This window comes from Stenotrophomonas sp. 169 (assembly GCF_014621775.1).
GTDB lineage: Bacteria > Pseudomonadota > Gammaproteobacteria > Xanthomonadales > Xanthomonadaceae > Stenotrophomonas.
Map to the genome: position 1 here is coordinate 1 of NZ_CP061204.1, position 115,343 is coordinate 115,343.

At 65.6% G+C, this 115,343-nt stretch carries 94 protein-coding genes (1 of these 94 running past the window's edge); 62 read left to right on the forward strand and 32 right to left on the reverse strand.

Features of this window, described 5'->3' with window-relative positions:
- The 16 genes from dnaA (at nt 1) to ICJ04_RS00080 (ending at nt 18,258) form a co-directional block, all read left to right on the forward strand.
- Entirely contained in the window at nt 1-1,356 is a 1,356-nt protein-coding gene (gene dnaA, locus ICJ04_RS00005; protein WP_188325542.1) for a chromosomal replication initiator protein DnaA, read from the forward strand.
- Nucleotides 1,357-1,631: 275 nt separating this feature from the next.
- Entirely contained in the window at nt 1,632-2,732 is a 1,101-nt protein-coding gene (gene dnaN / locus ICJ04_RS00010; protein WP_188325543.1) for a DNA polymerase III subunit beta, read from the forward strand.
- A 785-nt stretch (nt 2,733-3,517) separates the two neighbouring features.
- Nucleotides 3,518-4,612 carry a DNA replication/repair protein RecF gene (gene recF / locus ICJ04_RS00015; protein WP_188325544.1) on the forward strand — a complete coding sequence of 365 codons (1,095 nt, stop codon included), beginning with the start codon at nt 3,518-3,520 and terminating at the stop codon, nt 4,610-4,612.
- Between the two features lie 109 nt (nt 4,613-4,721).
- Complete coding sequence (gene gyrB / locus ICJ04_RS00020) at nt 4,722-7,187, forward strand: DNA topoisomerase (ATP-hydrolyzing) subunit B (protein WP_188325545.1); 2,466 nt, start codon at nt 4,722-4,724, stop codon at nt 7,185-7,187.
- Nucleotides 7,188-7,255: 68 nt separating this feature from the next.
- Complete coding sequence (locus ICJ04_RS00025) at nt 7,256-8,110, forward strand: type II CAAX endopeptidase family protein (RefSeq protein WP_188325546.1); 855 nt, start codon at nt 7,256-7,258, stop codon at nt 8,108-8,110.
- A gap of 214 nt (nt 8,111-8,324) precedes the next feature.
- Nucleotides 8,325-9,131, forward strand: coding sequence for a M48 family metallopeptidase (locus tag ICJ04_RS00030; RefSeq protein WP_188325547.1), 807 nt, complete (start codon nt 8,325-8,327; stop codon nt 9,129-9,131).
- 131 nt (nt 9,132-9,262) lie between these two features.
- On the forward strand, nt 9,263-10,483 hold the full coding sequence (locus ICJ04_RS00035) for a tetratricopeptide repeat protein (protein ID WP_188325548.1): 1,221 nt from the start codon (nt 9,263-9,265) through the stop codon (nt 10,481-10,483).
- A gap of 255 nt (nt 10,484-10,738) precedes the next feature.
- A complete protein-coding gene (locus ICJ04_RS00040; RefSeq protein ID WP_188325549.1) occupies nt 10,739-11,296 on the forward strand; it encodes an energy transducer TonB in 558 nt (185 codons plus the stop codon).
- A gap of 88 nt (nt 11,297-11,384) precedes the next feature.
- Complete coding sequence (gene exbB, locus ICJ04_RS00045; protein WP_188325550.1) at nt 11,385-12,143, forward strand: TonB-system energizer ExbB; 759 nt, start codon at nt 11,385-11,387, stop codon at nt 12,141-12,143.
- Between the two features lie 55 nt (nt 12,144-12,198).
- A complete protein-coding gene (locus ICJ04_RS00050; protein ID WP_188325551.1) occupies nt 12,199-12,624 on the forward strand; it encodes a biopolymer transporter ExbD in 426 nt (141 codons plus the stop codon).
- Between the two features lie 3 nt (nt 12,625-12,627).
- Nucleotides 12,628-13,041: a biopolymer transporter ExbD gene (locus tag ICJ04_RS00055; protein WP_188325552.1), complete on the forward strand. Its 414-nt coding sequence runs from the start codon at nt 12,628-12,630 to the stop codon at nt 13,039-13,041.
- Between the two features lie 111 nt (nt 13,042-13,152).
- Nucleotides 13,153-14,613 carry a cardiolipin synthase gene (cls, locus tag ICJ04_RS00060; RefSeq protein ID WP_188325553.1) on the forward strand — a complete coding sequence of 487 codons (1,461 nt, stop codon included), beginning with the start codon at nt 13,153-13,155 and terminating at the stop codon, nt 14,611-14,613.
- A gap of 42 nt (nt 14,614-14,655) precedes the next feature.
- Complete coding sequence (locus tag ICJ04_RS00065; protein WP_188325554.1) at nt 14,656-15,399, forward strand: pyridoxine 5'-phosphate synthase; 744 nt, start codon at nt 14,656-14,658, stop codon at nt 15,397-15,399.
- A gap of 318 nt (nt 15,400-15,717) precedes the next feature.
- A complete protein-coding gene (locus ICJ04_RS00070) occupies nt 15,718-16,833 on the forward strand; it encodes a PA0069 family radical SAM protein (RefSeq protein WP_188325555.1) in 1,116 nt (371 codons plus the stop codon).
- A gap of 47 nt (nt 16,834-16,880) precedes the next feature.
- Nucleotides 16,881-17,450, forward strand: a complete 570-nt coding sequence (locus ICJ04_RS00075) for a DUF6624 domain-containing protein (protein WP_188325556.1) — start codon at nt 16,881-16,883, stop codon at nt 17,448-17,450.
- A 421-nt stretch (nt 17,451-17,871) separates the two neighbouring features.
- Nucleotides 17,872-18,258, forward strand: a complete 387-nt coding sequence (locus tag ICJ04_RS00080; protein ID WP_188325557.1) for a hypothetical protein — start codon at nt 17,872-17,874, stop codon at nt 18,256-18,258.
- A gap of 268 nt (nt 18,259-18,526) precedes the next feature.
- On the opposite strand, the gene ICJ04_RS00085 is transcribed toward ICJ04_RS00080, so the two are convergent.
- The 3 genes from ICJ04_RS00085 to ICJ04_RS00095 form a co-directional block, all read right to left on the reverse strand.
- Nucleotides 18,527-19,234 carry a 2OG-Fe(II) oxygenase gene (locus tag ICJ04_RS00085; RefSeq protein WP_188325558.1) on the reverse strand — a complete coding sequence of 236 codons (708 nt, stop codon included), beginning with the start codon at nt 19,232-19,234 and terminating at the stop codon, nt 18,527-18,529.
- 82 nt (nt 19,235-19,316) lie between these two features.
- The gene (locus ICJ04_RS00090) at nt 19,317-20,333 is read right to left on the reverse strand and encodes a class 1 fructose-bisphosphatase (protein ID WP_188325559.1); all 1,017 of its coding nucleotides are present in this window, start codon (nt 20,331-20,333) and stop codon (nt 19,317-19,319) included.
- Between the two features lie 136 nt (nt 20,334-20,469).
- Nucleotides 20,470-21,672: an amino acid aminotransferase gene (locus ICJ04_RS00095; RefSeq protein ID WP_188325560.1), complete on the reverse strand. Its 1,203-nt coding sequence runs from the start codon at nt 21,670-21,672 to the stop codon at nt 20,470-20,472.
- Between the two features lie 167 nt (nt 21,673-21,839).
- On the opposite strand from ICJ04_RS00095, the gene ICJ04_RS00100 reads away from it, so the two are divergent.
- Nucleotides 21,840-23,966, forward strand: coding sequence for a TonB-dependent receptor (locus ICJ04_RS00100; RefSeq protein ID WP_188327141.1), 2,127 nt, complete (start codon nt 21,840-21,842; stop codon nt 23,964-23,966).
- 57 nt (nt 23,967-24,023) lie between these two features.
- Here ICJ04_RS00100 and ICJ04_RS00105 read toward each other — a convergent pair whose 3' ends face one another.
- Entirely contained in the window at nt 24,024-24,371 is a 348-nt protein-coding gene (locus tag ICJ04_RS00105) for a hypothetical protein (protein WP_188325561.1), read from the reverse strand.
- Nucleotides 24,372-24,521: 150 nt separating this feature from the next.
- Between ICJ04_RS00105 and ICJ04_RS00110 the strand changes: the two genes are divergently transcribed.
- From ICJ04_RS00110 to ligD, 3 genes are all read left to right on the forward strand, one after another.
- Nucleotides 24,522-24,926, forward strand: coding sequence for a hypothetical protein (locus tag ICJ04_RS00110; RefSeq protein ID WP_188325562.1), 405 nt, complete (start codon nt 24,522-24,524; stop codon nt 24,924-24,926).
- A 279-nt stretch (nt 24,927-25,205) separates the two neighbouring features.
- Complete coding sequence (locus ICJ04_RS00115; RefSeq protein ID WP_188325563.1) at nt 25,206-26,171, forward strand: Ku protein; 966 nt, start codon at nt 25,206-25,208, stop codon at nt 26,169-26,171.
- Nucleotides 26,172-26,174: 3 nt separating this feature from the next.
- A complete protein-coding gene (gene ligD / locus ICJ04_RS00120; protein WP_188325564.1) occupies nt 26,175-28,667 on the forward strand; it encodes a DNA ligase D in 2,493 nt (830 codons plus the stop codon).
- A gap of 168 nt (nt 28,668-28,835) precedes the next feature.
- Here ligD and ICJ04_RS00125 read toward each other — a convergent pair whose 3' ends face one another.
- The 4 genes from ICJ04_RS00125 to ICJ04_RS00140 form a co-directional block, all read right to left on the reverse strand.
- Nucleotides 28,836-31,652, reverse strand: coding sequence for a TonB-dependent receptor (locus ICJ04_RS00125; protein ID WP_188325565.1), 2,817 nt, complete (start codon nt 31,650-31,652; stop codon nt 28,836-28,838).
- Between the two features lie 115 nt (nt 31,653-31,767).
- Nucleotides 31,768-32,160, reverse strand: a complete 393-nt coding sequence (locus ICJ04_RS00130) for a hypothetical protein (protein ID WP_188325566.1) — start codon at nt 32,158-32,160, stop codon at nt 31,768-31,770.
- Nucleotides 32,161-32,368: 208 nt separating this feature from the next.
- Complete coding sequence (gene eda, locus ICJ04_RS00135) at nt 32,369-33,007, reverse strand: bifunctional 4-hydroxy-2-oxoglutarate aldolase/2-dehydro-3-deoxy-phosphogluconate aldolase (protein ID WP_188325567.1); 639 nt, start codon at nt 33,005-33,007, stop codon at nt 32,369-32,371.
- Nucleotides 32,994-34,013 carry a sugar kinase gene (locus ICJ04_RS00140; RefSeq protein WP_188325568.1) on the reverse strand — a complete coding sequence of 340 codons (1,020 nt, stop codon included), beginning with the start codon at nt 34,011-34,013 and terminating at the stop codon, nt 32,994-32,996. Before ICJ04_RS00140 ends, eda begins: the two co-directional genes overlap by 14 nt.
- Nucleotides 34,014-34,299: 286 nt before the next feature.
- On the opposite strand from ICJ04_RS00140, the gene ICJ04_RS00145 reads away from it, so the two are divergent.
- From ICJ04_RS00145 to ICJ04_RS00155, 3 genes are all read left to right on the forward strand, one after another.
- A complete protein-coding gene (locus tag ICJ04_RS00145) occupies nt 34,300-37,026 on the forward strand; it encodes a TonB-dependent receptor (RefSeq protein ID WP_188325569.1) in 2,727 nt (908 codons plus the stop codon).
- A gap of 236 nt (nt 37,027-37,262) precedes the next feature.
- The gene (locus ICJ04_RS00150; protein WP_188325570.1) at nt 37,263-40,448 is read left to right on the forward strand and encodes a TonB-dependent receptor; all 3,186 of its coding nucleotides are present in this window, start codon (nt 37,263-37,265) and stop codon (nt 40,446-40,448) included.
- 47 nt (nt 40,449-40,495) lie between these two features.
- On the forward strand, nt 40,496-44,311 hold the full coding sequence (locus ICJ04_RS00155; RefSeq protein WP_188325571.1) for a LamG-like jellyroll fold domain-containing protein: 3,816 nt from the start codon (nt 40,496-40,498) through the stop codon (nt 44,309-44,311).
- A gap of 28 nt (nt 44,312-44,339) precedes the next feature.
- Here ICJ04_RS00155 and ICJ04_RS00160 read toward each other — a convergent pair whose 3' ends face one another.
- The 5 genes from ICJ04_RS00160 to ICJ04_RS00180 form a co-directional block, all read right to left on the reverse strand.
- Nucleotides 44,340-44,681: a hypothetical protein gene (locus tag ICJ04_RS00160; RefSeq protein WP_188325572.1), complete on the reverse strand. Its 342-nt coding sequence runs from the start codon at nt 44,679-44,681 to the stop codon at nt 44,340-44,342.
- A 102-nt stretch (nt 44,682-44,783) separates the two neighbouring features.
- Nucleotides 44,784-45,368 carry a cysteine dioxygenase family protein gene (locus ICJ04_RS00165; protein ID WP_188325573.1) on the reverse strand — a complete coding sequence of 195 codons (585 nt, stop codon included), beginning with the start codon at nt 45,366-45,368 and terminating at the stop codon, nt 44,784-44,786.
- 127 nt (nt 45,369-45,495) lie between these two features.
- Nucleotides 45,496-46,287, reverse strand: coding sequence for a rhamnogalacturonan acetylesterase (locus ICJ04_RS00170; protein WP_223203094.1), 792 nt, complete (start codon nt 46,285-46,287; stop codon nt 45,496-45,498).
- 209 nt (nt 46,288-46,496) lie between these two features.
- Complete coding sequence (locus ICJ04_RS00175) at nt 46,497-48,119, reverse strand: carboxylesterase family protein (protein ID WP_188325575.1); 1,623 nt, start codon at nt 48,117-48,119, stop codon at nt 46,497-46,499.
- Entirely contained in the window at nt 48,116-49,114 is a 999-nt protein-coding gene (locus ICJ04_RS00180; protein ID WP_223202939.1) for an alpha/beta hydrolase, read from the reverse strand. Before ICJ04_RS00180 ends, ICJ04_RS00175 begins: the two co-directional genes overlap by 4 nt.
- 178 nt (nt 49,115-49,292) lie before the next feature.
- Here ICJ04_RS00180 and ICJ04_RS00185 point away from each other — a divergent pair, with 178 nt between their 5' ends.
- From ICJ04_RS00185 to ICJ04_RS00225, 9 genes are all read left to right on the forward strand, one after another.
- Nucleotides 49,293-50,102 (forward strand): 2-keto-4-pentenoate hydratase, encoded by an 810-nt coding sequence (locus tag ICJ04_RS00185; protein ID WP_188327143.1) that lies wholly within the window; start codon nt 49,293-49,295, stop codon nt 50,100-50,102.
- Between the two features lie 37 nt (nt 50,103-50,139).
- The gene (locus ICJ04_RS00190; protein WP_188325576.1) at nt 50,140-51,141 is read left to right on the forward strand and encodes a TRAP transporter substrate-binding protein; all 1,002 of its coding nucleotides are present in this window, start codon (nt 50,140-50,142) and stop codon (nt 51,139-51,141) included.
- Between the two features lie 10 nt (nt 51,142-51,151).
- A complete protein-coding gene (locus ICJ04_RS00195) occupies nt 51,152-51,697 on the forward strand; it encodes a TRAP transporter small permease (RefSeq protein ID WP_188325577.1) in 546 nt (181 codons plus the stop codon).
- A 1-nt stretch (nt 51,698) separates the two neighbouring features.
- Nucleotides 51,699-52,982 (forward strand): TRAP transporter large permease, encoded by a 1,284-nt coding sequence (locus tag ICJ04_RS00200; RefSeq protein WP_188325578.1) that lies wholly within the window; start codon nt 51,699-51,701, stop codon nt 52,980-52,982.
- A 119-nt stretch (nt 52,983-53,101) separates the two neighbouring features.
- The gene (locus tag ICJ04_RS00205; protein ID WP_223203095.1) at nt 53,102-54,643 is read left to right on the forward strand and encodes a family 43 glycosylhydrolase; all 1,542 of its coding nucleotides are present in this window, start codon (nt 53,102-53,104) and stop codon (nt 54,641-54,643) included.
- Between the two features lie 39 nt (nt 54,644-54,682).
- Complete coding sequence (locus tag ICJ04_RS00210) at nt 54,683-55,744, forward strand: LacI family DNA-binding transcriptional regulator (protein ID WP_188325580.1); 1,062 nt, start codon at nt 54,683-54,685, stop codon at nt 55,742-55,744.
- A gap of 127 nt (nt 55,745-55,871) precedes the next feature.
- Complete coding sequence (gene kduI, locus ICJ04_RS00215) at nt 55,872-56,720, forward strand: 5-dehydro-4-deoxy-D-glucuronate isomerase (protein ID WP_123699973.1); 849 nt, start codon at nt 55,872-55,874, stop codon at nt 56,718-56,720.
- An 84-nt stretch (nt 56,721-56,804) separates the two neighbouring features.
- The gene (gene kduD, locus ICJ04_RS00220; RefSeq protein ID WP_188325581.1) at nt 56,805-57,560 is read left to right on the forward strand and encodes a 2-dehydro-3-deoxy-D-gluconate 5-dehydrogenase KduD; all 756 of its coding nucleotides are present in this window, start codon (nt 56,805-56,807) and stop codon (nt 57,558-57,560) included.
- 196 nt (nt 57,561-57,756) lie between these two features.
- Nucleotides 57,757-58,860 carry a GDSL-type esterase/lipase family protein gene (locus tag ICJ04_RS00225; RefSeq protein ID WP_188325582.1) on the forward strand — a complete coding sequence of 368 codons (1,104 nt, stop codon included), beginning with the start codon at nt 57,757-57,759 and terminating at the stop codon, nt 58,858-58,860.
- Nucleotides 58,861-58,956: 96 nt separating this feature from the next.
- On the opposite strand, the gene phhA is transcribed toward ICJ04_RS00225, so the two are convergent.
- Nucleotides 58,957-59,850 (reverse strand): phenylalanine 4-monooxygenase, encoded by an 894-nt coding sequence (phhA, locus tag ICJ04_RS00230; protein WP_188325583.1) that lies wholly within the window; start codon nt 59,848-59,850, stop codon nt 58,957-58,959.
- Nucleotides 59,851-59,975: 125 nt separating this feature from the next.
- On the opposite strand from phhA, the gene ICJ04_RS00235 reads away from it, so the two are divergent.
- The 4 genes from ICJ04_RS00235 (at nt 59,976) to ICJ04_RS18190 (ending at nt 62,747) form a co-directional block, all read left to right on the forward strand.
- Nucleotides 59,976-60,458, forward strand: a complete 483-nt coding sequence (locus tag ICJ04_RS00235) for an Lrp/AsnC family transcriptional regulator (RefSeq protein WP_188325584.1) — start codon at nt 59,976-59,978, stop codon at nt 60,456-60,458.
- A 100-nt stretch (nt 60,459-60,558) separates the two neighbouring features.
- Nucleotides 60,559-61,416 carry a hypothetical protein gene (locus tag ICJ04_RS00240; protein WP_188325585.1) on the forward strand — a complete coding sequence of 286 codons (858 nt, stop codon included), beginning with the start codon at nt 60,559-60,561 and terminating at the stop codon, nt 61,414-61,416.
- Nucleotides 61,413-61,937, forward strand: a complete 525-nt coding sequence (locus ICJ04_RS18185) for a hypothetical protein (RefSeq protein WP_223202940.1) — start codon at nt 61,413-61,415, stop codon at nt 61,935-61,937. The genes ICJ04_RS00240 and ICJ04_RS18185 overlap by 4 nt, the downstream gene beginning before the upstream one ends.
- A gap of 39 nt (nt 61,938-61,976) precedes the next feature.
- Nucleotides 61,977-62,747 carry an XVIPCD domain-containing protein gene (locus ICJ04_RS18190; protein ID WP_223202941.1) on the forward strand — a complete coding sequence of 257 codons (771 nt, stop codon included), beginning with the start codon at nt 61,977-61,979 and terminating at the stop codon, nt 62,745-62,747.
- Between the two features lie 62 nt (nt 62,748-62,809).
- On the opposite strand, the gene ICJ04_RS00250 is transcribed toward ICJ04_RS18190, so the two are convergent.
- A complete protein-coding gene (locus ICJ04_RS00250; protein WP_188325586.1) occupies nt 62,810-63,214 on the reverse strand; it encodes a hypothetical protein in 405 nt (134 codons plus the stop codon).
- Between the two features lie 535 nt (nt 63,215-63,749).
- On the opposite strand from ICJ04_RS00250, the gene ICJ04_RS00255 reads away from it, so the two are divergent.
- On the forward strand, nt 63,750-65,771 hold the full coding sequence (locus ICJ04_RS00255; RefSeq protein WP_188325587.1) for a hypothetical protein: 2,022 nt from the start codon (nt 63,750-63,752) through the stop codon (nt 65,769-65,771).
- Between the two features lie 248 nt (nt 65,772-66,019).
- Here ICJ04_RS00255 and ICJ04_RS00260 read toward each other — a convergent pair whose 3' ends face one another.
- Both ICJ04_RS00260 and ICJ04_RS00265 read right to left on the reverse strand, forming a co-directional pair.
- A complete protein-coding gene (locus ICJ04_RS00260; RefSeq protein ID WP_188325588.1) occupies nt 66,020-67,006 on the reverse strand; it encodes a patatin-like phospholipase family protein in 987 nt (328 codons plus the stop codon).
- A gap of 167 nt (nt 67,007-67,173) precedes the next feature.
- The gene (locus ICJ04_RS00265) at nt 67,174-68,199 is read right to left on the reverse strand and encodes a TIGR00266 family protein (protein ID WP_188325589.1); all 1,026 of its coding nucleotides are present in this window, start codon (nt 68,197-68,199) and stop codon (nt 67,174-67,176) included.
- A gap of 156 nt (nt 68,200-68,355) precedes the next feature.
- Between ICJ04_RS00265 and ICJ04_RS00270 the strand changes: the two genes are divergently transcribed.
- A complete protein-coding gene (locus ICJ04_RS00270) occupies nt 68,356-70,623 on the forward strand; it encodes a TonB-dependent receptor (RefSeq protein WP_188325590.1) in 2,268 nt (755 codons plus the stop codon).
- A 68-nt stretch (nt 70,624-70,691) separates the two neighbouring features.
- Here the strand turns inward: ICJ04_RS00270 and ICJ04_RS00275 are convergent, their stop codons facing one another.
- A complete protein-coding gene (locus ICJ04_RS00275; RefSeq protein WP_188325591.1) occupies nt 70,692-71,534 on the reverse strand; it encodes a phosphatase PAP2 family protein in 843 nt (280 codons plus the stop codon).
- 110 nt (nt 71,535-71,644) lie between these two features.
- Complete coding sequence (locus ICJ04_RS00280; protein ID WP_342589200.1) at nt 71,645-72,490, reverse strand: ATP-binding cassette domain-containing protein; 846 nt, start codon at nt 72,488-72,490, stop codon at nt 71,645-71,647.
- A 131-nt stretch (nt 72,491-72,621) separates the two neighbouring features.
- On the opposite strand from ICJ04_RS00280, the gene ICJ04_RS00285 reads away from it, so the two are divergent.
- The 5 genes from ICJ04_RS00285 to ICJ04_RS00305 all read left to right on the forward strand — a co-directional run bounded on the left by ICJ04_RS00285 (nt 72,622) and on the right by ICJ04_RS00305 (nt 78,875).
- On the forward strand, nt 72,622-72,978 hold the full coding sequence (locus tag ICJ04_RS00285; protein ID WP_188325592.1) for an EF-hand domain-containing protein: 357 nt from the start codon (nt 72,622-72,624) through the stop codon (nt 72,976-72,978).
- A 312-nt stretch (nt 72,979-73,290) separates the two neighbouring features.
- Nucleotides 73,291-74,103 (forward strand): bifunctional DNA-formamidopyrimidine glycosylase/DNA-(apurinic or apyrimidinic site) lyase, encoded by an 813-nt coding sequence (mutM, locus tag ICJ04_RS00290; protein WP_188325593.1) that lies wholly within the window; start codon nt 73,291-73,293, stop codon nt 74,101-74,103.
- A gap of 68 nt (nt 74,104-74,171) precedes the next feature.
- Nucleotides 74,172-74,735, forward strand: coding sequence for an ECF-type sigma factor (locus ICJ04_RS00295; RefSeq protein ID WP_188325594.1), 564 nt, complete (start codon nt 74,172-74,174; stop codon nt 74,733-74,735).
- A 17-nt stretch (nt 74,736-74,752) separates the two neighbouring features.
- On the forward strand, nt 74,753-77,200 hold the full coding sequence (locus ICJ04_RS00300; protein ID WP_188325595.1) for a serine/threonine-protein kinase: 2,448 nt from the start codon (nt 74,753-74,755) through the stop codon (nt 77,198-77,200).
- A gap of 73 nt (nt 77,201-77,273) precedes the next feature.
- Nucleotides 77,274-78,875: a glucan biosynthesis protein D gene (locus ICJ04_RS00305; RefSeq protein ID WP_188325596.1), complete on the forward strand. Its 1,602-nt coding sequence runs from the start codon at nt 77,274-77,276 to the stop codon at nt 78,873-78,875.
- A 141-nt stretch (nt 78,876-79,016) separates the two neighbouring features.
- On the opposite strand, the gene ICJ04_RS00310 is transcribed toward ICJ04_RS00305, so the two are convergent.
- Nucleotides 79,017-79,619 (reverse strand): thymidine kinase, encoded by a 603-nt coding sequence (locus tag ICJ04_RS00310; protein WP_188325597.1) that lies wholly within the window; start codon nt 79,617-79,619, stop codon nt 79,017-79,019.
- 93 nt (nt 79,620-79,712) lie between these two features.
- On the opposite strand from ICJ04_RS00310, the gene ICJ04_RS00315 reads away from it, so the two are divergent.
- The 3 genes from ICJ04_RS00315 (at nt 79,713) to ICJ04_RS00325 (ending at nt 82,607) form a co-directional block, all read left to right on the forward strand.
- Nucleotides 79,713-81,689, forward strand: coding sequence for a UvrD-helicase domain-containing protein (locus ICJ04_RS00315; protein WP_188325598.1), 1,977 nt, complete (start codon nt 79,713-79,715; stop codon nt 81,687-81,689).
- 40 nt (nt 81,690-81,729) lie between these two features.
- Nucleotides 81,730-82,263 (forward strand): GNAT family N-acetyltransferase, encoded by a 534-nt coding sequence (locus tag ICJ04_RS00320; RefSeq protein WP_188325599.1) that lies wholly within the window; start codon nt 81,730-81,732, stop codon nt 82,261-82,263.
- A gap of 95 nt (nt 82,264-82,358) precedes the next feature.
- The gene (locus ICJ04_RS00325) at nt 82,359-82,607 is read left to right on the forward strand and encodes a hypothetical protein (RefSeq protein ID WP_188325600.1); all 249 of its coding nucleotides are present in this window, start codon (nt 82,359-82,361) and stop codon (nt 82,605-82,607) included.
- A gap of 112 nt (nt 82,608-82,719) precedes the next feature.
- On the opposite strand, the gene ICJ04_RS00330 is transcribed toward ICJ04_RS00325, so the two are convergent.
- Nucleotides 82,720-83,370 carry a DUF480 domain-containing protein gene (locus tag ICJ04_RS00330; protein ID WP_188325601.1) on the reverse strand — a complete coding sequence of 217 codons (651 nt, stop codon included), beginning with the start codon at nt 83,368-83,370 and terminating at the stop codon, nt 82,720-82,722.
- A 100-nt stretch (nt 83,371-83,470) separates the two neighbouring features.
- Between ICJ04_RS00330 and ICJ04_RS00335 the strand changes: the two genes are divergently transcribed.
- Together ICJ04_RS00335 and pyrF are read left to right on the forward strand one after the other, a co-directional pair.
- On the forward strand, nt 83,471-84,385 hold the full coding sequence (locus ICJ04_RS00335; protein ID WP_188325602.1) for a 5'-nucleotidase, lipoprotein e(P4) family: 915 nt from the start codon (nt 83,471-83,473) through the stop codon (nt 84,383-84,385).
- Nucleotides 84,382-85,104 (forward strand): orotidine-5'-phosphate decarboxylase, encoded by a 723-nt coding sequence (pyrF, locus tag ICJ04_RS00340; protein WP_188325603.1) that lies wholly within the window; start codon nt 84,382-84,384, stop codon nt 85,102-85,104. Before ICJ04_RS00335 ends, pyrF begins: the two co-directional genes overlap by 4 nt.
- A gap of 45 nt (nt 85,105-85,149) precedes the next feature.
- Here the strand turns inward: pyrF and ICJ04_RS00345 are convergent, their stop codons facing one another.
- Together ICJ04_RS00345 and ICJ04_RS00350 are read right to left on the reverse strand one after the other, a co-directional pair.
- Nucleotides 85,150-85,614, reverse strand: coding sequence for a trypsin-like serine protease (locus ICJ04_RS00345; RefSeq protein ID WP_188325604.1), 465 nt, complete (start codon nt 85,612-85,614; stop codon nt 85,150-85,152).
- A 36-nt stretch (nt 85,615-85,650) separates the two neighbouring features.
- Nucleotides 85,651-86,451 carry a serine protease gene (locus ICJ04_RS00350; RefSeq protein ID WP_188325605.1) on the reverse strand — a complete coding sequence of 267 codons (801 nt, stop codon included), beginning with the start codon at nt 86,449-86,451 and terminating at the stop codon, nt 85,651-85,653.
- 506 nt (nt 86,452-86,957) lie between these two features.
- Here ICJ04_RS00350 and ICJ04_RS00355 point away from each other — a divergent pair.
- Nucleotides 86,958-87,899, forward strand: coding sequence for a hypothetical protein (locus tag ICJ04_RS00355; RefSeq protein WP_223202942.1), 942 nt, complete (start codon nt 86,958-86,960; stop codon nt 87,897-87,899).
- Complete coding sequence (gene plsB, locus ICJ04_RS00360) at nt 87,899-90,529, forward strand: glycerol-3-phosphate 1-O-acyltransferase PlsB (RefSeq protein ID WP_188325607.1); 2,631 nt, start codon at nt 87,899-87,901, stop codon at nt 90,527-90,529. The genes ICJ04_RS00355 and plsB overlap by 1 nt, the downstream gene beginning before the upstream one ends.
- Nucleotides 90,530-90,706: 177 nt before the next feature.
- On the opposite strand, the gene ICJ04_RS00365 is transcribed toward plsB, so the two are convergent.
- Entirely contained in the window at nt 90,707-90,910 is a 204-nt protein-coding gene (locus tag ICJ04_RS00365; RefSeq protein ID WP_188325608.1) for a DUF465 domain-containing protein, read from the reverse strand.
- Between the two features lie 90 nt (nt 90,911-91,000).
- On the opposite strand from ICJ04_RS00365, the gene ttcA reads away from it, so the two are divergent.
- Genes ttcA through ICJ04_RS00380 form a run of 3 tightly spaced genes read left to right on the forward strand, consistent with a single transcriptional unit; the run spans nt 91,001 to nt 93,644 of the window.
- Nucleotides 91,001-91,888 (forward strand): tRNA 2-thiocytidine(32) synthetase TtcA, encoded by an 888-nt coding sequence (gene ttcA / locus ICJ04_RS00370; protein WP_188325609.1) that lies wholly within the window; start codon nt 91,001-91,003, stop codon nt 91,886-91,888.
- 12 nt (nt 91,889-91,900) lie between these two features.
- Nucleotides 91,901-92,806, forward strand: coding sequence for a recombination-associated protein RdgC (locus ICJ04_RS00375; RefSeq protein ID WP_188325610.1), 906 nt, complete (start codon nt 91,901-91,903; stop codon nt 92,804-92,806).
- 58 nt (nt 92,807-92,864) lie between these two features.
- The gene (locus tag ICJ04_RS00380) at nt 92,865-93,644 is read left to right on the forward strand and encodes a SprT family zinc-dependent metalloprotease (protein WP_188325611.1); all 780 of its coding nucleotides are present in this window, start codon (nt 92,865-92,867) and stop codon (nt 93,642-93,644) included.
- A gap of 422 nt (nt 93,645-94,066) precedes the next feature.
- On the opposite strand, the gene ICJ04_RS00385 is transcribed toward ICJ04_RS00380, so the two are convergent.
- On the reverse strand, nt 94,067-94,930 hold the full coding sequence (locus ICJ04_RS00385; RefSeq protein WP_188325612.1) for a methylglyoxal synthase: 864 nt from the start codon (nt 94,928-94,930) through the stop codon (nt 94,067-94,069).
- A 185-nt stretch (nt 94,931-95,115) separates the two neighbouring features.
- On the opposite strand from ICJ04_RS00385, the gene ICJ04_RS00390 reads away from it, so the two are divergent.
- Nucleotides 95,116-97,893, forward strand: a complete 2,778-nt coding sequence (locus tag ICJ04_RS00390; protein WP_188325613.1) for an ATP-binding protein — start codon at nt 95,116-95,118, stop codon at nt 97,891-97,893.
- A 13-nt stretch (nt 97,894-97,906) separates the two neighbouring features.
- On the opposite strand, the gene ICJ04_RS00395 is transcribed toward ICJ04_RS00390, so the two are convergent.
- The 3 genes from ICJ04_RS00395 to ICJ04_RS00405 form a co-directional block, all read right to left on the reverse strand.
- Nucleotides 97,907-99,352, reverse strand: a complete 1,446-nt coding sequence (locus tag ICJ04_RS00395) for an FAD-dependent oxidoreductase (protein ID WP_188325614.1) — start codon at nt 99,350-99,352, stop codon at nt 97,907-97,909.
- A gap of 70 nt (nt 99,353-99,422) precedes the next feature.
- Nucleotides 99,423-103,877, reverse strand: a complete 4,455-nt coding sequence (gene gltB, locus ICJ04_RS00400; RefSeq protein WP_188325615.1) for a glutamate synthase large subunit — start codon at nt 103,875-103,877, stop codon at nt 99,423-99,425.
- Between the two features lie 168 nt (nt 103,878-104,045).
- Nucleotides 104,046-104,432 (reverse strand): I78 family peptidase inhibitor, encoded by a 387-nt coding sequence (locus ICJ04_RS00405; protein ID WP_188325616.1) that lies wholly within the window; start codon nt 104,430-104,432, stop codon nt 104,046-104,048.
- Between the two features lie 118 nt (nt 104,433-104,550).
- Here ICJ04_RS00405 and ICJ04_RS00410 point away from each other — a divergent pair, with 118 nt between their 5' ends.
- Nucleotides 104,551-105,615, forward strand: a complete 1,065-nt coding sequence (locus ICJ04_RS00410) for a DNA topoisomerase IB (protein ID WP_188325617.1) — start codon at nt 104,551-104,553, stop codon at nt 105,613-105,615.
- Here the strand turns inward: ICJ04_RS00410 and ICJ04_RS00415 are convergent.
- Nucleotides 105,599-105,943: a hypothetical protein gene (locus ICJ04_RS00415; protein ID WP_188325618.1), complete on the reverse strand. Its 345-nt coding sequence runs from the start codon at nt 105,941-105,943 to the stop codon at nt 105,599-105,601. The genes ICJ04_RS00410 and ICJ04_RS00415 overlap by 17 nt on opposite strands.
- Before the next feature lie 223 nt (nt 105,944-106,166).
- Here ICJ04_RS00415 and ICJ04_RS00420 point away from each other — a divergent pair, with 223 nt between their 5' ends.
- From ICJ04_RS00420 to ICJ04_RS00440, 6 genes are all read left to right on the forward strand, one after another.
- Nucleotides 106,167-107,294 carry an SDR family oxidoreductase gene (locus ICJ04_RS00420; protein ID WP_188325619.1) on the forward strand — a complete coding sequence of 376 codons (1,128 nt, stop codon included), beginning with the start codon at nt 106,167-106,169 and terminating at the stop codon, nt 107,292-107,294.
- A gap of 259 nt (nt 107,295-107,553) precedes the next feature.
- Nucleotides 107,554-108,021 carry a hypothetical protein gene (locus ICJ04_RS18195; RefSeq protein WP_223202943.1) on the forward strand — a complete coding sequence of 156 codons (468 nt, stop codon included), beginning with the start codon at nt 107,554-107,556 and terminating at the stop codon, nt 108,019-108,021.
- Between the two features lie 83 nt (nt 108,022-108,104).
- Nucleotides 108,105-108,857 carry an XVIPCD domain-containing protein gene (locus tag ICJ04_RS18200; protein WP_223202944.1) on the forward strand — a complete coding sequence of 251 codons (753 nt, stop codon included), beginning with the start codon at nt 108,105-108,107 and terminating at the stop codon, nt 108,855-108,857.
- Between the two features lie 22 nt (nt 108,858-108,879).
- Nucleotides 108,880-109,665 (forward strand): hypothetical protein, encoded by a 786-nt coding sequence (locus ICJ04_RS00430; RefSeq protein WP_223202945.1) that lies wholly within the window; start codon nt 108,880-108,882, stop codon nt 109,663-109,665.
- 96 nt (nt 109,666-109,761) lie between these two features.
- Nucleotides 109,762-110,148 (forward strand): BlaI/MecI/CopY family transcriptional regulator, encoded by a 387-nt coding sequence (locus tag ICJ04_RS00435; protein ID WP_188325620.1) that lies wholly within the window; start codon nt 109,762-109,764, stop codon nt 110,146-110,148.
- Between the two features lie 3 nt (nt 110,149-110,151).
- Nucleotides 110,152-111,981 (forward strand): M56 family metallopeptidase, encoded by a 1,830-nt coding sequence (locus ICJ04_RS00440; protein WP_188325621.1) that lies wholly within the window; start codon nt 110,152-110,154, stop codon nt 111,979-111,981.
- Nucleotides 111,982-112,051: 70 nt separating this feature from the next.
- On the opposite strand, the gene ICJ04_RS00445 is transcribed toward ICJ04_RS00440, so the two are convergent.
- Nucleotides 112,052-112,306, reverse strand: a complete 255-nt coding sequence (locus ICJ04_RS00445; protein ID WP_223202946.1) for an I78 family peptidase inhibitor — start codon at nt 112,304-112,306, stop codon at nt 112,052-112,054.
- 222 nt (nt 112,307-112,528) lie between these two features.
- Between ICJ04_RS00445 and ICJ04_RS00450 the strand changes: the two genes are divergently transcribed.
- Nucleotides 112,529-113,104: a hypothetical protein gene (locus ICJ04_RS00450; RefSeq protein ID WP_188325623.1), complete on the forward strand. Its 576-nt coding sequence runs from the start codon at nt 112,529-112,531 to the stop codon at nt 113,102-113,104.
- Between the two features lies 1 nt (nt 113,105).
- Here ICJ04_RS00450 and ICJ04_RS00455 read toward each other — a convergent pair whose 3' ends face one another.
- A complete protein-coding gene (locus ICJ04_RS00455; protein ID WP_188325624.1) occupies nt 113,106-114,131 on the reverse strand; it encodes a ribonuclease H-like domain-containing protein in 1,026 nt (341 codons plus the stop codon).
- On the reverse strand, nt 114,128-115,343 hold the final stretch of the coding sequence (locus tag ICJ04_RS00460) for a DEAD/DEAH box helicase (RefSeq protein ID WP_188325625.1). Its footprint extends 1,274 nt past the window's final position; only the last 1,216 of its 2,490 coding nucleotides appear in the window; its start codon lies beyond the right edge, outside the window; it ends in the stop codon at nt 114,128-114,130. Before ICJ04_RS00460 ends, ICJ04_RS00455 begins: the two co-directional genes overlap by 4 nt.

The window sequence follows — 115,343 nt, forward strand, 5'->3', positions numbered from 1 at the left end:
ATGGATGCCTGGTCCCGTTGTCTCGAACGCCTTGAGGCGGAATTCCCGCCCGAGGATGTTCACACCTGGCTGAAGCCGCTGCAGGCCGATCTGCGCGCTGACGCCTTGATCCTCTTCGCTCCGAATGCCTTCATCGTGGACCAGGTACGCGCCCTGTACCTGCCACGCATCCGCGAGCTGCTGACCCATTTCGCAGGGTTTGGCGACGTTTTTCTTGAAATCGGCTCGCGTCCGCGGCCCATGGAGACGCAGATCGCGCCGAATCCGGGGCTGTTCACCGGCGGTGCCTCGCCCGCTGCGCCACCGCTGGCCAGTGAGCCGGTGGTGCCGTTCGCCGGCAACATGGATTCGCACTACACCTTCGCCAATTTCGTCGAAGGCCGGAGCAACCAGCTGGGTCTGGCCGCCGCCTTCCAGGCCGCGCAGAAGCCGGGTGACCGTGCGCACAATCCGCTCCTGCTGTACGGCGGCACCGGTCTGGGCAAGACCCACCTGATGTTTGCCGCCGGCAATGCGATGCGCGAAGCCAATCCGCATGCAAAGGTGCTCTACCTGCGCTCGGAACAGTTCTTCAGCGCGATGATCCGGGCCCTGCAGGAAAAAACCATGGATCAGTTCAAGCGCCAGTTCCAGCAGGTGGACGCGCTGTTGATCGATGACATCCAGTTCTTTGCCGGCAAAGACCGGACGCAGGAAGAATTCTTCCATACGTTCAACGCGCTCTTCGACGGCAAGCAGCAGATCATCCTGACCTGCGATCGGTATCCGCGCGAAGTCGAGGGCCTGGAAGCGCGCCTGAAGTCGCGGCTTGCCTGGGGCCTGTCGGTCGCCATCGAGCCGCCGGACTTCGAAACGCGCGCGGCGATCGTGCTGGCCAAGGCACGCGAGCGCGGTACTGAAATCCCCGACGATGTTGCGTTCCTGATTGCCAAGAAGATGCGCTCCAATGTGCGCGACCTCGAGGGCGCGCTGAATACCCTGACCGCCCGGGCCAATTTCACTGGCCGTGCGATCACCACCGACTTCGCCCAGGAAACCCTGCGCGACCTGCTTCGGGCCCAGCAGCAGGCCATCAGCATTCCCAACATCCAGAAAACCGTCGCCGATTACTACGGGCTGCAGATCAAGGATCTGCTGTCCAAGCGGCGGACCCGTTCACTGGCCCGGCCACGCCAGGTGGCGATGGCGCTGACCAAGGAACTGACCGAGCACAGCTTGCCCGAGATCGGAGACGCTTTCGCCGGACGTGACCACACCACGGTGCTGCATGGCTGCCGTCAGATCCGGACGTTGATGGAAACCGACGGCAAGCTGCGGGAAGACTGGGACAAGCTGATCCGCAAGCTGAGCGAATAATGCACGGACGCCATTGAGGCGTCATCGCACAAAACGGTGCAGAATCCGGGGGCAAGCGTGGGGCATGTTGTGGATAAAAAGCCTGCTGTAGACGCCTCGGATTTTATCCACAGCTTTCCCCACCCCTTGAGGGGCGGTATTCCAGAGGGTTTCGAGCATGAAATATTGTTTGGAAACAAATACTTAGATGTGTTTTCCCTGAATTCTGGCTCTACCATCACCACCAAGCTTTTGATTTATTCCACATCTTTTAAAGCATAGGGGCACGGAACCACATGCGTTTCACACTGCAGCGCGAAGCCTTTCTCAAGCCGTTGGCACAGGTCGTCAACGTGGTCGAACGCCGCCAGACCCTGCCGGTTCTGGCAAATTTCCTCGTCCAGGTCAAAGACGGGCAGCTTTCGCTGACCGGTACGGATCTGGAAGTTGAAATGGTGTCGCGGATCGCGGTTGAAGAGGCTCAGGACGGCGAGACAACCATTCCGGCCCGCAAGTTGTTCGAGATCATCCGCGCCCTGCCTGACGGCAGCCGGATCACGGTCTCGCAGACCGGCGACAAGATCACCGTGCAGGCCGGCCGCAGCCGGTTCACGCTCGCTACCCTGCCCGCCAATGATTTCCCGTCGGTCGACGAGGTCGAGGCCACCGAGCGTGTAGTGATCGGCGAAGCCACGCTGAAGGAGCTGATCGAGCGCACTGCGTTTGCAATGGCCCAGCAGGACGTGCGGTATTACCTCAACGGTCTGCTGTTTGACCTGCGTGGCGATACGCTTCGCACGGTGGCCACTGACGGACACCGTCTGGCCCTGTGCGAGACCGACCTGGCCAAGCCCAGCGGTTCCAAGCGCCAGATCATCGTGCCGCGCAAGGGCGTCACCGAGCTGCAGCGTCTGCTGGAAAGCGGTGATCGCGAGATCGAGCTGGAGGTGGGCCGCAGCCATGTCCGCGTCAAGCGCGACGATGTCACCTTCACTTCGAAGCTGATCGACGGCCGGTTCCCGGATTACGAGGCCGTGATTCCGATTGGCGCCGACCGTGAGGTCAAAGTGGACCGCGAAGCACTGCGCGCCTCTCTGCAGCGTGCGGCGATCCTGTCCAACGAGAAGTACCGCGGCATCCGCGTGGAAGTCTCGCCGGGCAATTTGAAGATCAGCGCGCACAACCCGGAGCAGGAAGAAGCCCAGGAAGAAATCGAAGCCGAGACCACGGTCTCCGATTTGGCGATCGGGTTCAACGTGAATTATGTGCTGGATGCCCTGTCAGCGCTGCGCGACGAGTTCATCATCGTGCAGCTGCGTGATTCGAACTCCTCCGCACTGGTCCGCGAAGCCAGCAGCGAGAAGTCTCGCCACGTGGTGATGCCGCTGCGTCTCTGACATCCGGTTCCACGTGGAACAAGAAGCGCCCGACATGTTCGGGCGTTTTTTTTTGTTCCACGTGGATCATTCGTAGCAGGCGGAGCATCGCGCCACTGAGTCGCCCGATGTACCCATGGGGTATTCGATGCAGTGTTCGTTGGCCCGTCGTTCGTAAGATGTGCTGGTGCGGCAGGCCAGATGTCGGTGGTTTGCCACGTGCGTCGCACCCCCCTGTTTTCGATTATCCACATCCCGGCGGGACCTGATCGGAGGGGCTGCCAAGCTTTTAAATCTGGGTATAAATCTAAAGCATGGTGGTGATGGTAGGGCCAGATTTCATGTATAACTAGCCTATCTGCATGATTTACATAGGTTTATTAGCCTTGAACCCCCCCTCCAAGTGGGGGTTGGGCTGGGGGAATACCTGTGGATAGATTTCGGGGCTTGGTAAAACCGCTTTTTTATCCACAGCTTGCGCAGAGGTTGTGCATAAGTAATCCCAAGGGTTTCAAGACGTATCCGGCCACGCCGTCAATTTCTTGAAATCTGATGGGGCACGCGGGTTGGGACCCAGCAGAATTCAAGGATTCGACGTCTTTCACGTGGAACCGCGACCCGCGAAGGGCGCAGATTCCTTGAAATCTGATGGTTGGCGCGACCAGCGAGGCCACAGAACGCAGCGGATTCGAGCCGTTGAGCTGCATCACTGCCCGATCTCCGCGGCCAGTCGATGCCCTTGACCGATGCAGTAAGCTGGTAGATCGCTCACCCTCCCGCGCCGTCGATTCCGGCAACCTCCCTTCATGCAGATCCGCCGCCTTTCCCTACAGCACGTACGTCGATTCGAGTCGGCAGACCTGTTGCCCCAGCCGGGTATCAACCTGCTGACGGGCGACAACGGCGCCGGAAAGACCAGCGTGCTCGAAGCGCTGCACCTGATGGCCTACGGGCGCAGCTTCCGCGGCCGCGTGCGGGACGGTTTGATCCGTCAAGGCCAGGAATCGTTGGACGTTTTCGTGGAATGGGACGAATCCAACGCCGAAGGCAGGGAAATCCGGCGTCGCGCGGGTCTTCGTCATTCTGGACAGGACTGGAAAGGCCGGCTGGACGGAGAAGATGTCGCGCAGCTGGGAAACCTGTGCGCAGCGTTGGCCGTGGTGACCTTTGAGCCCGGCAGCCACGCACTGGTGAGCGGGGGCGGCGAGCCCAGGCGTCGATTCCTGGATTGGGGTCTGTTCCACGTGGAACCAGACTTTCTTTCCCTGTGGCGGCGATATTCCCGGGCCCTGAAGCAGCGCAATGCCCTGCTGAAGCAAGGGGGAGCGCCGCGGATGCTGGATACGTGGGATCATGAGCTCTCGGAGGCGGGAGAACCGCTGACCAGTCGGCGTCTTCATTACCTGGAGCGCCTGCAGTCCCGATCCGTGGAACTGGCCGCCGAACTGGCGCCACAACTGGACGTGCAGTCAATGACGCTCAGCCCTGGCTGGCGCCGCCACGAAGTGTCCCTCGCCGATGCGTTGCTGCTTGCACGCGAACGAGACCGGCAGGCGGGCTATACCTCGGTGGGACCGCACCGTGCGGATTGGACGGTTGGCTTCGGCAGCATTCCGGGGCGCGACGCACTGTCGCGTGGACAGGCCAAGCTGACCGCCCTCACCTGCCTGTTGGCCCAAGCCGAAGACTACGCCGTGCAACGCGGGCACTGGCCGGTGATTGCACTGGATGACCTGGGATCAGAGCTGGATCGCAACCATCAAGGCCGGGTGCTGGACCGACTGCTGGATGGCCCGGCGCAGATATTCATTACCGCCACCGAAACCCCATCACCACTGCTGGATCGCACTGATATCGCGCGGTTCCACGTGGAACATGGCCAAGTGACCGGTGTGCCATAGTGGTCCACGGGGTAGACCTGCCCGGCTGGTATAATTCAGGTTGTATCACCCCCTCTTTCTCGGCGCGCCATTCGTTGGCGCCCGACCTGCGGAGCCTACGGCGAGCGCAATGACCGACGAACAGAACACCCCTGCACCTGCAAACAGCGGCACCTACGACGCCAACAGCATCACTGCGCTGGAGGGCCTGGAGGCCGTCCGCAAGCGTCCCGGCATGTACATCGGTGACGTACACGATGGCACCGGCCTGCACCACATGGTGTTCGAAGTCGTCGACAACTCCATCGATGAGGCGCTTGCGGGCCATGCCGACCACGTTTCGGTCACGATCCACGCAGACGGGTCTGTTGGCGTGACGGATAACGGCCGTGGCATCCCGACCGGCAAGCACGAGCAGATGAGCAGGAAGCTGGATCGCGAGGTCTCGGCAGCCGAGGTCGTGATGACGGTCCTGCACGCAGGCGGCAAGTTCGACGACAACAGCTACAAAGTCTCCGGCGGCCTGCACGGCGTGGGCGTCAGTGTGGTCAACGCGCTGTCGCAGAAGCTGACGCTGGACATCTATCAGGGCGGTTTCCATTACCACCAGGAATACGCCGACGGTGCGGCCGTGATGCCGCTGAAGCAGGTTGAGGCCAGCACAAAGCGCGGCACCACCCTCCGATTCTGGCCCTCGACCAAAGCGTTCCACGACAACGTCGAGTTCCACTACGACATCCTCGCCCGTCGTCTGCGCGAGCTCTCGTTCCTCAACTCCGGCGTCAAGATCGTGCTGATCGACCAGCGCGGAGAAGGTCGTCGCGATGATTTCCACTACGAAGGCGGCATCGCCAGCTTCGTGGAGCATCTTGCCCAGCTGAAGACCCCGCTGCATCCGAACGTGATCTCGGTCGTGGGCGAGCACAGCGGTATCACCGTGGAAGTGGCGTTGCAGTGGACCGATTCCTACCAGGAAACGATGTACTGCTTCACCAACAACATTCCGCAGAAAGATGGCGGCACCCACCTGGCCGGCTTCCGCGGCGCGCTGACCCGCGTGCTGAACAACTACATCGAACAGAATGGCATTGCCAAACAGGCCAAGATCAACCTGACCGGCGATGACATGCGCGAAGGCATGATTGCCGTGCTGTCGGTCAAGGTGCCGGATCCCAGCTTCTCCAGCCAGACCAAGGAAAAGCTGGTCAGCTCGGATGTCCGTCCGGCGGTGGAGAACGCATTCGGCCAGCGTCTGGAAGCGTTTCTGCAGGAAAATCCGAACGAAGCCAAGGCCATCGCCGGCAAGATCGTCGACGCGGCCCGTGCGCGTGAAGCGGCACGCAAGGCACGCGATCTGACCCGCCGCAAGGGCGCGCTGGATATTGCCGGCCTGCCCGGCAAGCTGGCCGATTGCCAGGAAAAGGATCCAGCACTGTCGGAATTGTTCATCGTCGAGGGTGACTCGGCAGGTGGCTCCGCCAAGCAGGGACGCAACCGCAAGAACCAGGCCGTGCTGCCGCTGCGCGGCAAGATCCTCAACGTGGAGCGTGCCCGTTTCGACCGCATGCTGGCCTCGGACCAGGTGGGCACGCTGATCACCGCGCTGGGCACGGGCATCGGCCGGGACGAATACAACCCGGACAAGCTGCGTTACCACAAGATCATCATCATGACCGACGCCGACGTCGACGGTGCGCACATCCGTACGCTGCTGTTGACGTTCTTCTACCGGCAGATGCCGGAGCTGATCGAGCGCGGTTACGTCTACATCGGCCTGCCGCCGCTGTACAAGATCAAACAGGGCAAGACCGAGCTCTACCTCAAGGACGATCCGGCGCTGGATGCGTACCTGGCCAGCAGCGCGGTGGAAAATGCCACGCTGGTGCCGGCCAGCGGCGAGCACGGCATCGAAGGCGTCGCGCTGGAAAAGCTGCTGCTCAGCTACGCCGGCGCGCTGGACTCGATCTCCCGTAACGCCCACCGCTATGACCGTCAGCTGCTTGCCGCACTTGTCGACTTCATTCCGATGGATCTGGAACACCTGCGTAATGCAGCGCCCGAAGACGGCCTGGATGCGTTGGCAGCACGCCTCAACCAGGGCAGCCTCGGTTCGGCGCGTTTCACCCTGGAACTGCAGGAACCCCACGATCAGCGCCCCGCTGCCGTGTTGGTGACGCGCCGCCACATGGGCGAAGTGCACATCCAGGTGCTGCCGCTGGCCGCGTTCGACGGTGGCGAGCTGCGCGCGATCTACCAGGCGGCATCGCTGCTGCACGGTCTGGTGCGCGAGGGCGCTGTCATCTCTCGCGGTGCCAAGTCGATCGAAGTGACCTCGTTTGCGCAGGCCCAGGCCTGGTTGCTAGATGAAGCCAAGCGTGGTCGCCAGATCCAGCGATTCAAGGGTCTGGGTGAAATGAATCCGGAACAGCTGTGGGATACCACGGTGAACCCGGATACGCGTCGTCTCCTGCAGGTCCGCATCGAAGATGCTGTGGCGGCTGACCAGATCTTCAGCACCTTGATGGGCGATGTGGTCGAGCCGCGCCGCGACTTCATCGAGGACAATGCGCTGAAAGTGCACAACCTGGATATCTGACACAATCCGAAGAGATCGCCCCGTGCAACGCGCACGGGGCGGAGCCCCCTTCAGCTGCCAGGTTGCCGATGTCCGTCACTGCCCAGGTCCCACCGCCGCCGCTGCCTGCGGCCGCACCGCCACCCGCCGCACCGCGCAAGGCCGGCTCACCGCTCGCCGGATTTCTGATCGATGTGGGTCTGGCCGGGTTGATCCTGTTTGGCATCAGCCTGATGGCAGGACTTGTGTGGGGGCTGTACCGCGGGGTCATGGTGGGCATGGAGGCCGCTTCCCAGAAGGCTGACGCGCCGGATCCCAACGCAGTGGCTGCCCTGCTCGGTCAGCCGGGGCCGTTGGCCCAGATCCTGATGGCGCTGGTGGCGACCGGCGGTGCGGCCCTGATTCTGTACTTCTGGCGACGCCCCGCCACGCGTGTGGAACGTGAAACCTCACGGCACGCGGCCGCCAAGCTGTCCACGTGGGGCTGGACCCTGTTCGTCGCGGTGCTGGTCATCATCTTCAGCAACGGCATTGCCTTCCTGGCCAAGCGCGCCGGTATCGAGCCGGTTCCGACAAACCTGGACCTGATGACCCGCGCGGTGGATCAGTTCCCTGTGTTCCTGATGCTGTTCGCTGTCGTGCTGGCACCGGCCTACGAAGAGCTGCTGTTCCGCCGCGTGTTGTTCGGCCGCCTGTGGCAGGCCGGCAAGCCCGTGCTGGGCATGGTGTTGAGCAGTCTGGCCTTCGCGCTCGTGCACGAGATACCGGGAACCAGTGCGAACGGGCCCGCTGAAATCGCCCAGTTGTGGCTGATCTACGGTGGCATGGGTGCCGCGTTCTGCTGGCTTTACCAGCGCACAGGAACCCTGTGGGCGCCCATTGCCGCGCATGCGCTGAACAATGCGGTGGCCTTGAGCATGCTGATGCTGTTCGGCACCCACTGAAGCATCCGCCGAGCGCGGCTCGGCGATACAACAGCAGCCCCCCTTCTGCGCCGACGAAGCGGCAGCGCCGAGCCACGCTCGGCGGATGCCATCACCGTTCGCGAAGTACGACGGACAACGCCATCGAGCCTGTGCCGCGCCTACCGTGCAGGGATTGACGAAAAATTAAGCTTGCGGCGTGGACACTCAGTGCATGAACACGGGGAATGGATCCATGAAACGACTTCTGCTGGCATTTACGATCACCGCACTGCTTAGCGCATGCGCCACCACCACCTCGCCGACCGGGCGCCGTCAGGTCGTGGGCGGTGTATCCCAGGCCGAGCTCGATCAGCTGGGTGCCCAGGCCTTTGCTGAAACCAAGCAGAAGGAAAAGGTCAGCACAGACCCCAAGCAGACCGCCTATGTGCAATGCGTGGTCACGGCCCTGGTGGCTCAGCTGCCTGCTCAGTACCGTGGCGTACGGTGGGAAACGGCGGTCTTCGCCGATAACGAACCCAATGCCTTCGCGCTGCCAGGCGGCAAGGTGGGCGTTAACTCCGGCATCTTCACCGTGGCCAAGAATCAGGACCAGCTTGCCGCAGTCATCGGTCATGAGATCGGCCACGTGATCGCGCGCCACCATGAAGAGCGCATCACCCGGCAGATGGGCGCGCAGACGGGTCTGTCTGTGGTCGGCGCACTGGCCGGCGCTGCCTATGGGGATACCGCAGCGAGCGCGGTCAATCAGTTCGGCGGCATGGGCGCGCAGACCCTGTTCCTGCTGCCCGGTTCGCGTACCCAGGAAAGCGAAGCCGATGTGGTCGGCCAGAAGCTGATGGCCGAGGCCGGGTTCGATCCCGCGCAGGCCGTCAACCTGTGGCAGAACATGATGTCGGCGAGCGCGGGACGTAGCCCCCAGTGGTTGTCCACCCATCCGGACCCCGCCAATCGGATCCGTGAACTGCAGCGCGATGCGCCTGGATTACAGGGCGTCTATCAGCAGGCGCAGGCGGCCGGACGCAAGCCGCGCTGTAGCTGAGCTTCGATGAAAATGCTGTGATGCAGCACAGGAAACGATTTCTCACGTCCCATAATTCTGATACGTTTGGCGGCTCAGATTTTTCTGACGTACGTCATTGCTGCCGCTAAGCGGTCCGATCGAGGTGAAAGATGATGCTCCGTAACCACAAGCAAGCCCTGCTGACCATGCTGATCGCGACTGCCGTGAGCGGCGCCGTAGTCACCGATGCCTTCGCGCAGACGCGCTCCGCCGACCGTTCCGAGCAGCGCGAGCGCCGTGGCAGCAGCAAGGCCGAAACGGCTGCGCCGCTCTACCCGAACGCGACCCGCAAGGAACCGGGCGTGAAGTCCTCGCCGAAGCTTGGGAAGCAGCTGCAGAAGCTGATCGACAGCTACAACGAGCAGCAGTACCCGGAGACGCTGACCGAAGCGCAGTCCATCATCGGCAATTCGGCGGCGAACGAATACGATAAATCGCTCGCCCTGCAGCTGGCGTCGCAGGCCGCTTACCAGACCGATGACGTCGCCACGGCGAAGAAGTACCTGCAGCAGGTGCTGGACCTCAATGGCCTGGATAACAACGGTCACTTCCAGTCGATGCTGATGCTGGCCCAGTTGCAGCTGCAGGACGACGACAAGGCCGTGCAGGCACAGGGCTTGACCCTGATCGACAAGTATTTCGCCGAGAGCGGTTCGAAGAAGCCGGAAGACCTGATGGCCAAGGGCCAGGCGCTGTATCAGCTGGAGCGCTATGCCGATGCGATCCCGGTGCTGCGTGAAGCCATTGCCGCATCCCCCGAGCCGAAGGACCAGTGGAACCAGCTGCTGATGGCTGCACTGTCCGAAGCCGGCCAGACCGGTGACGCGGTCAAGGAAGCCGAGCAGATCGCGGCGAAGAACCCGACCGACAAGAAGGCGCAGATCAATCTGTCCAGCATGTACATGCAGGCAGAGCAGATGGACAAGGCCGCCGCGATCATGGAAAAGCTGCGTGCTGCCGGCCAGCTGACCGACGAACGCGAATACAAGCAGCTGTATTCGATCTACGCCAACAGCGAAAACAAAGAAAAAGAAGTAATCTCGGTCATCAACGAAGGACTTGAGAAGGGCATCCTGAAGCCGGACAACCAGGCTTACCTGGCCCTGGCCCAGTCTTACTACTATTCCGAACCGCAGCAGGTCGACAAGGCGATCGAGGCGTGGCAGAAGGCCGCACCGCTGTCGCCCACCGGCGAGACGTACCTGAATCTGGCGCGTGTATTGCACAGTGAGGGGAAGATTCCCCAGGCCAAGGAAGCAGCACGTCAGGCCAAGGCCAAGGGTGGCCTGAAGAACGCCGCGGATGCGGATAAAATCATCAACCTGAAGTAAGTAGGAATAACGCCTGAATGCCTGCGCAAAGCGTACGCAGGCACTCAGGATTGGTATAAGCTTGGAGGTTCCTGCGGTGTCATGCACCGCTGATCAGGGTTACCGCTCCCCGGTAACCCGGCCCCACAATTGAGCTCTTGGCGCATGACGGAACAACTAGTCTTTCACCGCTACGAACAAACTGCAGAGAAAGGGCTGAGCTGGCCCCGGATCTTCGGGATCGCGTTTGTAATCGCCCTGCATCTGGCTGCCTTCATGATGCTTCTGATTCCTGCCGTGGCCCCAAAGGCTGCTGCGGAAAAAGAACGCAATGTGATGGTGACCATCGTCGACGCGCCGCCGCCGCCACCGCCGCCGCCGCCGCCGCCGCCGCCGGATGAGACCCCTCCGCCGCCAGTGAAGAATCTGTCGCCGCCGAAACCGTCGCCCGTTCCCCCGCCGCCGCAGGCGCCGGTGGTCGACATTCCGGATCCGCGTCCGACCGATATCGTCACCCCGCCGTCGCCGCCTGCGCCGCCGGCACCGCCGACCTCCATCGAGGCCAGCGTGGATATCTCGTCCAAGAACATGAATCCCCCGCGTTATCCGCCGGCTGCATTCCGTGCGGGCATCCAGGGTGAAGTGATCCTGATCATCGATGTCGATGCCCAAGGCAACGTCACCAATGTCACGGTCGAGAAATCCAGCCGTAACCGCGACCTGGATCGCGCTGCAATGGAGGCCGCACGCAAGTGGCGCTTCAACGCAGCAGAATCGGGCGGCAAGAAAGCCGCGGGCCGCGTCCGCGTACCGGTCAACTTTGCACTGAGCTGATACGCCGGGTGGCCCCCGGGCCACCTCTGCTGACAGTTCGTTAGTCCAGCTACACCCTTCAACACCACACACAACAAAGGTAAGCGTCATGCTGCAGGAAATTTTCATCGCCGCTGCTGCTGGGGGCAACTCCAACGCCCTGTCGCAGATGGGCTTCGAGCACCTCATCCATGAAATGACCAGCCAGCCGGGCGACTTCGCAGTCTCCTGGGTCGTGCTGATCACCTTGATCGTCATGTCGGCCATGTCCTGGTACTGGACTGTCATCAACATCTTCCGTGCTGCCCGCCTGAAGGCTGCTGCTGACAAGGTCACCAGCCTGTTCTGGGATACCCCGAACGCGCAGGACGCCATCCGTGCCATGGAAGAGCAGCCGGCTTCGGAGCCCTTCTCGAAGATCGCCCTGGACGCCGCACAGGCTGCCGCCCATCACCAGCGTGCCGAAGGCGGCGCAACCGGTGGCCTGGGTGAGACCCTGAGCCGTTCGGAATTCGTCGACCGCGCCCTGCGTCAGGCCGTGACCCGCGAAAGCAACAACCTGCAGTCGGGCATGACCCTGCTGGCCACCGTCGGTGCAACCGCTCCGTTCGTCGGTCTGCTCGGTACCGTGTGGGGCATCTACGGCGCGCTGATCAAGATCGGTGCAACCGGTTCGGCCTCCATCGATGCCGTCGCCGGCCCGGTGGGTGAAGCGCTGATCATGACCGCGATCGGCCTGTTCGTGGCTATCCCGGCCGTGTTCGCCTTCAACTTCTTCAGCAAGATCAACAGCGCGACCATCAGCCGTTTCGATACGTTCGCACACGACCTGCATGACTTCTTCGCTACCGGTTCGCGCGTCCGCTAAGGACGCGCTGTACCCGGCACGAAGGTAGTTCACACCGATCTAGACGGAGCCCGTTATGGCTTTCAGTAGTGGTAACAGCGGCGGCCCCATGGCCGACATCAACGTTACGCCCCTCGTGGACGTGATGCTGGTGCTGCTGATCATCTTCATCATCACGGCGCCTCTGATGTCCCACAAGGTCAAGGTCGAGCTGCCCGAAGCCAATCTGATCCAGAACCCGGACGATGCAAATGATCGTAAGGGTCCGATCACGCTGGCGGTCAAGGAAGACGGTTCGGTTTACTGGAACGACGAGGAAATCGATCGCGGGACGCTTGAGTCCCGCCTCGCCACCGCCGCCCAGCAGACCCCCCAGCCGCCGCTGAACCTGCGTGGTGACCGCACCACCAAGATGCGTGTCATCAATGAGCTGACCAAGGTCGCGCAGGAACAGGGCATGCTGGACGTCGGCTTCGTTGCGACCAAAGAGAAGGGGCAGTAAGCCATGGCATTCAGTTCTGGTGGTGGCAAAGGCCCCATGGCCGATATCAACGTCACGCCCCTCGTGGACGTGATGCTGGTTCTGCTGATCATCTTCATCGTGACCGCGCCGATCATGACCTACCCGATCGCGGTGGACCTGCCGCAGCGTGTGCTCAACCCGCCACCGGTGACGGTTGAACCGCCGCCGCCGGTCGAGTTGCGCGTCGATGCGAGCAACCAGGTGTTCTGGAACAACAGCCCGGTCGCCGTGACCGAACTGCAGCAGCGGATGGAACAGGAGGTCCAGCGTGACCCGACGAACCAGCCGGAACTGCGGATCGACGCGAGCCCGGATTCGGAGTACGACGTGATGGCCAAGATCCTGGCCAGCGCGAAGAACGCCCAGATGAAGAAGATCGGTTTCGTACAGCAGTAAACGCACTACGCAGTCCGCACTCATGACGCGACTGGAAAACGCCTTCGGAAACGGAGGCGTTTTTTTTTGTCCGGGATCTGACGTCCGCCTTCGCTCGCGTATCATCCGCCGATGATTGCTTTCTTCGACGCCCTCCGCCATTGGCTGGACACCATTCCCCACCTCGGCACGTCGCTGGCGATTACCTATGCGCTGTATCTGATCGGCCTGATCGGCTGGATCATGCTGCAGAAACGCGAACCGGTTGCCACGCTCAGCTGGATATTGTCGTTGGCGGCGCTGCCCTATATCGGGCTTTTCATCTATTACCTGCTCGGCCCGCAGAAAGTAAATCGGCAGCGCCTGCGCCGCGGCCGTTCGCGCTCGGGCATGGAGCATTACAGCACCGTCTGCCCGCCGGACGCCGACTGTACCGAGCTGGCGGCGATCGGCCAGGCGACCACCGGCCTGGCACCCAGCAGCGCCACCGAAGTGGAATGGCTGGTCGACGGTGCAGCGACCTACGCGGCCCTGCTGGAAGGCATCGCCCAAGCGCGGGACCACATCAACCTGGAGTACTACATCTTCGAACCCGACCACACCGGCACCGCCGTGCGCGATGCGCTGGTGGCTGCTGCACAGCGCGGTGTGCAGGTGCGATTGCTGCTCGATGCAGTAGGTGCGGGCAAGATCCGTGCGCGCTTCCTGAAGCCGCTGCTGGATGCCGGTGGCGAGGCGGTGTGGTTCCATCCGCGGCAACTGCTCAAGCCCTTCAAGCGGCCGTGGTTGAACCTGCGTACCCACCGCAAGCTGGTGGTGATCGACGGTGTGCTGGCCTTCACCGGCGGCATCAACATCACCGACGAAGAGAACGAGCAGCGCGACCCGAACGCCTACCGCGATCTGCACATGCGGCTGCAAGGGCACGTGGTGCGCAGCCTGCAACTGGTCTTCATGGAGGACTGGCTGTATGCCAGCGGGCAGGACGCCAAACAGTTCGATCAGCTGCGCTTGTGGCCACGTGAAATGCCGACCCGGGCCGATGGCAGCATCAACGCGCAGGTGTTGGTGTCCGGCCCGGATTCGGGCTGGGAAACCATCCACCGCCTGCACGTGGCGGCCATCCACGAGGCCAAGCACCGCGTATGGCTGGTGACGCCTTACTTCGTGCCCGGCGAGGCCGCGCGCATGGCGCTCACCTCGGCCGCACTCGGAGGTCTGGACGTGCGCCTGCTGGTGCCCAAGATGAGTGACTCGTGGTTCGTCACCCAAGCCGCGCGTTCCTACTTCGACGAACTGCTGCAGGCCGGGGTGAAGATCCATGAGTACGGTCCGCGCATGCTGCATACGAAGGCGTTCATCGCCGACGACGACGTGTGCATCGTGGGCACCGCCAACTTCGATCACCGCAGTTTCCGCCTCAACTTCGAGCTGTCGATGCTGCTGCGGGACAAGGGGCGCGTCGCCGAGCTGGCCGGCATCCTGGAGCACGAGTTTTCCAGTGCGACGCGCGTGCACAACGAACGCAACCGCGGCCTGTGGCGGCACCGCTTGCCCGAGGCGTTCGCCCGCCTGGCCTCGCCCCTGCTGTGACAGCGGCGCTACACTGCGCCCCTCTGTCCGTGCCTTACCGCCATGACCCGTCTCAGCGTCAACGTGAACAAGATCGCCGTACTGCGCAACTCGCGCGGAGGCCACGATCCGGATGTGCTGCGCGCCGCGCAGGCGTGCCTGGACGCCGGCGCGCACGGTATCACCGTGCATCCGCGGCCTGACCGGCGGCACATCACGGCGGAAGATGTGCACGCGCTGTCCGCGCTGACCCAGGCACGCGGCGTCGAGTTCAACATCGAAGGCAACCCGTTCGCCCCGCCACGTGATGGCTACCCGGGCCTGCTGCCGCTGTGCGAGGCCACCCGCCCCGCGCAGGCCACCCTGGTGCCCGATGGCGATGGCCAGCTGACGTCCGACCACGGGTTTGATTTCGAGCGTGATGCAGACCAGTTGAGGCCGTTGATCGCCTCGCTGAAGGCGATGGGCTGCCGCGTGAGCCTGTTTGTCGATGCCGGCAATCCGCTGCTGGAACTGGCCGCCGACGTGGGCGCCGACCGCATCGAGCTGTACACCGGACCGTATGCCGAAGCCCATGCCGCTGGCGATGCCACCGACATGCTGGCGCTGTTCGCGACCGCCGCCCGCCGCGCTCAGGCCGTGGGCCTGGGCGTCAACGCCGGCCATGACCTGTCGCAGGCCAACCTGCGTGCCTTCCTGACCGCCGTACCTGACGTGATGGAAGTCTCGATCGGCCACGCCCTGATCAGCGAAGCGCTGTACGACGGCCTGGATGCCACGGTAAAGGCCTACCTGGCCAGGCTCTGACCCGCTCTGGTAGCGCCGACCCAGGGTCGGCGGAAACCATCCGCCCCGTGAAACCTGCACACCCGGTCATGACGGCCGCTTGCTGTCACGACGTCTCATGTCGCATCCCCTGAGACCCAGATCCCCTACCCTCGGCTGCGCATCGCGTGGCCTGCAATGTCCTGCGCGTTGTCCTGACATGACCGTATGTCCTGTGGATAACCATGGGGGCAACCTCCAGCCCCAACCCGCTCCACGCCTACAGCCACCTGAATTCCAGCACATTGCATATGCTGTGGTTAGCAATAATACTAATCGCACTTTCAGTAGAAAATTCCCATGGGTCGCCCTGATTCCCTTCCCCCTATCGCGATCAAAGGCCGTGGTGCTACCTCCCACATCGCGGGCCGCTTCGAGAGCACAGTCAGCGAAGCGGTGGACGACGGTTGGGAGCCGGATGAAAGCGAGGAGTTCCTGACTCCCCGCCTGCGGACGGAAGTGCGCACGGAGACCGCACGCAGCATCATCAGCCGCAACAGCTCCCCGGATGTAGGCTTCAGTCAGTCAGTGAACCCCTACCGCGGGTGCGAGCACGGCTGCAGCTACTGCTTCGCGCGTCCCTCCCACGCCTACCTGAATCTGTCGCCTGGCCTCGACTTCGAAACCAAGCTGTTCGCCAAGACCAACGCTGCGCAGCTGCTGCGCAAGGAACTGGCCAAGCCGGGCTACGTGCCGCAGCCGATCGCGCTGGGCATCAACACCGACGCCTACCAGCCGATCGAACGCAAGTTCAAACTCACCCGCCAGCTGATCGAAGTGATGCTGGAAACACAGCACCCGTTTTCGCTGATCACCAAGAACGCGTTGGTCGAGCGCGACATCGATCTGCTGATGCCGCTGGCGGAAAAGAACCTGGTCAGCGTGCATTTCTCGGTGACCTCGCTGGACCCGGTGTTGTCATCGAAACTGGAGCCGCGTGCCGCTGCACCGCGTGCCCGTCTGCGCGCCATGCGGCGGCTGCACGACGCGGGCATCCCGGTCGGGGTGATGGTGGCGCCGGTGATTCCGTGGGTGAACGATGCCGAGCTGGAAGCCGTGCTGGAGGCAGCACGCGATGCCGGCGCGCGCACTGCCGGCTATGTGCTGCTGCGGCTGCCGTTGGAAGTGTCGCCGCTGTTCCGCGACTGGCTGGAAGCGCACTACCCCGACCGTGCCGCGCACGTGATGAGCACCATCAACCAGCTGCGCGGCGGCAAGGACTACGACAGCCAGTTCGGCACGCGCATGCGCGGCCAGGGCGTCTATGCAGACCTGTTGAACAATCGATTCAAGCTGGCGCGCAGGCGGCTGGGGTTTGATGCGCAGAACAGCCATTGGCCGAAGCTGGATTGCACGCGGTTTGTGCCGCCGCTATTGATCAAAGTGAAAGATGAAGCACAGGGCACCTTATTCTAGAGAGCCGGCGTGCTCTGCCCGACGCCTTCGGCAACCAAGGACGATGTATGACAAGGACGAAGCGTCACCTGCTGCTGTTCGCGTTGTTCGGCATGACGAGCTATCCCACGTGGGGAAGCGAATACGCATCTGAGCTGGCCAGCGAACTCATCGCGATGGCGGAGGCGGATCAACAGGTCCGCAGTACGCAGCCCGTCGACGTCGCCCATGTGCTGTCCACGGACGCCGCACATTCCAGTCGGCTCTCGGCAATCATGGCCGCATCCGGCTGGCCACGTGTATCGGTCGTCGGAAAACCGGCCGCCGATGCAGCCGCCTTGCTGGCGTTGCATGCCGATCGTGCCCCCCAGGTGCAGCGCCAAGCACTGGCCCTGATGTTGCCTCTACTCGGATCAGGCGAAGTAGACGCCCGTAAGTATGCTTACCTCTGGGACAGGACCCACAGCCCACAGCGATACGGCACTCAGGGCAGCTGTGTGGGACAGAGGTGGTACCCGGATGAGATCGAAGAGGCGCCGCAGGTGGATAGCCGCCGAGCGGCTGCGGGTCTTGGCACATTGTCGGAGTATGTCGAAGCAGCCAGCGAAATGTGCGCGCCGGCGCGGGCAATCGACTGACGACCGGCGTCACCTGAAAATCCTGTCGCCCCCCGCCTTACGCAGGTCACGCAGGATGACTCCGCAGCTTTCCTGATGGACGCCCTTGGACGCCACATCGCACGATGACCGGGCTGGTGCCGAATGTGCCAGCCGGGATTGGCGTCCTGTTACTACCTGAGAGCAATTGCCTCTGTTGTGGCCTTCGGGCACGGCGGAGAATGCACTGCACTGCCGGTCATACGGCGGGCGGTGCGCGGGGATCCCGATCCGCCGGTTTTGAGCTCTCAGATAGTCCGGTACGCCAACCCGCACCGCCCGCCACCTCGCGCTTCGGCGCAGGTGGCCGTTTGCCTTGCGAGGTCCTACCGATGTCATTGCAGCTCCGGCGCCCTGCGCGCGTGTCTTTCCGGACCCCCGAACTGAGTACATGGGGGCCACGATGACGCCACCGCGCGCCACCATGACGCACGCGGAGATGGAAGCGGCAGGCCATTTCGACCGTCCGCGTACCCCGCAGGCCGTTGTGGATTACTTGAACGAGTGCATCGTGGAGAGCCAGGGCGATGCGGCCATTCTTGGGGAAGCGTTGGCCTATGTCGCAGGTGAAGAGGGACTGCGGGGAATCGCGCGCGAGTGCGGATTGCCTGCCGCGGTGGTACATCGGCAGTTGGGTGGAAGACGCACGTTGACCTTGCGTACGGTGATGGGTGCCTTGCGCGCAATCGGATTGCAGATGCGGGTGGATGTGGCGGAACGCCAGGCGAGTGATGGACGTTGCGCCGCCGACGGGAGCGCCGCGCCCTGCTCGGCGAGCGAAGTGGCATGACATCGGTGGGCTACGCAATGAGCGATTTCTGAAAGGCCCTGTCGCGATCGTCGTGCACCATAGGTTTCATGCAGTAACAAGCCAAATCTAGATCGTCTCCATCAATCAAGACGACAGCGCACAGACCCACGGAAGGTTCACCCATGAGCATGATGCTCGATCTGCCGAAATCCTCATCTCCCCGGGTGTCGCTGCACATGTCGGCCAAGGGAAAGGTGGACACGTGTGCGTTCAGCACCCGGGGAGATGAGGACCCAGGCGTCGCGGCTCAGCTGCCGAACAGCTGCTGCGCGCTCTGGAACAGGATCCAGCTGGTCGCGATGAACTTGTCTCCACCCTGTGGACGGTTGCCGCGATGGGTGTGGGTGAACGCGGTGGGCGCGATCAGCAGGCTGCCGGTACGCGGTGCGATCTTCCGGCCTTGGAACAGGAACTCGGTTTCGCCCTCCTCGAACCCATCGTTGAGATAGAGCGTCCACAGCAGGTGCCGGTGCAGCGTTTCAGCCTGCGGGTCCTTCGGGTACAGCTCGCAATGCCAGTAGGGATAGCCGCCCTCGCCTGCTGCGTACCATTGCAGGTTGATCGCGCCCGGACGCAGGCAGGTGCGTGCCAGATCCGACAAGGCAGCCCCGTCCATCTGCGGGAAGTCTTCAGCCGTGAGGCGCTTCGGTTGGCCGTTGCTGTCTTGTATCTGCAACATCAACGGCGCGATCAATGCCTGTGGATAACGGCGTAGATAAGTCTGCAGCCCGGCGAAAACCGCTTGTTGCAGGACGTTTTCCACATCCGACCAATCGGGCTGGCCGCTGATCCGGAGATCCTTGCTACGCTTGAGTTCCGGGAACACCCCGCTGCCTACCGCACCCGGTTGCAGGCGGTCACTTGCGCGGACCCGCGACACGATCGCCGCACATACATCAGCGGGGACGGCGTTGTGGATCACTTCAATGAAATCTACTGGTTCCTGCACGTGCATGCGTGGATCCCTCGCCAGTGGAACCTTGATGGTGCCCACTGGCGAAGGGGATGTCACGCCAACGTCATGAGCGTGCGGCGAATCAAGCGTTTTGCGCGTCGTGCTGCTGGTGGTACTTCACCGCGGCGTCGACTTCATCGCGCGAGCCAAGGAACACCGGCACGCGCTGGTGCAGCTGGTCCGGCTGGATGTCCAGGATGCGCGCGCGCCCGGTCGAGGCGGCACCGCCTGCCTGTTCCACCAACAGACCCATCGGATTGGCCTCGTACATCAGGCGCAGCTTGCCGGCCTTGGACGCATCTTTCTTGTCCCACGGATAGATGAAAATGCCGCCGCGGGTCAGGATGCGATGCACGTCGGCGACCATGCTGGCGATCCAGCGCATGTTGAAATCCTTGCCGCGCGCGCCTTCCTTGCCCTGCAGCAGATCGGTCACGTAGGCCTGCATCGGGGCTTCCCAATGGCGCTGGTTGGACATGTTGATCGCGAACTCCTGCGTGGCCGCCGGGATCTGCATGTCCTGGGTGGTCAGCAGGAACTCGCCGCTCTCACGGTCCAGGGTGAACGCATGCGTGCCGTGGCCAACGGTGAGCACCATCTGCGTGCTTGGCCCGTAGATGCAGTAGCCCGCCGCGATCTGCGCGGTACCCGGCTGCAGGAAGCTGTCGTCGCCCGGCAGTTCCACGCCCTTCGGGCAGCGCAGCACGGAGAAGATGGTGCCCACCGACACATTCACGTCGATGTTGGAGCTGCCATCGAGGGGATCGAACAACAGCAGGAAGTCGCCGCGCGGATGGATGTCCGGCACGGGCTGCGAATGGTCCATTTCTTCCGATGCACAGGCGGCGAGGTGGCCACCCCACGCGTTGGCTTCCAGCAGGATCTCGTTGCTGATGACGTCCAGCTTCTTCTGCGCTTCGCCCTGCACGTTGCCGGTCCCGGCCTCGCCCAGCACGCCGCCCAGGGCACCCTTGCTGACCGCGATGGAGATGTTGGTGCAGGCGCGGGCCACCACGGCGATCAGCTGGCGCAGGTCGGCATTGATGCGGCCGGCATGCTGTTCCTGGATGAGATACCGGGTCAACGACGTACGGGACATGGGCAGGGCTCGAGCGACGGAAAGATGCGTCTATTGTCGCCGCCCGGATGCAAAAAAGGGGACGGAGGGGATTAAGTCGTTATCGCCTCGTGCGAGCCGATAACGACTTAATCCCCTCCGTCCCCTTTTTGTCGGGTCAGGCCTTGGCGACGTTGGCCACGGCCTGGGCGACGTAGTCCAGGTTGCTCTGGCTCAGTGCGGCCACGCAGATGCGGCCGGTACCGACGGCGTAGATGCCGTACTCATCGCGCAGCTTTTCCACCTGCACGCGGCTCAGGCCGGAGTACGAGAACATGCCGGCCTGGTCGTTGATGAAGGCAAACTCCGGTGCGCCCAGGGCGACCAGACGATCCACCAGCCCGTGGCGCAGGGCATGGATACGCTCGCGCATCTCACTCAGTTCCGCTTCCCACAGCGCGCGCAGCTCCGGGCTGTTCAACACGCCGGCCACCAGGGCCGCACCGTGGTTGGACGGGCTGGAATAGATGGTGCGGATGATGCGCTTGATCTGCGACTGCACGGCCTTGGCGGCGGTAGCATCCGGGGCCACGATCGACAGCGCACCCACGCGCTCGCCATACAGCGAGAACGACTTGGAGTACGAGTTGGCCACGATGAAGCTGTCGATGCCGGCTTCGGCGATGATCCGCACGGCCGCGCCGTCCTGCTCGATGCCCTTGTCGAAGCCCTGGTAGGCCATGTCGATGAAGGGGAACAGCTGCTGTTCCTTCAGTACCTCGGCTACCTGCGTCCACTGCGCGACGGTCAGGTCGGCACCGGTCGGGTTGTGGCAGCACGCATGCAGCAGCACCACGGTGCCCGGCTGCAGCTTCTGCAGGTCGGCCAGCATCGCGGGGAAATCCACGCCGTGGGTCTGTGCGTCGAAGTACGCGTATTCCACAACCTCGAAGCCCGCAGCGCCGAACACGGCGCGGTGGTTTTCCCAACTGGGGTTGCTGATGGCGATGGTGGCGTGCGGCAGCAGCTTGTGCAGCAGGTCGGCGCCCACGCGCAGCGCACCGCTGCCGCCCACGGTCTGGGTGGTGGCGACGCGGCCGGCGGCCAGCAGGGGCGACTCCTTGCCGAACACCAGCTCACGGGTGGCCTGGGTGTACGCCGGCAGTCCATCAATGGGCAGGTAGCCGCGCGGTTTGGCTTCGTTGGCGAGTTGCTGCTCGATCTGCTTGACGGCGCGCAGCAGCGGAATGCGGCCACTCTCGTCGTAGTAGATGCCCACACCCAGGTTGACCTTGGTCGGACGGCTGTCGGCGTTGTACGCCTCGGTCAGGCCCAGGATCGGGTCGCCCGGGACCAGTTCCACGTTTGCAAAGAAGGACACGGCGGTACTCATTCGTTGAGGGGGAGGAAGAAAGCACGCAGCAGCGTCGCGTCCGCACCGGACGCAACCACGCCATCGTAACAAAGGGGGCCGGGGGCGCGGCATTCATCCTCACGCCATGCACCGTAGGATGGTGCCTGATCTTCGCTATCCCCCCGATCCACATGATGAATCTGCTTCCGGCGCGTTGCCGCCTGTCCGCCGCCTGCAGCCTGCTGCTGCCCTCTCTCGCACTGGCCCAGACCCCGCAGCAAGCGCCGACGCGCAGCCTGCCGGCGGTGGAAGTGGAGGCCGCCCGGGTGACCGGTGTTGACGCATTCGCCTTGCCGTCCAGCTCCACCACCGTGTGGATCGACGATGACCGCAGTGGTCCGCAGGCCCAGCTGTCCGAAGCGTTGGGCGGTGTCCCCGGGGTGCTGGCGCGGGACCGGCAGAACCTGGCCCAGGATACCCAGCTGTCGATCCGGGGCTTCGGCGCCCGTTCGACGTTCGGCGTGCGGGGGGTGCGGGTGCTGGTCGATGGTGTACCGGCCACGATGCCCGATGGCCAAGGACAGCTGTCGCATGCCAGCCTGCTGGGCGCCGAGCGCATCGAGGTGTTGCGTGGGCCGTTTTCCGCCCTGTATGGCAACTCCTCCGGCGGGGTGCTGCAGGTGCATACCGCGCGCGGCCGCGAGGGCGATCCCTGGCGGCTTCGGATGAACTACGGGGCCGACAACACCTTGAGCGTGGGCGCCCACCTGCGCGGCGTGCAGGGCCCGGTGGATTACAACATCGCGGCCAACCACTTCCGCACGGACGGCTGGCGCGACCATAGCCGCGCGCGCCGCGAATCGTTGAACGCGCGGCTGGGCATGGCCGTTGGCGAGGACCGGCTGGAGCTGCTGGTCAACCATCTGGACGCGCCCGACGCGCAGGATCCGCTCGGCCTGACCCGTGCGCAGGTGGCGGAGGATCCGCGCCAGGCGACCTCGGTGGCCCACCTGTACAACACGCGCAAATCCGTACGCCAGTCGCAGGCCGGACTGGTCTACAGCGGCGAACGCGATGACCACCGCTTCCGCCTGACCGGGTATGCCGGCCAGCGCGAGGTCACCCAGTTCCTGGCCATTCCGCCGGGTCCGCAGGCCAATCCGCTGCATGCCGGCGGGGTCATCGACCTGGACGGTGACTTCGGCGGGCTGGACGCGCGCTGGGGCTGGAACGGTACGTTGGCCGGCCGCGCGCTGGACATCACCGCCGGTGCCAATGTCGATCGCCAGCGGCAGCACCGTACCGGCTACGAGAACTTCGTCGGCAATCAGCTGGGCGTGCGCGGTGCGCTGCGTCGCGACCAGCGCGATACCGTCACCAACGTCGACCAGTTCGTGCAGGCGTGGTGGCAATGGACCGAGCGCTGGTCCGTGCTGGCCGGCGCGCGCCACAGCAGTGTGCGATTCCGATCGGACGACCATTACATCGTCGGCCGCAACCCGGACGACAGCGGCAGCCGGCGCTACCAGGCCACCACGCCGGTGGCGGGCGTGAGCTTCGAGGTAAACCCGCAGTGGCGCCTGCACGCTGCGATGGGTCGTGGCTTTGAAACGCCCACCTTCAACGAGCTGGGTTACCGCAACGACGGCCTGGCCGGGCTGGCCCTGGGCCTGTCTGCTGCCCGCAGCCGCAACCTGGAGATCGGCAGCAAATGGCACGCCCAGAACGGGCAGCAGCTGGAGGTCAGTGTGTTCCGCGCCGACACCGACGACGAACTGGCCGTGGCCAGCAACACCAATGGCCGCAGTACGTATCGCAACATCGGCAGCACCCGGCGGCAGGGCGCAGAGCTGTCGTGGCGTCAGCCCTTGGCACAGGACCTGGAACTGCAGGTGGCCTGGACGTGGCTGCAGGCGCAGGTGCGCAGCAGCTACCTGACCTGCGCCGGCAGTGGCTGCGCCGTGCCCGACACCCCGGTCGAGGCCGGCAGCCGCCTGCCCGGCGTGCCGCGGCAGCAAGCCTTCGCCCGCCTGCAGTGGCAGCCCGCCGCATGGCAGTGGGCCGCCGAAGTCACCGGCAGCAGCGACACGGTGGTGAATGACCTGGCGACTGAACGCGCCCCCGGCTATGCCGTGGTGAACCTGGAGGCTGGCCGCCGTTGGACCCTGCCGGGCGGGGATCTGCGGGTATTCGCACGTGTGGATAACCTGCTGGACCAGCGTTACATCGGCTCGGTCATCGTCAACGACGGCAATGGTCGCTTCTACGAACCCGGCCCGGATCGCCGTGGCAGCCTGGGCCTGCAGTGGTCGTGGCGCTGAGCCCGCCCTGCGAGGGAAGTGACGGCCGTTGGCCGTCAGCCCCAAAACTGAGGTAAATCAGTCCGGCGCCTTCGCCGGCACGAACGGTGACGTCGGGTCGCTGGCCGGGAAGGTTTCTTCCAGCGCTTGATCCTGATTGTCGCTGGCGTGCTGCTTGCGCTCGCGACGCTTGAGCGGGCTCTCCTGGCCGCCGCGATGACGGTCGCCGCAGTCTTTCCGGTCCTGCGCGGCCTGCTCGCATTCATGCTTCACGGGCAGGTGATCATCGGCCTCTGCGACGGCGTCGATGAACGGCGCACCGGTACCGCGGTCCTCCGCCTCCATGTTGTCGTGCTTGCCATGCTGTTCGCCGGGGATCGGGGGAGTGGCTTGGCGCAGCGGATCGCGCGATGTATCTCGGTTCATGGCTGCTCTCCTGATGGAGGGGCTACTACAGCGCTATGCAGGTAAAGCTACCGCGAACCTTGGCTGCCGGTTCCTCTACATGCCTCTCACAGGTGGGTAACGGCGACGCCGTTACATCTGGCCGCCCGACTGCACCGCAGGAGCCGCGCCATGCACCGCCTGGAACGTCCCGCACCCTCCGTGTTCAATGCCCGCCGCGATCCGCTTGGCGGCAGCCCGACCCAGCGCCGTGCGCGGCGGCAGCAGCGCGAAGACCCGCAGGCGGTAGCGCAGGATTACCTGCAGTACATGCTCAACGACTACGATGTGCGTCGCCGTCAGGCGCACCGCAGCTGGCGCGATCTGTGCCCCGCCTACGCGTTTGCATTGACGACCCACGCCGCCAACTGGCCGCGTGGCAGTGATGAACAGACCGAAGACGCGCTGGAAGCGCATTGGGAGCAGATGCGTGGCGAATCGCGCCTGCGCTGGCCAAAGGCCCGGGAGGTGGTGGAGGATGCTTGGCTGGCGCTGGACCACATGCCCGCCTCTGCCGTCCGCCCGTTGCTGCAGTAACCGGTACAGATTCCGCCGAGCGTGGCTCGGCGCTACACCGTCCGGCACAGATTCCGCCGAGCATGGCTCGGCGCTACAACGCCGGGGCCCGCGGGCGATCCTCCGGTAGCGCCGAGCCACGCTCGGCGAGCGCAGCGGCAATGGCCCGCCAGAGGAACAGCCTGATGGCCAGCGGCCATCACCACCTGCGCGGTCGCAGCGGATTCCTCTCCGTGGTGGACACAGCCGTTTCACGCGCGCACGCCGAAGCTGGCTTCCCCTGTCACCCTGGTGCGTCCCATGGCCCGCCCGATCTGGACCGGTACCCTCTCTTTCGGCCTGCTCAACGTGCCGGTGTCCCTGATGTCGGGCGAGCGCAAGATCGACCTGCACTTCCGCATGCTGGATTCGCGCGACAAGAAGCCGATCCGCTTCGAGCGTGTCAACGCAGATACCGGCGAAGAAGTGCCGTGGAAAGATATCGTCAAGGCCTTCGAGTACGACAAGGGCAGCTACGTGGTGCTTGAGGACGGCGATATAAAATCCGCTGCGCCGGAGAGCCATGAAACCGTCGAAGTGGAAAGCTTCGTCGACGCAAGCCAGATCGACCCGCGCTACTTCGAAAAGCCGTACCTGCTGGTGCCCGGCAAGAAAGCCGAGAAGGGCTACGTGCTGCTGCGCGAGACCATGCGCAGCACCGGCAAGGTCGGCATCGCCAAGGTGGTGGTGCGCACCCGCGAATACCTGTGCGCGGTGATGCCCAACGACGACGCTCTGGTGTTGATGATCCTGCGTTATCCACAGGAGCTGGTGGATCCTGCTGATTTCAAGCTGCCCAGCGGCAAGCTGGCGGAATACCGGATCACCAGCAAGGAAACGGCGATGGCCGAGCAGTTGATTGAATCCATGGCCGGTGAGTGGGACCCCTCGCAGTACCACGATGAGTTCCGCGAGCGACTGCAGGGCGTGCTTACCCGGCGCATCAAAGAAGACGGCGGTACCACCACGGTGGAAGACGAGCCGGCCCCGCGCGAGGATGCCAGCACCAACGTGGTGGACTTCATGTCGCTGCTGCAGAAGAGCCTGGATGCGAACAAACGCACGCCGGCGAAGAAGGCCACGGACAAGGTAGTAAAGAAGGCGCCAGCGAAGAAAGCCACGAAGGCGGCGGCCAAGACGGCAACGAAAAAAAGTACGGCCAAGCCGGCCAAGAAAGCGGCGAAGAAGTCCGCGAAGAAAGCGGCGCCGCAGCGCAAGGCGGGATGAGCCATGTCGCTGCACCAGTACCGTCGCAAGCGCCGGTTGGGCGCCAGCCAGGATGACACCCCCGAGCCCGACGACGCGCCGGCCAACGGCAAGCGCGGAAAACGGCCGGTGTTCGTCGTGCAGTTGCACCATGCAAGCCACCGTCATTACGACTTCCGCCTTGAGATGGACGGCGTACTGAAAAGCTGGGCGGTACCGAAGGGCCCGTCCCTGCGGGTGGGCGAGAAGCGCTTGGCGGTGGAGGTGGAAGACCACCCGCTGTCTTATGCCAGCTTCGAGGGCGACATCCCCAAAGGACACTACGGCGCCGGCCATGTCGACATGTACGACCACGGGGTGTGGGGTTGTGAAGGCGATCCCCTGCAGGCGCTGGCAGACGGCAAGATGGACTTCGTGCTGCATGGCGAACGGCTGACGGGTGCGTGGAAGCTGGTGCGCACGGCGCTGAAAGGACGGCAGCCGCAGTGGTTGCTGATCAAGCGCGACGATGCGCACGCCCGCGATGCGGACGCCGACGATCTGCTGGAGGACGCGCCAGTGAAGAAAGGAAAGGCCACGAAAGCCAAGCCCGCCAAGTCCACCAGACCTGCCACGTCGGCCAAGCAGAAATCCCCCGCTGTCGCGCGCAAGGCAGATACCCGCTGGCGTCGCCGCGCGCTGGAGCTGCCGGGCGCACGGGATACCCCGTATCCCCACGAATGGTCGCCGCAGCTGACCGATCACCGCGACAGCGCGCCGGACGGAGAGCGATGGCTGCACGAAATCAAATGGGACGGCTATCGGCTGCTGGCCGACCTGCACGACGGACAGGTCACCCTGCGCTCGCGCAACGGACTGGACTGGACGGGCGACTTCCCGGAAGTCAGCACGGCCATCGCTGCCTTGCCGGTGCGCGATGCCCGCCTGGATGGTGAGCTGGTCGTGCTCGACGCGCAGGGGCGCAGTGATTTCAGTGCACTGCAACGGGTGATCGACGGCAGCGCCAAACAACCCCTGCGCTATGTGGTGTTCGATCTGCCGGGCATCGCTGGCGTTGATATCAGCCAGGCACCGCTGCAGGAGCGGAAAGCCGTGCTGAAGGCCCTGATCGGCGACACACCCGGCACGTTGGCCTACAGCGATCACGTGATCGACCATGGGCCGGAGGTGTTCGCTGCCAGTGGCAAGGCCGGCTTCGAGGGCATCATCAGTAAGCAGGTGGACGCGGCCTACGTCACGACCCGTGCCCGCAGCTGGGTGAAGATCAAACACGAGAACACCGACGAGTTCCTGGTGGTGGGTTACACCGCGCCGAGGGGCTCGCGGCAGGGCTTCGGCTCGCTGCTGATGGCTACGCCGGACACGGGCGGCCTGCGCTACGTTGGACGCGTGGGAACCGGATTCGATGACGAGAAGCTGCGCACGCTTACCCGGCGACTGCAGGCATTGGGCAGCGACACGGCCTCCGTCGAGCTGCCTGCCCACGTGCCGTTCCGTGCCTCCAGCGTGCACTGGGTGAAGCCCGAACTGGTCGCTGAAGTGGCGTTTCGTGGCTGGGCGAAGGAGGGACTTCTGCGCCAGGCCAGCTTCAAGCGGCTGCGCACGGACAAGACCCTCGCCAGCCCCCAGGTGCCTGCGCCGAAGAAGAAGGCCGCTGAGCCGTCGCTGGCTATCAGCCATCCCGAACGCGTGGTGTATCCCGCGCTGAAGCTGACCAAGGGCGAGGTCGCGGCGTACTACCGTGCGATGGCACCGTGGATCCTGCCGGAGATCCGCAATCGCCCGCTGTCCCTGTTGCGCTGCCCGGATGGCGTCGGCAAGGCCTGCTTCTTCCAGAAGCATCATGGGCAAGGGTTGGGCAGCGCGGTACGCGCCGTGCCTCTGCAGCAGAAGAGCGGCCGCGAGGACTATGTCTACATCGATGATGTGGACGGGCTGATGCAACTGGTGCAGATGAACACCCTGGAGTTGCATCCGTGGGGTGCCACCGTGCAGGACCCGGAACGCGCAGATCGCTTGGTGTTCGATCTGGATCCGGGGGAGGGCGTGAGCTGGGCCGCCATCAAGGCGGCCGCGCGGGACATCCGCGCGCGCCTGCAGGAAACGGGGCTGGAGAGCTTCGTACGGCTGTCCGGCGGCAAGGGACTGCATGTGGTGGTGCCGTTGCAGCCCGCCGCTGAGTGGGAAGACGCAAAGGCGTTCTGCGAGGCATTCGCACAGGCGCTTTCGCAGCATGCGCCGGATCGCTACGTGGCCACGATGAGCAAGGCCAAGCGGAATGGCGTGATCTTCATCGACTGGCTGCGCAACGCGCGCGGGGCGACCAGCGTCTGTTCGTGGTCACTGCGTGCACGCGAAAGCGCGGGCGTGGCGGTGCCATTGCGCTGGGAAGAGCTGGGCCGCGTGGCGGCCGCTGATGCGTTCCCGATGCACAAGGCATTGGCGCGGGCCAAGCGCCTGAACGGTGATCCCTGGGAAGGGATCACCACGATGAAGCAGGGCCTGCCGACGTTGTAGCGCGGGGCCTTGGCCGCTGATACGGGACTCCGTCACTGGCACGGAACTCCGGAACCCTGCCGTTGGTAGAGCCGACTTCAGTCGGCTGCTCTTGGCGTGGTAATCAGGAAAGCCGACTGACGTCGGCTCTACCGGGCGGGGTACGAGTGCCGCCGGTCACTGCACGCTTCAGAAATCGGCGCGAATGCCCAGACCGATGCGGCGGCCGGAGAACTCGTACTGCGTGGGGAAGGATTTATCGATCGTGTAGCCCGACGTTTCTTCGTCGAACACATTGATCGCATCCAGGCTCAGCTTCCAGGTGTCGTTCAAGCGGAAGCCGATCGAGGCATCGGTCTGCCCGTACGCATCGCGGTACACCGGGTACATGTTGAGGTGGATGTACTCCACGTACTTGTCCTTGTAGTTGTAGGACACGCGCGCGTCGAAGCGATCATTCTCGTAGTACAGGGTGAAGTTGTACGCTTTCTCGGCCAGCCCTTCCGGCGGGGTCGGGATGTCGATGTCGGATGCACCGGTCAGCGAGTTGTCCAGCTGGGTGTAGTTGGCATTGATGCCCCACCCTTCCAGTGCGGGGTGCAGCATCGACAGCGGCAGCTGGGCGACCAGCTCCACGCCGGTGACCTTGTACGAACCCTCGGCATTGACCGGCTGGTAGACCTCGAAGTCGTAGTACCCATCCAACGATCCGTTGGCGTTGAGCTTTTCTACGTTCGGCACGATGCCGGTCAACGACTGCCGCACCACGCCGTCGATCTTCTTGGAGAAGTACGATGCCGACAGCAGTCCGCCGTTCTCCAGGTACTTCTCCAGGCCCACTTCCCACTGCTTGGCGGTCGTTGGCTTCAGGGCCGGATTGCCGTCCATGAAGCGGAAGCTGGACCAGCTGACGGTGCGGCGGTAGGCGATGTCGGTCAGCGACGGACGCATCAGCGTTTCCGACGCCGCCGCGCGCAGCACCAATCCATCGGCAATCTCGGCGGTCATGTTGAAGCTGGGCAGCAGGTCGCTGTAATCACCGCTGCTGGAAATCGGCGTGGGCGTGTAGCCGCTGCTGCCATCGGCATTCTGCACCGGGTGGAAACCGGCCGAATCCACCTTGGTGTCGATCGAACGCACGCCCAGGTTGGCGTACACCGGCACGCGGCCGATATCGAAGTAGAAATCGGTCATGGCATACAGCGCCAGGGTCTTTTCATCGACCTGGTAGAACTGGCCCGGATCCAGCGGGGTGGTGAAACCCGCATAGCGGAACGTGTTGCGTGCGTAGCTGTTGGACACCTGCTGCCAGTCCAGATTGCTCGGCTTGTAGCCGCCGCCGGGGACGATGTCGCTGATCCAACCCGGATTGCTGTCAGCCAACGTGCGGGTGTTGACCCACGCTGCGCTGCCGGCGGTCGGGCCCTGGATCTTGGTGTTGCCGAACTCGCGGTCCTTGGACTTGTCGGTGTAACGCGCACCGAACTTGACGCTGGTCAGCGCCGGGAAGAACGCCAGTTCCATCGACCGGCGGAAGTCCAGCTGCGCGGCGTACTTGTCGTCCTTCACGTGCTCGATTTCGGTCTCATAGGCTTCGAACAGGTACTTCCCGGGCGAGTTGTACATGTCGAACCCATTGGACGCCGCGCTGGCCAGCGTCTCACCGCCGTTGGCGGTCCAGCGCGTGCGCGACGGTGCGTAGGCCACGTGCTTGAGGTTGGCGTAGTCCGAGTCGCGGCGTGCGCCGGAATAGCCGACCAGGGCATCGATGTCCCAGCTGCCGACGGTCCAGTCGAGCTTGCTGCTGAACTGCCGGTAGTCGGTGTTGGCGAAGCGTTCCTTGCTCAGGATTTCATGCTGGGTGGCCGTGTAGGACACATCGCGCAGGACCACCATGCCGTACTGGGACAGGGTGTCGGCATCATACGAATGGATGGTGTCCAGCGTGCTGCGGCTGGACGCCGAATACGCAGCGGCATCGTACTCATCTTCATGCGTATCGTAGCCGCCGAGCATCGCATCGAAGCTCACCGAGAATGCCTCGCTGGGCTTGAACTGCAGGGATGCGGTCGCGCCCCACTGGTCCTGCTCGTTGAGGTAGATGCGGTCACCGACCTTGTCCTGGAAGATGATCCGGTTGGTCGCGTCCTTGTCCATGCGGTTGTTGATGACGATGCCGGCGTCGCGTGCCAGCACGGCAGCGGCCTGCGTGCCCCGCGTGCCGGACGCTTCGAGGAAGCGCCCCATCGGGCGGAAGTTGATGCCCGAGTTGGAGTCGGTGCGGTTGGTGCGCTTTGCCTTGGAGAACGACACCAGGCCGCCCCAGTCGCCCCAGGTGTCGCTGGCCAGGAACGAGATCTTCGGATCGGTCTTGCCGTTGATCGAATTGTTCGCCGCTTCAGCCGATGCACTGAATTTCGGCTCGGCGTAGTCGAACGGCCTGGCGGTTTCGATGTACACCGAACCGGCGATACCGCCTTCTTCGTCTGCCGCCGTCGGCGATTTCTGCACCGTGACGGTCTGCACCACATCCGATGCGAAGATATCGAACTGCACGTCGCGACCGCCGCTGCCCGAGGCCGTGGCGAGGTTGTTGATCGACACGTGGGTGAACTCGGAGGGCAGGCCGCGCACGCTGACCTTGCTGCCCAGGCCCTTGTTGCGTTCGATGGTCACGCCCGGCATGCGTTGCAGCGCCTCGGCGAGGTTCTGCTCCGGGAAGTCGGCCACGTCGGTGGCGACGATGGAGTCGGAGAAGCCGATGTTGCTGCGCTTGAGGTCGACCGCGCGCTCCAGGCTGCGGGCGTAGCCGCCGGTCACGGTGACCGTATCCAGCTGCTGCAGGGCGGCGCTGGTATCGGCGCTGGTGGCCACCGTCACTGCTTCATCGGCCACTGCCTGCATCGGCAGGCTGGCGATGCCACTGATCAGCACGGCGCGCACGGCGCGGGACAAAAGCTTCGCATGGGGGACGCGCGTCGGCGTCTCCCGCAGGATGTTGCGCATCGGATGATCCCCATTGCTCTGTGAGTGCGTGCCGCGCGCCTGTCCGCTGTGTAGCGTGCAGAAAACGTGCGCGGCCGTGCCGGTAGCCGGCGGCCAAGAGACTAGAGGTGAATTGTTAAGGGGATGTTGCGGTGCGCCACTTTCTTGCGCCGACCCACAGACCGACGCCCAGTTGCAGCGGCAGCGAGATCACCAGCAGCAGAACAAACCAGCGCGGGAACTCGTTGCCCATGTCCCATGCCGCCCATAGCGAGGCGATCGCCAGCAGCAACCAGATGCCCGTGCCGTGCGAACGCGGCCAGCACGGTGCGTGGTAGCTGGCAAAGGCCACCGCGGCAATGCCGCCGAGCACGGTGAACGCGAGGTCCCAACCCAACTGCACCGCGCCGCCCGCATGCACGCCGATCAACGGCGGCAACCAACTGGCCACGGTGGTGACCAGCACCAGCGCGAGCAGCGCACCGGCTAGCGCAAGCAGGGAAAACAGGAAGGTTTTGAACATCGCCATGCGGCCAGTGTATAGCCGACCGGCGGACATGAGCGGCGGACATGACCGGTAGAGCCGACTTCAGTCGGCTGCAATTGATTCGCGCGGAAAGCAGCCGATGAGGGTAGAGCCGACTTCAGTCGGCTGCCCTGGAGTGCACCCCAAGACCAGCCGACTGAAGTCGGCTCTACCCAGTCGGCACAATCCAGTCGGCTCTACTCCGATACCCTCAGCTCGCCAGCACGGACGCTTTGCGGGCCAGTTCTTCGATCGCTGCCCAATCACGGCTCTGCAGAAGGGCCGCGGTGGTCAGCCATGAGCCGCCCACGCACAGCACGTTGGGCAGGTGCAGGAACTGCGGCGCGGTCTGCACGCTGATGCCGCCCGTGGGGCAGAAACGCACGTCGCCGAACGGGCCGGCCCACGCCGACAGCAACGGCGCACCACCGGCCTGCACGGCCGGGAAGAACTTGAACGTATCCAGCCCCTGCTCCAATCCGTGCATCAGTTCGGACGATGTCGCTACGCCCGGCAGGAACGGCAGATCGGTATCGCGCGCAGCGGCATACAGCCGCTCCGTCGCACCGGGGGACACGGCGAAACGACCGCCCGCTTCCTTGACCGCCTGCATCTGCGCGGCCGTCAGCACGGTACCCGCGCCGATCACTGCGTCGGGCACGGCCTCGGCCATGGCCTTGATCGCTTCCATCGCACGCGGCGTGCGCAGGGTGACTTCCACCACCGGCAGGCCACCGCGGAACAAGGCCTGGGCGACCTGCACGGCATCGTCCACGTCATCAGGGGTGAACACCGGGATCACCGGTGCCAGTTTCAGTACCGCGCGAACGCGCGGATCAGCGCCGGACATCAAAACGCTCCTCGCCCACCAGGGCCAGCACGTCAGCTTCACTGACGGGATTGAAATCGCCGGGGATCGAGTGCTTCAGACCACCGGCGGCCAAACCGAAGCGCACAGTGGCGTCGGCATCGAAGCCGCGCATGATGCCATGCAGGATGCCGGCAGCGAACGCATCACCGCCGCCGATCCGGTCGACGATGCCCTGCAACTGGCGTACCGGCGCCTGTGCGCGCGTGCCATCACGGCCGATCAGCAATGCACCCAGTGCATGGTGGTCCACGCTCAACGCCTGGCGCTGCGTGCACGCCATCCACTGCAGGTGCGGGAAGGCGGCAAACGCGGCGGTTGCGGCAGCGTCCACACGGGCGACCACGTCGTCCTGCGCGAACGGTTGGCCCAGCACCACTTCGATATCGCGGTAATCGGCGAACACGATGTCCGCCTGTGCGAACAGCTCACGCAGGATGGCTTTCGCATCGCCACCCCAGCGCTGCCACAGCTTCGGCCGGAAATTGCCGTCGAAGGACACCTTGACGCCCTGCGCGCGTGCGGCACGTGCGGCGGCCAGCGTCGCCTGTGCCACGTCGGCACCCAGGGCCGGGCTGACACCGGAAAGATGCAGCCACTCCGCGCCCTGCAGCAGCTGGGACCAGTCGTAGTCCGCCGCGCTGCTCAGCGCGAACGCAGAGTCCGCGCGGTCATAGACCACTTCGCTGGCCCGCTGCACCGCACCGGTGGTCAGGAAGTACAGACCCATGCGGGAATCGGCCTGCAGGCGCACGCCCCGCGTGTCCACGCCATGACGGCGCAGTTCGCCCAGTGCATGCGCGCCCAGCGGATTGTCCGCCACGACGCTGGCCATCGCCACGTCATGGCCAAAGTGCGCCAGCGAGACACCGACATTGGCTTCCGCCCCACCGACGTGCACCTCCAGGCGCGGCGACTGCAGCAGCAGCTCGTTGCCCGGTGCGCCCATCCTCAACAGCAGTTCCCCGAAACAGACCACTCGACTCATCAGATGTCCTCGTTGCCCGGACCGCAGCATCGCGTTGCAGCGCGCCGGAGGGAACCACGCACCCCGCGTGGCTCTTGGCTATCGGTGTCATTCTAGCCCCATGGGCTGTCGCGTCCACCCCACCTCCCCATTCAAGCCATTGTCCCGCAAGCGTCTCAGGGACATTACGAATCTGTTGCGGTGCAAGATGCCCGATCCTGAAGGTGCTGTTAACGTCCGCCCTGACCAGCGGTGTCATCTTGCTGACACTGCGTTGTGAACCAGACCTTTGGGAGAGGGAAAGGCCATGATTTCTCGTAACAGCAGCAAAAAGACACCGGTTACCTTGTTGGCCCTGTCCATCGGTCTGGCCATCAGCGCCACCGCACAGGCACAGCAGGCAACGGACCTGGATACGATCACCGTCACCGGCTACCGCGCCAGCGTGGAGAAGGCGCTGGACATCAAGCGCAGCGAAGCCGGCGTGGTCGATGCCATCGTCGCCGAAGACATCGGCAAGTTCCCCGACCTCAACCTGGCCGAATCGCTGCAGCGCATCCCCGGCGTGGTGATCACCCGCGATGGCGGCGAAGGCCGCAGCATCTCGGTGCGTGGCCTGGGCCCGGACTTCACCCGCGTGCGCATCAACGGCATGGAGGCCCTGGCGACCGTCGGTGCCGGCGACCAGAGCGGTGGTACCAACCGTGGCCGTGGTTTCGACTTCAACGTGTTTGCTTCGGATCTGTTCTCGCAGCTGATCGTGCGCAAGACGGCCTCGGCCGACGTGGAAGAAGGTTCGCTGGGCGCCACCGTCGATCTGCGCACCGCGCGTCCGTTCGACTACGAAGGCTTCACCTTCGCTGCCAGCGGCCAGGCCAGCTACAACGACATGGCGCAGAAAGCGGATCCGCGCATGGCGGCGCTTATCTCCAACACCTTCGCTGACGGCACCTTCGGTGCCTTGCTGTCGGTGGCCTACTCCGAGCGCCAGGCGCTGGAAGAAGGCTCCAATACCGGCCGCTGGGCCAACGGGCCGAGCAACGGTGGCTTCGCTGCCAGCTCGCCGTTCGCCGCCGCGCGCGGAGCCAATGTGTTCCACCCGCGCTTCCCGCGCTACGTGCAGATGGAGCACAAGCAGGAGCGCCTGGGCGTCACCGGCTCGCTGCAGTGGAAGCCGACCGACCGCACCGAGCTGTCGCTCGACGCGCTGTATTCGAAGATCGATGCCGACCGCGATGAGCACTACATCGAGGCCATTTCCTTCAGCCGCTCCGGTGCCGGCAAGCCGCAGACGATCGTGCGCGACGGCGAAATCCGCAACAACGCGCTGGTCTACGGCGCGTTCGACAACGTGGACATCCGCAGCGAGAACCGCCACGACGAGTGGAGCACCGACTTCAAGCAGGTCAGCCTGAACCTGGAGCACCGCTTCAGCGAAGCCTTCCAGATCACCGGCAAGCTGGGCACCTCGCGTTCGTCCCACGAGAACCCGGTGCAGACCACGGTCATCATGGACAAGTTCGATGTCGACGGGTACAGCTACGACTACCGCGGCAACAAGAACCTGCCAGCCTTCAACTACGGCATCGACCCGACCAACCCGAACGGCTGGACCCTGGCCGAGATCCGTCTGCGTCCGCAGTCGGTGGACAATGACTTCGACACCGCGCAGCTGGATTTCAACTGGAACATCAGCCCGGGCTTCCGCCTGAAGGGCGGCGTGCTGGCCAAGGATTACAGCTTCAACACCGTGGAACTGCGTCGCGCCAGCGAGCTGGCCGTGCCGACCTTCCCGGGCAGCGGCCTGATCGTGCCGCCGGAATACACCCAGCAGGAAGGCCTGAAGGGCATCACCGGCAATCCGTCCAACTGGGTCGTGCCGAACCTGGACGCGGTAGCCGACCTGTTCGACATCTACAGCAACACCGGCACCTTCGCCGTCGCGCCGCGGCTGAACAACAGCCGCAGCGTGGAAGAGAAGGACCGCGGCGTGTGGCTGATGGGCGAGTTCTCCACCGACCTCGGATCGATCCCGCTGTCCGGCAACTTCGGCGTGCGCTACGTGGAGACCAAGCAGGAATCCAACGGCTACGCGACCGTCGGTGGCGTGCCGGTGCTGACCACCAGCAACCGCAAGTACGATGACACGCTGCCCTCGTTCAACCTGGTCGCCGAAGTGGCACCGGACTTCCTGATCCGCCTCGGCGCGGCGAAGGTGATGACCCGTCCGGGCCTGGGCAACCTGACCCCCGGCGTGACCGTGGCAGTGGCCGGCGGCGCCCGCACCGTGGCCGGCGGCAATCCGAACCTGGATCCGATCCGCGCCACCAACGTCGACCTCGGCTTCGAGTGGTACTTCAACGAAGGCGCAATGCTCGGCCTGGGCCTGTTCTACAAGGACATCGAGTCCTTCGTGCAGACCACCCGCGATGTGCGCCCGTATTCCACCAGTGGCCTGCCGGCCAGCCTGCTGGACGGCACCGGTGCCACGGTCAACGACGAGTTCACCTTCAGCATCCCGCTCAACACCCCCGGCGGCGAGCTGCATGGCGTGGAAGCGAACTACACCCAGCCCTTCACCTTCCTGCCGGGCAAGTGGTCCAACCTCGGCGTGCAGTTGAACTACACCTGGGTGGAATCGAAGATCCAGTACCTCAATGGCCAGGGCCAGGCCGTGATGAAGAACGACCTGACCGGTCTGTCGCCGACCTCGTGGAACGCCACGGTGTTCTATGAAGGTGACACCTGGTCCGGCCGTGTGTCGGCCACCAACCGCGACGATTACCTGACCCAGGCACCGGGCCAGGAAACCGGCTTCAACGTGGACGGCGTGCACGGCATGACCGGCACCACGATGATCGACGCCTCGCTGCGCTACAAGGTCAGCGACCAGCTCGAGCTGACCCTGGAAGGTGTCAACCTGACCAACGAAGCGTCCGACGAGTGGGTGCGTTCGCCGCTCACCGGCCAGCTGCCGCTGCAGTACACCGAAACCGGCCGCCAGTTCCTGCTCGGCGTGCGCTACAAGTTCTGATCCACCGACCGAAGCGGCGGCGTGGCAACCACGCCGCCGCCAGGTGCAACGCCGACGATCCCGACACCGTGGCCTGCTGCTGCGGCGCAAGATGCTGCGCCGTGAGTGCTTTGCTACGTTCCCGTGACCTGCGGTGTCAGCAAGACGTTGCGCCGAGGCAGTGATCCGGTGGAGGCCGGTTCATCGCCTGCAGTACACACGCACGCTTTGAGGACACCCTGGGAGGGGCTTACAACATGGATCTGTCACACCCACGCCACCGTGCCGGCCGTACGCCGTTCACGCTGCTCGCACTCTCCATCGGCCTGGTACTGACCAGCACCGCGGCCGCGCAGCAGACACCGGAGGCCGCTGCCAGCGCACCCAACGCCGTCGATCTGGACAAGGTGGAAGTCAAGGCGACGTACCGCGAAAGCCTGCAGCAGTCGCTGGATGAAAAGCGCTACAGCGTCGAGCAGGTCGACGCCATCTATGCCGAAGACATCGGCAAGTTCCCTGATCTCAACCTGGCCGAGTCGATGCAGCGCATCGCCGGTGTATCGATCGACCGCGAGGGCGGAGAAGGCCAGCAGATATCCGTCCGTGGGCTGGGATCGGACTTCACCCGCGTGCGCATCAACGGCCTGGAAGCGCTGTCCACCGCGGGCAGCGGTACCGCCGGCGTCAACCGCAGCCGCGGATTCGATTTCAACACCTTTGCCTCCGAGCTTTTCAGCCGGGTCAAGGTCAGCAAGACGCAGTCCGCGCAGACCGACGAAGGATCACTCGGTGCCACGGTCGACCTGCGTGCGTCGCGTCCGTTCGATTTCGACGGGTTCCAGGCGTCGCTCAACGGCCAGTACGGCTTCAACGAGCTGTCGCGCAGCAAGGACCCGCGCGTATCGGCGCTGCTCAGCAACACCTGGGCCGACGGCCGCTTCGGCGCGCTGATGTCGGTGGCTTACAGCAAGCGCACCATCTTCGAAGAAGGCTACAACCCGGTCCGTTGGGAGCACGGCAACCATCGCAATTCGAACCAGCCCACGGCGACCAACAACGGGACGTACGGTTTCTGCAGCCCACTGGGGTATGACCCGCAGACGCCGCGCAATCCCTTGGCAAACGAGACGGCTGCAGGTGTGGGCAGCGCGGCCAACCAGGCCCGTAACAACGGCTGGGGCAGCTATGGCATCGATGCCGCACACTGCGGCACCGGTCTGGACCGTCCCGCAGCGACAGCGGAAAACATCGCCGCGTACGAGACCGCGACCAACGCGTGGATTCCGCGCTATCCGCGCTATGTCCGCACCGAACATGAGCTCGAGCGCCTTGGCATCACCGGCGCCCTGCAGTTCAAGTTCAGCGACGACAGCCTGCTCAACCTGGACCTGATGTACTCCAAGCTGGACAAGGACCAGCGCGAGGATTCGCTGGGTGCCAACCTGCACCGCACCGCGCAGTACGGTGGCAAGACCCAGATCGCGGTACGCGAGGCCCAGGTCGACGACCAGAACCGCCTGGTCTACGGCGTATTCGACAACGTGGACTTCCGCACGGAATCGACGTCCATCGAAGAGAGCACCGAGTTCAAGCAGGTCAGCCTCGAATTCGAACACCGCTTCAACGATGCGGTACGCCTCGACGCGCTGGTGGGCCACTCTTCGTCCAGTTTCGAGCGCCCGGTGTTCTCGATGGTCAGTTTCGACAACAGCAATCTGGACGGGTTCGTCTTCGATGCACGCAACAATGCCAGCCTGCCGTCGATGGGCTTCCCGTTCGCGCTGAATGATCCCAACGCCTGGCAGTGGCTGGGCTATGGCACCGCCCCGGTCAACGCCAATGGCACCGCGCGCGGCAGCAACATCAGCGAAGTGCGGTTGAACCCCAACTACGTCGACAACCAGTTCGATACGGCGAAGGTCGACCTGACCTTCACTGTCTCGCCGACGTTCACCCTGCGTGGTGGTCTTGCCTACAAGGACTACGACATGAGCACGCAGGAGTACCGCAACATCAGTTACGGACGGCTGGCCCAGGCCCTGCCCGGCGGCACCGGCATCGGCGACCTCAGCAGCACGCTCAATGGCTTCGGCAAGGGGCTGGACACGGCCACGCCGTCAAGCTGGTTGATCCCTGATTTCAAGCGCGTCGCCGAGCTGCTGGACATCTACTGCAACTGCGATACCGGCAGCTTGGGGGGCGACTACCGCCTCGCCGGTGTGGGCCACTTCGGTTCGTCGAACAACAACTTCGACGTCAACGAGAAGAGCTACGCGACGTACCTGCAACTCGACTTCAACACCGACCTGTGGGGCCGACCGTTCCGCGGCAACATCGGCATGCGCTACGTGCAGACGCAGATCACCGCGGATGGCTATGCGCCGTGCCAGGCGGCCAGCAGCGGCGATCTGTCCGCGGCCTGCCAGCCGTTCCTGGGCGTGGCGAGCGCCACCGCCGACGCCGGCGAACGCCTGCTGGTGGGAACCCGCGTCGGCCATCAGTACGACGACTGGTTGCCGTCGTTGAACCTGGCCTGGGACGTGACGGACAGCGTGGTGCTGCGCTTCGGTGCGGCCAAGACGATGGCCCGCCCCACCCTGTCCAACCTGTCGCCGAGCGTGAGCGGCGGGCCGAGCGCCTTCCTTGATGAAGACCGGTACTACTCGATCAACCTCGGCAATCCCAAGCTGGACCCGTTCCGCTCCACCAACTACGACCTGAGTGCGGAGTGGTACTTCAGCGAAGGCGCGCTGCTGTCGGCCGCGGTGTTCTACAAGGACATCGAAACCTATGTGCAGCGTACCCGCCTGCTGACCACCTGGGACGACATGGGTTATTCGCTGGACCTGCTGCCGGCCGGCTTCAGCCCGAACACGCTGTTCAACGTGCAGAGCTACTTCAACACGCCGGGTGGCCCGCTGAAGGGCTACGAGCTGACGTACCAGCAGCCTTTCAGCTTCCTGCCCGGCTTCTGGAAGAACTTCGGCATCCAGCTGAACTACACCCACGTCGATTCGAAGATCCAGTACCTCTTCAGCTCCGGCAGCGGCAACACCATCGTCACCACGTACACGGAAAACGACCTGCTGAACCTGTCGCCCAATTCGTACAACGCCACCCTGTACTACGACGACGGGCGCTTCAGTGCGCGCGTATCCACCAGCTACCGCGATGCCTACATCAACCAGATCCTGGCGCAGGAGAACATCCGCGACCTGGATGGCAATGCGCTCGCCACGGCGGATGTCACCGGCAAGTACAGCGTGGAGAACGTCGATTTCAACATGTCGTGGAAGTTCAACAAGCAGCTGACCGTCAGCCTGGAGGCGATCAACCTGCTGGACACCGCCGACGAACGCTACGTGGATTCCGCGCTTTCCCTGCCGGACCGCTACACCCAGACCGGGCGCCAGTACTACCTCGGCCTGCGTTACAAGTTCTGATCCTGCACCACGCGCCCACCGTCGCCCGCTGTTGAAAGGAAGGTTCCATGCCCCACCGTCCCACTGCCCTCGCCCGCCTGCCCCGTCGCCGCCTGCTGGCCCTGGCCACCGCGCTGTTCGTTGCGCCGTCGCTCGCCGCAGAGGCACCCGCGCTGCTGTTCCACGTGGATGCGAACCACGGCCTGGAAGCTGAGGTGGCGCAGGGCGATCCGGTACCCAACTTCCGCGACAAGGTGAAGGTGGTTGATGACGGTGCACGCGGCAAGGCGATCCAGTGGGAAGACGATGGCGTGCTGTCGTGGGATGCACCCGGCAACATCCTGGCGCAGCGCGGCACGCTGGCCTTCGATTGGCGATCGCGCTATGCCGTCGGTGAAGCACCGTTCGTGATCTTCCGCGTGGGCTATGCCGACCACAGCAGCTGGGACATGGCGTGGCTGCGCATCGACTGGAACGGACACGGCTTCGATGCGTTCGTCACCGATGCCAACCTGGCGCGCACCCGGGTGTCGTTCGCGCTGCCGCAGAACCCGGCCCCGGCGCAGTGGGTGCACCTGGCGTTCGCCTGGGACGAAGACCACGGGGTGCGTCTGTTCGTGGATGGCAAGGAAGTCGCGCGGGTCGATGCCAGGGGCGACTACGATGCCGCGCTGGACCAGTTGGGCCTGGCCGGGCGGGTGATGGCGCCCTATCAGGTGCAGAGCCGCTACAACTTCCTGCGCGGCAGCGATTTCCAGCACATCCGCGTCTTCGACCGCATGCTGGATGGACCGGCGGTAGCTGCACTGGCGCAAGGCAAGGCACCGGCGACGGCCGTCGTGGCGTCGGCAGACCAGCGCGCATGGCGGCATCGCTTCGGTTGGGAAAGTGCGGCTCCGCCGGCACTGGCCGCCGCAGGCACGCGCATACGCAAGATCGAGTTCGCCGATACCAAGGACCTCAAGCAGTGGATGTGGAAGGCCACCGATGGCATCGCCGAAACCACTTGGCCGGGGGTCTACAACCGCTCGCGCCTGCCGGGACGCAACGATTACTTCCAGCTGCCGGACTGGAACACCTATGTAGAGGCCGGGCAGCACCTGGACCTGACCCTGCCCGATGGCGAACCGGTGAACCGCATCGAGGTGCGTGGCGCGGCGTTCGGCACCTTGGCCCACGGCGCCGATGCGCAGAGCGCGACCACAACGGTGCTGCAGCGCCCGCGCGGCGTGGTGCGCAGCGTCGATGACATCCCCACCCAGCAGGGTGGCGTGCTGCGCTTCAGCAACGTGGAACAGGAAACCCCGATCCAGGAGATCTGGGCCTATCACGTGGGCGAAGGCAGTGAGCCGGACGGCAGCGTCAAGCAGACCTATGTGGTGGACAGCCAGGCCCTGCCTGACTACACCAACCTGGACACGCTGCGACACTACATCGACGGCCGCTACCCCGTGGCCGAACGCAGCACGGTGATGGCGTTGCCCAAGGGGGCCGGTTCGCGCCGTCGCGGTTCCGATACGCTGCCTGCCCAGCCGCTGCCCATCGTGCACGTGCTGATCCCGTCCGGCGTGGGTGATGCACCGGCCAACCAGCCGTTGATCCGCAGTTGGGCGCACAGCTGGGAAAACATGCATGACGGCCTGGATGGCGTGGCCATCGACCTGCCGGCGCTGGACCTGCCGGCGACCCATGACGGCCTGATCCCGCTCAACATCCGCATCAAGGATCCGATCTGGCCGGCCCGCGACATGATCGATGTATCGGTCTCGGTGCAACCCGGCAAGAAACGCACGCTGTGGCTGGACCTGCGCGACCGCATCCTCACCGCCGACAGCCTGTGGTTGAGCATCGCCTCGGCGGCTCCCGGCTTCGACGCACGCGCGCTGGACGGCGCGGAAATCCGCATGGTGTTCAAGCCGCGCAGCGAAGCGATCGCCGAGCACGTCGCAGACCGCTTCAACCAGGTGCGAGACAACTGGGGTTTCCTCGTGGAGGAACACACCACCTCCAAGCGGCAGCGCCTGTACGCCCGCGTTTACGCCGACCTGAGTGACCTGCTGCGGGTGGATCCGGATCACCAGCTGGGCCGGTTGTACTGGAACTACATCAGCTACAACAGCCAGGGCCGACCGCCGTTCACTGCCCCGGAAGTGCCCAAGGGCGTGCCGGCATGGGCATTCAACCAGACCCAGGACCTGGCCTATGTGCGGCGCTTCATCGACTGGTGGATCGAACACCGGCAGGTGCCGTACGGTGACTTCGGCGGCGGCATCTCCGACGATTCGGACCTGACCCAGCAGTGGCCGGGCCTGGCCCTGATGGGTGTGCAGCCGGACCGGTTGAACGCCTCGCTGACCGCGCTGTCCGACGCGGTGTACCGCAATGGCATGTTCAGCAACGGGTTGAGCACCATCGAAACCGACGAGCTGCACGCCTACGAGGAAGGCATCAACACCAACAGCGCCATGCTGTACCTCAACTGGGGTGATCCGCTGACCGTGGAACGGTTGATGGAGACAGTGAAGGCCTTCGACGAGAAGATCATCCTGACCAACCCGCAGGGCCACCTGTTGTTCTCCAGCAATTGGTTCGGCGGCAACAAGGTCTACCGCGAGCCGAACTGGCAGTGGCAGAAACCGTATTCGTTCCCGGTGCTGCACCCCGCCTTCCTGCTCGGGCAGTTCAATGCCGATCCGAGCAGCCGACGCCTGGTCACCGGCCTGGCCGATGGCTACCTCGCCCACGCCTATACCGATGACAAGGGCCGCTGGGCGCTGCCGAACGAGATCAACTGGGCCACCGGCAAGGTGCGCGGCGGTGAACTCAACAACGGGTCCGGCAGCGGCGACATCATGCACACCTTCTGGGCGGCGTGGCGCTGGACGGGCGATGAGAAGTACCTGAAGGCGCTGGACTACCGCGTGGAGCGCGGTGGACCCGGTGCGCTGTCCAACCTCGGCGAGAACTACGTGGAGGTGCTGGGGCGACAGCAGGACTGGTATCCGAAGCTGACTGCCGATGCAGACAGTGGCAAGACCGGCTTCGCCAGCGTGATGGCATGGCAGGCCAGCGGCGATGTGAAGTACATCGAGGCCCTGCACGCCGAGGGGATCCAGGCCAAGGCGCAGCGCGAGTACATGAATACCGACGGCCACTGGTGGTCGGACCGGGTGGAGGCACCGAGCGAGTTCCTGCAGCGTGCCCGCCTGGGGGGTATCGCCCTGAAGCGCAACCAGAGCTGGCCGGGGCACACGGTGAGCTGGCGCTTCGACCGCGACGATGCGGCCGAACAGGTGGCGCTGCTGGTCCATGCGCCCTCACGCGAACGCTTCACCGTCACCAGCTACAACCTGGCCAAGCAGGCGATCACCGTGGACATGACCGGCTGGAACGTGGCCAGCGGCACCTGGCGGGTGCGCAGCGGCGTGGACGCCAACGGCGACGGGAAGATCGACGGCAAGGTGAGCGAACGCGACGTGATGCTGGAAACCAGCGTCAGCACGCCGCTGAAGTTCCAGCCGGGCAGGACCGAAGTGTTCGAGTTCGAGCGCATCCGTGCCGGCTCCCCCGTGGAGCAACGTCCTGACCTGGGCATTGGCCGGGGCGACGTGCGGGTCGATGGAAGGCAGGTGCACGTGATCGTCCACAGCCTGGGGCATGTGGGCACGGGAACCGGTGTGGCGGTGCTGGAAGATGCGCGTGGCCGTGAGATCGCGCGTATCGAAGTGCCGGCGATGGACGCGCCCAGTGATCTGCAGCCGCGCACGACCACCGTCGCCCTGCCGTTGCCTGCAGGCGACCGCCGTGGCCTGCGCGTACGCGTGGCCTTGGCCGACGATGGCGAGGAAGTCACGCGCCTGAACAACGTGGCCGACCTACCCTGAGCGTGAGGGTAGTGACGGCCGCTGGCCGTCAGCCTTGCCCCTCAGGCAAGGCTGGCGGTGACGAACTCGATGCACCAAAGTTGAAATCGACCACCAGGACATCGGTGTTGCGGATGATCGCTTCATCGGGACCGATCGCGCTCTCGACGCGAAGCGCATCCTCCGCCGCCATGCTGCAGCCAGCAGCATGCGGGCGCGCACCGAAACAGGCGGCCCGCCCATCTGCACTGGGCTTGCGGAAGAACGCCTGCTGCCCGCATGTGATGCATACCAGGTTGCGTCGCTTCGCGCCGAGGTCGGGCAGTGTCAGCTGTTGGAACTGGACCGCCGTGTAGTCGCGTCGGTCCAGCAGGCAATGTGCAAGGTCCATGGCGCTGGTGCGCTCCTCCGGTGTCTGTAAAAAATCCTACAGAGCGCCATGGGACGCAGGCTTGCAGAAATCAGTCAGCCGGGCGCACCGCCGGGTGCCGGGTCAGGCGTCGCTGTCCAGCGCGTGCACGCGCGCCTGGTACCAGCCATCGCCGATCGGTTCGAACACTGTGCTGCGTTCCATCGGGCCTTGGTACACGTGCACCGACACCGCGATCTCTTCGCTGCTGGCATTGCGCAGTGTGTGGTACTCGTGCGGTGGAATCAGACTGCCGGCACTGCCCCGTTCGCCATACAGCAGTGCCTGCGCGGCGAACCGGGCACGGTCGCCGTCCTGCTCCAGCAGCGCATACGGGGTGACGACCAGGTCACCCCGCCATACGCCTTCCACGCACCACATCGCGTCGTGATCGTGCAGCGGCGTACCCTGCCCCGGGCCCCAGCACATGGCGATCACGCTGTAGCCCAGCGTAGGGCTGCGATGCAGTTCGCGCCGCGCATAGCGGCCTTGCACGGGACGATGGACGCAGGCCGGCAGCTCGATGGACGGATCGCGGATGACACTGCGCAGCGTCTGCTGCAGGGCCGCGGTGATCGACGCAGCATCGCCTTGGTCGACCGCCGCATCCAGCGCCGAAATCAACTTGTCTTTGCCACGGAAACCGGAGGGGATCGACTGCACTTGCATGCACCCAGTCTAGGCCACATCGGTCCGCAGAACGTTCGCACGGCCTTTACAGCCGGAATACGAGCGAAAAGTGCGGGTTTCAGTCGTTATCCACCCATCGGGCGCCGCCGCTTGGCCGGATGACGTCTCACGGCAGCAGCAGCGGGCGCATCGGCTGCACCGTACGCGCAAGCTCCTCGGCCACCACCGTGGCGAATACCGCCGCACCGTCGTCTCCCAGGTGGGTGTAGTCGAAGGCTCGCTTGGCTTGGCCCATCGGCTCGATCAGCGCGTTCTGTGCAGCGGCCCCGGCGCCCACTGCGGCTGCGGCCGCATCCACGGTGGTGCCCGACAGCGCGGCCGCCACCTGCGGCTGGGAGGCGGGTGCCTGGGCGAGTGTCATCGCCATGACCGGACCCATCGCCTGCACCAGCGCCCGGCTGCGCGCATGCAGGTCGACCAGCGGAACATCCAGCTCGCGCGCTACCCGCCGTACGGCATCGGCCCAGGGGGCAAGGTCATCGATCAGTCGGCCATCGGCGAACTGTCGGCGGGTGAGTGGTGTCAGCAGCACCGGCACGGCACCCGCGGCCCGTACCTCCTGCACATAACGCCGCAGGTTGTCCGGGAACTCGTGCTGCAGGTTGGTGGAGCGTCCGGGCTTGCCCGGCTGGTCGTTGTGCCCGAACTGGATCAGCACCCACGTGGTGGCATAACCCGGTGCGCGCATCTCCGACTCCACCAGTGGCCACGACCCTTCAGCACGGTAGTTGTACGTACTGCGCCCACCGCGAGCCAGATTGATGCAGGCCGCGAAGGAGGTGACATGGTCGCCGCAGAAGCGTGGCCCCCACCCGCCCTGCACCGCCGTGGTCGAGTCCCCGACCAGGATGATCTTGCTCGCCCGGATGGGCGCGGGCAGCGGCCTGTCGCCCGCCATGGCAGGCAACGCAGCGAAGAGAACAAGCAGGGACAACACGCAGCGACGGTTCGACATCGACGGAACTCCGGTAGCGCCGAGCCATGCTCGGCGAGCGCAGCGGCAACAGCGCGACGACCTGCGGTCATCACCCACGGGACGAGATCCCGTGGTCGCCGAGCCATGCTCGGCAGCGGTTGGCGGAAACGGGAAACACGCGCAGCAGCGCCTCAGAACGTGCCGCGCTGCATGAAGGGCGCCTGCCGATAGAGTTCGCGCTCGCCGCCACGTGGATCATCGGCCAGCTGGCTGCGCGTATCGAACAGCAGGGTCTGCCGGCGCGGCAGGTCATACGGTTCCCAACGTGCGATGCCCCGATGGTTGGGGTCGCCGGTGCGGGCAAAGTGGATGAGTGCGCTGCTCATCATCGCGGCGACCGCCGTCGCGTCCGGACCGTCGCCGGTGCGCGAGCCGGGCTGACCGGCGTTGTCGAACACCAACGGGATGTCCAGCGTATGGAACGCCCCGAACCGCCCGCCATCCAGCGGCGAGCCCCAGTCCAGCTGGTAGGCCCAGGTGGGTGCGGCCCCGACCGGCTGGCGCGCACGCGCCTCCAGTTCTTCCACGGCCCCACGCCACGAACGGCCTGCGGTGGTGGCTGCGAAGAACACCTGCGACGGCGTGTACTGCGGATACATGCGCCGGTAGGCGTCGATGACGCGCTGCGGCCGCAGGTCAACGTACTGCTCCTGCTCCAGCTTCGCCGGCAGCGTGTCCCATGTCAGTTCATGGTTGGCCGGATCATTGCCGAGGAACGCGCGGGTCTCATCGCGCGTATTGCCGATCACCATCGGGATGTGAGCGGACTGCGCGGGGGCGTCGGGAAAGAAGGGATGCACCGGCACTACCACGTCGTCCAGCACCGGGCCGACATACAGGCTGCTGTTCTCCACACGCGACGGATCGCGTGCCTTGCCCGCTGCCAGCAGCGCGGCCGGTGACAGGCGCAGCAGCGCATCGATGTCGTCTGCCCCTGCCGCCTTCATGGCGATGTCGGTGCGCTGCGCGGCGGCGCGTGGTCCCGCGGCCGTCACCTGTTGCCCGCTCATCGTCCACGCGCGCTGGAACAGTCCCTTCGCTGCCGGCATCGCCATCAACGTGGCGATCTTCGCGCCGCCACCGGACTGTCCGAACACGGTGATGTTGGCCGCATCGCCGCCGAAGGTCGCGGCGTGCTCGCGCACCCACTGCAGGGCCTGCACCAGGTCGAGCTGACCTGCATTGCCGGATGCGGCATAGCGTGGGTCGCCCATCGCGCCCAGATACAGATAGCCAAACAAGTTGAGCCGATGGTTGACGGTCACCACCACGACGTCACCGCGACGGCATAGGGCGCTGCCGTCGTACAGCGGATCACTGCCGGAGCCGTTATTGAAGCCGCCGCCGTGGATATAGAACAGAATCGGCCGCTTGCCGCCATCGCCCAGCGCAGGCGTCCACACGTTGAGGAACAGGCAGTCTTCGCTGCCCGGCCCCTCCTTGCCGCCCTGCGGCGCGGCACTGCCGAACTCCAGGGCATCGGCGATGCCCCGCCAAGGGAGCTCGGCGCGCGGCGGCTGGAAGCGGTACGCGGCGGTATCTGCACCGTAGCGCAGGCCACGGAACACGTTGATGCCGTGCTCGCGCTGGCCCCGCACCCGCCCGCCCCGCACACGGGCCAGCACTTGGTTGTCCGTCCGCGCCGCAGGTTGGGCGAAGGCGCTGGGCAATGCGGCAGCCGTCGCCGCGGCGAAGGCCCAGCGTGCGCTGTCGCTGAGGAAGCGGCGGCGCTGCAGGTCGGCGAGGTCGGTCATGGCTGCTCCTTGCGAGTCGGCTGCTGCAGCCAGCGCTGCGCGATCTGCGGCCACAGGGCCGTGGTGGAATCTACCGGTGCCCGCATGCCGAAGCCGTGGCCACCGTGGGCGAATACATGCAGTTCGTACTCCTCACCTGCACCGGCCAGGGCACGCGCCATCAGCAGGCTGTTGTCCACGCTGACCACTGCATCGTCAGCTGCATGCAACAGCAGCGTGGGCGGCATGTCCCGGCGCACCTGCGTCTGCAGGGAGAACGTGTCCTGCAGGGCACGATCGGGATGCTCACCCAACAGGCGCTGCCGCGAGCCGCTGTGCGCGTGCGTGCCCATGTCGATCACGGGATAGACCAGCACGACCCGTGACGGCCTGGCACTGAGCGCATCCTGGGCGTCGCGGGGGGGATACGCGGCGGCATCGAAACCGGTTGCCAGCCGCGCGGCGACGTGGCCACCGGCGGAGAACCCCATCACGGCGATGTCATCCGGGTCGAGCCCGCGGCCGGAGGCCATGGCGCGCACCCTGCGCAGCGCGCGCTGCGCGTCGGCCAGTGCGGCCTGGTGATCACGGCCCTGCTGCGGCAACCGGTAGCGCAGCACGAACAACGTGTAGCCCGCACGATCCACCCAGTCCGGAACCAGTTCGGTGCCTTCCTTGTCGATCACCACGCGCTGGTAGCCGCCGCCGGGGATGACCAGCACGGCCTTGCCGTTGGGTCGCGCAGGCGCATGCACCACCACCCACGGGGCGTCCACCTGGTCGACATAGCGGTCAGGCCGGGCCGGGTCGGTGCTGCGTTCGACCACATGCATCGGGCGGGCGGTGCCCTGCTCGCCCGGAACCTGGCCTGCGGGCCACAGCGGGATGCGCTCGCCCGGTGCCTCGTCGGCCGCCATTTCGACCGTCGACACGGCGCGCTGCGCTGCAGCGGCGGATACGCACAACGACATCGCGGAGATCAGCGACAACGGCAGCAGAAACAACGGCAATCTCATATGGCGCAAGGCTCCAGACAGAAGGACGGGTCGTTGCGGGCGGACCCCGGAATGCCTTCTGACGCACTGCACATTGCCAGATGACACCGGTTTACCATATACACGTCATCCGAACGCTGTCGATGCGCAGCGCAACAACGCCAAAGGGAGAGCCTCCTTGAGCAACGAACCCGGCAACATGGACCTGCCAACCGCACCGGCCGACCCGGCCGCCATCGCCAGCGCCTTTACCGGCGCGCGTCGTGCAGGCGCTTCCCTGCCTGATTTCCCCGGCACGATCCCCGCCGACCTGGTCACCGCGTACCACGTGCAGGACCTGGCCATCGCCGAGTGGGGCCATGACGTAGTGGGCTGGAAGGTCGGCTACATCGCCGAAGAGCGCCGCGATGTGTCCGGCGATGACCGCCTGCTGGGCCCGATCTTCAACAATCGGCTGCAGAATGCTACCGGTGGAACAGTTCTCGACATTCCGGTCTTCGAAGGCGGTTTCGCCGCAGTCGAGGCCGAGTACGTGATCGAACTGCTTGAAGATGCACCGGCTGATCAGCTGGAGTGGACGCCCGAGCAGGCCGAAGCGCTGCCGGCGCGCCTGTACATCGGCGTGGAAGTGGCCAGCAGCCCGCTGGCGACCATCAACATTCTCGGCCCGCTGGTGGTGGTGTCTGATTTCGGCAACAACAACGGGCTGTTGCTGGGGCCGGAAATCACCGACTGGACCACCCGCGATGACAGCGAACTGCGCGCGGAGACGCTGATCGAGGGTGAGGTCGTCGGCACCGGTGGTGCAACGCGTCTTCCCGGCGGCCTGCGTACCGCCATCGCCTTTGCCTTGTCCCGCTCGGCCAAGCGTGGCCGCCCGCTCAAGCGCGGCGAACTCATCGCCACCGGCAATGCGACCGGTATCCACGACATCAGCGTAGGCCAGACGGCAGTGGTGCGGTTCGCTGGTTTCGGAGACATTGCCTGCCGGGCCGTGGCAGCGGGATGACCGCGCCGGCCAGGTGAACACGCGCGGGAGGGCGCAGATGATCACACGTAGAAACTTCCTTGCCACCAGCCTCGGCGCGCTTGCTGTGCCGGTCCTGGCAGGCTGCAGCAAAGCCGGCGACAGCGTGGCCGGTGGGCACCTGCTCACCGCGACCGATGTCCATATCGCCGATTACCCCACCGTGACCGCGGTGAAGTGGATCGGCGAGACCCTGGCCCGCGAAACCGGTGGCCGCCTGCGCCTGCGCCAGTACCACTCCGGCCAGCTGGGTCGCGAGTCCGAGGCGATCGACATGGCGCGCTTTGGTGCCATCGACATCACCCGTGTGTATTCCGGTGCACTCAACAATGCATTCCCGCTCACCCAGGCCCTGTGCCTGCCGTATGTGTTCAACTCGGTGGCGCACATGCGTGCCGCACTGGACGGCGGCGTGGCCGACGCGGTGCTGCGCAGCTTCGAGACGCGCGATCTTGTCGGCCTGGCCATCTACGATTCGGGCGCACGCTGCTTCTACAACACCAAGCACCCCATCGTGGAGCCGAACGACCTGCGCGGCCTGAAGCTGCGCGTGGCATCGTCGGACATCTTCATCCAGTTGATGCGCCTGTTCGGTGCGAACCCGACGCCGATGTCGCTGGGCGATACGTTCTCGGGCATGGAAACGCACATGATCGACGGTGCGGAAAACAACATGCGCAGCTTCCACTCCAGCCGTCATTTCGAAGCCGCGCATTACTGGTCGCAGAGCGACCACTCGTATGCCCCCGACGTGTTGCTGATGTCGCGCGCCAGCTTGGAGCAGTTGAAACCGGCTGATCGCCAGCTGCTGCTCGACACGGCCCGTGCATCGGTCAACGTGATGCGCCAGCAGTGGGATGCATCGGAGGACGCAGCGCGCAAGGCCGTGACCGATTTCGGCGTCAAGACCAACGAGGTGGACCTGGCGGCATTCCGCAAGGCCGCTGATCCGCTGCTGCAGGAGTACCTGAAGCAGCCCGAGCTGGCCGCCATGGTCAACCGCATCCGCGATCTCGCCTGAGGATTCCGCCATGACCGATACGACGACGGGCACCGCCCCGATCGCCCTGAGTGCCGGCCAGCGCCTGCTGGACCGCATTGCCGACATCGCCATCTACATCGCCGTGGCCGCCCTGCTCGGGCTGGTGGTGGTGCAGGGCTGGCAGGTGTTCGCACGCTACGTGTTGAACGATTCGCCCAGCTGGACCGAACCGGTGACGCTGCTGCTGCTGAGCACGGCGATGAGCCTGGGTGCGGCCTGCGGCGTGCATACCAATCGCCACTTCGGGTTCTTCCTGCTGGCCGCCTACATGAGCGCTGGCCTGCGCCGCGTAGTGGATACCTTCGTGCAACTGGTGATCGCCGTGCTGGGCGGGTTCATCGCCGTGTGGGCGATGGTGCTGCTGCAGGACGGACTGGACATCAAGACCGCAGGGGCCAACTTGCCGCAGAGCATCAACTACCTGCCGCTGTCGCTGGGCGGTGCGTTGATGGTGTTGTTCGCGCTCAACCGCGCGTGGCGGGTGCACTACCCGCTCGCCGTCGTGGCCGACGCTGACGCTGAAGGAGATCGTTGAGATGGGTATTACCCTGCTTTTCCTGGTGTTTGCCGGCCTGCTGCTGCTGGGTGTGCCGGTCGCCTATGCACTGGCCGCTGCGGCCCTGGCCACCCTGCTGTACCTGGAAATCCCCACCATCGTGCTGGTACAGCAGATATCCGCCGGTACCGGTTCGGCCTCGCTGATCGCCATTCCGCTGTTCATCTTCGCCGGTGAAATCATGATGCGCGGCGGTATCTCCGAGCGCCTGATTTCCTTGGCTTCATCGCTGGTCGGTCGCATGCGCGGCGGTCTGGGCCAGGTGTCGATCCTGTCCTCGCTGTTCTTCGGCGGTGTGTCCGGCTCGGCGATCGCCGATGTATCCGCGGTGGGCGGCACGATGATCCCGCAGATGGTCAAGCGCGGCTACGACCGCGACTTCGCGGTCAATGTCAGCATCACCGCCGCGCTGGTGGCGTTGCTGGTGCCGCCGTCGCACAACCTGATCCTGTTCTCGGCCGCTGCCGGTGGTGGCCTGTCCATCGCCGACCTGTTCGCTGCCGGCATCGTGCCTGCGTTGCTGATGACGCTGGCGCTGATGATCACCGGCTACATCGTGGCGCGTCGTCGCGGCTACGGTGTGGAGGTGTTCCCGGGCTGGCGCGCGGTGGCCCTGCGCATCTTCTCCGCCTTGCCCGGCCTGGGCCTGGTGGCGTTGATATTCGTGGGTATCCGCGCCGGTATCTTCACTGCGGTGGAGAGTGCGGCCATTGCTGTGGTGTACGCCCTGCTGGTCACCACCGTGCTGTACCGGCAGTTGCCGTGGCGCGAGTTCTTCGGCACGGTCATCCATGCCGCGCGCAGCACTGGCGTGATCCTGTTCGTGATCGCCACGGCCGCGGTGTTCGGCTGGCTGCTGGCGTTCCTGCAGGTGCCGGTGGCCGCAGTGGACTTCCTGCAGTCCTTCGCACACAGCCAGTTCATGGTGCTGCTGATGATCGTGATCATGCTGCTGCTGCTGGGCACCTTCATGGACCTGGCGCCGATGATCCTGATCTGTACGCCGATCTTCCTGCCGGTCGCCAAGGCTTACGGCATCGATCCAATCCACTTCGGCCTGGTGCTGGTATTGGCCGGTGGCCTCGGCCTGGTGACCCCGCCGGTGGGCTCGGTGCTGTTCATCGGCACTTCCATCGGCAAGATCAGCGTGGGTGAAAGCATGCGCAGCATCTGGCCGTTCTGGTTCGCGGCCTTGGGCGTGCTGCTCATCGTGGCCTTCTTCCCGGGTCTGTCGTTGTGGCTGCCGCACCTGCTGCGCGCGTAATGCAGGCGAAGGGGGCGGCCGGCGGTCGTCCCCCTTCCGTTCTTGAAATCATGATCCTGGGAGGGACCACGATGCAGTTGAAGCACACGTTGAAGATCCTGCTGACCAGTGGCCTGCTGATGGCCACCTCGCTTGCCACTGCGGCAGGCCCCGTAGCCGCCACGAACTGGACGCGCGGCATCGAAAACCAGCGCCAGGCGGACCTGGGCAACGGCACGTTCCTCAATCCGGTGTTCGCCGGCGACCGACCGGATCCGTCGGTGCTGAAGGACGGCGACGATTATTACCTGACCCTGTCTTCGTTCGACGCCTATCCCGGCCTGCCGCTGTGGCACTCGCGCGACCTGGTCAACTGGCAGCCCCTGGGGCATGCGATCACGAAGAATGTCGGTGCGATCTGGGCGCCGGACATCATCAAGCACGAAGGCCGCTACTACATCTATTTCCCGGCGCGCACCGGTGAAACGCGCAGCAACTTCGTGGTGTGGGCCGATGACATCAAGGGGCCGTGGAGTGAGCCGATCGACATCGGACTGGAGAAGTACATCGATCCCGGTCACGCTGTCGGCGAAGACGGCAAGCGCTACCTGTTCCTCAGTGGCGGCGACTACGTGCAGTTGGCCGACGACGGCCTGAGCGTGGTGGGCACCCCCAAACACGTCTACGACGGCTGGAAGTATCCGGAAAGCTGGGACGTGGAGGCTTATGCGCAGGAAGGCCCGAAGATCAATTTCCGCGATGGCTGGTACTACATGACCACCGCCGTGGGCGGCACCGCCGGGCCGCCTACCGGCCACATGGTCATCACCGCGCGCTCGCGCTCGATCCACGGGCCGTGGGTGAATGCACCGAACAATCCGATCATGCGGACCCAATCAGCGGCGGAGCCGTGGTGGTCGCGTGGCCATGCCACGGTGATCGAAGGCACCGACGGACGCTGGTGGATGATGTATCACGGCTACGAGAACGGGTACTGGACGCTGGGTCGCCAAGCCCTGCTGGAGCCCATCGAATGGACCGCCGATGGCTGGTTCGTGGCCAAGGGCGGCGATCTCGGCCAGCCGCTGCGCAAGCCATCCGGCGAGTCGGTCGGCCAGCACGGCATGGCCCTGTCGGACCGTTTCACTGGCGGCAAGCTCGGCCCGCAGTGGTCCTTCTTCAATCCGGCGCAGGACGAATACAAGCGGCTGGACTTCACCGGCAAGGGTCTGGTGCTGCAGGGCAAGGGTGAGACCCCGCGTGACAGCTCCCCGCTGACCGCCATCGCCGGTGACAAGGCCTACCAGTTCGAGGTCGAGATGGACGTCGCGCCCGGCGCAGTGGGCGGCGCCCTGCTGTACTACAGCGACCGCCTGTACGTGGGCGTGGGCAGCAATGGCGAGAAGTTCATCATGCACCGCTACGGCGAGGAGCGCCCCACCCGGCTGGCACCCAGCACCACCGGCGGCAAGCTCTGGCTGCGGGTCACCAACAACCGCCACATCGTCACCATCCACTCCAGCACCGACGGCCGGACCTGGGTGAAGTACCCGGTTCAGATGGAAGTGTCCGGTTACCATCACAATGTGGCAGGCAAGTTCCTGGCCCTCAAGCCGGCGATCTACGCCGCCGGCGACGGCGCCGTCACCTTCCGCAATTTCCGCTACCGCGCGCTCGACTGAGCGCGCGGCTAGAATCTTCGGACACCTCGGGTTGAAGACATGTCAGTGCGCAACAAGAACGATGCCGTCAAGCCGGCAGTGATGAAGGGCAAGGCGGCCACGATCAATGACATCGCGCGACTGTCGGGGGTGTCCAAGAAAACGGTTTCGCGGATCATCAACAACTCGCCGCTGGTGCGCAAGGACACGCGCGAGAAAGTCGAAACCCTGATGCGCGAGGTCGGTTACACGCCCGACCCGCTGGCGCGTGGCTTGGCCTTCCGCCGCTCGTTCCTGATCGGCATGGTCTACGACAACCCCACCGCGCAGTACATCGTGGACATGCAGTACGGCGCACTCGATGCCCTTAGGGGCTCCAGTTTCGAGCTGGTGGTGCACCCCTGTGACAGCCGCAGCCCCGGTTATATCGAAGGCGTGTGCCGCTTCGTGCAGCAGCAGAAGCTGCATGGGGTGATCCTGGTGCCACGCGCATCCGAAGACCAGGCCCTGGCCGACGCGCTGCAGGAGATCGGCTGCCGGTTTACCCGCATCGCCTCGCTGCCGCTGGATGAGACCTCGCAGATGGTGGTCACCCATGACCGCGATGGGGCGGCCGAAGCGGCCGACTACCTGCTGTCACTGGGGCACCGCGATATCGCCCTGGTCACCGGACCGAGCGCGTATCGCTCCGCCCACGAGCGCACCTCGGGATTCATCGATGCGCTGGCAAAGCGCGGCATCGAGCTGCCGAAGGACCGCATCGTTGAAGCGGGTTATACCTTTGAATCCGGCGTGGCCGCAGCGGAAAAGCTGCTGCTGGGCAAGAAGCGGCCGACCGCGATCTTCACCGGCAACGACGAAATGGCCGCTGGTATCTACAAGGTGGCGCTGCGCGCAGGTATCAACATCCCGCGCGAGCTGTCGATCATCGGCTACGACGACAGCCCGCTGGCCTCGCGCCTGTGGCCGTCGCTGACATCGGTACGCCGCCACACCCGGGACACCGGCCGCACCGCCGCGGCGATGCTGATCCAGCCTGACGGCCAGCCCGCCATGCAGATCGCCAGCGTGCGCCCGCATTTGATCGTGCGCGATTCCTGCCAGCCGCCGCAGGACGACTGAAGGACCCCCCGTCACGTCGCAGCGCTACCTTGCGCTGCAAAATGACACCGGTGTCCATGACCGCTAGACTAGCCATCGAACCGCGCGGGAGCCGACCCATCGGCCCGCCCCCTGCTCTGGAGAAGCCATGTACTGCAAGACCCATTACGCCACCCATCCCGACGCCATCAAGGGCGCCAGCAATGACGACCTGCGTGACCTGTACCTGCTTGATGGCCTGTTCAACGCTGATGCGGTGACCCTGAAGTACACCCATTACGAGCGCTTCGTGCTCGGTGGCGCCGCCCCGGTCAACGGTCCGGTATCGCTGCCGAAGCAGACCGAGCCGGCTTCGGCCGCCGGCCATGCCTTCCTGGAACGTCGCGAGCTGGGCGTGATCAACGTCGGCAGCGGCAGCGGCACCATCACCGTGGACGGCACCGTGTTCACGCTGGGTCCGAAGGACGGCCTGTACGTGGCCATGGGCAGCGAAGACGTGGTGTTCGCTTCGGACGATGCGGCCAACCCGGCGCAGTTCTACCTGGCCTCGACCCCGGCGCATGCGCGCTTCGAGACCAAGGCGTTGTCGATCAAGGACGCTGTGGCCCTGGACCGTGGCGCGCTGGAAACCAGCAACGAGCGCACCATCTACCAGTACATCGTGCCGGCCACCTGCCAGTCGTCGCAGCTGCTGCTGGGCCTGACCGTGCTGAAGCCGGGCAGCGTCTGGAACACCATGCCGCCGCACCTGCACGACCGTCGCAGCGAAGTGTATTTCTACTTCGACCTGGGCCAGAACGACCGCGTGTACCACTTCATGGGCGAGCCGGAAGCACAGCGCCACATCGTCATCCAGAACAACGAAGCGGTGGTCTCCCCGCCGTGGTCGATCCACATGGGTGCCGGTACCAGCAACTACGCCTTCATCTGGGCGATGGGTGGCGAGAACCTGGATTACACCGACATGCACGTGCTGGACATCTGCCAGCTCAAGTAAGGCATCCGCATCGCCGTCGGCCCGGTGGCCGGCGGCGGTCCGTCATCCGTGCCGGCAAGGCACGTACCCAAAAGGAATGCATCAATGGCTAATCCGTTCAGTCTGGAAGGCAAGGTCGCGCTGGTCACCGGTGGCAATACCGGCCTGGGGCAGGGTATCGCCGTGGCACTGGCCGCCGCAGGCGCCGACGTGGCCGTGGCCGGCATCGCACCGCCGACCGACACCGTGGCGAAGATCACCGCACTGGGCCGTCGCTGCCTGGCGATCGAAGCCAACCTGATCAGCATCGAGCCGGTGGAGCGCGTCGTGCGCGAAACCATCGAGGGCCTGGGTGGCCTGGATATTCTGGTCAACAATGCCGGGCTGATCCGTCGCGCCGATGCGGTGGACTTCACCGAGCAGGACTGGGACGACGTGATGAACGTCAACATCAAGTCGGCCTTCTTCATCTCGCAGGCAGCCGGCCGGCACTTCATCGCACAGGGCCACGGCAAGATCGTCAACATCGCCTCCATGCTGTCCTTCCAGGGCGGCGTGCGCGTGCCGTCCTACACCGCCAGCAAGAGCGGCATCGCCGGCATCACCCGGCTGCTGGCCAACGAATGGGCAGGCAAGGGCATCAACGTCAATGCCATCGCACCGGGCTACATGGCGACGGACAACACCGCCGCACTGCGCGCCGATGCAGACCGCAACAAGTCGATCCTGGACCGCATCCCCGCTGCACGCTGGGGCAATCCGGAGGACCTGGCCGGCGCGGCGGTGTTCCTGTCCTCGTCGGCGTCGGACTACGTCAACGGTGCGGTGCTGCCGGTTGATGGTGGCTGGCTGGCGCGGTAACGCGTTAGCACCATCGCATGACGCCCACCATCCGTGGCGGGCGCCCTTCGGGCCGTTGCGATGCAACGTTGGACACTGCTCCTGCAGTGTCCAGCGCGCTGGCGCTCCAGACCCCCACCGCTTCGCGGTCGCCCCCTGACTCAGGGGGCTCTCCTCCAGATACAGACCGGAGGCCGGCATTGCCGAGGTACACATCGTGCGTTTGACGCTCTTCCTGCTTCTGTCCATCGTCGCTCCCGGTGTCCACGCTGCGCCCGTGCGGGTGTTCATTGCCGGGGATTCCACCGCAGCCGCGTACGGGCCGGAGCGGGCGCCGCAGGCGGGCTGGGGGCAGATGCTGCAGAGCTATCTGGATCCGGCGCGCATCGAGGTGCGCAATCATGCAAAGGGCGGGCGCAGCACCCGCAGTTTCATCGCCGAAGGGCGGCTGGATGCCATCGCCGGTGAACTCCACAAAGGCGATGTGCTGCTGATCCAGTTCGGCCACAACGATGCGAAGTTCGAAGACCCCACGCGCTACACCGATCCTGCCGGCGACTACACCACCTTCCTGATGCGCTACGCGCAGTTGGCACGCGAGCAGGGCGCTACGCCGATCTTGATCACCCCGGTGGCGCGACTGCTGTACGACTTTGGTTCGCTGCTGGACACGCATGGGGTATACACCGCGGCGATGAAGCAGTTGGCCGCGCGCGAGGACATCGCGCTGATCGACCTCAATGATCGTTCCACGCGCTGGATCCGCGCGCTGGGCGAGCAGGGCGCGAAGCCGTACTTCCTGTTCGTGCCGGAACAACAGAAGGCCGATGGCACCCACTTCAGCACCGCTGGCGCGACGGCAGTGGCGTGCCTGGTGCTACGCGACTGGGTGGCGTTGCAGCCGGAACTGAAGCCCGCGCTGGTGCGCGACATCGACTGCGATGTCGACGGCGCTGCAGGGCAGGGGGCCGACCCCCAGCGACCGTCGCAGGTCGTGCATGAGGACGATATCGCACGCCTCCAGCCCGGTCCGCACGGCGGCGCGGGCCCGACCACGGCCTACCCGTTCTTCGCCGACGCCGAGGGCCTGCCGTTCGTGCTGCGCAAACGCGTGCTGCACAAAGGGGCAGGCATCGGCCTGCATCCGCAGCACAAGGACGAGATCTATTACATCGTCAGCGGCGAAGGATCCTACGTGCTGGATGGCAAGCAGTACGACGTGCGTGCAGGGCACGCCTTGCTGACCCGCACCGGCAGTCACCACGCGCTGCAGCAGCGCGGCGAGAATGACCTGGTGGTGCTGCTCGCATACCCGCGCTGACGGGTAGAGCCGACCGGTAGAGCCGACCGGTAGAGCCGACCGACGTAACCAGTCGGCATAACCAATCACCACCACCCACACCGCACACCCACAACCTCAGACGTCGCCGCCCGTCGCCCAGCCTTCGCCCGTGCCCTTCTGGAACACACGGTCGTCAGCCTGCACATCACCAGCCGGCAGCTGCGGCTGCTCGGCCAATCCCGCATAGATCGGGGTGAAGTCCGGGGCCGTGGCCTGCATCAGCTGCTCGAAGCTGTCGATCACGAAGTAGGTCTTCTGGAACGTGTCGATGCGGTACTGCGTGCGCATGATGCGTTCCAGGTCGAAGCCGATGCGGTTGGGAGCGGCCGATTCCAGGGAGTACAGCGACTCGCCCTTCGACGACACGATGCCGGCGCCGTAGATGCGCAGTCCCTCGGGTGTGTTGATCAGCCCGAACTCCACCGTGTACCAGTACAACCGGGTCAGGTTCTGCAGCGCGTCCGGGCCCAGTGCATGCGCCTTGACGCCGCCACGGCCGTAAGCCTCCATGTAGTCGGCGAACACCGGATTCATCAGCAGCGGCACGTGCCCGAACAGGTCATGGAACATGTCCGGCTCGGCGATGTAATCAATCTGGTCCGGGCGACGGATCCACCACGTCACCGGGAAGCGGCGGTTGGCCAGATGATCGAAGAAATCCAGCTCCGGCAGCAGGCCTTCGACACCAACCAGCGTCCAGCCGGTAGCCGCCGCCAAGGCTTCGTTGAGCTGTTCGAAGCGCGGAATACGGTCGGCGCTCATGCCCATCGCATCCTGCGCATCAAGGAACTCCTGGCAGGCACGGCCGACCAGCAGCGCGCGCTGGCGCTCGAACAGCGTCGCCCAGGTCGCATGGTCATCAGCGCTGTAGCTGTCCCAGGGCTGGTCCACAATGGCCGTGGTATAGACCGGCACATAGCCCTTGTCGGTCTGCTGGTGCTCGACGCGGCGGGGGATGCTCTGGTCCATGGGTTCCACTCCTGACGGGTATGTGTCGATGCTAGGGCAGGGGGCGCGCAACAGGGTTGCAAAGTTGCGCGTTCAAGCCGACATGGCGCAATATCATTGCGCACATCCCATGTTGCGAGGCAGCAATGGCAGCTGAAGTCCAGTTCGATCGCACGGATCTACGGCTGCTGGCGGAGATCCAGCGCGACGGCCGCGCCCCCAATGCCGAGCTGGCCGGGCGGGTGAACCTGTCCCCCTCGGCCTGCCTGCGGCGTCTGCAGCGGCTGGAAGGCGAAGGGATCATCGCCGGGTATGGCGCGCGGCTGGCACCCAAGCTGATCGGTCTGGGTTTGCAGGCATTCGTCCGCGTGCAGCTGGAAAAGCACGACCAGGCCGCCATCGCCCGCTTCGCCGACAGTGTGGTGGAATGGGATGAGGTCGTGGCCTGCCATGCGCTGACCGGTGACATGGATTACCTGCTGCAGATCTATGTGCGCGACCTGGAGCATTTTTCCAACTTCCTGCTGGACAAGCTGCTCAACGCCTCCGGCGTGGCGGACGTCAACTCCAGCTTCGTGCTGCGCACGGTCAAGCCCTTCCGCGCGCTGCCGCTGGCGCAGCTGGAATAAGCATGGCGTGCTCGGCTTTGCCCTGCGTTGCAGGCTTCGTTCATAGTTGCAGAAGTGCATCGTGCATTCACCCACTCCAGGACGGGAGTTACGCGCTACCGTGAAACTGATGATCAAACTTGGATGCGTCCTGTGCCTGATGCTGCCGCTGCTGGCGTGCGCGCGGCAGGACGCGGTGGCCACGACGCAGACCAACGAGCAAGGCTGCACGCGTATCCGCAGCGTCGGGCCGCAGGATCCATTCAAGGAGCCGCCGCCGTTGAAGCAGGCCTGCCTGGGGCCCTATCTGCTGGAGATCCCGCAGAACTATTTCTACAACCAGATCGGCGCCGAGCACGATGGCAGCTACGCGTTGGCATTGGAGTACCCATCGCTGCAACCGTTCAAGCCGGGGGAGCGGATGGGACTGACATTTGACATATCGGTGCGGACTGTAACCATCAACTACAACTACGTCGACCGGGTGGATGTGCAGGTGCCACTCCGCCTGTCCTACGACCGCGGCGCCGACAGCAAGAACAGCCCTGAGGATTCCTTGGATTCCCGGATCGAGGGGGCGTCCTTTGACGGACTGACGCCGTACTACATAGATATGGAATCCATACGTAAGTACTACCGCAGCAACGGGAAGCGTGAGAGTGCCGCCATCATGCAACCCGGTTGGCACACCGACTGGTTCCTCGCACGCGACAAGGGCGGAGAGGTTCAGACGGTGATCAAGTGCACGCCGAGGGCGGTGACGGACTCCGGCGTAGAATATCGCGACGGAAAAATGGTCAAAAATGCATCCTTCGGCGTCGCGCGCTGCGAGCACATTTTCGTTGTTGCCGAACTGGATACACTTGTCAGGATCAAGTATCCCCGAGAGGGCATGCGAGCCTGGCAAAAGATTGAGGCGCGCGCTCGCGACCTACTCACTGCGTCAATGAAGAACAAAGACAGGGAGTCGAAACCATGACAGGTCTGACCAGAAAAGACTTGGACATTCTCAAAGAGTACGCCAAGGATGAAAATCGCGAGCTCTACTTCAACTATCTTGCGCAAAAGAGCGGGAACGATGGTTATGGACTTCTTGCACTGGGCGTAGTGCGAAACGACAACGGTCCCGGTGCCACGGCGAACCTGTTCGCCGATGCTCAAGCACGCCGTGATGGCATCACGTTCGGTGAGCGAGAATGGCATGCTTACGGCGTGGACCTGATGCGGAAGGATGTGGCGCTAAGAGAGGCACAATTCGATGGCGGCAGAGCCGACCTGGCATTGAATCTTCCGGCTAGGGACATACAGCAGGCGCATGATGAAGCGTTCGACGAGCGACGCATCAATCCCAACGCCTGGACGCCACGTCAGCTGCTCGAAGCCGCCCGCCGCCAGGGAGGCGAACCCGAGGCGGAGAAGGTCTGGTCGATGATGCTGGACAACCAGTTGCTGGGACTCACCCGTGGCGCAAGCACCACCGAGAACCTCGCCCACCGCTAGAACGATGAAAAACTCGACGCCACCGCATACGTGGCGGCGATGGGCCTGGCCCGGACCAACGCAGGCCTGTTTCCAACGCCCAATTCCGATCCCGACAAGATTGACCGCGACGGCAAGACCTACAGTTTCCACGCCGAGTCCGGCACATGGAGCGGACAGGCGCCGATCGAATCGCGGATCGCGATCAAGCTGCCGGTAACCGACCCGGCGCTGATCGAAGCACTTAACGACAGGCGGGCGCTGCGCCAGGAGCGTGAACAGCTGCGCACGCAGTTCCATCCCGACGACCCTAACCGCAGTCGCCCGATCCAGGCCAGCCCGTGGCTGTTCACCGATGCAAGCCCAGTGCAAGAGCCATCGAGCGCGACGATGCAGGCGCGCATCACGGGGGCTGCCGATCCCACCGAACCCGAACACCCACGTCATGCGCTGTACCAGCAATGCATTGAGGGCGTGCACGCGCTGGATGCACGCCTGGGCCGGGCGCCGGACCAGCACAGCGCCCGCATGGTGGCCAGCCTGACCACGCTGGCTGTCAGCAGTGGGCTGGAGCGTGTGGACCATGTGCTGCTGAGCGTGCGCGGCACGGAAACGGCGGCGGGTGAGCGGGTCTTCGTGGTGCAGGGTGACCCGGGCGACCCCGCGCACCAGCGTGCGCACATGCCTACCGAGCAGGCGACCTCGACGTCAACGAAGCAGTCGTTCCAGCAGCTTGCAGCTCTGGATATGCACCAAGAACGCGAGCAGGCCCAGCAGCTGCAGCGCGAGCAGGATGTGCCGGCGCGTGCAGCGCCGCTGATGCACAGCTGACGCAGGCCGGGTGGTGGGCATTACTCCCCAACGCGTCGCGATGCTCGCCGCGCCACCCACGCTCATCGCGCGTCCAACTGCTGCCCGGCGGAGGCCTTGATCAATTCGCGCCCGGCGACCAGCAGCCCATCCACCAGATGCTCGCCGAGCAGCGACGCGGTATCGCCATCGCAGCGTGCAATGTGCTCGGCGTGCAGGATCTCCAGCGCGGCGTCCAGTGCCTGCATCACGCGGATCGGTACGGCCACTTTACCCACGCGCTCCAGCTCTGCGGACGGATCTGTATCCGGTGCGGGCAGCGACGGCACCAGCGTCAGGTGGGTCAGGCGTGTGCTCGCAGGATGCTCGGTGGCGTACTGCTGCAGACGGCGTTCCAGCGTTTCAATGAACTTCTGCGGCACGTCGTGAATCTGCTCGCCCAGCAGGGAGGCAAGATGCGCGGAGCTGAGGGGGTGGTCGGGAGTCAACGGCAGAACCTCGCAGTGAGGCCACCTGCGCCGAAGGGGCAACAGGTGGCGGGCGATGCGGGTTGCCATACCGGGCGTCCAATAACCATAAACCGGCGGATCAGGGATCCCCCGCATCGCCTGCCATGAAACCGATAGGCGATGCAGTGCATTCTCCGCCGTGCCCCCGGGGGCAGAACAGAGTCAACGGTTATGGACGCGAACAGGATGGCAATCCCGGCTGCAGCCCCGTGGCTCCAGCGTGGTCATCCTGCGCAACGCCAAGTGCCTGCGTCCATGAGGAAAACTGCGAAGTCCGGCACCGCTTAACGGCTCATGCACTGAGGGTCGATGAGGCCAACGGCTTGGCTGCCTTTTCGTCATCGCCCCGCCCCTTTCGGGTACATCTACGACGCGACTGGATGACTTCCCGCGCGCCGCCTCGGTCCCAACTTGAATGAGCCCGTTTGACGGCGGGGCTGCGGTAGCCGAGCATCGTCGCCAGCGGTAGCGTCGAACAGGGGCGTTGGCTGCAGCACCTCTTTCGAACCTTGATATGCCCGATACCGCGCACTTTTCGTTCACCACCCGTTTCCTGCCGCTGCGACGGCGCTCACTGGCCCAGCACCTGGCACGTGGCACACCGCCGGCGACGCCGTTGGAACAGGCCGGCCTGCTGGCCGCTTCGCTGTGCCGCACCCAGCCGCAGTCGGTCGGCCAGCTTGAACGCCTGTTGCACGACGCCTGTGCGCTGTTCGCGGCAGGCGAGGGCAGTGCGGTGGCCGCGCAGCTGGCCGGCAAGGGGGGTGCGGGACAGCCCGATCTCGATGCATGGCTGCAGGATCTGGCAGCGCACGGCGTGCTGCTGGCACCGGACGAGGTCGTCGATGCCTTCATCGTGCAGTCGCCTGCCGCCTATCCTGGCGCCGATTTCCAGGCGGCGTGCCTGACCACGCTGGCCGAGCACACCATCCGCTACCCGGCTACGGCGGCGCCGGACGATGAGGACGAGCAGGCCGATCCGGAAGCCGACCAAGAGGATCGCCAAGCAGCGGTACCGGCCATCGAGCGCAACGGCCTGTACACCTCGGAACAGGCCCGTGTGCTGCGTGCCATCGCCGCAAATCCGGACGAGCTGATCGATCTGGAGGCCTACGCAGGGACTGGCAAGAGTCATCTGGTGCTGGCGCTGATGGATGCGCGGCCCGGCCGTTACACCTACATCGCGCCTTCGCGGGGGCAGGTGGAGGCCTTCCGCCCACGCATGCCCAGCGAGGCCGCCACGCGCCTGCTGACCCAGATCGAACTGGCCAACCTGATGGTGCAGCAGGCCGCGCGCAGTGGACGCAGCAAGGGCTTCGTGCCGACCTACCGGTTGAGCACGGTGCCGCTGTGGGAAATCGCCCGTCGCATCGGTGTGCAGGGTATCGGCCAGCGCGTGCCCGAGCAGGTGCTGATGACCGCGCTGGACGGCATCAACCGCTGGTGCGCGTCCTCCGCAGCGCAGGTGCAGGCCGTGCATTTCGACCGCTCACTGCCGTGGGCGATGCTTGATGCCGCGCCCTACGTGGCGGCCGCCGAACACGTGTGGCGCTGCATGTTCGACCCTGCCGTGCAGAAGGGCGGTTGCCTGAGCCTCAACACCGGCCACCTGGGCAAGTGGCTGTGGCTGCAGGGCGTGGCGCCGCCGGTGGAACTGGGCATGCTGTTGGTGGACGAAGCGCATGAGCTCAGCCCGGCCTGGAAGGACGTGCTGGCGCGCCATGCGCCGGGCGTGGTCAGCCTGGGCGATCCGCATCAGCGGCTGGTCGGGCGCGCCTCGCGCTGGTCGTCATCGAAGATGCTGGAAATGAGTCAATCGGTACGTCAGGGCAGCCAGGTCGATGGACTGGTGAATCAGTCGCTGGCGCTGGACGACCTGGGCGGCACCAGTGAACGCTTCATGGGGGCGAGCGACCGCGCTACGGGTGTGCGTCGCTACACGGCCTGGTCACAGGTGCCCGTACACGGGGCGCGCATCTACGGCAGCCTGTGGCGGCTGCTGCAGGAGGCGCACCAGTTGATGGAGCAGGGCGCCCGCGTGCATGTCCATCCGGCATCGGCACGTGTGCTGCACAAAGAGGCGCAGGCGCCGATCGAGGCGTGGCGCAGCGTCGGCCGTGGCGAATCGTCCCACCGCTGGGAACGCTTCGTCGAGGCCTGCGAAGAGCGCGGCCTGGCGGACATACCGGTGCTGTTCTCAAGTGGGTTCGACAGTGCGGCGCTGGAGCGCCTGCTGGCCACGCTCGTTCCAGAACAGGGCGCGACGGTCGTGTTGTGTCTGGCCCAGCATGCGAAGAACCTGCAGTTCGACAGGGTGTCCATGTCCGCCTGCTGCTTCGTCACCGGCTATGACACACGCCAGCAGCACAGTCCGGTGCGCGCGGCGTATCTGGCGCTGACACGCGGCAGCCAGCAGCTGTGGTTGCCGGACGATGCGATGGAGCAGTTGCAGCTCAGCGCGCAGCGCCACGCCCAGTCAAAGGAAACCCAGCGCATGGAACGGCGCCGCGCGGCAGGCCACGTCAAGCCGCGCTGACCCGGCGGATGGCAAAGGCAACAGCCGCCTAGCACGGCTCGGCGCTACCAAAGGCCGACGGTGCCCGGTAGCGCCGAGCCACGCTCGGCGAGCGCAGCGGCAGAGACAACAGCCGCCGAGCACGGCCCGGCGCTACCAAAGGCCGACGGTGCCCGGTAGCGCCGAGCCACGCTCGGCGAGCGCAGCGGCAAAGGCAACAGCCGCCGAGCACGGCCCGGCGCTACGGATGGTGGCTGCACGCTACCGCGTCAGCAATCTGCCTTGCGGCCCATCAACTTGCCCACGCGCGAGGGCTCGTCGCACTTCGGCTTCGGCGGCGGCAGCAGGGCGGCCGCACGGGCGCGCTGGATCTGCTCGATCTTCGCGCGGATCTGCGGCATCGCCGCCATGGCGGCTTTCTCGCCTTCCAGGATCGCCTTGCCGCGCTGGCTGAAATCAGAAGCGCCGATATCCAGCACGCGCGGGCGGATGATGATGTCCGCACGTGCCAGTTCCTGCTCGCCCAAACGTTGGCCCATGATCGCGATGGACTGGTTGACGATGCCGAGCATGCCGGTCGGCGTGCGGCCGCTGGCTTTGCTGGAGATATCCACGGCGACGACGAACTCGGCGCCGAGCTGGCGCGCCGCATCCACCGGCACCGGGCTGACCACGCCGCCATCGACGAAATTGTTCTGGCCGATCTTCACCGGTTCGAACACGCCCGGAATGCTGCTGGACGCGCGCACGGCCTGGCCGACGTTGCCGCGCACGAATACCGCGCGCTCACCGGTTTCCAGGTTGGTGGCGACGGCGGCGAAGGGCTTCTTCAGCCGTTCCGCCGGCTTGTTGCCGACCTGCTGGTTGACGTAGTCCTGCAGCTTCTGGCCCTGCACCAGCCCGCCGGAGAACAGCCGCACATCGCGGATGCTGGCCTCATCCAGCGCCACGGCCTTGGTCTGCATCTCGAACGCATCCATGCCGCTGGCATACAGTGCACCGACCACGCTGCCTGCGCTGGTGCCTGATACCACGACCGGCTCGAAGCCATTGGCTTCCAGCATCTTGATCACCCCGATATGGGCGAAGCCCTTGGCCGCTCCACCGCCCAAGGCGATGCCGATCTTCACCGGTTTGGCGGACGGCACCACGGTGGGCGTGGCCGGCGGGGCAGGGCGCGCGTTTTCACCGCCGCAGCCGGCCAGCAGGCCGAGCAGAGCAACAGACAACATCACACGGGTGCGGGACAGGGTCATCGGCTGGGCAACGCAACAGGAAAGGGCGCCAGCATAGCGAAGGGGAGAGCCACTGCGGGAGCAGCCGCTGCTCGCATTCAGCCGGTAGTGACGGCCGCTGGCCGTCACAGTCCTGCACACGATTGACGGCCAGCGGCCGTCACTACCGGAAGCGCGCGTCATTCCCTTCAGAAGCGATTGTCGCCGTCCAGCATCCGGCCCAGCCCGCCCAGCACCGAGCCTTCGCCGCGGTTCTGGCCGCCGCCCTGCGGGGCCGCCATCCACATCCGGCCAGCCAGACGCGAGAACGGCAGCGACTGCAGCCACACCTTGCCCGGGCCGGTCAGGGTGGCCAAGAACACGCCCTCGCCGCCGAACACCATGCTCTTGATGCCGGCCACGCGGCGCACGTCCATGTCCACGCTGGCGTGGTAGGCGACCACGCAGCCGGTATCCACGTCCAGGCGCTCACCAGCCGCCAGATCGCGCTCGACCACGCAGCCACCGGCATGGATGAACACCCAGCCGTCGCCCTCCAGCTTCTGCATGATGAAGCCCTCGCCGCCGAACAGGCCGGTCATGATCTTGCGCTGGAACTGCACGCCGATCTGCACGCCGCGCGCGCCGGCCAGGAAGCTGTCTTTCTGGCAGATCAGCCGTCCGCCGTGCTCGTCCAGCTTCATCGGCAGCACGGTGCCAGGGTAAGGCGCCGCGAAAGCAACCTTGGCCTTGCCGTGGCCGGTGTGGGTATACAGCGTGGCGAACAGGCTCTCGCCGGTGAGCACGCGCTTGCCGGCGGACATGACTTTGCCCATGAATCCGCCGCCCTGGCCACTGTGCGAGCCGTCGCCGAACACGGTGTCCATCTGCACCGCCGAATCCTTGAACATCAGTGCGCCGGCCTCGGCGATCGCGCTTTCGCCGGGGTCCAGCTCGATCTCGACGAACTGCATTTCATGGCCGACGATGCGGAAGTCGATGTCATCGGCGCGCTGGCCGCGCGCTGCGCCGCCCGGTACCGGGGGTGGCGCACTGGTCATCCCCGGAACGTCCGAGCGCAGTTCCGGCACATCGCGGATCGCCATCCAGCCACTCATGCCCTGGCACCAGGCCAAGGCTTGCGGCGCAGCGGCCGCGTAACGGCGCGCGGCCTGGTCATCGAAGGGGCCCACGCGGTCGGCCTGGCCGGGAACATGGAAGTACCACTGGTTCATCGCTGCGCGTCCAAAGGGGAGGAAAACGCGAGTCTAGCGGTCCACGGCGTTGCCCGGCAGCGGCCATGAACGACCGGCATTTGCGGCCGGCGTGTTGTATTGCAACAATTATCTGGTAGCGCCGTTCCACCACCCCTCCCAACACAGCCTACCGCCATGTCCCCGAACCGTTCCGTCCACGACCGCCGACCGGTCGTGCGTCCGCTCGTTCTCGCGCTTTCCGCCCTGCTGCCGCTGTCTGCGGTTGCCCAGCAAGCCCCCGCCAGCAAGGATCCCGTTGCCCTCGACGCGCTGACGGTGACCGCCCAGCGCCGCGTGGAAAACGCGAAAGACGTACCGGTGGCGATCACCGCCATCCAGGGTGAAAAGCTCGATGTACTCGGTTCGGCGGGCGATGACATCCGCTTCCTCGCCGGACGCGTGCCCAGCCTGAACATCGAATCGTCCTACGGCCGTGCCTTCCCGCGCTTCTACATCCGTGGCCTGGGCAACACCGATTTCGATCTCAATGCCTCGCAGCCGGTTTCGCTGGTGTACGACGACGTGGTGCAGGAAAGTCCGCTGCTGAAGGGCTTCCCGCTGTTCGACCTGGCCGGCGTGGAAGTACTGCGCGGTCCGCAGGGCACGCTGTTCGGCCGCAATACGCCGGCCGGCGTGGTCAAGTTCGATTCGGCGCGTCCTTCGCAGGATGCCGATGGCTACGTCAAGGTGGCCTATGGCAGCTACAACACCTGGAACACGCAGGGTGCCTACGGTGGTCCGTTGACCGACCGCTGGTCCGCGCGCGTATCCGCGCTGTACCAGCGCCGCGACGATTGGGTTACCAATACGCGCGACAACGCGCCGGCGCAGGGCTTCGAAGGCTACGACGAGGCCGCCGCCCGCGTGCAGTTCCTGTACGAAGGTGATGCGTTCGAAGGCTTGTTCAACCTGCACAAGCGCAAACTCAACGGCACCGCCCGCCTGTTCCGCGCCAACATCATCCAGCCGGGCAGCAACCAGCTGGTGGAAAATTTCGACCGCGATGAAGTGTCCACCGACGGGCAGAACTTCTCCGATCTGGAAACCTGGGGTGGCAGCGCGCGCCTGAAGTGGGACCTCGGCCGGGTGACCCTGCACTCGATCACCGGGTATGAAACCGCTGAATCGCTCAACCACGGTGACATCGACGGCGGCTACGGCGCGGCGTTCCTTGGCGCCGGCAACTCGGGTCCGGGCTTCATTCCGTTCCCGTCCGAGTCGGCTGACGGTTTGCCGAGTCACCGCCAGTGGACGCAGGAATTCCGCGTCGAATCCAACGAATGGGGCCGCTTCGACTGGCAGGCGGGCGTGTTCTACTTCGATGAAGACGTGACCATCGACAGCTTCAACTACGACTCGTTGACCCCGGGCAATCCGCAGACCGGCCATGCCGTGCAGCAGCAGCGCAACAAGGCGTGGGCCGCCTTCGCGTCCGGCGACTTCGACGTCACCGATCGCTTCAAGCTGCGTGCCGGCGTGCGCTACACCCAGGACAAGAAGGACTTCACCGCCAGCGTGCTGCAGGCCGTACCGGGCGGCACACCCGTCAGTGGCCCCTACGTTGCCAACAGCGATGTCGACGATGTCAGCTGGGACCTGAGCGGCGTGTATCAGCTCACCGACAACATCAACGCCTACGCCCGCGTTGCGAAGGGCTTCCGCGCGCCGTCGATCCAGGGCCGGCTTGCCTTCGGTGGCGTCACCCAGGCCGATTCGGAGAAGGTCATCTCCTATGAGGCCGGCATCAAGGCCGACCTGTTCGACCGTCGTGCGCGTCTGGGCTTCAGCGTGTTCCGTTACAACGTGGACGGCCAGCAGTTGATCGCCGTGGGCGGCAGCAACAACACCGCCACCCTGCTCAATGCGGACAAGACCATCGGCCAGGGCTTCGAGCTCGACTTCGAAGCGTACCTGACCGACAACGTGCTGCTGACCCTGGGCAGCAGCTACAACGACACCGAGATCAAGGACCCCGACCTGGCGGTGGCGATCTGCGGCGGCGGCTGCACCATCACCGATCCGACCACGGTCATCAACGGCGGCACCTACGCGCTGGTCAACGGCAATTCGCTGCCGCAGGCGCCGAAGTGGATCCACAACCTGACCCTGCGTGCCGGCTTCCCGGTCAACGATGCCAGCGAGTTCTACGTGTACACCGACTGGGCGTACAAGGGCCCCGTCAACTTCTTCCTGTACGAGTCGCCGGAGTTCCGTAGCCGCAGCTCGCTGGAAGGGGGTCTGCGCCTGGGTTACAACTGGGATTACGGTCAGTACGACGTGGCCGTGTTCGGTCGCAACCTGACCGATCAGGTCCGGGTGGTCGGTGCGATCGACTTCAACAACCTGACCGGTTTCATCAACGAACCGCGTACGTTCGGCGTCGAGTTCACCGCGAAGTTCTGACAAGCAGACAAGGTTCGGGTTCCGTCCGCATGGCGGGCGGAACCCGAGCCCCTGTCACGGCATCGCCGTCAGAGCGCGCTGGCGGGCCGTACCTTCAACACGGCTTCTTCCGCTGCGCAGTCACGGCTGGCGTGCTGTCCCGCCTTGCGGGCTGCGGCGATTTCCTTGTGCGCTTTCAGCAGATCCGACTGGAAGGCCGCGTTGTCGTGCAGCCTGGCCACCGCCGCTGCGCCCATGAAGCGTCCCTCCAGGATGTCGCTCTGCCAGTGCACGTTGCACACCAGGCGGCTTTCGCCGTAGTTGCGGCCCCGGGCGATGATGGCATCGGCCCGATCCGGCGCGATTTCCGCAAGGATCAACGCCCAGGCCCAGCCGATCGAGGTGTGGCCGGAGGGATATGAACCGTTCTTGCGCAGGCCCTCTTCGTCGTCCGGCGTGCAGGTGGGTTCGTTGTTGACCATGAAGGGCCGCGGCCGCTGATGGTGCTTCTTCGCCGCGCGCGTGGCCGCACTGGCGTCAATGCGGCTGCGCTCCAGCAGGCGGTACAGCGCCGGTGTGCGCTGTGCGTCGACGTCCAGATCGATGGCGCAGGAAAACTGACTGGCACCCACCGGGAAAGCGAGTTCCGCATCGCGCGTGGCCTGGGTGAAACGCGCCGTGCCGCGCAGTGCACGCGCCTCACGGCTGACCTGCTCGTCCAAGGCGAAGCCGGCCGATCCCGCGACGGGCGGTGGGGGCACCAGGTCCAGACTGGCAGGGACGGCATGATCGGCCAGGTAACCGACGGCGCGGGTGGTGACCGTGGCCTCCACGGCCGTCGCTGGGCGGGTAGGCGGGCTGGCACAGCTGCTCAGGGCGAGAGCAACCGACAGACAGAGCAGGGACGCGGGACGGCGCAGGAGGAAGGACATCGCAGGGCTCGGGCATAAGCGGAGCACCATGATCGCAGTCCGCAACGGCCGGCGCAGGGGCTACGCGCATCCGGCCAGATGCTGCACGGTCGGTGAGCGTGGGAGAAGGCTCAGCCTGCGATGGCGTTCAAGCGGCCGTCCTGCAGCGTGACGCGGATCGGACCACCGAAGGCAGCCGACAGCGGTGCATCACACAGCAGTTCGGCACGGGTGCCATCTGCCAGCACCTTGCCTTCGCGCAGCAGCACCACGCGCTCGATCTCCGGGATGATTTCTTCCACGTGGTGGGTCACCAGCACCAGGGTGATGCCCTGCCGCGCCAACGACTGCATGGTGTTCACCAGGTGCTGGCGGGCCACCAGGTCCAAGCCGGTGGACGGTTCATCCAGCAGCAGCGCATGGGGTCGGTTGACCAGCGCACGGGCAATCAGCACGCGCCGGGTTTCGCCCGCCGAAAGCTCTGCAAAGGCGCGCTCGCGCAGCGCCAGCGCACCGGTCATGGCAAGGGTCTGCGCAGCGCGCTCGCGCATTTCCGCGCTGATCTCGCGGAAAGCGGGCAGCGTGTAGCTGGCAAAAAAGCCGGTCAGTACCGCCTGTTCCACGGTAAGGCCCGTCATCTCGGACAGGATGCTGCTGAGATCGCCGGTGACGATGCCCAGCTGCGCGCGCAGCCGATCAACCTGCCAGCGGCTCTGTCCGAGCACGCGGACCGACACGTGTCCGTCGGCGTGGGCCAAGGGATACAGCTCGCGCGTGATGAGTTTGATGAAGGTGGATTTCCCGCAGCCATTGGGGCCCAGCAGTGCGGTGTGCTGGCCTTGCGCGATGCGCAGGGTGAGTTCGTGCAGCACCTTCACCTGGCCACGCACGACGGTGGCACGGTCCAGCTCGATCAGCGGCGGCGCATCGGCAGGTGGTTGGACGGAGGGGGCGGATGCAACAGCGGTGGAGGTCAGGCTGGACAACGCGGTTTTCCCGGCAGCAAAGGCGGTCGATACGGTGGCACAGGGATGCAGTTTGCAACGGGGCGGGCCATCATGTCTGCCATCTTTGCTGTTGCTGGCCGGTGGCCGGCCTGGGACCTGACATGGCGCATGCGCGCAGTGGAATCGTGGCGATCGCGACGTTGTGCGCGGTGTTGTGTAGTGGCTCGCCAACGGCGACGGGGCAGGTAACGGACACGGGCAGCTATCTGCAGCGCATGGACGGCGACGGCGATGGGCGCGTCAGCGAGCAGGAATACGTGCAGTGGATGATGTATGCCTTCGACCACATGGATCGGGATGGTGACGGTGTGCTCACCGCAAGCGAGTTGCCGGGCGGCAAGGGCCGGCCGATCACGCGTGAGCAGCACCTGCAGACGCTGGTGCAGCGCTTCCACAAGCAGGATGCGAACCGGGACGGGTATCTGGATGCACGGGAGTTGGCTGCGCCTCCGCGGTGAGTGGGAGGTCGAACGGTAAGACCCCTCGCGGCTGGCGGCTTGCACTCAGGATGGGGCCGGGCGGGGTGGGGTCTGCAGGACACGCCGCAAGTACGTCCATGTAGGCTGCATCGCCGCATCCATGCGGCTCAGCGTCCTGCAGACCCCACCCCGCCCGGCCCCCTGACAGGTTCCGGTGGCTGCCAGCCGCGTAATGAAAAAAAGAAGGGGTAGCGCCGAGCCGTGCTCGGCGGATACCGTCCGACGCCGCTATATAGCGCCGCCGAGCATGGCTCGGCGCTCCCGCTATGCGGGCGGGCGTAGAATCTGCGCATGCCTGAATTGCCCGAAGTTGAAACCACACGCCGTGGGCTTGCCCCGCATCTGCTGGAGCGCGCCGTCCATGGGGTGATCCTGCGGCGCCGGGAACTGCGTTGGCCGATCCCCGACGAGGTGGCCAGCCTGCTGCCCGGCCAGCGCATCCGCGATGTGCGTCGGCGTGCCAAGTACCTGTTGCTCGATACCGATGCCGGGAGTGCGCTGATGCACCTGGGCATGTCCGGCAGCCTGCGGGTGCTGCCCGGCGATACCCCGTTGCGCGCCCACGACCATGTGGACATCAGCCTGGACAACGGTCGCCTGCTGCGCTTCAACGATCCGCGACGCTTCGGCAGCCTGCTGTGGCAACCCCCCGGCGTGGTCCACCCGCTGCTGCAGGGGCTCGGCCCGGAACCGCTGGAAGACGACTTCGACGGCGACTATCTGTACCAGCGCAGCCGCGGTCGCAAGGCGCCCATCAAGACCTTTCTGATGGATCAGGCGGTGGTGGTGGGCGTGGGCAACATCTATGCAGCGGAAAGTCTGTTCCGTGCAGGCATCAGCCCCCTGCGCGAAGCGGGCAAGGTCTCGCGTGAGCGCTACCAGCGTCTGGCGACGGCGGTGAAGGACATCCTGGGTCATGCGATCACCCGCGGCGGCACGACGCTGCGCGACTTCATCAGTCCCGACGGCGCGCCAGGCTATTTCGAACAGGAACTGTCGGTCTACGGACGCGATGGCCAGCTGTGCAAGACCTGCGGGCGGCCGCTCAAGCACGCGATGATCGGCCAGCGCGCCAGTGTCTGGTGCAGTCACTGCCAAAGGTGAATGGATTCAGGCACAGATCACGTCGAGGGCTATAGTCGCCTCAAGTCTCCGGGGGCGCGGGCGCAGCGATGGACGATGGATCCGACATCACGGTGTGGTTGGATGCTGCGCGGGGCGGTGACCGGGCCGCGCTGGACCGTGTGCTGACCGTCCTCTATCAGGAGCTGCACGGCATGGCCCGGCGGCAGCTGGCGGGGCAGCAGGGCCGCACGCTGGATGCCACCTCGCTGGTGCACGAGTCTTACCTGAAACTGCTGGGCAGCCGCAGTGGCGCCCGCTTCGAAGACCGCGCCCACTTCTTCGCTTATGCCGCATCGGCCATGCGCAGCGTAGTGGTCGACTATGCGCGCAACCGGATGGCGCGCAAGCGGGGGGGTGACCTCAAGCGTGTCGATCTGCCTGAGAACAGCAGCAGCGGCATCCGCATGGATGAGGACATGCTGGCGCTGGATGTTGCCCTGGAGAAACTCGGTGCACTGGACGCGCACCTGGCCAAGGTCGTGGAGCTGCGCTATTTCGCCGGCCTGACCGAGCAGCAGATCGCGGAGCTGAGCCAGCGGTCCGAGCGCAGCATCCGCCGTGACTGGCAGAAGGCGCGGTTGTTCCTGTTGGCCGCCGTGCGCGAAGACTGAGCCCAGGCAACGACGCGATGGATGCCAAGCGCTGGCGTGAACTTTCATCCTGGCTGGACCAGCTGCTGGACATGGAGGCACCTGCACGGATACAGCGCCTGGGGCAGATCGCCGAGCGCGACGAGGGGCTGGCCGCGGAGCTGCAGCAGCTGCTGTCGCGTGAGCAGGAAAGCGAGCAGTTCATGGCCCAACCGGTATTCGCCGCACCGGCCTGCGCGCGCGCAGGCACGCGGATAGGCCCGTACCGGTTGCTGCACCTGCTTGGTGAAGGCGGCATGGGCGAGGTCTGGTTGGCTGAACGCTGTGATGGGATGTACGAACGCAAGGTGGCCTTGAAACTGCTGCGCAGCGGCCTCGCCGATCCCGGGCTGCATGCACGCTTCGCCCGCGAACGGCAGATCCTCGCCCGCCTGCAGCATCCCAACCTGGCCCAGCTGCACAACGCCGGCATCGACCTGGACGGGCACCCCTACATCGCGCTGGACTACGTGCAGGGCGAGCCGGTCACGGACCATTGCGCACGTACGCAGCCGCTGCTGCTGGAGCGGCTGCGGCTGATGTTGCAGGTCTGCTCGGTGGTGGCGCACGCGCACGCCAACCTGGTCGTGCACCGCGACCTGAAACCCTCCAACATCCTGGTCGCGGCCGACGGCTCGGTGAAGCTGCTGGACTTCGGCATCGCCCAACTGCTGGACCGCGACCATGAGGGCGCGGCGCCAGGACCCGGCGAGCCACGCGCCTTTACCCTGCATTACGCCGCTCCGGAACAGGTGCGCGGTGAGCCGGTCAACACCCTCACCGACATCTATTCGTTGGGCGTGGTGATCTACGAGGTGGTCACCGGGCACAAGCCCTATCGCCTGCGCCGCCAAGCCGACAGTGAGTGGGAGCGCTCCATTCTGGAGGTGCAGCCGATGCCGGCATCGCGCCGCCTGCAGCTGGCCGACGCAGGGGCAGCGCGTCCGTCATTGGCGGCCTTGCGCATGGCCCGGCAGGTGCGCGGCGATCTCGATCTGCTGCTGGACAAGGCGATGGCCAAGGATCCGCAGGCCCGCTATGGGTCGGTCGATGCACTGGCCGAGGACCTGCGCCGTTTCATCGATGGCAAGCCGCTGCGTGCGCGCGCCTCGACAAGGCGCTACCGCCTGCACAAGTACCTGCAGCGCCACCGCTGGGGCGTGATCGGGGCCGGTTCGGCCTTGCTGATGGTGCTCACCGTGTCCGCCGTGGCGCTCTGGCAGGCGCAGCAGGCGCGGGTTGAAATGGCGCGCGCGCAGGCCATGCAGGATTTCAGCGTCGGCCTGTTCGACCGCGCGGCGGCCAGCGGCCACGGACGCTTCGACGTGCGCCAATTGCTGCAGATGGGCCGACAGCGCGCCCAGCTTGAACTGCGTGACCAGCCGGTGGCGCTGGCCGAGCTGTACGGCGTGATCGGACGCCTGCGCATCGGCCTGGGGGATTATCAAGCGGCCCTGCAGATACTGGACGAGCAGCGTGCCCTGTTGCAGGCACAGGCCGTGGTGCCGCCGGTGCTGCAGCTGGATGCGGTGACCCAACGTGCACGCGCGCTGCGCATGTTGGGCCGCGACCGTGAGTGCGTCGCCCATCTGCAGGCGATGCGGCCGCTGGCGGACGAACAGCAGAGCCTGTTGCCTGCCGCGGCGGCCGCGTTTGCAAGCCAGCTCGGCCGTTGCCAGGCGCAGCTGGGCGATGTCCACGGTGCGCGCCAGGCGTTCGGCAGGGCGCTGTCGCTGTACCAGCACGGCGATGGCCACGGCAACTCGCGCGGTGTCGCCGAGTCGTTGGCGGACCTCGCCGCGCTGGATGAAGAAGCAGGTGACGCAGCGCATGCCCTGGTGGCTTACCAGCAGGCCCTGCGGCTGATGGCAACCGCGGCTCCTGGGGCTCCGGAGACCATCGTCCTGCGTCGCCAGCTGGGGCAAGCCCTGGCGCGCGCCGGACGGCCTGCGGAGTCCGCCGCTGCGCTGGAACTCGCCTGGCAAGCCGCGGTGCAGGCCTTCGGCCCAGATCATCCGGAGACCCTGTCGGTACGCCGCGCGCGCGCTCTGCTGGCGATGCGACAGGGGCGCGCGGCCTGGGCCGGCCAGGAGCTGCGCGAGGTACAGGTGAAACTGCAGCTCGCGCTGGGACCGGATCATCGCGAAACCGGATTGGCCGAGCACGCGCTCGGCGAGCTGTATCGAAGCACGGGTGATGTGCAGCAGTCGCTCGTGCACTATCGCGCTGCCGTACGTATCTGGCGCCAGCCCGACCATGTCGCCCTGCTGGCGCAGGGATTGCTGGACCTGGGACAGGCCGCTTACGAGGCCGGAGAGCTAGGCGCGGCCAGGGGAGCATGGCGTGAGGCCCGGCAACTGCTGATCGCCCAGCGCGGCATTCCGTCCGAGGCCGTACGCCGATTGGATACCCGGATGGCTGCCGTGACGTGGCCAGCTGAACACTAACCGCGTCCGACTGCTACCAATTAACGAATCTGTTGGAATAATGCGCGATCCCTCCAAGCTCCGGCTGCCTCGAATGCAACGACGCGATTTCCTCCGCAATGCTTCCCTGGCCTTGGCCGCCTTCGGTCTGCCTGCACTGAACGTGGGCGCCGCGGGGACCCGGCAGGTCGGCCTGCGCCGGCTGGGTGAGGCGCATCCGTTCGACTTCGCCAGCCTGAAGGGTCAGGCGCGTGCCCTGGCCAATGCCCCCTACCAGACACACAAGCGCACGTTGCCCGGACCGGTTGAAGCCCTGGACTGGGACCAGTACCAGTCGATCCGCTACCGCCAGGACCATGCGCTGTGGGGCAACGAGCCGGGCCGCTTCCAGGCCAAGTTCTTCCATCTGGGCCTGTACTTCCACTCGCCGGTGCGGATGTTCGACGTGGTCGATGGCAAGGCACAGGAGCTGGCTTACGACGGCGCGGCGTTCGATTACGGCAAGAGTGGGATCAAGGCTGGACAGCTGCCGGCGGACCTCGGCTTTGCCGGATTCCGCCTCAACACGCGCAAGGACACCGACCGTGACTTCGCCGCGTTCCTGGGTGCCAGCTATTTCCGCGCCGTTGGCAAGGAAGGGCAGTACGGGCAGTCCGCGCGTGGCCTGGCGATCGACACCGGTACCGGTGGCCCGGAGGAATTCCCGGACTTCATCGCGTACTACCTCGAGCGCCCGGCAGACGATTCGGACACCATCGTGGTGTATGCGCTGCTGGATTCGCCCAGCGTCGCCGGTGCCTACCGTTTCGCGATCACCAACGGCGATGTGCTGTTGATGGATATCGACAGCGCGCTGTACCCGCGCAAGGCCATTGAACGGCTGGGCATCGGACCGTGCACCAGCATGTTCCAGGTCGGCGAGAACGACCGCCGCATGGCGTGGGACTGGCGTCCGGAAATCCATGACACCGACGGGCTGTCGATGTGGAGCGGCAGTGGCGAGTGGATCTGGCGGCCGCTGGTCAACCCGCGCGAGCTGCGTTTCAACATGTTCGTAGACCGTAACCCGCGTGGTTTCGGGTTGCTGCAGCGTGACCGCAATTTCGACCATTACCAGGATGACGGCGTGTTCTACGAGAAGCGTCCCTGCCTGTGGGTGGAGCCCAAGGGCGAGTGGGGCGAAGGCTCGGTGCAGCTGGTGGAGATCCCCACCGTGGACGAAACCTTCGACAACATCGTTGCCTTCTGGAACCCCAAGGCCAAGCCCCAGGCCGGGCAGGAGCTGCTGGTCGGGTACCGCCTGTACTGGGGCGCCGAACCGCCGGCACGCCCGCCGCTGGCACACACCGTGGCCACGCGCACCGGGCTGGGCGGCATCATCGGCAAGAAGCGCGACTATTTCTCATGGCGGTTTGCCGTCGATTTCGCCGGCGGCGAGCTGGCCAGTCTGATCGACAAAGGCGAGGTGGAAGCGGTGGTGCAGACCAGCCGCGGCAAGGTCGAGATCGTCTCCGCGCGCCCCCTGCGCGAGATCGACGGCTACCGGGCGATGTTCGACCTGGTGCCGGGTGATGACAGCACCGCGCAGATCGACATCCGGCTGTTCCTGCGCAGCGGCGGCAAGACGCTGACCGAGACCTGGCTGTACCAGTACAGCCCGCCACCGGCCGGTGCATCCGAACGCACCTTGTACTGAGCCCGGTAAACGGGGAACCGGTAGCGCCGAGCCATGCTCGGCGAGCGCGAAGCGCGGCGTGTCTCCGTGATCTCACGATGTCGGACGGAATCCGCCGAGCATGGCTCGGCGCTACCGCGCTACCGCGCTACCGGCGCCGCCTCACAGCAGATCGATCTTGCCTTCGCCGCGGGTGATCTTCTTGAACTCTGCGCGGCTGACCGACACGTAGCGGTCATTGCCGCCGATCTCCACCTGCGGGCCGTCATGCAGGGCATGGCCGTTCTCGTCTACGCGCACGGTCATCGTCGCCTTCTTGCCGCTATGGCAGATGGTCTTGATCTCCTGCATCTCGTCGGCCCAGGCCAGCAGGTACTGGCTGCCCTCGAACAGCTCGCCGCGGAAGTCCGTGCGCAGGCCGTAGCAGAGGACCGGAATGCGCAGCTGGTCCACCACCTCGCTCAGCTGCCAGACCTGGGCGCGGGTGAGGAACTGCGCCTCGTCCACCAGCACGCAGCCCAGCTTCCCGTGTGCATCCAGATCGGCCTGGATCACCTGCTGCAGGTCGCTGTCGCGCTCGAAGGCCATGCCGTCGGCCTTCAGCCCGATGCGCGAGGCGACCACGCCACTACCGGCCCGGTCATCCAGCCGAGGGGTAAGGATGGCCACCCGCATACCGCGCTCACGGTAGTTGTGCGCGCTCTGCAGCAGCGTGGTGGTCTTGCCGGCGTTCATCGCCGAGTAATAGAAATAGAGCTTGGCCATGGGCAGATTCTATCTGTTCAGGTGGTCGCTCCGCCCTGTGCGCCAGCGTGGGCCCACCGCAGCCCAGGGTCTGGCCGCTACAATCAGCACCACATGCACGGTCTCAATCCCCCCCAAAGCGCTGCGGTGCTGCATATCGAAGGCCCCTTGCTGGTGCTGGCCGGCGCCGGCAGTGGCAAGACGCGTGTGATCGTGGAAAAGATCGCCCACCTGATCGGCTGCGGACGCTATCCCGCACGCCGGATCGCGGCCATCACCTTCACGAACAAGTCCGCCAAGGAAATGCGCGAGCGCGTGGGCAAGCGCCTGCGCGACCAGGATGCGGAGGACGTCACCATCTGCACCTTCCACGCACTGGGGTTGAAGTTCCTGCAGATCGAACACGCGGCGGTGGGGTTGAAGCGTGGCTTCTCGATCTTCGATGCCGATGACAGCAATGCACAGGTGAAAGACCTGATGTACGGCGCCAAGCCGGATGACATCGACGACGTGAAGAACCTGATCTCGCGTGCCAAGAATGCCGGGATGTCACCGGAACAGGCGATGCGCGAAGCGCGCAGCAACCGCGAAAAAGAAGCAGCGAGCGTGTACGAGCGCTACCAGTTGCGGCTGACCGCCTTCAATGCGGTCGACTTCGACGATCTGATCCGGCTGCCGGTGCAGGTGCTGGAGGAGAACCCGGACATCGCGGTGGCTTGGCGCGAGCGCATCGGCTACCTGCTGGTCGATGAGTGCCAGGACACCAACGACGCGCAGTACCGGCTGTTGAAGCAGTTGGCTGGCGAGAAGGGCAACTTCACCTGCGTGGGCGACGATGACCAGTCCATCTACGCTTGGCGGGGCGCCAATCCGGAGAACCTGCAGCAGATGGGGCGCGACTATCCCGCCCTGCAGATCATCAAGCTGGAGCAGAACTACCGCTGCTCCAACCGGGTGCTGCGTGCGGCCAATGCGCTGATCGCCAACAACCCGCACGAGCACCTGAAGAAGCTGTGGAGCGACCAGGCCGACGGCGAGCGCATCCGCGTGTGGGAATGCCGCAACAGCGAGCACGAAGCCGAGAAAGTCGCCGCGGAGATCGCCTATATCGCGCAGGCGCGGCAAGTGCCTTGGAGTGATTTCTGCATCCTGTTCCGCGGCAATTTCCAGTCACGCCCGCTGGAAAAGGCGATGCAGCTGGCGCGGGTGCCTTACCACCTGTCCGGTGGCACGGTGTTCCTGGAACGTCAGGAAGTCAAAGACACGCTGGCGTGGCTGCGGCTGCTGGTCAATCCGGACGACGATACGGCCTTCATGCGCGCGGTGCAGGCACCCAAGCGCGATGTCGGCGCGGGCACGTTGGCCAAGCTGGCCGAGCTGGCCTCTGAAAAGGACATGCCGATGGCGCAGGCGGCCGAGGCGCTCGGCGCGCTGCAGCAGTTGGCACCGCGCGCGGCCAACAGCCTGTCCCGGTTCACCGACATCCTGCGCGACCTGCGTGCGCAGACCCGTGAGATTTCCTCCGGCGACATGATCCGCAAGGTGGCCAAGGAGTCCGGGCTGCTGAGTGAGCTGCGCCAGCAGGCGAAGGAAGAGGCCACTTACCAGCGTCGTGCCAACAACATCGAGGAACTCGCGCAGTGGTTCGAGGGCGGCCCGCGCGGCGCGACTGCCGCCGACCTGGCCGGACAGTTGGCGCTGCTGTCGCGCAACGACAAGGACGACGGCGGCAACCAGGTCAGGATGATGACCCTGCACGCGTCCAAGGGGCTGGAATTCCCCTACGTTTTCATCGTTGGCTGCGAGGATGGCGTGCTGCCGCACCAGGTCAGCCTGGACGAGGGCACGCTGCAGGAAGAGCGGCGTCTGCTGTACGTGGGCATCACCCGCGCCAAGGTGCAGCTGTGGATGAGTCACAGCAAGCTGACGCGCAAGTTCGGCGAGCATGTACGGCTGAAGCCGAGCCGTTTCTTCGCCGAACTGCCGGCCGAAGAACTGCAGCGCGATGGGGCCGATCCGGTCGCCGACGCGGCACGCAAGAAAGAACGGGCATCGGCCGGGCTGGCGGCCATCCAGGCCTTGTTTGATTGAGTCAGTGGTGGCCACAATCGGCCATTCTCCCGTTCGTGGAATGTCCGTGCAGATCGAGACCGAACGCCTCCGCCTGCGGCTGATCAGCCCCGCGCTGGATGCAGCGAACACGCTGGCCCTGCTCAACGATCCCGGCTTCCTGCGTTTCATCGGTGATCGCGACGTGCGCACCGAGCAGCAGGCGCGTGACTACATCGCCACGCGCGTGCTGGCCAGCTACGCGCTGCACGGGTTCGGCATGTACGCGGTGGAGCGGAGTGCCGATGGCGCTTGGCTGGGCAATGCCGGGCTGGTGCGCCGCGATGGCCTGCCGGGGCCGGACATCGGCTATGCACTGCTGCAGGAGTACGCGGGCCAAGGCTACGCGGGCGAGGCGGCGCGCGCGGTGTTCAGCCATGCGCGCGGCGCGCTGGGCCTGCAGGACCTGTATGGCATCACGGACCCGGACAACCTGGCCTCGGCAGCGATCCTGCGCCGGTTGGGCATGCAGCAGCGCGGCCTGCTGCAGCTGCCCGGCAGCGAGGAGTGGGTGACCTGCTTCGCCACCCCGGGCGCGGCCTGCATCGCCGGATAGGGCCGGCGGCCGTGGCGGAATGCACGCCACCTGCGCAGCGGTTCAAAGCGCCGCTGCGCTCGCCGAGCATGGCTCGGCGCTACGGTGCAGTGCCGATGCACGTGGCGGGCGGTGCCGATGCCCGCGGCGTGCGCGGTGTCGATGCCCGCGGCGTGCGCGGTGTCGATGCCCGCGGCGTGCGCGGTGCCGATGCACGTGGCGTGCGCGGTGCCGATGCCCGCGGCGTGCGCGGTGTCGATGCACGTGGCGTGCGCGGTGCCGATGCACGTGGCGTGCGCGGTGCCGATGCCCGCGGCGCGCGCGGTGTCGTGGTAGCGCCGAGCCATGCTCGGCGGAATGTCTGATGCAGCCGACTGAAGTCGGCTCTACCGTAGTGCATCACCGCAGTGCGTCACCGCATTGCATCACCGCAGTGCGTCACCGCATTGCATCACCGCAGTGCATCACCGCAGCGTGTCAACGCAGTGCGTCCAGCTGCGCCTGCAGGTCGGCCACGGTCGCCTCCAGCTGTGCCACGCGCTCTGCCAACCCCGGATCCTGGCTGGCCGCCGATGCGGCGCCAGAGGCTGCGAAGCGCGCCGACAATGCCGCACCGTCCACGTCGCCGCACAGCAGGTGCATGTAACGATCTTCGCGCTGGCCAGCGGCACGCGGCAGCACCACGATCAGCTCGCGCTGTTGCAGGCGCTCGATCGCATGGCGTGCTTCGTCGCTGTCGCCGAACCGGTGCAGGCGTTCGGCACGGGTCACCAGTTCGCCAAGGGTCTGTGGGCCACGCAGCAGCAACAGGGCCAACAGCACCGTCTGCTGCCGGGTCAGGTCCAGGGCGGCCTGGAGACGGTGTTCGTAGCGGTCGGCGCGGGAAGAGAAGTGCTGGCGGGCCAGGCCCATCGTCTCCAGCGCCCGCAATGCATGCTGCACGTTGCCCGCATCCAGGTTCATCAGCGGGTCGCGTGCGGTCTTCTGGTTGGCCGCCGACTGCGCCGCATTGACGGTCAAGGGGTAGGTGTCCGGCGTGGTCGCCTCCTTTTCCACCAGGCTGCCCAGCAGGCGCGCCTGTGCAGCATCCAACAGCGGGCGGGCGGGGGTGTCGAGGACGTCGGTCATGGAAGGCTCCGTACTGGTCAGGCGGACAGCCACCAAGCATAGCCCCTGCCTTTGACATCTTTGCCGTTAAAATGGGCCGGTTCTGTACATGGTGAAGCCAATGCCTCGTCGTATCGCCCCTCTCTCCCTGTCCTTGCTCGCCCTGGCGACGTTGGGCCTGTCCGCCTGCAAGCGCGTCGACGCGCCGGCTGCCGATGCGGCACCCGTCGCGGTGGCGCCTGCGTCGCCGAGCATGGACAGCAGTGCCAATGACAACCTGAACGCGGTGCTGTGGGTGCAGCGGTCGGAAGAGTACAAGGCCGCTGCCGAACAGACCTACCGGGCGGCCGCCGATCGGCTGGATGCCGCGCTGAAGGAGGCGCACTGGGACGCACTGGTGCCGGAAGAGCGCGGTAACGAGGCCAAGGGGCTCAAGCCGGCGGTAGTGCTGGACCTGGACGAGACCGTGCTGGACAACTCGCCGTACCAGGCGCGGCTGGTTCGCGATGGCAAGGAATACGATGAGATGACGTGGGACCAGTGGGTGGCCGAAAAGAAGGCCAAGCCGGTCCCGGGCGTGGTCGACTTCGCCAAGGCCGCGACGGAAAAAGGCGTCACCCTGGTCTACATCTCCAATCGCGCCGTCCATCTGAAGGACGCCACCTTGGCCAACCTGCGTGCCGTCGGCCTGCCGGTGGCAGATGACAGCGTGTTCCTGGGCCTGGGCACCGTGGTGCCAGGCTGCGAGCAGGCCGGCAGCGAGAAGAACTGCCGTCGCCGCCTCGCAGGCCAGCAGTACCGCGTGCTGATGCAGTTCGGCGACCAGCTCGGCGATTTCGTTGAAGTCACCGCCAACACCCCGCAAGGCCGTGCCGCGCTGCTCGAGCAGTACCACGACTGGTTCGGTGAGCGCTGGTGGATGCTGCCCAACCCCACGTACGGCGGCTGGGAGCCGGCGCAGTTCAACAACGATTACAGCCAGCCACGCCAGGCGCGCCATGACGCCAAGCGCGCCGCATTGGACTACGCCCCATGAGCCGCGGCCCGCTGCCGTTACGCGACGACGAACGCCTGATTTTCGCCCTGGACGTACCAGACCGCGTGCAGGCGCTGGAGTGGGTTGACCGCTTGGGCGACAGCGTGGGGTTCTACAAGATCGGCATGGAACTGCTGGCGTCGGGCGAGTACTTCCAGGTGCTGGATGAATTGGCCCGCCGCGACAAGCGGGTCTTCGTTGATCTGAAGTTCTTCGATATTCCTGCCACCGCTGCGGCGGTGATCAAGCGGCTTTCGCAGTGGCCGGTGAGCTACTGCACCATCCATGGCTGGCATCCGGTGATGATGGAAGCCTGTACCGCGGTTGCAGGGGGCGACATGCGACTGCTGGCGGTCACCGTGCTGACCTCGATGGGGCGGGAAGATCTGGCGCAGATGGGCATCGACCGCGAGCCGGTGGATGTGGTCGTTGAACGCGCGCTGGCCGCCCAGGCCGCGGGCATCGATGGTGTCATTGCGTCGGGCCAGGAAGCCGCGCCGATCCGCGCGGCGACCGGTGCCGGGTTCTCCATCGTCTGCCCCGGCATCCGTCCCGGCGGCCCGGCAGGCGATGACCAGAAGCGCACCGTCGGGGTGTCCGAGGCCTTCCGCGACGGCGCCGATGCGATCGTTGTGGGGCGACCGATCCGGCTGGCAGCGGATCCGCAGGCGGCTGCACGCGGCATCCAGAAGGAAATCCACACCGCGCTGCGTCGCTGACCGCTGCGGGACGCCCAGCGCGTCCCGCTTCCCGCGTTCAACGGATCAACGGCCATCCCAGGTGCGGCGCTGGTCCTGCTCGAAGGCAGTGCCATCCAGGCCCAACAGCTGGACCGGTTGGATTCCGCTGACAGGTTGCTCCAGGCGCAGCAGGGCAACGTCTGGGCCGCCCTCCCTGTAGTCCGGGTGGGAATGAATTTCCGCGATGCGATGCACCACGCCTTCGTCGCGGCCCAGATTTGTCTGGCCGACACGCACGACCGCCAGGTCGACCGTTACGCCCATGCAATGCGCTGCAGTCAGCACCCAGGAGGGCGAGATCAGGGTGCCGCCACACAAGTGCTGCTGACGTGGCGTGTCACCGACGGCGGGGACCTGGATGCTGACCATGAAGGGATAGACGCCGGTGGGCGCGTCTTCGCCGCCGATGATGCGAGGCGCGGCCGCCGCCGCCTCTGAGAAAAGCGCAGTGAGACACAGGGCCGTTACCACTAACGGGGTACGAGGCATAAGCGAATCCTCGGATAGGGAAATGGGGAAAAGCGGTCAATCACGCGTCCACACCGAGTGGATGAAGGTATCGATGTCAGCGGACGCCAGTCGTGCATAGACGCCGGGGGAATCGCCGCGCGCACAGCCGATACCCCAGCTCACCACACCCAACTGGGACCAGCTGCCGTCGGCGGCCTTCACGAACAACGGGCCGCCAGAGTCGCCCTGGCACGCGTCCTTGCCCGCGCGGCTGGCGCACATTTCCCTGTCCCTATGGACCGTAGCGCGCCCTTCATACAGCGCCTGGCAGGCGCGGGTATCGATGAAGGGCACCTCGACGTGCTGCATGCGCGAAGGCGAGCTCCCGCTCGAAGACAGCCGACCCCAGCCGGCAACCGTCAGCAGCCGCCCCGGTACTTCGTAGCCGATGCCCTCGCCACGCGGCAGACGCACTGGCGTGATGCCCTGGACGGGCTTTTTCAGCTTCAGCAGCGCAACGTCGTTCGTACGGCCCGCGTATGCCGGATGGATGTGGATGGCGGCCACCGGATGATTGGTTCCGGTGCCGGCCTCCAGGTCGGTTTCCCCGGTGCGGATGAACAAGCGGGAGGCGGACGCGCCCAGCACGCAATGGGCGGCGGTCAGCGCCCACGAGGCCGAGATCAGGGAGGCACCGCAGATGTGGCCATAGCGGGGGTCGTCTGTTCCGGCGACCTGCAGGCTGGCCAGGAACGGGTAGCGTCCGTCGGGGACGTCTTCGCCCCCAACGATCGCGGGCTTTGCCAGTTGGGGGGAAGCCGCCAGGGCGGGGCCGGCAAGCAGACTGACCAGGAGGCAGGCAGGGATAAGGCGCATGAGTACACTCCCGTTACGACGGCGGTACGCCGACGCCGCCATTCCGCCGTAAAGAGGCCAGCCCAAGTGAGCACGGAGTCACTCTCTTCGTCCTCGCGGCCGCATCCCTACACGTCAAAGCGGCAGATGCATCCCAGCGTGCACCGCGTACCCGCGTGATGCGTCCACGACGCAATCAGCTGCCATCAGCGCGGGGAGGGGCGGGATCACTGTGCCGCCGCGCAGGTGGCTAGCGACCGGCAACCCACTCCCCTTGATGGTCGAACGGCGACGGTGATGCGGTGCGCGCAGCCCGCGATCCGGTTGCCAGCCCAAGCCGGGTCGCCCCCCATGACCCGCCACCCCCGCATGCCGCCGCCAGTGCGGGACCCCGTCTGCCCGGCACGCTTTGTGATCCAATGGTTTTTCACGACGAGGACGGCGCCGTTCGCGCCTGTCTTGCTGCCGCCATGCATGACCGGTCAAGATGCAGGCCGGTCTGGGGAGTCCGAACAAACATGTCGATCATGAAACGGCGTACACAGCGCCAGGCGTGGGCTTGCGGAGCCGTGCTGCTGCTCATGTTGGCCGCCTGCGGGCGCGACGCGGTGGATCCGGCGAAGCCGCCCGCCGAACCGGTTGCCGCCGTGCAGGCGATGGCCCGCGCCGTGGCCGCCAACGATCTGTTGGCCTATGCGCGGCTGTCCGTGCCGCCGGCCCAGTACCGCCGCCTGCAGGACGCCTGGGCCCAAGGGCACAGCCGTTGGCCACTGACCGAGCTGCCGTTGCATGACCAGTTGCTGCCGATGTTGCAGGCGTTGTCGGCGCCGGACGGCAGCCAGCAGCTGCAGCGCAGCTTCGAGCGGCAACTGGCTGGTCAGACCACCGCAGTGCGCCAGGCAGCGCAGTCCATGGGACTGTTCGGCGTGCAGTACCTTCGCCACGAGAACACGATCACGGCCAGCCAGCGCAGCCATTACATACAAGTGGTGGAAACCCTGGCGGGCTGGGCCGCAGATGCCCCGATCAGCGATCGCGCGCGTGCACGGGCCGCCATCACGGCGTTGACCGGCGCGGCGCGCGCCACCGGCATAAGCGATGACAGCCACCTGCAGCAGCACGGCATGGAAGGCAGTCTGCAGAAGCTCGGCCCCTTCATCGGCGTCTTGAAAGCGGTGATGGCGAGCTATGGACTGGACGTGGACGAATCGCTGCGGGAACTGACCGGCGACGTGCTGTCCCAGCAGGGCGACAATGCCCTGGTGCGGTTGCAGTACCCGCTGGCCGGACAGACCGTCAGCCTGCAGATCCCGCTCACCCGCCGCGAAGGCCACTGGTACCTCACCCGCACCTTGGCCGACACCGATGCCCTGCTGCGCAACGCCGACGCGGCGCAGGCTGAATCCGATGCCGCCATCGCTCCAGCCGATGAGACCGGGGCAGATGCAATGCCTCCGGCTAAGCCATAATGGCGCCGATGTCGAAACAGAACCCCCTGCCGTTCCCCGGCGAACAACCCGAGCCGACCGCCGCCGCCGCGACGCCGGTATCCCCGACGACCGACGGTTCGCTGCCGCCGCCTGCCCCTGCGCGCGTCGCAGGCGGACGCCGGCCGTGGTGGGCGCGACTGCTGGGTCGGCTGGTCGAGCCATGGCTGTCGCTGGATATCGAGCCGGAAGATCCCGGCCAGTACAACGACGGTCGGCCGGTGATCTACGTGCTGGAAGACTACGGTCTGTCCAATGCGCTGATCCTGGACAAGGCCTGCCGCCAGGCGGGGCTGCCTTCGCCGTTGACGCCGCTGCCCGGTGACCCCACCGGCCGCCGCCGTGCCTACGTGGCGCTGTCGCGACGCAGCTCCAGCAATTCGCTCATCCCCGAGCAACGCGGCGCCAAGACCCATTCCGATTCGCTGGCCAAGGTGCTGCAGGCGCATCGCGTGCGCGACGAGCTCGACGTGCACCTGGTGCCGGTATCGATCTTCGTCGGACGCGCACCGGACAAGCAGAGCGGCTGGTTCGCCGTGCTGTTCTCGGAGAACTGGGCACTGGTCGGCCGCTTCCGCCGCCTGCTCGCCGTGCTGTTGAACGGTCGCAGCACGATCGTGCGCTTCGCCCCGCCCATTTCGCTGCGCTCCACCATCGATGAAGGGCTGGACCCGGAACGCACGGTGCGCAAGCTGCAGCGCGTGCTGCGTACCCATTTCCGGCGTATCCGCGAGTCGGTGATCGGGCCCGACCTGTCGACCCGTCGCCTGCTGGTGGACCAGGTGCTGCAGGCCGAGCCGGTGCGCGAAGCCATCGCGTCCCAGGCACGCCGCGACAACAGCAAACCGGCTGACGCCTGGAAGAAGGCGCATGCCTATGCCTGGGAGATCGCGGCCGATTATTCCAGCCCTGCGGTGCGCTCGGCCAGCTTCATGCTCAGCCATGTGTGGAACCGGATCTATGCCGGTGTGCTGGTGCATCACCTGGACAAGTTCAAGGCCGCCGCGCCGGGCCATGAAGTGGTCTACGTGCCCAGCCATCGCAGCCACATGGACTATCTGCTGCTGTCCTACCTGTTGTACGACCGCGGCATCGTGCCGCCGCACATCGTGGCGGGCATCAATCTCAACCTGCCGGTCGTCGGCACCCTGCTGCGCAAGGGCGGTGCGTTCTTCATACGGCGCTCGATCCGGGGCAATGCGCTGTACTCGGCGGTGTTGAGTGAGTACGTTGCCCAGCTGGTCGCCGGTGGTTACTCCATCGAGTACTTCGTGGAAGGCGGGCGCTCACGCACCGGCCGCCTGCTGCAGCCGAAGGGCGGCATGATCTCGATGACGCTGAAGGCGTTCCTGCGTCAGCCGCGCAAGCCGGTGCTGTTCCAGCCGATCTATATCGGCTACGAAAAGCTGATGGAAGGCGGCAGCTATCTGGATGAACTGACAGGGCGGCCGAAAGAGAAAGAGTCGATCTGGTCGCTGCTGTGGGGCATCCCAAAGGTGCTCAAGCAGAACTACGGCCAAGTGGTGGTGAACTTCGGCGAACCGATTGCGTTGAACGACGTACTGGCCGAGAAGGCACCCGACTGGGATGGCAGCGCCGTGGCCGAGGATGAAAAGCCGGCGTGGTTGGCGAGCACGGTCGATACGCTGGCCGAACGCATCCAGGTGCGCATCAATGGCGCCGCCGACGTCAATCCGATCAACCTGCTGGCGCTGGCTCTGCTGTCCACGCCCAAGCACGCGATGGGCGAGGCCGACCTGATCGCGCAGATCCAGCTGTGCAAGACCCTGCTGGAAGAAATGCCGTACTCCGATCGAGTGACGGTGACCCCGCATTCGCCTGCGCGGATCATCGCCCACGCCGAGGAGATCAACGTCCTCACCCGCGTGCGCCATCCGCTGGGGGACGTGCTCAGTGTCAGCGGCGATACCGCTGTGCTGCTCAGCTACTTCCGCAACAACGTGCTGCACCTGTTCACGGCGTCGTCGTGGGTGGCGTGCTGCTTCCAGAACAACCGCCGCATGGGCCGCGCGGGCCTGGTGCGGCTGGGGCGCACGGTCTACCCGTTCCTGCAGTCGGAGCTGTTCCTGCCGTGGACGGAAGACGAGTTCGGCCAGCGCATCGAGCAGACCATCGATCTGTTCATCCGCGAAGGGCTGCTGCAGCAGGTGGGCGAAGACGAAGGCGGCGTGCTGGCGCGTAACACCGGGCAGACCGACGAAGTGTTCCGCCTGCGCGCCATCGGCCATTCGCTGCAGCAGGCCTTCGAGCGCTATTACATCGCCATCTCGGTGCTGGTCAAGAACGGTCCGGGCACGCTCGGCGCCGCTGAGCTGGAGAGTCTCTGCCAGCAGGCGGCCCAGCGCCTGAGCCTGTTGTACGCACCGGCCGCGCCGGAGTTTTTCGACAAGACCTTGTTCCGTGGATTCATCCAGAAGCTGCGCGAGCTGCGTCTGGTATGGCCGGATGAAAACAGCAAGCTGTTGTTCGATGAGCGGCTGGACGGCTGGGCCAAGGATGCCAAGTTCATCCTCGGCCGCGAGTTGCGCCACACCATCGAGCGGGTCAGTCCGGAAGCCGCCAAGCCCGAAGAAGCCGCGCCGCAGGATTGAGCGCACGGAATGCGTGCGCTGGGCCTCGCGAGTCGCTGGGGCACGGTCCTGGGAAACGCCGCGGTGGGCGTGATGGTTGGGCACGGGCGGTGGGCATGGGTTGGTAGAGCCGACTTCAGTCGGCTTGCCGCCGCAGCCGACTGAAGTCGGCTCTACCGAATGCCAGGGCAGCCGTCGTCAGGCCGGTTCGTCGGGAATCTGCAGGCTCTCCAGCCGGCTGATGCAGTCTTTCAGCTGCAGGCGGTGCCGCTTCAGCCGTTTGGACTCCAGGTCGTCGCTGCCGTTGGCGGCCATGTGCGTGATGCGGTCATCCAGCGCACGGTGTTCCGCGCGTAGTGCGCCCAAGCGCTCGGTGATTTCAGCGGGTGTGTAAGTGTCCACCTGCCGAGCATACACAGCGCAGGTGAGCGTCGGGGCAACCGGCAGCACCATGACTGGGGAAGTGCCGATGGCAGCCGGTAGAATGGGAGGATGAGCGCTGTCATCTCCCTGCCCGATCCCCTGCCGCGCGTGCGCCGTGATGCGGATCAGCAGGTGCGCGTGCTCGGCAGGCAGCTGCGCCGCCAAGTGGGCCAGGCCATCGCCGATTACGGCATGATCGGCGAGGGCGACAAGGTGATGGTCTGCCTGTCCGGTGGCAAGGACAGCTACACCCTGCTGGACATCCTGCTGGACCTGCAGCGTCGCGCCCCGGTGCCGTTCGAGCTGGTGGCGGTGAACCTGGACCAGAAGCAGCCGGGCTTTCCCGCCCACGTGCTCCCCGAGTACCTGGCCGGCCTGGGCGTGGCGTACCAGATCATCGAGCAGGACACCTATTCGGTGGTCAGCCGGGTGATTCCAGAGGGCGCCACGCAGTGTTCGCTGTGTTCGCGGCTGCGACGCGGCGCGTTGTACCACCATGCCGCCACCCACGGCTTCACCCGCATCGCGTTGGGACACCACCGCGATGACATGGCGGCGACGTTCCTGATGAACCTGTTCCACCATGCCAAGCTGTCCGGCATGCCGCCCAAGCTGCGCAGCGATGACGGCCAGCACGTGGTGATACGGCCACTGGCCTACGTGCGTGAGCGTGACATCGCCGAGTACGCGCAGGCGCGGCGATTCCCGATCATTCCGTGCACCCTGTGTGGCAGCCAGCCGAACCTGCAGCGTCGCCAGGTGGGGCAGATGCTGGCGCAGTGGGACATCGACCATCCCGGTCGCGTGGACCAGATCGCCCGTGCACTGGCTACCGTGGAGCCGTCCCAGCTGGCGGACCCGCGCCTGTTTGATTTTCATTCCCTGGAGCGTCGCCCGTGCGACGCATCTCCTGAGACGCCCGCAGCCGAAGATGGCCGTGGCGTCCTTCACTCCTGAATCCGGAATTCCATGTTCTTTCGCAACCTGACTTTCTTCCGCTTCCCCACCGCCACTGATTTCTCCAGCGTGGACACCCAGTTGCCCAATGCCCTGCTCAAGCCGGTCGGTCCGCTGGAGATGAGCTCGCGCGGCTTCATCTCCCCGTTCGGCCGCGAGGAAAAGGAGCAGTTCTCCCATCGCATCGAAGAGCACCTGTGGCTGACCGTCGGGGGTGAGGACAAACTGCTGCCCGGCGCGGTGGTCAACGACCTGCTCGAGCGCAAGTTGGAAGAGATCGAATCCAACGAGGGGCGTCGTCCCGGTGGTCGTGAACGCAAGCGCATGAAGGATGACCTGCTGCATGAACTGCTGCCGCGCGCCTTCGTCAAGAACTCGCGCAACGATGCGTTCCTGGACCTCAAGCATGGCTACGTCGCCGTGGATTGCTCCAGCCGCAAGACGGCCGAGTACTTCATGTCCGATATCCGTGGCCTGCTGGGCAGCTTCCCGGCCATGCCGCTGAATGCCGAGGTGGCCCCGCGTTCCATCCTGACCGGCTGGATCGCCGGCGAGCCGCTGCCGACCGGTCTGTCGCTGGGCGAAGAGTGCGAGATGAAGGATCCGGTGGAAGGTGGCGCCGTCGTCAAGTGCCAGCACCAGGAACTGCGTTGCGACGAGATCGACAAGCATCTGGATGCCGGCAAGCAGGTGACCAAGCTGGCGCTGGTGTTCGAGGACAACCTGTCCTTCGTGATCGGCGATGACCTGATCGTGCGCAAGCTGAAGTTCCTGGACGGTGCGCTGGATCAGCTGGAACACACCGATGATGACGGCCGCCGTGCCGAGCTGGATGCACGCTTCGCGCTGCAGAGCGCCGAAATCCGTCGGCTGTTCCTGTTGCTGGAAGAGGCGTTCAAGCTCAGCAAGGCCGACTGAACGGGGCGACCCGGTACGTGTCCATCCCCGCTGACGCCGTGCGGCGTATGCTGGCTCCATGAGTCCGTTGCTGCGCCGCCTGTTGTCTCCCGCGCCCACCGCTTCGGTGCAGCGGGACACCGTGCGCCTGCGCATCGGGGACGCGGAGATCGACATCCTGCGCGTGCGCGACCCGCGCGCGCGCCGCATCAAGCTGAGCGTGGACGAGCGTGGCGCACGGCTGACCCTGCCCTTGCGTGCCAGCCTGCAGACCGGAGACCGTTTCCTGGAAGAGCACCGGGGCTGGTTGGCGAAGCAGTTGCTGCATTTTCAATCCGATCGCATGCCGCCTGCGCTGGTTCCGGGCCAGCCCGGCCTGTTGCCCCTGCGCGGCGAGCTGTTGCCCTTGCGTTGGCAGGAGGCGCGCTACGCCAAGCTGGAGATCGATGCAGAGGGTGCGTGCGTGCATTGGCCGGTGCGCGCCACGCCTGCCACGCTGCGTCGCGTGCTGCGTGAGTTCTACGAGGCACAGACACGGGCCGACGTGGGCCAATGGCTGCCGCGTTACCTGCCTGGACTGCCGCGCGCACCCACGCGGATCCGCTTGAAGGTGATGTCCTCGCAGTGGGGGTCGCTGGCACCGGATGGCAGCATGGCGCTGGATCTCGCATTGGTGCTGGGGCGCCCTGCTGCCTTCGAGTATGTGCTGGTGCATGAGCTCTGCCATCTGCTGCAGGCGAATCACTCCGCGGCGTTCTGGCATGAAGTGGAGCAGCGTTTTCCGGCATGGCGGGAGCAGCGCGACTATTTCCATGACGAAGGACGGCGGCTGAAGGCGATGCTGCGGCAACTGCTTTGACGCGGTGAAGCGGCGTCAAAGCAGTTGCCCACGCATGTCACCTTATCCCCGCGCCTTCGGCGCGCCCCCTGGAACAACAAGGGGGCTCTCCTCCAGTCAGTCCGCGACGCCGTAGGGGACAAGCGCGAAGCATCGGGTAGCGCCGAGCCGTGCTCGGCGAGCGCAGCGGCGGCGAAGCGGCGTCAAAGCAGTTGCCTACGCATGTCACCTTATCCCCGCGCCTTCGGCGCGCCCCCTTGAACAACAAGGGGGCTCTCCTCCAATTAGTTCGCTACGCCGTCGCCGCTGCGCTCGCCGAGCACGGCTCGGCGCTACCGTGGGGATTGCTGCGTGGCACGCACCTTGGGAATTCGTGCGTTATGCACCTGGTAGCGCCGAGCCATGCTCGGCGAGCGCAGCGGCGGCGGCGTCACCGGTCCGGGTCATCGCCGCTGTGCGGCGGCGATCGCCCAGCGTGTGGCGACCGTGGGGGCGGTGATGCACACGGCGCGATCGGTGACGGTCGTGACGGCGCGCTCCAGCAGTTGGATGTCCGCTTCGTGCTGGCGCGCGACGTGGGGGTCTTCGAAGAAGATCGCGCGTTGGCAACGGCCTTCCAGCACCTGGTCGGCAATCTGGGCGTCGCCGCCCAGTGGGCCGCTCTGGTAGCGCGTCACCCACGGTTGGTCGACGGGCCAGCCGCGGCTCCATGCCAGTTCGTTGAGTCGCTGGCCAGTGGTTCCCGTGCCGATGCGCGAGGCGAAACGGGACAACACGTCGAAGTGCTCGGCGGCGAATGCCAGCATCGCCGGCTTCATCGCGTCGTGGGCGATCAGGGCCAGCGTCTGGTGGCCGAACGCATGCAGGTCATCGGCACCCGGATCGGCCGTCCATCCCGCATGCACGCGTTCCACTTCCACCCAGTCGCGGGCGCTGGCAACGGTGGAGAGGAAGGGTTTGCCGTGGATGACGCACTGCCGCTTGAGCGCGATGGCCTCGGGGAAGATCGATGACGGGTCGACCGGGTCGATCAGGTAGATGGCACCGTCCAGCGTGCGTTCCGGCCCCATGCCGACCACTTCGGCCACCAGCTTCATCAAGCCGCCCTCGCGTCCGTTGGGGTAGCGCGTGAGCTGCGTGGTAGCCTGCAGCAGACCGTAGTGCTGGATCGCGTCGAAGGTGCGCCCCACCGCATGCAGCGACAGCTCCAACTCGGCGATGCCGGCGTGGCAGGCGCGCAGCCAGCGGAAAAGTGCGGCGTTGCCGTCATGGTGATGAAGCCGGTTGGCTGCAAGGCCAAGTCGCATACGGTCATTCTCCTGTGGCGTCGGCGAAGTGTATGCCGTTGATGGCGTCGCGCCGAGCCGCTTATGCAGCAATCCTGATGGCCCGCTACGCGCAGGCTGCTAGCGTCGGCAGGTCATGGATCGCGGACAGGGAGAACATCGGGGTGGGGAGCAGGGGCATCACCGGGTACGTGTCTGGACTGGCCATGCTGCTGGCCGTATCGCTCGCGGCCGTACCGGCGCGCGCGGCCACGCCGGAGACCGATGCGGCCGCCAGCGCCGGGTGTGGCATGAGCCTGGGCGCCGACGACGAACGGCCTGTCATCCGCCTCGGCTTTCCCAACGACCGCGCACCGCTGTCATCAGGCTCGGCGCGTAACCCCGGTGGTGTGCTGCCGCTGCTGCTGGCGTTGCTGCCCCAGGCCTCGTTCAAGGTGCAGGCGCTGCCCACCGATGAACTGCGTCGCCGTATCGCGCAGGACGAACTGGACGCCGCCATCGGCCTGCCCGTCCGTGACCTTCCTGCGCACTGGCTGCACTCCGGCGGCTATCTGCGTGTTCCCAATGTCATTGTCACGCGCCGACAGGGCATCAGTGCGCTGGAGGCCAATGACCTGCAGGGGCGGCGCATCGCCGTCATCGATGATCTGCCGCACGGATGGCGCCCCCCTGATGCGCACGTACAGCGCAGTACCGATGCACGGCAGGCGCTCGCGCTGCTCCTGTCAGGCCAGGTGGATGCAGCCGTGGGCAACGCCCTTGTCATCGAACACGCGCGCAGGGCCACGCGGGCGGTCGGGCTGGTGGTGGGCGCCCCCGCCGGCTTCGATGACATCCTGGTGCTCGCCGCGCAACCCCGCTGCGCGCGATGGTTGATGGCCTTTGATCAACAGTGGCCTGCCTTGGCGCCGGTCATCGGTCGCGCCGCAGGGACGCCAGCGACCGCGCTGCGGATGGATGCCGATGGGATGAAGCGGCCGCTTGCGCTGCTCGGACTGGCGCTGGCGGTACTGGCGATCGGCCTGGTGCACGCCAACGGCTACTGGAAACTCAGGCGCGAGAGTCGGCGGCGCAGTCGGCTTCGACGACGTATCGATGAGATATCGGACAACCTGCCGGTCGTGGTGTTCCACGCACGACGGCAGCGTGATGGGCGGATCTGCATGGATCTGGTGGTGGGCGACGTACCGCAGCTGTTCAGTGCATCGACGGGCGAACTGCAGGCGGATCCTTCGCGGGCGCTCGCTGCGTTGCGCGGTCGAGACCGTCGTCGTGTGCTGGCGACCCTGGAACGCGGCGCACGGCGCATCCAACCCGTGTCGTTCCGCTTCAGCGCCCACGGTGTGCGGGGCATGCGCTGCATTGCCATGCACGCATGGCCGACCCTGCAGCAGAACGGCGAGCAGCATTGGGCCGGCTATTGGCTGGACGTCTCCGACGAGCAGATGCGCGAACGCGCCATTGAACGCGCGCAGGCGCACGCCGCCGCCGATGCGGACGATCGCACCCGCCTTGCTGCTGCGCTGGGCAGCGGGATGGACGAGCCGACCCATGCCCTGCAGCAGCGATTGGCGGTGCTGGATGATGGGCCTCTCGATGGACAGCAGCGTGCCGCACTCGCCTCGCTGCAGGATGCCTCGACGATGCTGTCGCGGATACTCGACGACGTGCGCTCGCTGTCTGCGGGCGACGCGGCGGAGATGATGCTGCACGCAGCGCCGGTGGACCTCAGGCAATTGCTGATCGGCGTGGAGACGCTGTTGCGCCCTGTGGCGCTGTCCAAGGGCCTGGTGTTCCAGCAGCGGGTGGACAGCGAGGTAGCCGACTGGCTGGAGGTGGACGGCACGCGGCTGCGGCAGATCCTGTTCAACCTGGTCGGCAATGCCATCAAGTTCACTGCGCAGGGCGAGGTAACGCTCCGCGTGCAGTGGGTGGGCGACGTCGGCGCGTCACAACGCGTGCGCGTCGAGGTCGCTGACAGCGGCGTGGGGATCGCACCCGAGCGTCAGGACTCCGTGTTCGAGCCCTTCGCACAGGCGACCTTGTCCACTACGCGGCTGTACGGCGGCACCGGACTCGGCCTGGGCATCTGCAGGCAACTCGCGCAGCGGATGGGGGGCAGCCTGCGCCTGCACAGCGTGCCTGGGAGAGGCACCGTGGTGGCGGTCGAACTGGAGCTTCCGCGCAGTAGCCCCGTGCGTTCCGACGCACCCGCGCTGCGCACGGGACCGACAGGCGCCGTTGTCCAACCGGCGGCACCACACTGTGTGCTGGTCGCCGAAGACGATCCCACTCAACAGGTATTGATGCAGTGGTGGCTGCGTGGCATGGAGCTGGACGTGGAGGTGGTCGCCGATGGCATCGCTGCGCTTGAGCGCTGGCAGCTCACGCGGCCAGCGCTGCTGTTCACCGATGAGCGCATGCCCGGCCTGGATGGCCAAGGCCTGGTGCGGCAGGTTCGCCTGCGGGAAGCGCAGCTGGGGCTGCCACGCACCCCGATCATCGGCATGAGCGCCGATACCGATGGCCTGCGCGACCTGCCTGTGGACTACCTGCTGGCCAAGCCGATAAGCAGGGCAACACTGCAGGCAGCGATCGTGATGGTCGCACCCGCGCTGCTGGTAGCGCCCGGGGTGGTGGATGCCGCGGCGGCACGCGCCCGCGCCGACGTGCCGACGCTTTCGGTCCTGGCGGGCCGCTTTGGCAGCGAGGAGGTCGCCCGCGCGCTGGCGCAGACGCTGCGGAGCAGCCTGGAAGACGACCTGTTGGCGCTGCAGCGCGAATGGCAGCAGGAATCGATGCAGGCCGCCGCGCAACGATTGCACCGCATGTCGGGCGGCGTGGGCAGCGTCGGCATGACGATGTTGTCCGCCGAACTGCGCGAGCTCAGCGAACGCGACGCGCCCATAGAGGAGGCCCAACGCATGGCGGTGGCGATCCACCTGCGCGCGTGCATCGCGCAGCTGCAACGCCTCACACCCTAGCGCTGGCCAGCGCTCAGCTGGCCAGCAAGCGCACGATGCTGGCGGCGGCGTCGCGTCCCTCGGCGACAGCGGTCACTACCAGGTCGGCGCCGCGCACGGCGTCCCCGCCGGCGAACAGTCGCGGATGGGCGGTCTGGAAGGGCAGGCGGTCTTTGCCGCCGACCTGCAGCCGGCCATTGCTGGCCGCTTCCACGCCCTGCGCGGACAACCAGTCCGGTGCACTGGGCGAGAAGCCGAACGCGATGATCACGATGTCCGCTTCCAGCAGCGATTCGCTGCCCTCGATCGCGACCGCCGCCTGGCGGCCGTTGGCATCCGGCTCGGCCAGCCGGGTTTCCACCACGGTCACGCCGATGGCCTCATCGTCCGCGCCGGCTTCAATGGACAGCGGCTGGCGGTTGAACAGGAAGCGCACCCCCTCTTCGCGGGCATTGGCGACCTCGCGCGCCGAGCCGGGCATATTGGCTTCATCGCGGCGGTAGGCACAGGTCACCTTCGCTGCGCCCAGCCGGATCGCACTGCGCACGCAGTCCATTCCGGTATCGCCGCCACCCAGTACCACGACGCGCTTTCCGTTGAGATCCGGTACCGCGATCTGGTCTTCCCAGCCGGCGATCGGCCGCCCTTGGGGATTGTCACCGCTGACGATGCGGGCGTTCTGCACCAGGAACGGCAGGGCCGGCAGCACGCCCTTCAGGTCCTGCCCATCCAGCCCGCCATCGGTATACCGGTACGCGCCGGTGCCCAGGAACACTGCGTCGTGCCGCTGCAGCAGGTCGTCCACGCTGACGTCGCGGCCGATCTCCACGCCCAGGCGGAACTGCACGCCCATGCCTTCCAGCACCTCGCGGCGCTTGCGGATCACGTCCTTGTCCAGCTTGAAACTGGGGATGCCGAACTGCAGCAGGCCACCGATCTGTTCGTAGCGGTCGTACACCACGGCCGTGATGCCGGCGCGCGCCAGCCGATCCGCGCAGGCCAGCCCGGCCGGGCCGGCACCGATCACCGCCACCGTGCGGCCGGTCGGCTCCACTGCGCTCAGGTCAGGGCGCCAGCCGCGGGCCAGCGCGGTATCGACAATGTATTTTTCGACCGCGCCGATGGTCACCGCACCGAATTCTTCCAGCGTGCAGCTGCCCTCGCACAACCGGTCCTGCGGGCATACGCGGCCACACACTTCCGGCAAGGGATTGGTGCTGTGGCACAACTTCGCGGCTTCTTCGATGCGGTTCTCCTGCACCAGCTGCAGCCACTGCGGAATGGCGTTGTGTACCGGGCACTTCCAGCTGCAGTACGGATTGCCGCAGTCCAGGCAGCGGCCGGCCTGGAACTGGGCTTCTTCCTTGCCGAACTTGCCGTACAACTCACCCCAGTCGCCGGAGGTGCGCAGTTCGACCGGGATGCGCTGCGGCATCGTCCGGGGCAGGTCGAGGAACTGGAATGCGTGCTTGCGGCTCATGGCGTGCTCTGCCTGTCGGCGTGGAGGTGCGGCGGGTCGGTGACCGGCAGCACCAGTGGAAAGGGCGCGGTCATGCGGCGCGACGCAGGGTTTCGGTCAGCGATTCAATACTCGCGGCCTTGGGCTTCACCAGCCAGAACTTGCCGATGTAATCGCGGAACTCGTCCATGATCTGCTGCGCCCAGATGCTGCCGGTCAGCTCGCGATGACGGCTGATCAGGCGATGCAGGTGCTGACGATAGTTCTCGAAGCCCTCCGCCGACACGCGGTGGATGTCGATCAGCTCGTGGTTGTAGCGGTCGACGAAATCACGGTCCACGTCGAGCACGTAGGCCAGGCCACCGGTAAAGCCGGCGCCGAAGTTCAGGCCCACCTTGCCCAGTACCAGCACCACGCCGTCGGTCATGTATTCGCAGCAGTGGTCACCGGCGCCTTCGATCACCGCCAGTGCACCCGAATTACGAACCGCGAACCGTTCCCCTGCACGCCCTGCGGCGAACAGTTCGCCGCCGGTCGCGCCGTACAGGCAGGTGTTGCCGATGATCGCCGTGCTGCGTGCTTCGAAGCGCGCGCCACGCGGCGGACGCACCACCAGCCGGCCGCCGGCCATGCCCTTGCCGACGTAATCGTTGGCTTCGCCTTCCACTTCAAGGTGCAGGCCACCCACATTGAATGCACCGAAGCTCTGCCCGGCGGTGCCGCGGAAGCGCAGCTCCAGCGGGGCGTCGGCCATGCCCTGGTTGCCATGCGCGCGGGCAATGGTGCCCGACAGGCGGGTGCCGATGCTGCGATCGGTATTGTGGATCAGGAAGCGGTGGTCGCCGCCGCGCTTGTGGGCGATGGCATCGGCCAACAGGCCATCCATCTGCGTGGCCAGGCTGTCCGGCGATTCGTACAGGCGCTGCGCCGCGCAGTGGCTGCCCTCGTAACTGGCATCCACCAGCAGGCGCGACAGATCCACGCGCACGCCTTCGCGCGGTGCGGTATCGATCTGGCGCAGCAGTTCGGTACGGCCGACGATCTCCTGCAGCGAACGCACGCCCAAATAGGACAGCCAGCCGCGCACTTCCTCCGCCAGCAGCTTGAAGAAGTTCTCCACGCGTTCGGGCTGCCCGGTGAAATACTGCTCGCGCAGGCGTTCGTCCTGCGTGGCCACGCCGGTGGCGCAGTTGTTCAGATGGCAGATGCGCAGGTACTTGCAGCCCAGCACGATCATCGGGCCGGTGCCGAAGCCGAAGCTGTCCGCGCCGAGGATCGCGGCCTTGACCACGTCCAGTCCGGTCTTCAGTCCGCCATCGGTCTGCAGGATGGTGCGGGCACGCAGATCGTTGCCGACCAGCGCCTGGTGCGCTTCGGCGACGCCCAGTTCCCACGGCACGCCGGCATACCGGATGGAGCTGACCGGCGATGCACCGGTGCCGCCGTCGTGGCCGGAAATGGTGATCAGGTCCGCGCCCGCCTTGACCACACCGGCGGCAATCGTGCCGACGCCAGCGTGGCTGACCAGCTTCACCGACACCAATGCGGTCGGATTGACCTGCTTGAGGTCGTAGATCAGCTGGGCCAGGTCTTCGATGGAATAGATGTCGTGGTGGGGCGGCGGTGAGATCAGGCCGATGCCCGGCTTGGCATAGCGCAGCCGTGCGATCAGTTCGTTGACCTTGTGGCCGGGCAGCTGTCCGCCTTCGCCCGGCTTTGCCCCTTGGGCCACCTTGATCTGCAGCACTTCGGCGTTGACCAGGTACTCGGCGGTGACGCCGAAGCGTCCGGACGCAACCTGCTTGATCTTGGAGCGCTTCTCCGTGCCGTAGCGGGCCGGATCTTCGCCGCCTTCGCCGGAGTTGCTGCGTCCACCCAGACGGTTCATCGCGATCGCCAGCGCTTCGTGCGCTTCCGGCGACAACGCGCCCAGGCTGATCGCGGCCGTATCGAAGCGCGGGAACAGCTCGCTGGCCGGCGCCACCTCGTCCAGCGGCGTCGGTGTCGTGGCAGGTACCAGTTGCAGCAGATCGCGCAGTGCCGATGGCGGACGGGCGTGCACCGCATCGCAGTACGCCTGCCAGTGCGCCGGATCGCCCGAGCGCGACGCGCGCTGCAGGCTCATGACCACGTCCGGGTTGTACATGTGGTACTCGCCGCCGTGCACGTATTTCAGCAGGCCGCCGACGTCCGGCTGCACCTGGTCATCCCATGCCTGCACGGTCAGCTCGCGGGCTTCTGCATCCAGCCGCGCGAAGCTGACACCGCCCACGCGCGACGGCGTTTCCGGGAAGCACAGGTCCACCACGTCCGGCTCCAGCCCGACGATCTCGAACAACTGCGCGCCCCGGTAACTGGCCACCGTGCAGATGCCCATCTTGGAAATGATCTTTGACAGGCCCTTGTACACGCCCTTGCGGTAACGCCGACCAATCTGCGACTGCTCGCCGCCCTTGCTCAGCTTCAGGATGCCGCGACGGCCGAGGTCGAACAACGTCTGGTACGCCAGGTACGGGTATACCGCAGTGGCACCGAAGCCCAACAGGCAGGCCATGTGGTGCGGGTCGCGCGCGGTGCCGGTTTCCAGGATCAGGTTGACGTCGCAGCGCAGCCCGGTGTTGCACAGGTGGTGGTGAACCGCGCTCGTAGCGAGCAGGGCATGCACCATCGGCCGGTCCGTGACCGGGTAGCGGTCGGACAGCAGCAGCATGACGATGCCCTCGCGCGCGGCCTGCTCGGCTTCGGCGCAGATGCGCTCGATGCCAGCCCGCAGGCCTTCTTCCTCGCTGTAGGACAGATCGATCAGTCGGTTGGCATCGACGTACTGCTCCATCTTCAGCAGCTGGCGCAGCTTGCGCTGGCTGAGCACCGGCGAATTGAGGATGACGTGGTTAACGGTCTCCGCGCCCGCATGGAAGATGTTGGTCTCCTTGCCCAACTGGGTGGACAGGGACATCGCGCAGTCTTCGCGCAGCGGATCGATCGGCGGGTTGGTGACCTGCGCGAACGCCTGGCGGAAATAGTCGTACAGCGGGCGGCTGCGTTGGCTCAACACCGCCATCGGCGTGTCGTCGCCCATCGAGCCGGTGGCTTCCTGTTCGGTTTCGGCCAGCGGCCGCAGCACCTGCTCCACCTCTTCGGTGCTGAGCTGGTACAGCTTGTGATAACTGCGCAGGGTGCGCGCGTCGAACGGCTCCTCCACCAACGAAGGGTCGATCAGCTCGGTCTGTAGATAGGTCACGCCCTGCTGCAGCCACTGCTTGTACGGTGCGCGACCGCGGTTGATGCGGTCTACCGCATCCGAATCCAACAGGTCACCGCGCTTGAGGTCGATGGCCATCATCTCGCCCGGGCCCAGCTTGCCCTTGCGCACCGCGCGCTCGGTCGGCACTTCCCACACGCCCGCCTCGGACGCCACCAGGAAGTGGCGGTCGGAGGTCAGCATCCAGCGCGCCGGACGCAGGCCGTTGCGGTCCAGGGTGCACACCGCATAGCGCTCATCGCAGGCCACGATGCCGGCCGGGCCGTCCCACGGTTCGCTGTTGAGGCCATGGAATTCGTAGAACGCGGCCAGGTCGGGATCCTTGAACTCCAGCGACTGGGTCGCCGGCGGCACCAGGATGCGCAGCGCCTGGATCAGCTCCATGCCCGCGCTGACCATCAGCTCGAGCATGTTGTCCAAACTCTGCGAATCCGAGCCGTGCATGGAGATCACCGGATCGAACTCGCCGATGTCGAAGCGCGGCGTCTTCCAGACCTTGCTGCGCGCCTGCGCCCAGCGCCGGTTGCCTTCGATGGTGTTGATTTCACCGTTGTGGGCAAGCATGCGGAACGGATGCGCCAGCGGCCAGCGCGGCAGCGTATTGGTGGAGAAGCGCTGGTGGAACACGATGGCGCTGGAGGCCAGGTCACTGCGCTGCAGGTCCAGGAAGAACCGCGACAGCTTGTCCGGCAGCACCATGCCCTTGTAGCTGATGGCATTCGGGCTGAGCGTGGTGACGTAGTAATCGGCGTGCTCGCGCAGCGTCTGCTCGCTGCGGCGACGGGCCAGGAACAGTGCCAAGGTAAAGGCCGCGTTGTCCTGTGCATCGCCGGCATCGACGAAGATCTGCTCGATGTGCGGCAGAGTGTCGCGCGCCAGTTGTCCGCAGACGCTGTCATCGGTGGGCACCACGCGCCAACCGCGCGGCTGGGTGCCGGCCTTGACCAGCTCGGCTTCCAGCGCAATGCGGCACGCTGCAGCAGCGGCTTCGTCGTGTGGCATGAACACCACGCCGGCCGCGAAACGCTCGCCGACGCGGATGCCGGCCTCGCTGGCGATGGCCTTCAGGAACGCCTGCGGCCGGCGCAGCAGCAAGCCGCAGCCATCACCGGTCACGCCATCGGCGGCCACGCCACCGCGGTGGGTCATCCGCGAAAGCGCGGCGATCGCGGTGTCCACCAGCAGCCGCGAGGGCTGGTCATCAAGCTGGGCCACCATGCCAAAACCACAGGCATCGCGCTCATGTTGCGGGTTGTAAAGCCCTTGGCGGTTGCGGGGGGCCATCTTTGCCTCGTCGTCAGGTGAGCGGCGACACTTGCCCCCGCCCAATCCTTGGAGCGTGTATCAGGAGGCCACCGGATACTTCGACTAGATCATAGATGGTGCAATGCCGCAACACACGGTTGCACGCGCAACCAAGGCGCTGGCAAGTGCTTGCCAGCGCTCAGGAAATCAACCGCAGCGGACGCCGGTTACAACGTTCTTTTCGTCCACTTCCACATTCAGGCGCTCGCCCACGAATTCCATCGTGGTCATGTCGCCGGGACGCAGCACGCGGAGGTCACGCGCGGCCGCATCCTGCTGGGCCTGGCCACCGAGTTCATCGGTGAACGGCTGGCCGACCAGGCTCTGCACCTGGGTGGCATCACAGTTGCCGACAGGCGGCGCTTCGGTCGCCTTGCCGGTTTCATCGGTGGGCGCGGTCGCGCTTTCGGCGGCTTGTTGCGCCTGGGCGGTGACGGCGTCCTGTTCGTCCATCGGCGGCGCCGAGCAGGCGGCCAGGAACAGCGTAGCGGGGAGCAGGATCAGGAAGGGGCGAGAGAACTGCAGGAACGACATGCGGACTCCATAAGCGTACGGGGTGACGAATACGTGAGCATACCGGCTGGTGGCCGCTGACGTGTTCGTGTTGCGTTATTGACGCGGCCTCGCACTCGCCCCCGCCACACTGCCCGCCATGAGCCAGACGCCCGTAACCCCTGAAAAAACCGCCGCCCGTGCCGCCGGCCTGCGTTATGTGGATGACAGCCAGCCCGGCTTCCGGCGTCGCCGTGCCGGCAAGGGATTCGCCTACCGCGATGCCGATGGCCAGGCTGTGCGCGACGCGGAGACCTTGGCCCGCATCCGCTCGCTGGCGGTGCCGCCGGCCTATACCGATGTGTGGATATGCAGCTGGCCCAACGGCCACTTGCAGGCAACCGGCCGCGATGCCCGGGGTCGCAAGCAATACCGCTATCACGCCGAGTGGGCGCGGGTTCGCGGGGCGGGCAAGTTCGATCGCACCATCGCCTTCGGTGAGGCGTTGCCGAAACTGCGTCGGCGGCTGGCACAGGATCTGCGGCGCAGCGGCTTCCCGCGGGAGAAAGTGCTGGCCATTGTCGTGGCGCTGTTGGCCGACACGCTGGTGCGCGTGGGCAACGAAACCTATGCGCGGGAGAACAAATCCTTCGGCCTGACCACCCTGCGCAATCGTCACCTGGCGCTGGTGTCCGGAGGCCGGGTACAGATGCGTTTCCGTGGCAAATCCGGCCAGCATCACGAGGTGGAGATCGGCGACAAACAACTGGCCAAACAGGTGCGGCGGATCCAGCAGCTGCCCGGCCAGGCGCTGTTCCAGTATCGCGACGACGACGGCACCGTGCAGCCGGTGGACTCCGGTGAAGTGAACGACTACCTGCGCGAGGTGATGGGCGAAGAGTTCACCGCCAAGGATTTCCGCACCTGGGGTGGCACCGTCGAAGCCCTCCGCGTGTTCGCCGTAACGGAGCTGCCGGAGCCGGCCAGCAAGACGGCGCTGGCCGCCGCCCAACGCGAGGTGGTGTGCAAAGTAGCGGACCTGTTGGGGAACACGCCCGCGGTGTGCCGCAAGGCGTACATCGATCCCAGCGTGTTCGACGGCTGGGAGCGCGGTGAGCTGACTGCGCTGGCCGGGTTGCGTGGGCCGCGGCAGTGGGAGCAGGCGACCCTGCGCTACCTGCGCAGGGCACGCCGGGTCAGCAAGAAACTCAGCCGCAGTAAATAGCGGTGATGTTGTTGGTGCGGCCGGTTTCGATGGTCAGCCGGTCGCCGCCCTGATGGGCCGCACCGGCCGCCGGATCCGCACTGCCACTGGCGGTCGGGCCGCTGCGCTCAAGGGTGCCGCGCAGCACCTGCACCTGCAGGCTGTCACTGTCCACGCGGGCGCGTTCTACGGTGGCCGCTGAGGCCGCCAGCCCAACCGCGCCCTGCACCTTGTCCAGATGGCACTGGCCGGAAATCACGCCGTCGATGGGCTGGACCTGGGCCAGTGGCGTGCTGCTGCAGGCGGCCAGGGAAACGGCCATCGCGGCCACGCTCAGATAACGGATCATCGGTGCAGCTCCAGTGTCGTTGAGGTGCCTAGCGTGCCGTGTCGCGCGTGGTGCCAGGATGAACGCCTGCACACGGTGGGCACGTTGCATTCACTGGCAGTGGAAGGCGGGATGTCCACACTGGCTGCACGTTCCTGACGTGCCGCTTCACCGGTAGCGCGGCGCAATGCCCCGCGGTTCTCATGCGGCACGTGCTGGTAAATCCGTGTCGAAAGGAGATCTCATGGCAACCGCCAAGACCACCACCACGAAGAAAGCTCCCGCCCGAAAGAAAGCCTCCCCGAAGGTCCGCAAGGGCACCCGCGCCACCGCAGCCGCCCCTGCCGAAACCGCCGTACGCAAGCGGGTAGTCAAGACCGCCACCCGCAAGACAGCCGCCACCGACGAGCGCGGCGCCCGCGTTGCTGCACGTCAGCGCCGTCTGCAGGATCAGGAAAAGGCAAAAGACGTTCGCGCCAGCAAGAAGGCCGCCAAGAAGAAAGTCACTCAGGCCGGTGCACGCAAGCAGCCGACCAAGATGCCCGCCCAGACCATCGCCAAGCCCGGCAACGAGCATGAGCTTTCCCTGTCGCCACGCTTCCTCGCCCCGGATTACGTCGGCAGCGGCAAGCTGAAGGGACTGCGCGCGATCGTGACCGGCGGTGACTCCGGCATCGGCCGAGCAGTGGCGGTGTTGTATGCCCGCGAGGGGGCCGACGTCGCCGTACTGCACCTCGATGAGCACGAAGATGCCGACGTCACCCGTCAGCATGTCGAACAGGAAGGGGGACGCTGCATTGTCATTGCCGGTGACGTGCGCGATCCGAAGTTCTGCAACCGCGCAGTGAAACAGGTCGCCAAGGCGTTCGGTGGTATCGACATCCTGGTCAACAACGCCGCGTTCCAGCTGCATTGCCATCGCCTCGAAGACCTGGACGACGCGCACCTGCAGGAAACGCTGCAGACCAATATCGGTGGCTACATCCAGATGGCGCGAGCGGTGCTGCCGCATCTGGGTGAAGGATCGAGCATCGTCAACTCGGGCTCTGAAACGGGCCTGTTCGGCAGCAAATCGCTGATCGATTACTCGGCGACCAAGGGCGCGATCCACGCCTTCACCAAGGCGCTGGCCAGCCAGCTGTTGCCACGTGGCATCCGGGTCAACTGCGTTGCACCGGGTCCGGTATGGACCCCATTGAACCCGGCCGACAAAGAAGCGCCGGATGTTGGTGAGTTTGGCCAGAACAGCGACATGGGCCGCGCCGCGCAGCCGGAAGAGTTGTCGCCCGCGTACGTCTTCCTTGCCGCTCCCAGCTGCTCCAGCTATATCAGCGGCGTGGTGTTGCCGGTAATGGGCGGCCCGCACGGCTGACCGCGACAGGCACCGTCGGCTTCCTCTCGCCGCTGAGAGGGCGCTGACGCCAACACGCCAGAGTGTGCCCCTGGTCAACCCCACCCCCTGCGCCGCGTCGCTAGCGTGAAGCTCCGGCTTCAGGGGGGTGGAGGTTTGACGCATGACCGAGATCAACATCAGTGCCGCTGCGGATGACGTAGTGGCGCTTCTGCGTTAGCAGCGTGCACGGGAGGCCGCCGCGCAGCTGCAGACACTGCGGGAGGCGCAGACGCTCGTCGTGCAGGAAGCGCTGGAGCGCTATGTCGCGGTGCGTGCGGCGCCGGAGCTTGAGGTGCTGGGGCGAACTGGAGGCATTGTAGAAGCTGACAGGGCGACCGTCGTACCGATGCTGGAGCGGTTGCAAGTGGCGTCGCGACCGCCGCGGATGCCGGCGTCTACTGAGACTGCGGCGTTGAGCCAAGCCCAGCAGCATGATGTATATGGAAGCATGGTGGCGCTACGTGGGAACGTTTCCGCGCAGGAAGCGATGGCGACGCAGGATCGGGTGATCCTCGGGTTGCGGAAGGAGACCCGCACGACCGTAAAGAGAGGTCAAGGTGACTACGATGATCGCATCGTGGTGCTGTGGCGCGACGCGGAGGGACAGGACATGTGCGGGAGTTCCTCGAAACTACCACCGAGCCGTCCGCTCAATACGATGGCCACGCCAAGACGAGGCCGGTCAGCCCTGGTTTTACTCACGTAATCACACGGACGAAAACCGAGGGGGAGGATGTCAATGCGGACCGTGTGAGAGACATGGGGCGACTGGCGGAGGGCACCACGGAGATGCGCGAGACCACCCATCCCCGTTTCAAAATGCCGGATGAGTTCTCATTGCGTCCCACGAGGGCGGCAGTTGCTGAGGGTTTGAGCCGTGTAGAGCGCGACACCAATGGTGATGGCTGGTTCGATGCGCGCGACATCGACGGTGTGCAGGATTTAAACGACACCTTCAAGATTCACCGCGGCGGTAACGAGAACACCTATTCTGCTGGCTGCCAGACCGTGCGCTATGAATACGATGCATTCGTCGAGACCGTGCGCGCCTCACCCGAACAAACGCGTTGGCAGTATGTGCTCACCTCTACCGGACCTGTGCAGTCGCAACGACTTGAAGCGTCCACACAGTTGGAGGTCGTGGGTGATCCGCGCCAGCCGCGTCACCGTGATCACCCTCTGCAGCAAGAGCTCAGCTCCCAGCTCCAAACACTAGGAGGGCGATACGCAGAACGTGCTGACGAATACAGTCTCGCATTGCTCTATGAGGCAAAGGTCGGTGGAATCACACATGTCGATCAGTTGGTAACCAGCAATGCCGTGGGTGACCGCGCAGCAGGTGAAACGCTTTTCATCGTCCAGGGTCGACCGGGGGACCCTGCTGCACTAAGGGTTGGAGTCAACGCCGCGTCGGTAACCGAGACGCCAGTGGAGGTGACGCTGCAGAGGCTTCAGCAACACGAGAACGAGCAAGCGGTGTCGATCCCTGCTCAGGCTGATCCTGCGCAGCGGCCCAATGGCGTCGTACCAGGAGGGCATTGATATGGGCAACGTGCGAACGTGCATGCTGGCGAGCATCTATTTCTTGCTCGCATGCAGCGCAGAGACGATGGAAGTAGCGTACGCAGCAACTGCGTCAAAGGGGCATTTGTCGAAAGGCAGCCCCGTTGCGAGCAGACCGCTGCATGTCGACAACGGTCTGCCCGCACTGCCAAGCGCGGCTGGTAGTGCTGACAGTAAAGGGGCCTACGTGCCCATGCCTGCAGACGCCAGGGAGATACTGACCCGGTTGAACTGCAAGGTGGAGGATGCCATCACGCCCAAGGTTGCGAGGATATCTGGCAATGACGGGGCGTCGGACTTCATGGTCACTGATCGCAGAGGCTCGGGCTACCGTTACTGGATACGCTCATTCACTGGCTCCGGCGGTACAACGGGATACCTCGCCCAGTTGAACGGCTGCCCGGCCCGGACGATTGGCATGCGCGCCTATATTGCAAAGGACGATGGTGCGCTGGAGGACATCACGTCAGAGATTCTTGACCGCGGTGGCTTTCCGGATGAGGCAGCGATGAAGAAGTACGTCGACCAGGAGGCGAGTGGTTTGTTTGCACTGATCGGCCAGCTTGATCGTGTACCTGTTGTGCGATGGATTGCAGAGGCTGACCCTGATCGTGGACTCCGAACAGACAAGCGAACCTTCGGACGCGGAAACTATGTCCACGGAGGATTTCTGCTGTGGACGGGCGACAAATTCGAGGTAAGGCAGAAAGTACCGGCAGCCGTGTGGCTCTGCGACAACCCCAAGGCGCCCGAATGCATCGACGACCCATTCGTCGAAGGGCGCTGACCCCGGACCGTTCGTCGGTCCATGACTTTCGGGGGGTTGACTACAGTTGTAGCTACGGGCACGGTAGCGACACGTGTAGTCAACCAGGGACGTGTCATGCGCCGTAAGACGATCGGGGACCAGGAACTGGCCCTGCTGCAGTACATCGACGAAATCGGGACGCCCAGCGTCGGTGAAGTGGCCGTGGGCTTCGGCGAGCCACGCGGCCTGGCGCGTTCCACCGTGCTGACGATGATGGAGCGGCTGCGTGGCAAGAACTATCTGCGTCGCCAGCAGGCTGACGGCATGTACCGCTACCAGTCCACTGCCGCACAGGACAGCGTGGTCCAAGGGGCCATCGCGCAGTTTGTCGATCGCACCCTGCAGGGCTCGGTATCGCCGTTCGTGGCCTACCTGTCGCAGCGCGAGCAGGTAAGTGACGATGAACTGGCCGAGCTGGAAGCCTTGGTCGAACAGCTGCAATCACGCCGGCAGGAGGGCTGAGCCATGGATACGACCATGATCACGATCGTGGAGCGACTGGCCTGGACCAGCGTGCAGACCGCGTTGCTGGTTGGGCTGGTGTGGGCGGTGTGCCGGCTGGTGCCTTCGCTGGGCGCGGCCACGCGCTGCCGCCTGTGGTGGCTGGTGTCGCTGCAGGCAGTGGCCGGACTGTTCTGGGCCCAGCCGTTGCAGCTGGCGGTGCTGCCCGCGCCTGCGCTGGCAGCCGACACCTTCATTGCCGGTACCGACGTCGCGTACGCCCATGCGCCGGCGCTGCCGACAGCGCAGGTGGTCAGCGCTATCCACACGGTGTCCAGCGCTGCCATCGGCGCTGCGCCGTGGTGGGCGCTGGTCCTTGCTGCGCTGTGGATCAGCGGTGTGCTGGCCATGGCCTGGCGCACGGCCGCCGAGTGGCGGCGCACTCGGGCCCTGCTGGCCGCCGCACAGCCGTGCGCGGACCAGACGCTGGTGGAGGCGCTGAACCTCGCCGCCGAAGCACATGGCCTGCGCCGTGCCCCCCGGCTCTGGATGAGCGCACAGATCGATGCACCGCAGGTGGTCGGCCCGTTGCGCCCGGTGCTGCTGTTGCCTGCTGGCGCGCGTGCGCTGCAAGGTGATGCACTGGACCTGGCACTGACCCACGAACTGCAGCATCTGCAGCGGCACGACCTGCAGTGGGGACTGCTGCCCGCCGTGGCGCAGCATCTGTTCTTCTTCCATCCGCTGCTGTGTTTGGCCGTGCGGGAATATGCGCAGGCCCGCGAAGAAGCAGTGGACGCGGCGGTTGTCGAGGGGCGCAGCGAGCGCCGCCAGGATTACGGGCGCTTGTTGCTGCAGCTGGGCGTGATGCCGCGGCCGCACCTGGGCGTTGCCAGCGCCGCGCCGAGCACGGCCAGCCTGAAACGCCGGCTGCTGTCATTGCAGCAGCGGCACGCCTGCCCGAAGGCGGTCGCGGTGGCGCTCACTGTTGCGGTGCTGGCCATCGGCGTGCTGCCGATGCGTCTGGTCGCTGCGCCGCCGCCGCCCGCACCACCCGCTGCGCCGGCTGCACCACGTGCGCCCGTGCCACCAGCGCCCCCGTCGGCACCGGCCGCACCGCCAGCCCTCGCCGTGCCCCCCGCAACCGACCTGCCTGCCGCACCACCGGCCCCTGCAGCACCTGCCGCACCTGCCAAAGTGCAGGAGAAAACGACAAGCACCACCACGATCATGCGGAGTAGTGATGACGACAGCCTCAGCATGATTACCCACGGCGAGCTGGACCTGGGTAAGCGCCCGGACCGCGCCTATGTGCTGCTCGACGGCAACGCGAGCTACGCCCACGGTGCAATGGATGACGTGAAACAGGCACGCCGGGATCTGGGTGCCGATTCGCAGGCGTTCTGGTTCCGTCAGGGAACAGAGCGCTACGTGGTACGTGACCGCACTCTGCTGCTGCAGATGCAGGAGGCCTATGCGGATGCGGCGCGCATCGGGACCGAGCAGGCGAAGCTTGGCCGACAGCAGGGTGAGCTGGGTCGGCGCACCGGCGAGCAGGCGCGCGCTGTGGCGATGGTGGCGCGGGAAGAGGCGCTGCGTGCCGTCCGCCACAGCACGGACATCAACCGCGATGCCGCTGCGGAAGCAGCACGTGCCTCTCTCGAGGCCAGTCGTGCCGCGAAAGACGCGCGCGGGAATGCGGAACTCGCCACGCTGGCACAACGCCAAGCCTCACTGGGCGCGGAGCAGGCTGCGCTGGGTCAGCGGCAATCGCAGGCGCATGCACGGGCGGCACGCGAAGCCGAAAAAATAATGGCCCAGGCGCTGCAGGACGGGCGAGCGCAGCGACTCTGAGGCGCAGGTGGGCAGGTCCCCTTCGCAATGCGCGGAAGGGACCGGACTCTGGCACCGTTGCAACGTAACGTCAGCCGCAGCTGGCGCCCTCGATTTTGTTGGCCTCATCCACGCGGATCGTCAGTCGATCCTCGCGGAAATCCATCGTCACCGCCATGCCCGGCTTCACTACGCGGGCATTGCGTGCCCCCGAGTCCCGAACGGCTTTCGCGATGACTTCTTCGCTGGCGGTCTTGCCCACCAGCGCGTCCAATGTATCCGGACGACACTGATGGCCCTCGCCGCCCGCGACGTGGGGCTTGGGATCGCCAGCGGGGGGATCCATGCCCGGCGCAGCACTGCTGCATGCGGTGAGCGGCAACAAAGAGCCGAGCAACAACCAGCGGTTCGATAGCATCGTGGATCTCCCAGGTCGATTGGATGAAGAACTGTCCCATCAGGCGCCATCCGGCGTAAACAGGGAGTCAAACCGCTATCGGCTGATGAACGCAGGCCGTTTCCATTACGCTGGCGGTTGCTCGTTTCGAAGAACGGAAGGTCACTCGTGGTGGAACAGGTCATCCGGCTCAATGCTGCCTTGGAAAGCATTCCGGGCCTCAGGGAGGTGTCGGTGCAGAAGATGGACGTGGGCGATCTGACCGCCGATGACTTCTCGCTGCTGCCCTATGCGGATCTGCCACTGGGTGCGATGAAACGTACCGCAGGCGGGCGTGCGGATGAGCTGGTCATCTGCATGGACTTCGCGCTGGAGGAGGGCGTACGCGGGCTGCTCGGTCTGGAATTCGTATCCTGGTGGGTGCGTGATGCGGCCCGTGCGGGCGCCGCCATGCAGGTGCGCAGCCTCGCATTGCCACCCATCGGAGAGCAGTTCGGATCGACCCTGCGATTCCGCATCGACTGGTTCTACACCGATCCGGACAATGACATGCAGCGGCTGCTGGCGGCCGTGGATGCGCTGGCGTCCGATCTGGAATCAACCATCGCGCAGCAGGACATCGTCAAACGGATCAAGGGACGGAACGGGCCGGCAGCGGTCGTTCCCGGTGATCGTCCAGGACGTCCGGCGCCGCCACAGCCTGTTTCAGCCGGATTGCGTACGTTGTTCCGCCGCAAGCCGCACTGACCTACCCGCCGGCCAGCGCGAGCGTCTGCCGGTCCTGTGCTTCTTCGTGCACCAGTCGCTGCATCAGCAGGGCCAAGGTCACCACGTCCTGGTGGTTGTGTTCGGCTACGCGGCGCAGGTTCACCGCATCGCCGCCGCGCAGGTAGCGCAGCCACGCCGACGGGGCTTCCGACCCGGGCAGGTCGTCCTCGCGGACGATCTTCAGCAGTTGACGCTCAATGGTGGCCAGGCGGCAGTTTTCCCATACCCCGCGATAGCGCCGGCGCGTTGGATACAGCAGGTCGACATGGTCCAGCGGGGTGATCGGATCGCCCTGTCGCGCCAGGCGGTACCGCGTTTTCAGCAGGGGCGCGTCATAACTGCGGCCGTTGTAGCTGGAAAACACCGTGCCCGGCGCCAGCCAACCGGTGAAGGTACGCAGCATCTCGGCTTCTGCCGCCATGGTGGAGATCATCAACTGGCGGATGCGCAGCCCCGCTCCGCGCGTCGGATCCACATGCCAGTCCGCCGCGCCGATCATGAAGGCGCGCGTGCCGGTACCACCGGCCAGGCCGGTGGTTTCGGTATCGAAGAACATCAGGTCACGCGGTGACACGTGCTCGGTCTCGCGCTTGGCGAAGGCCAGTGACAGCGGTACCGACGGGATGTCCTGCGGCACGAAGGATTCGATCAGGTGCAGGCCCGGTGCGATCTCGTTGCCTGGCAGGTGGCGGTCAAGTGCGCGTGCGCGACTGGCCGGTGCGGCGTCACTGCTGCGATCACGTACGCCCAGCAGACGGCGCAGGCTGGAGGCATCCGCGACGGCGCGCGGGGCCGTGGCGACACCCGTCGCCTTGTGGCGGATTTCCTGTTCCACCCAGGCGAACACCGACCGTGCGGCGGCAGGCTGCCTTGCATCGTTTGCGGCGCCAGGCAGCGCCGACTCGGGAGGGGCCGGTACTGCTGCGGGCGCAGGCGGAGGCGCCACCGCCTTGGCATCCCCGGCCTGTCGACGCAGCAGCCGCAGTTTGTCCAGGCTCAGGCTCACGGTGCCAACAGCTCCATCGGATCGACCACGGTCACGGCGACATCGGGCACTTCTTCGCAGGCCACGGCATCGAACAGATCCAGCACCCGCAACGCCAACGCGCGCGGCGTGGTGTCGTCGGTTTCCTGCGCGGCCAGCACCGGGCCCACGCAGGCGGGGCAGCCGGCCTTGCAGTCGCACCGTTGCACCAGCTCACGCGCGCGCTGCACCAGCTCCTGCTGGCGCATCCATAGCGGCTCGCTCAGACCCACGCCGCCGGGGAAGTTGTCGTATAGATACACCGTCGGTACGAACTGCTGCAGCAGCTCCACCGCTGCCGGATCACCCTCTTCGCCCCGCAGTTGCCCGCGGCCGGTCTGGTCGGCGATGGCGAACCAGGCGCCGTCGCCGTTGCCGACCGCCTTCTGCAGATCGCGCGCATCGGCCATCACCGCCACGGTCGCCACGATGTGCAGCGCGTACGCCGCGCCCAGGAAGCCGTCCAGCGCATCCTGCTTGCTGGCGAACGCTCGCAGTAGCAGGGCCTGCGGCAGTTGCCACCACACCGCCGTGGTATGCAGCTCCTGATCCGGCAGGTTGACCGGACCGTAGCCGATGTTTTCATGGGTGTAATAACGGATCTTCTTGTAGCCCGCCACGCGGCGTACGACGTGCACCTCGCCATGGTGGGAATCACCGCGGCCGGCACCGTTGCCATCGAAACGGTCCAGCACCTTGAGCTTGGTGAAGTCGATGCTGTCGGTGTAATAGTCCACGTGGGTACGCGTGACGTAGGCCTTGCGGCCTTCCCAGTCCAGCGTCTCCACCTGGTACGGCGTGGACTGCACCATGTGGATGGCCCCTTCGTACAGGGTCAGCGCGGCCGCCGAATAATCCACCTCGGCGATGATCTGCTGTTTGCCGCCACTGCGGTCCACCACCACGAAGTTGCCATCGGCCACCGAGCGCAGGCTGACCGCGTTGGCGGGATAACTGTCGGCGATCCACTCCCAGCGTTCGCCCTCGCGGTGCACGACCTCGGTTTCCGCCAGTGCTTCCAGGAACACCTCCGGGTCGATCGGGCCGAAGCCATCGCCGACCAGGAACGGGAGCTCGAAGGCCGCGCAGCGGATGTGGTCGAACAGGATCAGCGGCTGGTCCGGCGCGATCCGTGCATGCTCCGGCGATGCCTCGGCGAAGAAGTCCGGATGCCGCACGACGTACTGGTCCAGC

Excerpts from the sequence above, each read along its gene's own strand:
- dnaA (WP_188325542.1), top strand. The coding sequence starts at position 1 with ATGGATGCCTGGTCCCGTTGTCTCGAACGCCTTGAGGCGGAATTCCCG.
- dnaN (WP_188325543.1), top strand. The coding sequence starts at position 1,632 with ATGCGTTTCACACTGCAGCGCGAAGCCTTTCTCAAGCCGTTGGCACAG.
- recF (WP_188325544.1), top strand. The coding sequence starts at position 3,518 with ATGCAGATCCGCCGCCTTTCCCTACAGCACGTACGTCGATTCGAGTCG.
- gyrB (WP_188325545.1), top strand. The coding sequence starts at position 4,722 with ATGACCGACGAACAGAACACCCCTGCACCTGCAAACAGCGGCACCTAC.
- ICJ04_RS00025 (WP_188325546.1), top strand. The coding sequence starts at position 7,256 with ATGTCCGTCACTGCCCAGGTCCCACCGCCGCCGCTGCCTGCGGCCGCA.
- ICJ04_RS00030 (WP_188325547.1), top strand. The coding sequence starts at position 8,325 with ATGAAACGACTTCTGCTGGCATTTACGATCACCGCACTGCTTAGCGCA.
- ICJ04_RS00035 (WP_188325548.1), top strand. The coding sequence starts at position 9,263 with ATGATGCTCCGTAACCACAAGCAAGCCCTGCTGACCATGCTGATCGCG.
- ICJ04_RS00040 (WP_188325549.1), top strand. The coding sequence starts at position 10,739 with ATGATGCTTCTGATTCCTGCCGTGGCCCCAAAGGCTGCTGCGGAAAAA.
- exbB (WP_188325550.1), top strand. The coding sequence starts at position 11,385 with ATGCTGCAGGAAATTTTCATCGCCGCTGCTGCTGGGGGCAACTCCAAC.
- ICJ04_RS00050 (WP_188325551.1), top strand. The coding sequence starts at position 12,199 with ATGGCTTTCAGTAGTGGTAACAGCGGCGGCCCCATGGCCGACATCAAC.
- ICJ04_RS00055 (WP_188325552.1), top strand. The coding sequence starts at position 12,628 with ATGGCATTCAGTTCTGGTGGTGGCAAAGGCCCCATGGCCGATATCAAC.
- cls (WP_188325553.1), top strand. The coding sequence starts at position 13,153 with ATGATTGCTTTCTTCGACGCCCTCCGCCATTGGCTGGACACCATTCCC.
- ICJ04_RS00065 (WP_188325554.1), top strand. The coding sequence starts at position 14,656 with ATGACCCGTCTCAGCGTCAACGTGAACAAGATCGCCGTACTGCGCAAC.
- ICJ04_RS00070 (WP_188325555.1), top strand. The coding sequence starts at position 15,718 with ATGGGTCGCCCTGATTCCCTTCCCCCTATCGCGATCAAAGGCCGTGGT.
- ICJ04_RS00075 (WP_188325556.1), top strand. The coding sequence starts at position 16,881 with ATGACAAGGACGAAGCGTCACCTGCTGCTGTTCGCGTTGTTCGGCATG.
- ICJ04_RS00080 (WP_188325557.1), top strand. The coding sequence starts at position 17,872 with ATGACGCCACCGCGCGCCACCATGACGCACGCGGAGATGGAAGCGGCA.
- ICJ04_RS00085 (WP_188325558.1), bottom strand. The coding sequence starts at position 19,234 with ATGCACGTGCAGGAACCAGTAGATTTCATTGAAGTGATCCACAACGCC.
- ICJ04_RS00090 (WP_188325559.1), bottom strand. The coding sequence starts at position 20,333 with ATGTCCCGTACGTCGTTGACCCGGTATCTCATCCAGGAACAGCATGCC.
- ICJ04_RS00100 (WP_188327141.1), top strand. The coding sequence starts at position 21,840 with ATGAATCTGCTTCCGGCGCGTTGCCGCCTGTCCGCCGCCTGCAGCCTG.
- ICJ04_RS00105 (WP_188325561.1), bottom strand. The coding sequence starts at position 24,371 with ATGAACCGAGATACATCGCGCGATCCGCTGCGCCAAGCCACTCCCCCG.
- ICJ04_RS00110 (WP_188325562.1), top strand. The coding sequence starts at position 24,522 with ATGCACCGCCTGGAACGTCCCGCACCCTCCGTGTTCAATGCCCGCCGC.
- ICJ04_RS00115 (WP_188325563.1), top strand. The coding sequence starts at position 25,206 with ATGGCCCGCCCGATCTGGACCGGTACCCTCTCTTTCGGCCTGCTCAAC.
- ligD (WP_188325564.1), top strand. The coding sequence starts at position 26,175 with ATGTCGCTGCACCAGTACCGTCGCAAGCGCCGGTTGGGCGCCAGCCAG.
- ICJ04_RS00125 (WP_188325565.1), bottom strand. The coding sequence starts at position 31,652 with ATGCGCAACATCCTGCGGGAGACGCCGACGCGCGTCCCCCATGCGAAG.
- ICJ04_RS00130 (WP_188325566.1), bottom strand. The coding sequence starts at position 32,160 with ATGGCGATGTTCAAAACCTTCCTGTTTTCCCTGCTTGCGCTAGCCGGT.
- eda (WP_188325567.1), bottom strand. The coding sequence starts at position 33,007 with ATGTCCGGCGCTGATCCGCGCGTTCGCGCGGTACTGAAACTGGCACCG.
- ICJ04_RS00140 (WP_188325568.1), bottom strand. The coding sequence starts at position 34,013 with ATGAGTCGAGTGGTCTGTTTCGGGGAACTGCTGTTGAGGATGGGCGCA.
- ICJ04_RS00145 (WP_188325569.1), top strand. The coding sequence starts at position 34,300 with ATGATTTCTCGTAACAGCAGCAAAAAGACACCGGTTACCTTGTTGGCC.
- ICJ04_RS00150 (WP_188325570.1), top strand. The coding sequence starts at position 37,263 with ATGGATCTGTCACACCCACGCCACCGTGCCGGCCGTACGCCGTTCACG.
- ICJ04_RS00155 (WP_188325571.1), top strand. The coding sequence starts at position 40,496 with ATGCCCCACCGTCCCACTGCCCTCGCCCGCCTGCCCCGTCGCCGCCTG.
- ICJ04_RS00160 (WP_188325572.1), bottom strand. The coding sequence starts at position 44,681 with ATGGACCTTGCACATTGCCTGCTGGACCGACGCGACTACACGGCGGTC.
- ICJ04_RS00165 (WP_188325573.1), bottom strand. The coding sequence starts at position 45,368 with ATGCAAGTGCAGTCGATCCCCTCCGGTTTCCGTGGCAAAGACAAGTTG.
- ICJ04_RS00170 (WP_223203094.1), bottom strand. The coding sequence starts at position 46,287 with ATGGCGGGCGACAGGCCGCTGCCCGCGCCCATCCGGGCGAGCAAGATC.
- ICJ04_RS00175 (WP_188325575.1), bottom strand. The coding sequence starts at position 48,119 with ATGACCGACCTCGCCGACCTGCAGCGCCGCCGCTTCCTCAGCGACAGC.
- ICJ04_RS00180 (WP_223202939.1), bottom strand. The coding sequence starts at position 49,114 with ATGAGATTGCCGTTGTTTCTGCTGCCGTTGTCGCTGATCTCCGCGATG.
- ICJ04_RS00185 (WP_188327143.1), top strand. The coding sequence starts at position 49,293 with ATGGACCTGCCAACCGCACCGGCCGACCCGGCCGCCATCGCCAGCGCC.
- ICJ04_RS00190 (WP_188325576.1), top strand. The coding sequence starts at position 50,140 with ATGATCACACGTAGAAACTTCCTTGCCACCAGCCTCGGCGCGCTTGCT.
- ICJ04_RS00195 (WP_188325577.1), top strand. The coding sequence starts at position 51,152 with ATGACCGATACGACGACGGGCACCGCCCCGATCGCCCTGAGTGCCGGC.
- ICJ04_RS00200 (WP_188325578.1), top strand. The coding sequence starts at position 51,699 with ATGGGTATTACCCTGCTTTTCCTGGTGTTTGCCGGCCTGCTGCTGCTG.
- ICJ04_RS00205 (WP_223203095.1), top strand. The coding sequence starts at position 53,102 with ATGGCCACCTCGCTTGCCACTGCGGCAGGCCCCGTAGCCGCCACGAAC.
- ICJ04_RS00210 (WP_188325580.1), top strand. The coding sequence starts at position 54,683 with ATGTCAGTGCGCAACAAGAACGATGCCGTCAAGCCGGCAGTGATGAAG.
- kduI (WP_123699973.1), top strand. The coding sequence starts at position 55,872 with ATGTACTGCAAGACCCATTACGCCACCCATCCCGACGCCATCAAGGGC.
- kduD (WP_188325581.1), top strand. The coding sequence starts at position 56,805 with ATGGCTAATCCGTTCAGTCTGGAAGGCAAGGTCGCGCTGGTCACCGGT.
- phhA (WP_188325583.1), bottom strand. The coding sequence starts at position 59,850 with ATGGACCAGAGCATCCCCCGCCGCGTCGAGCACCAGCAGACCGACAAG.
- ICJ04_RS00235 (WP_188325584.1), top strand. The coding sequence starts at position 59,976 with ATGGCAGCTGAAGTCCAGTTCGATCGCACGGATCTACGGCTGCTGGCG.
- ICJ04_RS18185 (WP_223202940.1), top strand. The coding sequence starts at position 61,413 with ATGACAGGTCTGACCAGAAAAGACTTGGACATTCTCAAAGAGTACGCC.
- ICJ04_RS18190 (WP_223202941.1), top strand. The coding sequence starts at position 61,977 with ATGGGCCTGGCCCGGACCAACGCAGGCCTGTTTCCAACGCCCAATTCC.
- ICJ04_RS00255 (WP_188325587.1), top strand. The coding sequence starts at position 63,750 with ATGCCCGATACCGCGCACTTTTCGTTCACCACCCGTTTCCTGCCGCTG.
- ICJ04_RS00260 (WP_188325588.1), bottom strand. The coding sequence starts at position 67,006 with ATGACCCTGTCCCGCACCCGTGTGATGTTGTCTGTTGCTCTGCTCGGC.
- ICJ04_RS00265 (WP_188325589.1), bottom strand. The coding sequence starts at position 68,199 with ATGAACCAGTGGTACTTCCATGTTCCCGGCCAGGCCGACCGCGTGGGC.
- ICJ04_RS00270 (WP_188325590.1), top strand. The coding sequence starts at position 68,356 with ATGTCCCCGAACCGTTCCGTCCACGACCGCCGACCGGTCGTGCGTCCG.
- ICJ04_RS00275 (WP_188325591.1), bottom strand. The coding sequence starts at position 71,534 with ATGTCCTTCCTCCTGCGCCGTCCCGCGTCCCTGCTCTGTCTGTCGGTT.
- ICJ04_RS00285 (WP_188325592.1), top strand. The coding sequence starts at position 72,622 with ATGGCGCATGCGCGCAGTGGAATCGTGGCGATCGCGACGTTGTGCGCG.
- mutM (WP_188325593.1), top strand. The coding sequence starts at position 73,291 with ATGCCTGAATTGCCCGAAGTTGAAACCACACGCCGTGGGCTTGCCCCG.
- ICJ04_RS00295 (WP_188325594.1), top strand. The coding sequence starts at position 74,172 with ATGGACGATGGATCCGACATCACGGTGTGGTTGGATGCTGCGCGGGGC.
- ICJ04_RS00300 (WP_188325595.1), top strand. The coding sequence starts at position 74,753 with ATGGATGCCAAGCGCTGGCGTGAACTTTCATCCTGGCTGGACCAGCTG.
- ICJ04_RS00305 (WP_188325596.1), top strand. The coding sequence starts at position 77,274 with ATGCAACGACGCGATTTCCTCCGCAATGCTTCCCTGGCCTTGGCCGCC.
- ICJ04_RS00310 (WP_188325597.1), bottom strand. The coding sequence starts at position 79,619 with ATGGCCAAGCTCTATTTCTATTACTCGGCGATGAACGCCGGCAAGACC.
- ICJ04_RS00315 (WP_188325598.1), top strand. The coding sequence starts at position 79,713 with ATGCACGGTCTCAATCCCCCCCAAAGCGCTGCGGTGCTGCATATCGAA.
- ICJ04_RS00320 (WP_188325599.1), top strand. The coding sequence starts at position 81,730 with ATGTCCGTGCAGATCGAGACCGAACGCCTCCGCCTGCGGCTGATCAGC.
- ICJ04_RS00325 (WP_188325600.1), top strand. The coding sequence starts at position 82,359 with ATGCACGTGGCGGGCGGTGCCGATGCCCGCGGCGTGCGCGGTGTCGAT.
- ICJ04_RS00330 (WP_188325601.1), bottom strand. The coding sequence starts at position 83,370 with ATGACCGACGTCCTCGACACCCCCGCCCGCCCGCTGTTGGATGCTGCA.
- ICJ04_RS00335 (WP_188325602.1), top strand. The coding sequence starts at position 83,471 with ATGCCTCGTCGTATCGCCCCTCTCTCCCTGTCCTTGCTCGCCCTGGCG.
- pyrF (WP_188325603.1), top strand. The coding sequence starts at position 84,382 with ATGAGCCGCGGCCCGCTGCCGTTACGCGACGACGAACGCCTGATTTTC.
- ICJ04_RS00345 (WP_188325604.1), bottom strand. The coding sequence starts at position 85,614 with ATGCCTCGTACCCCGTTAGTGGTAACGGCCCTGTGTCTCACTGCGCTT.
- ICJ04_RS00350 (WP_188325605.1), bottom strand. The coding sequence starts at position 86,451 with ATGCGCCTTATCCCTGCCTGCCTCCTGGTCAGTCTGCTTGCCGGCCCC.
- ICJ04_RS00355 (WP_223202942.1), top strand. The coding sequence starts at position 86,958 with ATGAAACGGCGTACACAGCGCCAGGCGTGGGCTTGCGGAGCCGTGCTG.
- plsB (WP_188325607.1), top strand. The coding sequence starts at position 87,899 with ATGGCGCCGATGTCGAAACAGAACCCCCTGCCGTTCCCCGGCGAACAA.
- ttcA (WP_188325609.1), top strand. The coding sequence starts at position 91,001 with ATGAGCGCTGTCATCTCCCTGCCCGATCCCCTGCCGCGCGTGCGCCGT.
- ICJ04_RS00375 (WP_188325610.1), top strand. The coding sequence starts at position 91,901 with ATGTTCTTTCGCAACCTGACTTTCTTCCGCTTCCCCACCGCCACTGAT.
- ICJ04_RS00380 (WP_188325611.1), top strand. The coding sequence starts at position 92,865 with ATGAGTCCGTTGCTGCGCCGCCTGTTGTCTCCCGCGCCCACCGCTTCG.
- ICJ04_RS00385 (WP_188325612.1), bottom strand. The coding sequence starts at position 94,930 with ATGCGACTTGGCCTTGCAGCCAACCGGCTTCATCACCATGACGGCAAC.
- ICJ04_RS00390 (WP_188325613.1), top strand. The coding sequence starts at position 95,116 with ATGCTGCTGGCCGTATCGCTCGCGGCCGTACCGGCGCGCGCGGCCACG.
- ICJ04_RS00395 (WP_188325614.1), bottom strand. The coding sequence starts at position 99,352 with ATGAGCCGCAAGCACGCATTCCAGTTCCTCGACCTGCCCCGGACGATG.
- gltB (WP_188325615.1), bottom strand. The coding sequence starts at position 103,877 with ATGGCCCCCCGCAACCGCCAAGGGCTTTACAACCCGCAACATGAGCGC.
- ICJ04_RS00405 (WP_188325616.1), bottom strand. The coding sequence starts at position 104,432 with ATGTCGTTCCTGCAGTTCTCTCGCCCCTTCCTGATCCTGCTCCCCGCT.
- ICJ04_RS00410 (WP_188325617.1), top strand. The coding sequence starts at position 104,551 with ATGAGCCAGACGCCCGTAACCCCTGAAAAAACCGCCGCCCGTGCCGCC.
- ICJ04_RS00415 (WP_188325618.1), bottom strand. The coding sequence starts at position 105,943 with ATGATCCGTTATCTGAGCGTGGCCGCGATGGCCGTTTCCCTGGCCGCC.
- ICJ04_RS00420 (WP_188325619.1), top strand. The coding sequence starts at position 106,167 with ATGGCAACCGCCAAGACCACCACCACGAAGAAAGCTCCCGCCCGAAAG.
- ICJ04_RS18200 (WP_223202944.1), top strand. The coding sequence starts at position 108,105 with ATGCGCGAGACCACCCATCCCCGTTTCAAAATGCCGGATGAGTTCTCA.
- ICJ04_RS00430 (WP_223202945.1), top strand. The coding sequence starts at position 108,880 with ATGCTGGCGAGCATCTATTTCTTGCTCGCATGCAGCGCAGAGACGATG.
- ICJ04_RS00435 (WP_188325620.1), top strand. The coding sequence starts at position 109,762 with ATGCGCCGTAAGACGATCGGGGACCAGGAACTGGCCCTGCTGCAGTAC.
- ICJ04_RS00440 (WP_188325621.1), top strand. The coding sequence starts at position 110,152 with ATGGATACGACCATGATCACGATCGTGGAGCGACTGGCCTGGACCAGC.
- ICJ04_RS00445 (WP_223202946.1), bottom strand. The coding sequence starts at position 112,306 with ATGGATCCCCCCGCTGGCGATCCCAAGCCCCACGTCGCGGGCGGCGAG.